This is a genomic window from Sphingobacterium composti (assembly GCF_009829075.1).
Classification (GTDB): Bacteria; Bacteroidota; Bacteroidia; order Sphingobacteriales; family Sphingobacteriaceae; genus Sphingobacterium; species Sphingobacterium composti.
The window spans coordinates 57,672-170,792 of the sequence record NZ_WUQZ01000005.1 but is presented as its reverse complement, the minus strand read 5'-3'; the positions used below and the strand labels follow the sequence as shown (position 1 = coordinate 170,792).

At 34.1% G+C, this 113,121-nt stretch carries 116 protein-coding genes, 1 tRNA gene and 1 pseudogene (1 of these 118 cut by a window edge); 65 read left to right on the top strand and 53 right to left on the bottom strand.

Annotated elements, in window-relative coordinates:
• Positions 1-41 precede the first annotated feature (41 nt).
• Together prfH and GOQ17_RS05720 are read right to left on the bottom strand one after the other, a co-directional pair.
• On the bottom strand, positions 42-737 hold the full coding sequence (gene prfH, locus GOQ17_RS05725; protein WP_159636085.1) for a peptide chain release factor H: 696 nt from the start codon (positions 735-737) through the stop codon (positions 42-44).
• Between the two features lie 9 nt (positions 738-746).
• Positions 747-2,138 (bottom strand): RtcB family protein, encoded by a 1,392-nt coding sequence (locus GOQ17_RS05720; protein ID WP_159636082.1) that lies wholly within the window; start codon positions 2,136-2,138, stop codon positions 747-749.
• Positions 2,139-2,235: 97 nt separating this feature from the next.
• Between GOQ17_RS05720 and GOQ17_RS05715 the strand changes: the two genes are divergently transcribed.
• Positions 2,236-2,403, top strand: coding sequence for a hypothetical protein (locus GOQ17_RS05715; RefSeq protein ID WP_159636079.1), 168 nt, complete (start codon positions 2,236-2,238; stop codon positions 2,401-2,403).
• 296 nt (positions 2,404-2,699) lie between these two features.
• Here the strand turns inward: GOQ17_RS05715 and GOQ17_RS05710 are convergent, their stop codons facing one another.
• The 3 genes from GOQ17_RS05710 to GOQ17_RS05700 form a co-directional block, all read right to left on the bottom strand.
• Positions 2,700-2,891 (bottom strand): hypothetical protein, encoded by a 192-nt coding sequence (locus GOQ17_RS05710; protein ID WP_159636076.1) that lies wholly within the window; start codon positions 2,889-2,891, stop codon positions 2,700-2,702.
• A 121-nt stretch (positions 2,892-3,012) separates the two neighbouring features.
• Positions 3,013-3,282 carry a DUF4342 domain-containing protein gene (locus GOQ17_RS05705; RefSeq protein ID WP_159636073.1) on the bottom strand — a complete coding sequence of 90 codons (270 nt, stop codon included), beginning with the start codon at positions 3,280-3,282 and terminating at the stop codon, positions 3,013-3,015.
• Between the two features lie 227 nt (positions 3,283-3,509).
• Positions 3,510-4,184: a superoxide dismutase gene (locus tag GOQ17_RS05700; protein WP_159636070.1), complete on the bottom strand. Its 675-nt coding sequence runs from the start codon at positions 4,182-4,184 to the stop codon at positions 3,510-3,512.
• A gap of 216 nt (positions 4,185-4,400) precedes the next feature.
• Here GOQ17_RS05700 and GOQ17_RS05695 point away from each other — a divergent pair, with 216 nt between their 5' ends.
• Positions 4,401-5,072: a hypothetical protein gene (locus GOQ17_RS05695; RefSeq protein ID WP_159636067.1), complete on the top strand. Its 672-nt coding sequence runs from the start codon at positions 4,401-4,403 to the stop codon at positions 5,070-5,072.
• A gap of 118 nt (positions 5,073-5,190) precedes the next feature.
• On the opposite strand, the gene GOQ17_RS05690 is transcribed toward GOQ17_RS05695, so the two are convergent.
• Entirely contained in the window at positions 5,191-7,809 is a 2,619-nt protein-coding gene (locus GOQ17_RS05690) for a valine--tRNA ligase (protein ID WP_159636064.1), read from the bottom strand.
• A gap of 143 nt (positions 7,810-7,952) precedes the next feature.
• Here GOQ17_RS05690 and GOQ17_RS05685 point away from each other — a divergent pair, with 143 nt between their 5' ends.
• The 11 genes from GOQ17_RS05685 (at position 7,953) to GOQ17_RS16190 (ending at position 22,940) form a co-directional block, all read left to right on the top strand.
• Positions 7,953-9,830, top strand: coding sequence for an LTA synthase family protein (locus GOQ17_RS05685; RefSeq protein ID WP_159636061.1), 1,878 nt, complete (start codon positions 7,953-7,955; stop codon positions 9,828-9,830).
• Between the two features lies 1 nt (position 9,831).
• Positions 9,832-11,763, top strand: coding sequence for an LTA synthase family protein (locus GOQ17_RS05680; protein WP_159636058.1), 1,932 nt, complete (start codon positions 9,832-9,834; stop codon positions 11,761-11,763).
• Positions 11,764-12,030: 267 nt separating this feature from the next.
• Complete coding sequence (locus GOQ17_RS05675) at positions 12,031-12,588, top strand: RNA polymerase sigma factor (protein WP_159636055.1); 558 nt, start codon at positions 12,031-12,033, stop codon at positions 12,586-12,588.
• Positions 12,589-12,887: 299 nt separating this feature from the next.
• Positions 12,888-13,013, top strand: coding sequence for a hypothetical protein (locus tag GOQ17_RS16490; RefSeq protein ID WP_262885574.1), 126 nt, complete (start codon positions 12,888-12,890; stop codon positions 13,011-13,013).
• Between the two features lie 2 nt (positions 13,014-13,015).
• Complete coding sequence (locus GOQ17_RS05670; RefSeq protein WP_159636052.1) at positions 13,016-13,231, top strand: hypothetical protein; 216 nt, start codon at positions 13,016-13,018, stop codon at positions 13,229-13,231.
• A gap of 283 nt (positions 13,232-13,514) precedes the next feature.
• The gene (locus tag GOQ17_RS05665) at positions 13,515-14,591 is read left to right on the top strand and encodes a FecR family protein (RefSeq protein WP_159636049.1); all 1,077 of its coding nucleotides are present in this window, start codon (positions 13,515-13,517) and stop codon (positions 14,589-14,591) included.
• A gap of 236 nt (positions 14,592-14,827) precedes the next feature.
• Complete coding sequence (locus tag GOQ17_RS05660) at positions 14,828-18,232, top strand: SusC/RagA family TonB-linked outer membrane protein (protein WP_236537073.1); 3,405 nt, start codon at positions 14,828-14,830, stop codon at positions 18,230-18,232.
• A 36-nt stretch (positions 18,233-18,268) separates the two neighbouring features.
• A complete protein-coding gene (locus GOQ17_RS05655; protein WP_159636043.1) occupies positions 18,269-20,137 on the top strand; it encodes a RagB/SusD family nutrient uptake outer membrane protein in 1,869 nt (622 codons plus the stop codon).
• A gap of 8 nt (positions 20,138-20,145) precedes the next feature.
• Positions 20,146-21,675: a DUF4832 domain-containing protein gene (locus GOQ17_RS05650; RefSeq protein WP_159636040.1), complete on the top strand. Its 1,530-nt coding sequence runs from the start codon at positions 20,146-20,148 to the stop codon at positions 21,673-21,675.
• Positions 21,676-21,756: 81 nt separating this feature from the next.
• Positions 21,757-22,482, top strand: coding sequence for a hypothetical protein (locus GOQ17_RS16195; RefSeq protein WP_201288552.1), 726 nt, complete (start codon positions 21,757-21,759; stop codon positions 22,480-22,482).
• Between the two features lie 23 nt (positions 22,483-22,505).
• Positions 22,506-22,940 carry a hypothetical protein gene (locus GOQ17_RS16190; RefSeq protein WP_201288550.1) on the top strand — a complete coding sequence of 145 codons (435 nt, stop codon included), beginning with the start codon at positions 22,506-22,508 and terminating at the stop codon, positions 22,938-22,940.
• A 274-nt stretch (positions 22,941-23,214) separates the two neighbouring features.
• On the opposite strand, the gene GOQ17_RS16570 is transcribed toward GOQ17_RS16190, so the two are convergent.
• The 8 genes from GOQ17_RS16570 to GOQ17_RS05610 all read right to left on the bottom strand — a co-directional run bounded on the left by GOQ17_RS16570 (position 23,215) and on the right by GOQ17_RS05610 (position 28,262).
• Positions 23,215-23,292 carry a hypothetical protein gene (locus tag GOQ17_RS16570; RefSeq protein ID WP_394350600.1) on the bottom strand — a complete coding sequence of 26 codons (78 nt, stop codon included), beginning with the start codon at positions 23,290-23,292 and terminating at the stop codon, positions 23,215-23,217.
• Positions 23,289-23,663 (bottom strand): hypothetical protein, encoded by a 375-nt coding sequence (locus GOQ17_RS16365; RefSeq protein WP_236537072.1) that lies wholly within the window; start codon positions 23,661-23,663, stop codon positions 23,289-23,291. The genes GOQ17_RS16570 and GOQ17_RS16365 overlap by 4 nt, the downstream gene beginning before the upstream one ends.
• Positions 23,664-23,674: 11 nt before the next feature.
• Positions 23,675-24,124, bottom strand: coding sequence for an NAD(+)--rifampin ADP-ribosyltransferase (arr, locus tag GOQ17_RS05635; protein ID WP_159636037.1), 450 nt, complete (start codon positions 24,122-24,124; stop codon positions 23,675-23,677).
• Positions 24,125-24,221: 97 nt separating this feature from the next.
• Positions 24,222-24,647, bottom strand: a complete 426-nt coding sequence (locus GOQ17_RS05630) for an SRPBCC domain-containing protein (RefSeq protein ID WP_159636034.1) — start codon at positions 24,645-24,647, stop codon at positions 24,222-24,224.
• A 98-nt stretch (positions 24,648-24,745) separates the two neighbouring features.
• Positions 24,746-25,336 carry a Crp/Fnr family transcriptional regulator gene (locus GOQ17_RS05625; protein ID WP_159636031.1) on the bottom strand — a complete coding sequence of 197 codons (591 nt, stop codon included), beginning with the start codon at positions 25,334-25,336 and terminating at the stop codon, positions 24,746-24,748.
• 85 nt (positions 25,337-25,421) lie between these two features.
• On the bottom strand, positions 25,422-25,850 hold the full coding sequence (locus tag GOQ17_RS05620; RefSeq protein ID WP_236537071.1) for a VOC family protein: 429 nt from the start codon (positions 25,848-25,850) through the stop codon (positions 25,422-25,424).
• Complete coding sequence (locus GOQ17_RS05615; RefSeq protein WP_159636028.1) at positions 25,837-26,151, bottom strand: helix-hairpin-helix domain-containing protein; 315 nt, start codon at positions 26,149-26,151, stop codon at positions 25,837-25,839. Before GOQ17_RS05615 ends, GOQ17_RS05620 begins: the two co-directional genes overlap by 14 nt.
• Before the next feature lie 323 nt (positions 26,152-26,474).
• Entirely contained in the window at positions 26,475-28,262 is a 1,788-nt protein-coding gene (locus GOQ17_RS05610) for an AMP-dependent synthetase/ligase (RefSeq protein ID WP_159636025.1), read from the bottom strand.
• Between the two features lie 242 nt (positions 28,263-28,504).
• Here GOQ17_RS05610 and GOQ17_RS05605 point away from each other — a divergent pair, with 242 nt between their 5' ends.
• The 3 genes from GOQ17_RS05605 to GOQ17_RS05595 all read left to right on the top strand — a co-directional run bounded on the left by GOQ17_RS05605 (position 28,505) and on the right by GOQ17_RS05595 (position 33,314).
• The gene (locus GOQ17_RS05605) at positions 28,505-30,346 is read left to right on the top strand and encodes a carbon starvation CstA family protein (protein WP_201288549.1); all 1,842 of its coding nucleotides are present in this window, start codon (positions 28,505-28,507) and stop codon (positions 30,344-30,346) included.
• A 207-nt stretch (positions 30,347-30,553) separates the two neighbouring features.
• Positions 30,554-31,540 (top strand): YihY/virulence factor BrkB family protein, encoded by a 987-nt coding sequence (locus tag GOQ17_RS05600; protein ID WP_159636022.1) that lies wholly within the window; start codon positions 30,554-30,556, stop codon positions 31,538-31,540.
• A gap of 82 nt (positions 31,541-31,622) precedes the next feature.
• Positions 31,623-33,314, top strand: coding sequence for a GMC oxidoreductase (locus GOQ17_RS05595; protein ID WP_236537070.1), 1,692 nt, complete (start codon positions 31,623-31,625; stop codon positions 33,312-33,314).
• A gap of 65 nt (positions 33,315-33,379) precedes the next feature.
• Here the strand turns inward: GOQ17_RS05595 and GOQ17_RS05590 are convergent, their stop codons facing one another.
• From GOQ17_RS05590 to GOQ17_RS05580, 3 genes are all read right to left on the bottom strand, one after another.
• Positions 33,380-33,820: a KTSC domain-containing protein gene (locus tag GOQ17_RS05590; RefSeq protein ID WP_159636016.1), complete on the bottom strand. Its 441-nt coding sequence runs from the start codon at positions 33,818-33,820 to the stop codon at positions 33,380-33,382.
• A gap of 138 nt (positions 33,821-33,958) precedes the next feature.
• A complete protein-coding gene (locus GOQ17_RS05585) occupies positions 33,959-34,384 on the bottom strand; it encodes a nuclear transport factor 2 family protein (RefSeq protein WP_159636013.1) in 426 nt (141 codons plus the stop codon).
• A gap of 264 nt (positions 34,385-34,648) precedes the next feature.
• A complete protein-coding gene (locus tag GOQ17_RS05580; RefSeq protein WP_159636010.1) occupies positions 34,649-35,074 on the bottom strand; it encodes a hypothetical protein in 426 nt (141 codons plus the stop codon).
• 270 nt (positions 35,075-35,344) lie between these two features.
• Between GOQ17_RS05580 and GOQ17_RS05575 the strand changes: the two genes are divergently transcribed.
• The 8 genes from GOQ17_RS05575 (at position 35,345) to GOQ17_RS05540 (ending at position 41,138) form a co-directional block, all read left to right on the top strand.
• Complete coding sequence (locus GOQ17_RS05575; protein ID WP_159636007.1) at positions 35,345-35,833, top strand: BON domain-containing protein; 489 nt, start codon at positions 35,345-35,347, stop codon at positions 35,831-35,833.
• Positions 35,834-35,856: 23 nt separating this feature from the next.
• A complete protein-coding gene (locus GOQ17_RS05570) occupies positions 35,857-36,279 on the top strand; it encodes an SH3 domain-containing protein (RefSeq protein ID WP_159636004.1) in 423 nt (140 codons plus the stop codon).
• Positions 36,280-36,494: 215 nt separating this feature from the next.
• Positions 36,495-37,673: a FecR family protein gene (locus GOQ17_RS05565; RefSeq protein ID WP_159636001.1), complete on the top strand. Its 1,179-nt coding sequence runs from the start codon at positions 36,495-36,497 to the stop codon at positions 37,671-37,673.
• Between the two features lie 160 nt (positions 37,674-37,833).
• Positions 37,834-38,031 carry a hypothetical protein gene (locus GOQ17_RS05560; protein WP_159635999.1) on the top strand — a complete coding sequence of 66 codons (198 nt, stop codon included), beginning with the start codon at positions 37,834-37,836 and terminating at the stop codon, positions 38,029-38,031.
• Positions 38,032-38,072: 41 nt separating this feature from the next.
• The gene (locus GOQ17_RS05555; RefSeq protein WP_159635998.1) at positions 38,073-39,095 is read left to right on the top strand and encodes an MBL fold metallo-hydrolase; all 1,023 of its coding nucleotides are present in this window, start codon (positions 38,073-38,075) and stop codon (positions 39,093-39,095) included.
• Positions 39,096-39,217: 122 nt separating this feature from the next.
• Entirely contained in the window at positions 39,218-39,814 is a 597-nt protein-coding gene (locus GOQ17_RS05550; RefSeq protein WP_159635996.1) for an RNA polymerase sigma factor, read from the top strand.
• A gap of 175 nt (positions 39,815-39,989) precedes the next feature.
• Positions 39,990-40,071: transfer RNA gene (locus tag GOQ17_RS05545), tRNA-Leu, on the top strand.
• 251 nt (positions 40,072-40,322) lie between these two features.
• The gene (locus GOQ17_RS05540) at positions 40,323-41,138 is read left to right on the top strand and encodes an alpha/beta hydrolase (protein ID WP_159635994.1); all 816 of its coding nucleotides are present in this window, start codon (positions 40,323-40,325) and stop codon (positions 41,136-41,138) included.
• Positions 41,139-41,186: 48 nt separating this feature from the next.
• Here GOQ17_RS05540 and GOQ17_RS05535 read toward each other — a convergent pair whose 3' ends face one another.
• A complete protein-coding gene (locus GOQ17_RS05535) occupies positions 41,187-42,563 on the bottom strand; it encodes a sulfatase family protein (RefSeq protein WP_159635992.1) in 1,377 nt (458 codons plus the stop codon).
• A gap of 42 nt (positions 42,564-42,605) precedes the next feature.
• Entirely contained in the window at positions 42,606-43,682 is a 1,077-nt protein-coding gene (locus GOQ17_RS05530; protein ID WP_159635990.1) for a glycoside hydrolase family 43 protein, read from the bottom strand.
• 387 nt (positions 43,683-44,069) lie between these two features.
• Between GOQ17_RS05530 and GOQ17_RS05525 the strand changes: the two genes are divergently transcribed.
• The 6 genes from GOQ17_RS05525 to pepF all read left to right on the top strand — a co-directional run bounded on the left by GOQ17_RS05525 (position 44,070) and on the right by pepF (position 50,872).
• Positions 44,070-44,660 (top strand): RNA polymerase sigma-70 factor, encoded by a 591-nt coding sequence (locus GOQ17_RS05525; RefSeq protein WP_159635988.1) that lies wholly within the window; start codon positions 44,070-44,072, stop codon positions 44,658-44,660.
• 75 nt (positions 44,661-44,735) lie between these two features.
• Positions 44,736-45,989 (top strand): FecR family protein, encoded by a 1,254-nt coding sequence (locus GOQ17_RS05520; protein WP_159635986.1) that lies wholly within the window; start codon positions 44,736-44,738, stop codon positions 45,987-45,989.
• Between the two features lie 162 nt (positions 45,990-46,151).
• On the top strand, positions 46,152-46,361 hold the full coding sequence (locus tag GOQ17_RS16360; protein ID WP_236537069.1) for a hypothetical protein: 210 nt from the start codon (positions 46,152-46,154) through the stop codon (positions 46,359-46,361).
• On the top strand, positions 46,328-47,218 hold the full coding sequence (locus GOQ17_RS05515) for a glycoside hydrolase family 43 protein (RefSeq protein WP_159636109.1): 891 nt from the start codon (positions 46,328-46,330) through the stop codon (positions 47,216-47,218). The genes GOQ17_RS16360 and GOQ17_RS05515 overlap by 34 nt, the downstream gene beginning before the upstream one ends.
• A gap of 75 nt (positions 47,219-47,293) precedes the next feature.
• The gene (locus GOQ17_RS05510; protein ID WP_159635984.1) at positions 47,294-48,856 is read left to right on the top strand and encodes a calcineurin-like phosphoesterase C-terminal domain-containing protein; all 1,563 of its coding nucleotides are present in this window, start codon (positions 47,294-47,296) and stop codon (positions 48,854-48,856) included.
• A 141-nt stretch (positions 48,857-48,997) separates the two neighbouring features.
• Entirely contained in the window at positions 48,998-50,872 is a 1,875-nt protein-coding gene (pepF, locus tag GOQ17_RS05505; protein WP_159635982.1) for an oligoendopeptidase F, read from the top strand.
• Between the two features lie 237 nt (positions 50,873-51,109).
• On the opposite strand, the gene GOQ17_RS05500 is transcribed toward pepF, so the two are convergent.
• From GOQ17_RS05500 to GOQ17_RS05490, 4 genes are all read right to left on the bottom strand, one after another.
• Positions 51,110-51,631: a hypothetical protein gene (locus tag GOQ17_RS05500; RefSeq protein ID WP_159635980.1), complete on the bottom strand. Its 522-nt coding sequence runs from the start codon at positions 51,629-51,631 to the stop codon at positions 51,110-51,112.
• Between the two features lie 32 nt (positions 51,632-51,663).
• Positions 51,664-52,107, bottom strand: a complete 444-nt coding sequence (locus GOQ17_RS16355; RefSeq protein ID WP_236537068.1) for a hypothetical protein — start codon at positions 52,105-52,107, stop codon at positions 51,664-51,666.
• A gap of 230 nt (positions 52,108-52,337) precedes the next feature.
• A complete protein-coding gene (locus tag GOQ17_RS05495; RefSeq protein ID WP_236537067.1) occupies positions 52,338-53,348 on the bottom strand; it encodes a YCF48-related protein in 1,011 nt (336 codons plus the stop codon).
• 8 nt (positions 53,349-53,356) lie between these two features.
• A complete protein-coding gene (locus GOQ17_RS05490) occupies positions 53,357-54,019 on the bottom strand; it encodes a YceH family protein (RefSeq protein WP_159635978.1) in 663 nt (220 codons plus the stop codon).
• A gap of 80 nt (positions 54,020-54,099) precedes the next feature.
• Between GOQ17_RS05490 and GOQ17_RS05485 the strand changes: the two genes are divergently transcribed.
• Genes GOQ17_RS05485 through GOQ17_RS05475 form a run of 3 tightly spaced genes read left to right on the top strand, consistent with a single transcriptional unit; the run spans position 54,100 to position 57,176 of the window.
• The gene (locus tag GOQ17_RS05485; protein WP_236537066.1) at positions 54,100-55,005 is read left to right on the top strand and encodes a histone deacetylase family protein; all 906 of its coding nucleotides are present in this window, start codon (positions 54,100-54,102) and stop codon (positions 55,003-55,005) included.
• 40 nt (positions 55,006-55,045) lie between these two features.
• The gene (locus GOQ17_RS05480; protein ID WP_159635975.1) at positions 55,046-56,107 is read left to right on the top strand and encodes a nucleoid-associated protein; all 1,062 of its coding nucleotides are present in this window, start codon (positions 55,046-55,048) and stop codon (positions 56,105-56,107) included.
• Positions 56,091-57,176: a DUF3810 domain-containing protein gene (locus GOQ17_RS05475; RefSeq protein ID WP_159635972.1), complete on the top strand. Its 1,086-nt coding sequence runs from the start codon at positions 56,091-56,093 to the stop codon at positions 57,174-57,176. Before GOQ17_RS05480 ends, GOQ17_RS05475 begins: the two co-directional genes overlap by 17 nt.
• A gap of 4 nt (positions 57,177-57,180) precedes the next feature.
• Here the strand turns inward: GOQ17_RS05475 and GOQ17_RS05470 are convergent, their stop codons facing one another.
• Together GOQ17_RS05470 and GOQ17_RS05465 are read right to left on the bottom strand one after the other, a co-directional pair.
• Complete coding sequence (locus tag GOQ17_RS05470; protein ID WP_159635969.1) at positions 57,181-57,729, bottom strand: NADPH-dependent FMN reductase; 549 nt, start codon at positions 57,727-57,729, stop codon at positions 57,181-57,183.
• A gap of 97 nt (positions 57,730-57,826) precedes the next feature.
• The gene (locus tag GOQ17_RS05465; protein WP_236537065.1) at positions 57,827-58,411 is read right to left on the bottom strand and encodes an NUDIX hydrolase; all 585 of its coding nucleotides are present in this window, start codon (positions 58,409-58,411) and stop codon (positions 57,827-57,829) included.
• Positions 58,412-58,433: 22 nt separating this feature from the next.
• Between GOQ17_RS05465 and pyrE the strand changes: the two genes are divergently transcribed.
• On the top strand, positions 58,434-59,081 hold the full coding sequence (gene pyrE, locus GOQ17_RS05460) for an orotate phosphoribosyltransferase (RefSeq protein ID WP_159635963.1): 648 nt from the start codon (positions 58,434-58,436) through the stop codon (positions 59,079-59,081).
• Positions 59,082-59,096: 15 nt separating this feature from the next.
• Positions 59,097-59,495: an SRPBCC family protein gene (locus GOQ17_RS05455; protein WP_159635960.1), complete on the top strand. Its 399-nt coding sequence runs from the start codon at positions 59,097-59,099 to the stop codon at positions 59,493-59,495.
• Between the two features lie 76 nt (positions 59,496-59,571).
• On the opposite strand, the gene GOQ17_RS05450 is transcribed toward GOQ17_RS05455, so the two are convergent.
• Positions 59,572-59,976 (bottom strand): DUF5606 family protein, encoded by a 405-nt coding sequence (locus GOQ17_RS05450; RefSeq protein WP_159635957.1) that lies wholly within the window; start codon positions 59,974-59,976, stop codon positions 59,572-59,574.
• 18 nt (positions 59,977-59,994) lie between these two features.
• Positions 59,995-60,453 (bottom strand): peptidylprolyl isomerase, encoded by a 459-nt coding sequence (locus tag GOQ17_RS05445; protein ID WP_159635954.1) that lies wholly within the window; start codon positions 60,451-60,453, stop codon positions 59,995-59,997.
• A 146-nt stretch (positions 60,454-60,599) separates the two neighbouring features.
• Between GOQ17_RS05445 and radC the strand changes: the two genes are divergently transcribed.
• Positions 60,600-61,286 (top strand): RadC family protein, encoded by a 687-nt coding sequence (gene radC / locus GOQ17_RS05440; protein WP_159635951.1) that lies wholly within the window; start codon positions 60,600-60,602, stop codon positions 61,284-61,286.
• Position 61,287: 1 nt separating this feature from the next.
• Here radC and GOQ17_RS16350 read toward each other — a convergent pair whose 3' ends face one another.
• Genes GOQ17_RS16350 through GOQ17_RS05425 form a run of 4 tightly spaced genes read right to left on the bottom strand, consistent with a single transcriptional unit; the run spans position 61,288 to position 63,456 of the window.
• Positions 61,288-61,821 (bottom strand): oxygenase MpaB family protein, encoded by a 534-nt coding sequence (locus tag GOQ17_RS16350; protein WP_236537074.1) that lies wholly within the window; start codon positions 61,819-61,821, stop codon positions 61,288-61,290.
• A gap of 44 nt (positions 61,822-61,865) precedes the next feature.
• Positions 61,866-62,468, bottom strand: coding sequence for a hypothetical protein (locus tag GOQ17_RS16345; protein ID WP_236537064.1), 603 nt, complete (start codon positions 62,466-62,468; stop codon positions 61,866-61,868).
• A gap of 3 nt (positions 62,469-62,471) precedes the next feature.
• The gene (locus tag GOQ17_RS05430) at positions 62,472-62,831 is read right to left on the bottom strand and encodes a hypothetical protein (RefSeq protein WP_159635949.1); all 360 of its coding nucleotides are present in this window, start codon (positions 62,829-62,831) and stop codon (positions 62,472-62,474) included.
• Complete coding sequence (locus GOQ17_RS05425; RefSeq protein ID WP_159635946.1) at positions 62,821-63,456, bottom strand: YgjP-like metallopeptidase domain-containing protein; 636 nt, start codon at positions 63,454-63,456, stop codon at positions 62,821-62,823. Before GOQ17_RS05425 ends, GOQ17_RS05430 begins: the two co-directional genes overlap by 11 nt.
• Before the next feature lie 82 nt (positions 63,457-63,538).
• Here GOQ17_RS05425 and GOQ17_RS05420 point away from each other — a divergent pair, with 82 nt between their 5' ends.
• Positions 63,539-65,542, top strand: coding sequence for a M13 family metallopeptidase (locus GOQ17_RS05420; protein WP_159635943.1), 2,004 nt, complete (start codon positions 63,539-63,541; stop codon positions 65,540-65,542).
• 63 nt (positions 65,543-65,605) lie between these two features.
• On the opposite strand, the gene GOQ17_RS05415 is transcribed toward GOQ17_RS05420, so the two are convergent.
• The gene (locus tag GOQ17_RS05415; RefSeq protein WP_159635940.1) at positions 65,606-65,899 is read right to left on the bottom strand and encodes a hypothetical protein; all 294 of its coding nucleotides are present in this window, start codon (positions 65,897-65,899) and stop codon (positions 65,606-65,608) included.
• Between the two features lie 142 nt (positions 65,900-66,041).
• The gene (gene smc, locus GOQ17_RS05410; protein ID WP_159635937.1) at positions 66,042-69,581 is read right to left on the bottom strand and encodes a chromosome segregation protein SMC; all 3,540 of its coding nucleotides are present in this window, start codon (positions 69,579-69,581) and stop codon (positions 66,042-66,044) included.
• A gap of 175 nt (positions 69,582-69,756) precedes the next feature.
• Here smc and GOQ17_RS05405 point away from each other — a divergent pair, with 175 nt between their 5' ends.
• Complete coding sequence (locus tag GOQ17_RS05405) at positions 69,757-70,392, top strand: peptidylprolyl isomerase (RefSeq protein ID WP_159635934.1); 636 nt, start codon at positions 69,757-69,759, stop codon at positions 70,390-70,392.
• A gap of 126 nt (positions 70,393-70,518) precedes the next feature.
• Here the strand turns inward: GOQ17_RS05405 and GOQ17_RS05400 are convergent, their stop codons facing one another.
• Both GOQ17_RS05400 and trpS read right to left on the bottom strand, forming a co-directional pair.
• Positions 70,519-71,136, bottom strand: coding sequence for a deoxynucleoside kinase (locus GOQ17_RS05400; protein WP_159635931.1), 618 nt, complete (start codon positions 71,134-71,136; stop codon positions 70,519-70,521).
• 8 nt (positions 71,137-71,144) lie between these two features.
• Entirely contained in the window at positions 71,145-72,143 is a 999-nt protein-coding gene (gene trpS / locus GOQ17_RS05395) for a tryptophan--tRNA ligase (protein ID WP_159635928.1), read from the bottom strand.
• A 611-nt stretch (positions 72,144-72,754) separates the two neighbouring features.
• Here trpS and GOQ17_RS05385 point away from each other — a divergent pair.
• Positions 72,755-73,453, top strand: coding sequence for a hypothetical protein (locus GOQ17_RS05385; protein WP_159635923.1), 699 nt, complete (start codon positions 72,755-72,757; stop codon positions 73,451-73,453).
• Positions 73,454-73,457: 4 nt separating this feature from the next.
• Here the strand turns inward: GOQ17_RS05385 and GOQ17_RS05380 are convergent, their stop codons facing one another.
• Positions 73,458-74,306 (bottom strand): ATP cone domain-containing protein, encoded by an 849-nt coding sequence (locus tag GOQ17_RS05380; RefSeq protein WP_159635920.1) that lies wholly within the window; start codon positions 74,304-74,306, stop codon positions 73,458-73,460.
• Positions 74,307-74,426: 120 nt separating this feature from the next.
• On the opposite strand from GOQ17_RS05380, the gene GOQ17_RS05375 reads away from it, so the two are divergent.
• Together GOQ17_RS05375 and GOQ17_RS05370 are read left to right on the top strand one after the other, a co-directional pair.
• Positions 74,427-74,729, top strand: coding sequence for a YgaP family membrane protein (locus GOQ17_RS05375; RefSeq protein ID WP_159635917.1), 303 nt, complete (start codon positions 74,427-74,429; stop codon positions 74,727-74,729).
• A gap of 71 nt (positions 74,730-74,800) precedes the next feature.
• Positions 74,801-75,490 carry an SIR2 family NAD-dependent protein deacylase gene (locus GOQ17_RS05370; RefSeq protein WP_159635914.1) on the top strand — a complete coding sequence of 230 codons (690 nt, stop codon included), beginning with the start codon at positions 74,801-74,803 and terminating at the stop codon, positions 75,488-75,490.
• Between the two features lie 189 nt (positions 75,491-75,679).
• Here GOQ17_RS05370 and GOQ17_RS05365 read toward each other — a convergent pair whose 3' ends face one another.
• Positions 75,680-75,925, bottom strand: coding sequence for a hypothetical protein (locus tag GOQ17_RS05365; RefSeq protein ID WP_159635911.1), 246 nt, complete (start codon positions 75,923-75,925; stop codon positions 75,680-75,682).
• Between the two features lie 143 nt (positions 75,926-76,068).
• Positions 76,069-77,400, bottom strand: coding sequence for an NADP-specific glutamate dehydrogenase (gene gdhA / locus GOQ17_RS05360; protein WP_159635908.1), 1,332 nt, complete (start codon positions 77,398-77,400; stop codon positions 76,069-76,071).
• A 182-nt stretch (positions 77,401-77,582) separates the two neighbouring features.
• Between gdhA and GOQ17_RS05355 the strand changes: the two genes are divergently transcribed.
• Entirely contained in the window at positions 77,583-78,584 is a 1,002-nt protein-coding gene (locus tag GOQ17_RS05355; protein WP_159635905.1) for a D-cysteine desulfhydrase family protein, read from the top strand.
• A gap of 3 nt (positions 78,585-78,587) precedes the next feature.
• On the opposite strand, the gene GOQ17_RS05350 is transcribed toward GOQ17_RS05355, so the two are convergent.
• On the bottom strand, positions 78,588-79,490 hold the full coding sequence (locus tag GOQ17_RS05350) for a cation diffusion facilitator family transporter (RefSeq protein ID WP_159635902.1): 903 nt from the start codon (positions 79,488-79,490) through the stop codon (positions 78,588-78,590).
• 829 nt (positions 79,491-80,319) lie between these two features.
• On the opposite strand from GOQ17_RS05350, the pseudogene GOQ17_RS05345 reads away from it, so the two are divergent.
• Positions 80,320-80,613 (top strand): annotated as a pseudogene (locus GOQ17_RS05345) (IS66 family transposase); the annotation flags it as partial.
• A 24-nt stretch (positions 80,614-80,637) separates the two neighbouring features.
• Here the strand turns inward: GOQ17_RS05345 and GOQ17_RS05340 are convergent.
• The gene (locus tag GOQ17_RS05340; RefSeq protein WP_159635899.1) at positions 80,638-81,921 is read right to left on the bottom strand and encodes a Gfo/Idh/MocA family protein; all 1,284 of its coding nucleotides are present in this window, start codon (positions 81,919-81,921) and stop codon (positions 80,638-80,640) included.
• Between the two features lie 145 nt (positions 81,922-82,066).
• On the opposite strand from GOQ17_RS05340, the gene GOQ17_RS05335 reads away from it, so the two are divergent.
• From GOQ17_RS05335 to GOQ17_RS05325, 3 genes are all read left to right on the top strand, one after another.
• Positions 82,067-82,621, top strand: coding sequence for a lipocalin family protein (locus GOQ17_RS05335; RefSeq protein ID WP_236537063.1), 555 nt, complete (start codon positions 82,067-82,069; stop codon positions 82,619-82,621).
• Between the two features lie 112 nt (positions 82,622-82,733).
• Complete coding sequence (locus GOQ17_RS05330) at positions 82,734-82,970, top strand: hypothetical protein (protein ID WP_159635896.1); 237 nt, start codon at positions 82,734-82,736, stop codon at positions 82,968-82,970.
• A gap of 79 nt (positions 82,971-83,049) precedes the next feature.
• Positions 83,050-85,170: a catalase gene (locus GOQ17_RS05325; protein ID WP_159635893.1), complete on the top strand. Its 2,121-nt coding sequence runs from the start codon at positions 83,050-83,052 to the stop codon at positions 85,168-85,170.
• Between the two features lie 323 nt (positions 85,171-85,493).
• Here GOQ17_RS05325 and GOQ17_RS05320 read toward each other — a convergent pair whose 3' ends face one another.
• Genes GOQ17_RS05320 through GOQ17_RS05305 form a run of 4 tightly spaced genes read right to left on the bottom strand, consistent with a single transcriptional unit; the run spans position 85,494 to position 87,954 of the window.
• A complete protein-coding gene (locus GOQ17_RS05320; protein WP_159635890.1) occupies positions 85,494-85,901 on the bottom strand; it encodes an NUDIX hydrolase in 408 nt (135 codons plus the stop codon).
• A 5-nt stretch (positions 85,902-85,906) separates the two neighbouring features.
• Positions 85,907-86,626, bottom strand: coding sequence for a ThuA domain-containing protein (locus GOQ17_RS05315; RefSeq protein ID WP_159635887.1), 720 nt, complete (start codon positions 86,624-86,626; stop codon positions 85,907-85,909).
• A 9-nt stretch (positions 86,627-86,635) separates the two neighbouring features.
• Positions 86,636-87,700: a 3-dehydroquinate synthase gene (gene aroB / locus GOQ17_RS05310; protein ID WP_159635884.1), complete on the bottom strand. Its 1,065-nt coding sequence runs from the start codon at positions 87,698-87,700 to the stop codon at positions 86,636-86,638.
• Between the two features lie 47 nt (positions 87,701-87,747).
• Entirely contained in the window at positions 87,748-87,954 is a 207-nt protein-coding gene (locus GOQ17_RS05305; protein WP_159635881.1) for an RNA-binding S4 domain-containing protein, read from the bottom strand.
• A gap of 101 nt (positions 87,955-88,055) precedes the next feature.
• On the opposite strand from GOQ17_RS05305, the gene GOQ17_RS05300 reads away from it, so the two are divergent.
• Both GOQ17_RS05300 and GOQ17_RS05295 read left to right on the top strand, forming a co-directional pair.
• A complete protein-coding gene (locus tag GOQ17_RS05300; RefSeq protein WP_159635878.1) occupies positions 88,056-89,249 on the top strand; it encodes a proline dehydrogenase family protein in 1,194 nt (397 codons plus the stop codon).
• 58 nt (positions 89,250-89,307) lie between these two features.
• A complete protein-coding gene (locus tag GOQ17_RS05295; RefSeq protein WP_159635875.1) occupies positions 89,308-89,913 on the top strand; it encodes an HAD family hydrolase in 606 nt (201 codons plus the stop codon).
• Between the two features lie 12 nt (positions 89,914-89,925).
• On the opposite strand, the gene GOQ17_RS05290 is transcribed toward GOQ17_RS05295, so the two are convergent.
• Complete coding sequence (locus GOQ17_RS05290; RefSeq protein WP_159635872.1) at positions 89,926-91,248, bottom strand: hypothetical protein; 1,323 nt, start codon at positions 91,246-91,248, stop codon at positions 89,926-89,928.
• Between the two features lie 11 nt (positions 91,249-91,259).
• Complete coding sequence (locus tag GOQ17_RS05285; protein WP_236537062.1) at positions 91,260-91,937, bottom strand: RNA polymerase sigma factor; 678 nt, start codon at positions 91,935-91,937, stop codon at positions 91,260-91,262.
• A 135-nt stretch (positions 91,938-92,072) separates the two neighbouring features.
• Here GOQ17_RS05285 and GOQ17_RS05280 point away from each other — a divergent pair, with 135 nt between their 5' ends.
• From GOQ17_RS05280 to GOQ17_RS05230, 11 genes are all read left to right on the top strand, one after another.
• A complete protein-coding gene (locus GOQ17_RS05280) occupies positions 92,073-92,924 on the top strand; it encodes a universal stress protein (RefSeq protein WP_159635869.1) in 852 nt (283 codons plus the stop codon).
• Positions 92,925-92,933: 9 nt separating this feature from the next.
• On the top strand, positions 92,934-93,182 hold the full coding sequence (locus GOQ17_RS05275) for a hypothetical protein (protein ID WP_159635866.1): 249 nt from the start codon (positions 92,934-92,936) through the stop codon (positions 93,180-93,182).
• Position 93,183: 1 nt separating this feature from the next.
• The gene (locus tag GOQ17_RS05270; RefSeq protein ID WP_159635863.1) at positions 93,184-93,534 is read left to right on the top strand and encodes a helix-turn-helix domain-containing protein; all 351 of its coding nucleotides are present in this window, start codon (positions 93,184-93,186) and stop codon (positions 93,532-93,534) included.
• A 131-nt stretch (positions 93,535-93,665) separates the two neighbouring features.
• A complete protein-coding gene (locus GOQ17_RS05265) occupies positions 93,666-94,421 on the top strand; it encodes an SDR family oxidoreductase (protein WP_159635860.1) in 756 nt (251 codons plus the stop codon).
• 147 nt (positions 94,422-94,568) lie between these two features.
• The gene (locus GOQ17_RS05260; RefSeq protein WP_159635857.1) at positions 94,569-95,096 is read left to right on the top strand and encodes a class I SAM-dependent methyltransferase; all 528 of its coding nucleotides are present in this window, start codon (positions 94,569-94,571) and stop codon (positions 95,094-95,096) included.
• Positions 95,097-95,098: 2 nt separating this feature from the next.
• Entirely contained in the window at positions 95,099-95,449 is a 351-nt protein-coding gene (locus GOQ17_RS05255; RefSeq protein WP_159635854.1) for a hypothetical protein, read from the top strand.
• Between the two features lie 39 nt (positions 95,450-95,488).
• Complete coding sequence (locus GOQ17_RS05250; RefSeq protein WP_159635851.1) at positions 95,489-97,096, top strand: Na+/H+ antiporter; 1,608 nt, start codon at positions 95,489-95,491, stop codon at positions 97,094-97,096.
• Positions 97,097-97,228: 132 nt separating this feature from the next.
• Positions 97,229-97,477, top strand: a complete 249-nt coding sequence (locus tag GOQ17_RS05245) for a four helix bundle protein (protein ID WP_201288547.1) — start codon at positions 97,229-97,231, stop codon at positions 97,475-97,477.
• Between the two features lie 51 nt (positions 97,478-97,528).
• The gene (locus tag GOQ17_RS05240; protein WP_159635848.1) at positions 97,529-98,545 is read left to right on the top strand and encodes a bestrophin family protein; all 1,017 of its coding nucleotides are present in this window, start codon (positions 97,529-97,531) and stop codon (positions 98,543-98,545) included.
• 94 nt (positions 98,546-98,639) lie between these two features.
• The gene (locus GOQ17_RS05235) at positions 98,640-99,377 is read left to right on the top strand and encodes an LCIB family protein (protein WP_159635845.1); all 738 of its coding nucleotides are present in this window, start codon (positions 98,640-98,642) and stop codon (positions 99,375-99,377) included.
• Positions 99,378-99,452: 75 nt separating this feature from the next.
• Positions 99,453-99,896: a nuclear transport factor 2 family protein gene (locus GOQ17_RS05230; RefSeq protein WP_159635842.1), complete on the top strand. Its 444-nt coding sequence runs from the start codon at positions 99,453-99,455 to the stop codon at positions 99,894-99,896.
• 24 nt (positions 99,897-99,920) lie between these two features.
• Here GOQ17_RS05230 and GOQ17_RS05225 read toward each other — a convergent pair whose 3' ends face one another.
• The 4 genes from GOQ17_RS05225 to GOQ17_RS05210 form a co-directional block, all read right to left on the bottom strand.
• Positions 99,921-100,667 (bottom strand): menaquinone biosynthetic enzyme MqnA/MqnD family protein, encoded by a 747-nt coding sequence (locus GOQ17_RS05225; protein WP_159635839.1) that lies wholly within the window; start codon positions 100,665-100,667, stop codon positions 99,921-99,923.
• Positions 100,664-101,287, bottom strand: coding sequence for a histidine phosphatase family protein (locus GOQ17_RS05220; RefSeq protein ID WP_159635836.1), 624 nt, complete (start codon positions 101,285-101,287; stop codon positions 100,664-100,666). Before GOQ17_RS05220 ends, GOQ17_RS05225 begins: the two co-directional genes overlap by 4 nt.
• A gap of 15 nt (positions 101,288-101,302) precedes the next feature.
• Entirely contained in the window at positions 101,303-102,496 is a 1,194-nt protein-coding gene (mqnE, locus tag GOQ17_RS05215) for an aminofutalosine synthase MqnE (RefSeq protein ID WP_159635833.1), read from the bottom strand.
• A 61-nt stretch (positions 102,497-102,557) separates the two neighbouring features.
• Positions 102,558-104,396 (bottom strand): ABC transporter ATP-binding protein, encoded by a 1,839-nt coding sequence (locus GOQ17_RS05210; RefSeq protein ID WP_159635830.1) that lies wholly within the window; start codon positions 104,394-104,396, stop codon positions 102,558-102,560.
• Between the two features lie 186 nt (positions 104,397-104,582).
• Here GOQ17_RS05210 and GOQ17_RS05205 point away from each other — a divergent pair, with 186 nt between their 5' ends.
• Positions 104,583-105,743 (top strand): pyridoxal phosphate-dependent aminotransferase, encoded by a 1,161-nt coding sequence (locus tag GOQ17_RS05205; RefSeq protein WP_159635827.1) that lies wholly within the window; start codon positions 104,583-104,585, stop codon positions 105,741-105,743.
• A 24-nt stretch (positions 105,744-105,767) separates the two neighbouring features.
• Positions 105,768-106,607, top strand: a complete 840-nt coding sequence (locus GOQ17_RS05200) for a prephenate dehydrogenase (RefSeq protein ID WP_159635824.1) — start codon at positions 105,768-105,770, stop codon at positions 106,605-106,607.
• A 26-nt stretch (positions 106,608-106,633) separates the two neighbouring features.
• Here the strand turns inward: GOQ17_RS05200 and GOQ17_RS05195 are convergent, their stop codons facing one another.
• Together GOQ17_RS05195 and GOQ17_RS05190 are read right to left on the bottom strand one after the other, a co-directional pair.
• Positions 106,634-107,227, bottom strand: coding sequence for an LURP-one-related family protein (locus GOQ17_RS05195; RefSeq protein WP_159635821.1), 594 nt, complete (start codon positions 107,225-107,227; stop codon positions 106,634-106,636).
• 79 nt (positions 107,228-107,306) lie between these two features.
• Positions 107,307-107,837: a DUF962 domain-containing protein gene (locus GOQ17_RS05190; protein WP_159635818.1), complete on the bottom strand. Its 531-nt coding sequence runs from the start codon at positions 107,835-107,837 to the stop codon at positions 107,307-107,309.
• A gap of 287 nt (positions 107,838-108,124) precedes the next feature.
• On the opposite strand from GOQ17_RS05190, the gene GOQ17_RS16185 reads away from it, so the two are divergent.
• The gene (locus GOQ17_RS16185; RefSeq protein WP_201288540.1) at positions 108,125-108,823 is read left to right on the top strand and encodes a LuxR C-terminal-related transcriptional regulator; all 699 of its coding nucleotides are present in this window, start codon (positions 108,125-108,127) and stop codon (positions 108,821-108,823) included.
• 70 nt (positions 108,824-108,893) lie between these two features.
• Here GOQ17_RS16185 and GOQ17_RS05180 read toward each other — a convergent pair whose 3' ends face one another.
• Positions 108,894-109,175 carry a GNAT family N-acetyltransferase gene (locus tag GOQ17_RS05180; protein WP_159635815.1) on the bottom strand — a complete coding sequence of 94 codons (282 nt, stop codon included), beginning with the start codon at positions 109,173-109,175 and terminating at the stop codon, positions 108,894-108,896.
• A 131-nt stretch (positions 109,176-109,306) separates the two neighbouring features.
• On the opposite strand from GOQ17_RS05180, the gene GOQ17_RS05175 reads away from it, so the two are divergent.
• The 3 genes from GOQ17_RS05175 to GOQ17_RS05165 all read left to right on the top strand — a co-directional run.
• Entirely contained in the window at positions 109,307-110,620 is a 1,314-nt protein-coding gene (locus tag GOQ17_RS05175) for a BamA/TamA family outer membrane protein (protein ID WP_159635812.1), read from the top strand.
• Positions 110,621-110,631: 11 nt separating this feature from the next.
• Entirely contained in the window at positions 110,632-112,704 is a 2,073-nt protein-coding gene (locus GOQ17_RS05170; protein WP_159635809.1) for a TonB-dependent receptor, read from the top strand.
• Positions 112,705-112,787: 83 nt separating this feature from the next.
• Positions 112,788-113,121, top strand: the beginning of a protein-coding gene (locus tag GOQ17_RS05165; RefSeq protein WP_159635806.1) for an N-formylglutamate amidohydrolase. It continues 452 nt past the right edge of the window; the window shows 334 of its 786 coding nt (coding positions 1-334); it begins with the start codon at positions 112,788-112,790; its stop codon lies off the right edge, out of view.

The following is a 113,121-nucleotide window of genomic DNA, read 5'->3' as shown; positions in this document are numbered from 1 at the left end:
CCATCTTTACTGGCAGAATACAAGCGAGTTCGTGTTACAACTTAGGGAAGCGCCGTATACCGAACGGTACGTGCGGTGCTGTGGAAGGTCGGAACGGGAATTAATCCCGTTCCTCCTATCCGATTTTCCACGAACTTGATTCCTTCAAATATTCTAATTGGATTGCCTCGAGCTATCTGAGCTTGATTCATCCAATTTTCATTTGTTTGTTTATCAGTATTAGAATGTTCTATTTGAGCTATTTTCTGTTGAATGCGCTGAATAGCAATTTGTTTATTTTGAAGTTGAGAACGTGTATCCATCACTTGAACTGCTATATTTAATGGTGGATATATAGCTCGTACAGCTGAACTTACTTTATTCACATGTTGCCCCCCCGCACCAGAACTCCGCATAGTTTCAAACTGAATTAACTTTTCATCCAACAAATGTGTTGTTTGTTCTTCAGCTTCTATTACAGCAATAAACCAGTTTTTACGTTTATGATTTTTGCGAATTGGACTTTTACAAATCCATTGAACTGTACCAATCCATCTTTCAGTAAATTCTTGTACGCGAGAACCATTAATTGATAAAATAATGGAACATATAGTTCCATTTTCTTTTTCTAAAGTAATTATTTCAGTTTTCAAATCATATTGCCTTGCTTCATATTGAATTTTGTTAAATACATGCTGTACTGCCAAATTGCATTCTTGTGGACCTCTTCCTGATGTAATTAATAGCTGCTTTTTCATACATTTTTTCTATTTATCCATTCTTACAATTTTAGGCGTGAACGTACCTAAAATATTGACTAATTCGCTTTGTAGAGCAATGACTTTTTTTATGTCTTTATAAGCCATTGGCGATTCATCGACACTTCCACCAATCAATTCTACACCTTTATTTTCAATTTCTTTAAACATCTGGCTTTTAGTAATTGAATTTTTGCAGGCAGCGCGAGACATTAATCTTCCCGCGCCATGTGAAGCTGAATTCAGGCTTAAGATATTGCCTTTACCTTCGATAATATAGCCTTCCGTAGTCATAGAGCCAGGAATAATGCCAAGCACACCATTTTGCGCGGGTGTGGCTCCTTTGCGGTGGACTATGCACTCTTTTCCTCCAATCATTTCTTTCCACGCAAAATTATGGTGGTTTTCGATTTTTGTTAAAGGTTGTTTACCCAATGCTTTTGCAATTCTTCGGTGAATATCATCGTGACAAGCTTTTGCGTAATCACCAGCTAAATTCATTGCTAACCAATATTCCTGTCCATCGTGTGTATTCATATCCAGCCATGCTAAATGTTGGACATTTCGAGGCAATGGGCATTGTTTTGTAGCTAAATAAGTGTAATGCTTCGCAATGTTAGCGCCTAATCCTCTTGAACCTGAGTGTGCCAAGACGGCTATATATTCGCCTTTTGGAATATTTAATGCTTCACTTTCAGTATGAATTTTTACAATGCCGAATTCTACGAAATGATTACCTCCGCCAGATGTACCTAGCTGTTTGAATGCTTTATCTTTGAGACTTTTAAGCAAAGGAATATCCTGAAATTCTTTTCTGTCAAGGATAGGATGGTCACTCTTATGCTTATGAACCTCATTCATTCCAAATTTGGTGTTATCTTTTATGATGTTTGTCAACTGGAATGTTTTTCCATTCAAATAAGTCGCTGGCAAATCGTATATAGATAATGACATGCGGCAACCGATATCTACGCCTACACCATATGGAATAACCGCATTGTCTGTGGCCAATACTCCGCCAATTGGTAGTCCATAGCCACTGTGGGCATCAGGCATCAAGGCACCTCGTATTGCTACTGGCAGTTTTAGTGCATCATACAGTTGCCTTTTGGCTTGTTCATCAATTTCATTTTCTCCAAAAATTGAAAAAGGCGCACGCATACTGTTTAATTGCTGCATACGTATTTCAACTGGCTTGATTAAGGCTTCTGCTATTTTTCCCCAAATGCCGTCACTAATATATTGTTCTGGTGATGATAATACTTCTTTAGCTTCTACTAAAATTCTTTCTTTTTTCTCGCGTTTGCGATAGCGATGAATTTGCCCTAATGCAATATTCACAACATTATTTTGTGGAAAACCTAATTTTATAAGGTCTTTACCTGAGAGTTTACTTCCCATTTGAATTATTTAAATTTTAAAAATTATTCAACATAGAGTTGAATATGTTTTGAATAAATATTCGAGAAATTCTTAAGGTAAAATGATGTTTTTAATCATGAGATTACACATAAAAAAAGCCCGAATTGTCTTCGAGCTTTATATATATTATGATAATATTGAAATTACGATAGGATATAAGCACGAAGAAGGACCTCAGCAAAATCTGTTGCTGATGAAGTCGAATAAGTGGAATTTAGCACACGCATTTTCTTCGTTTTATTAAAGGGTTAAACTTTTTTTGTCAGGACAAATATATTGAGATTAATTTTATAATTGCAAATTATATTTCTGTTTCCATATTAATGTGTTAATAATCTGCAACTTTTGGTTTTATTGTGGCTTATAATTCGATGCCTATAATTATCTTTTAATTACTAGAGTTTTTACTGTATCATTATATATTTTAATTTCAATCAAACTTTCCGACGGAGATCCATTTGTATAATATCCAAAATTGTGAGATTTCCTAATGCCATTAATTTTGTAGGTAAGATAGTAAGAGCCGTCGACTTTTGTAATTTAACTCATATCCAAAATATACTTTTTGGATTCATTAGGTTTTAATGATAGGTATGTTTCGTTCAAGTTTTCGTTTGCTTGAATTTTTAATGAATCGATATCAAATTTTGATTCATTTGTAATATCAAACGAAATCCTACTACAAGAACTTAAAAGTGCAATAACTATTATAAAAGGAATATAATTTTTCATTTTTTAAAGTTTATGTATTGATGAAATTATTGTTGTGATATAAATAAAAAGAAGCCATGCTAAAATATTTGACTAGCATGACTTATGAATTCTAATGATAGAATTATAGTTGATTAACTGTCTATATATTTTCTATTAATTTTGTTTCTTTTTTATGTTCACGTTCAATCGAAATGTTAACTTTGAAGATAACACATAAAATCACTCCAACTATTAATATTACCGGAAAAAGAATCGCAGCAAAAATTACCAATAAAAGTGGAAGGTTAACAATGTTGTTGCCTGATTTGGAAGTTGCTACAAATCTAGAATCATTAATATTCGCGAACAAGCCTTTGATCATATTATTTATTGTGCTTCCGTTGATTGAAAATATTCTTTTAGTTGCCATAATGTTCTTTGTTTAAAATTTATATTTCAAAGATAGAGGCTGTAAGGAAATGAAAGGAGAGGGAATAGGCGTGCTAAGACGAAAAGTCGGTGAGGCTGGGTGTTTTTTCGGTGAAATACTAAAACAAAATCGCCATTTCGAATCATTAAGTTAGCTTGTATATCTACTATTCTAGATTACTCACTGCACGTTGTTGCATTCGAAATGACGATAAAATATTTGTAATATTATTTCTTTAAAGCTTTTTCATAACGAGCTGAAACTTCATCCCAATTAATAATGTTCCAAATCGAAGTTAAATAATCAGCACGTTTGTTTTGGTAACGCAAATAATAAGCATGCTCCCACACATCAAGACCTAAAATAGGTGTGCCTCTCTCTTCCACTACATCCATCAATGGATTGTCTTGATTAGCTGTCGAAGAAACGAATAACTTTCCTGTTTTGTCTACTGACAACCATGACCAACCTGAACCGAATCGTGCTGCTCCAGCAGCGTTGATTTTTTCTTTCAATGCATCTACAGAACCAAAAGTATCATTGATTGCTTTTTCCAATTTAGCAGAAGGTTTTGTATTAGCTTTTGGCGTCAAGATAGACCAAAACAATTCATGGTTATAGTGACCACCGCCATTGTTACGCACTGCTGCAGATTGCTTGCTAATAGAACCTAGAATTGACTCAATACTTTCTTTTTCGGTTGGAGTTCCTGCGATAGCTTTATTTAAATTTGTCGTATAAGCAGCAGCGTGTTTACCATAGTGGATTTCCATTGTTTGCGCATCAATAGCACCTTCTAAAGCATTGAATGCATAAGGAAGAGGCGTTTGCTTGAATTGTGCAAATGTAGCTTGAGAAGCAAATATTGCAGTAGCCAAAAAAGCTGATTTTAATATATTCATAGTATTTGTTTTTGTTTTAAATATAAGATTTGTTGTCTATCAATACAAACTTGGGTTGTTTTATAACAATAATTTAACAAATGAATTTCCTCTTCCAAAATATCTTTAATAAGCGTTTGTAGCATAAATTCAAAGGATATCGTTTTACAATAGAATCCAAAGTTCATCTACCGGATTTATACTTTGAATTTTAAACCCTATAAATTAATTTTTACTATGAAAAAACTAAACTTTTTTTTGTGCTTTTGTGTGTTGACTTGTGTCACTTTTATTAGCTGTTCAAAATCAGATGATGGTTCGGTAATTATTCCGGGTAATGAATCTTACTGGCCTTTTAAAACAGCTAATACTTGGAAGCTGTATAACGACGTAGAAAAGGACACCAATGAAATCAAAATTTTCCATACCGTGAATTTCCAAGGCAAAGATTATTTTAGTTTCATTAATCAAGATGATGAGGTAAGTTATCCTTTGGCAGTACGTGAAGAAAATGGAATTTTTAAAATGTATTACGCCCCCACAGAGCAACAAGATGCTGAAATCGGAGGAGGGGTAATTACGTATATTAATACGACTAAAGCAGTTAATGAGACTTGGACAGAAAATATGACTCTAACTTTCAAATCTTCTATGGGAGATGGGACGCTAACATATACGCACACTGGGCGTATTTTAGAGAAATCTAATAGTGAGTCAATTTATGGTAGGACATATAAGGATGTGATTAAGACTGAATTAATTCAGAAAATAACAAATTCTTTAACGAACGAAATTACGGAAACGAAAGAAGTGTATTGGTTATCAAAAGGTGTGGGGCCGATTAGAGTGATATTTAGTGGTGAAGACTATTCTGATACATATAGCCTGATTGAATATAAGTTAAATTAAGTTGGAATATTATTTCAAGCAAAAATCCTCAGCAAATTTGCTGAGGATTTTTTAATACTCTCTAAGATATATTAACGTTTAGATTTCTCCCTATAGGTCGAAATGACCTGTAGAAATTTTATCCCAAATTCGCTAAGCTTTCTTCTAAGATTTGGATCTTAGCTTCAGCATCTGCTTTTTTGTTTTGTTCGTTTTGTACGATTTCTGATTTTGCATTTTGAACGAAACGTTCGTTTGATAATTTCTTATCTACGGATACTAAGAAACCTTTTAAGTACTCGATTTCCTTTGTTATACGTTCGCGTTCTGCTTCTACGTCAATATTATCAGCAGCCAACTGTACATAACATTCTGTTTTACCAGCTAAGAAGCTTAAAGCACCTGTTACTTTCTCTTGTACGAAAGTCAGTTCAGAAATGTTCGCCAATTTGATAATAGATTCTTGGTATTTCGCAAAATCAATATCGGTGTTGCTAATCGCCAAAGGCAATTCAACTTTTGGCGAAATACCTTTGGAGTTACGTACCGCACGAACCTCCGAAATGATTTGTTGTACTGTCGCAAATTCCTTAATGATGTTCTCGTCAAAAGCAGCTACTTTAGGGTATTCAGCAACGATGATACAATCATTAGCATCGCGAGCTCCGAAAATTTCATCATGGTACAATTCTTCTGTCAAGAAAGGCATGAAAGGATGTGCCAATGCCAATACTTTTTGGAAGAAAGCTTTAACAGTTTCTAATGTTTCGGCTTCTATTGGTTGTTGGTAAGCAGGTTTTACTAATTCCAAGTACCAAGCACAGAAATCATCCCAAATCAATTTGTAAGTTGCCATTAAGGCATCTGACAAACGGTAATTTGCGAAGTGTTCATCGATTTCAGCTACAGCTTGGTTGAAACGGTTTTCAAACCATACAGCCGCAGTTTTTTGCGCTTCAGTAGCTGGCGTATTTGTTGTTTCCCAACCTTTTACCAAACGGAATGCATTCCAGATTTTGTTAGCGAAGTTACGACCTTGCTCACAGTAAGACACGTCAAACATCAAGTCATTTCCGGCAGGAGAAGATAACAACATACCTACACGTACACCATCAGTACCATATTGTTCCATCAACTCGATAGGATCAGGGGAGTTACCCAATGATTTTGACATCTTACGACCTAACTTGTCACGCACGATACCTGTTAAGTATACATTGCGGAAAGGAGGTTTTTGTGTATAATCATGTCCCATAATGATCATACGTGCTACCCAGAAGAATAAAATTTCTGGTGCAGTCACTAAGTCATTCGTCGGGTAGTAATATTTGAAATCTTCATTTTCAGGGTTACGAACACCATCAAAAACGGACATTGGCCATAAGCCTGAAGAGAACCAAGTATCCAATACGTCGTCTTCTTGACGAATACCTGCTGTAGATTTGCCTTGTGCTTCAAACTCTTTGATAGCATCCGCTTCAGTTTTCGCAACAACCCATTCGTTTTTGTCATTGTACCAAGCCGGAATACGTTGTCCCCACCACAATTGACGTGAGATACACCAGTCTTTCACATTTTCCATCCAGTGCTTGTACGAAGCAAAGAATTTTTCAGGAATCAATTTGATGGTGCCGTCTTCAACATATTGTAAAGCTGGTTTTGCTAATTCGTCCATTTTACAGAACCATTGCATCGATAATTTTGGTTCGATAGCAGCATCTGTACGTTCAGAGAAACCAACTTGTGATTTGTAGTCTTCGATTTTCTCGATTTGACCAACTTCTTCTAATAATTTAGCGACTTTTTTACGTGCGATGAAACGATCTTCGCCTACTAATATTTCTGCTTTTTCGTTTAATGTACCATCATCGTTTAAGATGTCGATAACTGGAAGATTGTGTTTTTGACCTAATTCGTAGTCATTCAAATCGTGTGCAGGCGTTACTTTCAAACATCCTGTACCGAATTCCATCTCTACATATTCGTCTTGGATAATCGGAATTTCACGATTTATCAATGGAACGATAACTGTCTTTCCTTTAAGGTGTTGATAGCGTTCATCGTTAGGGTTGATACAGATGGCAGTATCCGCCATAATCGTCTCCGGACGCGTAGTCGCTATGATGATAAATTCATCCGAATCTTTGATTTTATAACGGATGTAATATAATTTTTGATTTACTTCTTTACGGATTACTTCTTCATCAGAAAGGGCTGTTTTACCTTGTGGATCCCAGTTTACCATACGAACACCACGATAGATATAACCATCTTTGTAGAACTTGATGAATGTATCGATAACGGCTTCTGACAAGTCAGGATCCATCGTGAATTTGGTGCGATCCCAATCGCATGAAGCACCTAATTTTTCTAATTGCTTTAGGATGATGCCTCCGTATTTCTCTTTCCATTCCCAAGCATGTTTCAAGAAATCCTCACGAGTCAATGATTTTTTGTCAATTCCTTGTTCTTTCAACATGGCAACGACTTTAGCTTCCGTAGCGATAGAGGCGTGGTCAGTACCCGGTACCCAGCATGCATTTTTACCTTGCATACGTGCACGACGAATCAATACATCTTGGATGGTATTGTTCAACATGTGTCCCATGTGCAACACACCAGTGACGTTTGGTGGAGGCATGACAATTGTGTATGGTTCACGCTCATCTGGTGTAGAACGGAAAAATCCGTTTTCCATCCAGTAAGAATACCATTTTTCTTCTGCTTCTTTCGGATTATAAGTCTTTGCTATACTCATTGTTAAAATTCGTTCAAAAAATTGAAGTACAAAATTACGGAAATAAAGCGATTATTCCTTCAATTATTGTATTAATATCTTACCGCTAAACGACATATTTACACAGAATATTACTTAGTTTTGCTTTTTCATTTGAAGTAAGTATGAATAAAAAGTTAGGTTACTTATCTGCTGTAACTTTTTACCTTAGTTTATTGGTGTATTGGTTGTTGCTTTCTGCAATTGACCGCACGTTATTTCTGTTTTCCGTTTCAGATAAAATTGAACAAACTTTCATCTCTGCATTCTTTGATACATCAATTGCAGGATTTAAGTTAGATTTATCGTTAGCCGGATATTTATTAGCATTGCCATTTCTGTTTTTTATTGTTCAGCATTTCTTTATTCAAAAATCTGTATCAAAATGGTGGTTAAGAGGTTATGTGATGGTGCCGACATTTTTGTTTGCGGCAATTACTGTGTCCAATATTCCATTGTATCAATCTTGGGGAGAGAAAATAAGTAAGCGTGCAATAGGTATGGCGGTTGAAACGCCACAAGGGTTAACAGCTTCGTTGGATTGGACTATCGTAGTACAGGCTGTAGTTGGGTTAATAGTTTTTTTTTGTTTTGCTCATTATTTTTATCATTGGGTAGTTGTTCGCTTTGCAAAATATGTTCCCCTAACTATCGGACAAAAGGTGCTGGTATTTTTGGTTGGTCTGGGTGTCATATTTTCAATGATACGTGGTGGATATGGGCGAGCAAACTTAAATCCTAGTGTAGCTTACTATTCCGAAAGCTCAATATTAAATCATACTGCCGTCAATACCTATTGGGCTTTTCTGAAAGATTTGACAAAAAGTGGTGTTAAGAATCCATACAATTTTATGGATCCATCAGAGTCGGATAGTATTGTTGATTCAATTTTAAAAGCTTATCCAGATAGTATTTCTAAAATTTTGAAAACTGATAACCCAAATGTTGTTGTAATCTTATTAGAAGGGATAGTAGCACAGGTATTTGAGCCATTAGGTGGAGAAAAATCAATTACTCCAGGCATGAATAATTTGATGAGTGAAGGGGTAACCTTTACACGTGCATATGCTGCAGCAGACCGTTCGGACAAAGGTATGATTGCTACTTTTAGTGGATTTCCTGCTCAGGGTTCTGAAAGTATAATTAAATATATCTCGAAGCATGAGAGACTGCCTGCTATTATGCAAGTCTATGATTCCTTAGGTTACTCTACTTCATTTTATCATGGAGGACAGTCTGAATTTTATAATTTCAAATCGTATATGTTGTCACATGGCATTGACCGTGTGGTCGATAACAATAGTTTTGATATAACTACAGAACGTGTATCTTGGGGTGTGTACGACCATGTTGTGGCAAATAGAATGTTAGAGGATTTGAATAAAGATGCTAAGCCATTCTTTTCAATTTTTTATACAGTGGTGAATCACGAACCCTTTGATATGGAGGGTGATTACAAGTTTGGTTCGGATACGAAAGCTAATAAATATAGAAGTACAGTTTATTATACCGATTCGGTGGTAAATGATTTTGTCAAGCGGGCGAAGAAAGAGTCTTGGTACGATAATACTGTTTTTGTGGTTTTGTCAGACCATGCATCGGTTTATCCCTCCGAAAAATTTGATTTATCAATGCCCGATCGTTACCATATCCCATTGTTTTTATTTGGTGGCGCCTTGAAAGATGAATGGAAAGGTAAGAGAATTGATAGCGTCGTAAGTCAATTGGATGTCGCTACTACATTATGGAATTTTGTGAGTGATAAACCATCGCCATTTAAATATTCGAAAGACTTATTTTCAATTAATCGTCCAAATCAAGCTTTTTATAATTCTAATACTACTTTAGGAATCGTCACTAATGATCAAGCAATTTCTTACGATGTGCAAGGGGATAAAGTATCTTTTTATCAGGGATTTGGTACTCAAAATGAAAAGGATAGGTTGATACGAATAGCGAAAGGTTATTATCAATATGTATTTAAAGAATTTCAGCAATATTAAAATGACGCAAATTAGATTAAAAGGCGTATCAAATACATTACTCTTATTGTTTATTCAATTTGTAATTCTTCTTCTTTTATATGCAGGATTGCGAGTAGGTTTTTATATCGCAAATATATTTCTGTTTCCAAATGTCTCTACAGCAGAATTGATTCATATGATGTTGGGAGGGTTGAAATTTGATATTGTCGCAATATTGTACATCAATATACTTTATATATTACTGCAAAGTTTGCCTTTCCCGTTTAAATATAATGAAACCTATCAGAAGGTGTGTAAATGGATTTTTGTGGCTACAAACTCTATCGGCATAGCACTAAATTTAGTTGATTTTGCGTATTATCCTTATACATTAAAACGTACGACAGGAACAGTATTTAGTCAATTTGCAAATGAGGGAAATCTCTTAAAATTAACATACGACTTTCTAATAGATTATTGGTATCTGCTAATACTTTTTGCTTTAATTATATATTCATTGGCTAAAGTATTTGATTTGCTTAAATTGGTTAAAGTTCAAAAAGTCAGTTGGTTATTTTATAGTATTCAAATAGTAGCCTTCTTGTTTACAATTTTCTTATTTATAGGAGGTGTAAGAGGAGGATGGGCGCACAGTACACGTCCAATTACATTGAGTAATGCAGGAGATTATGTAAAGAGTCCAGAAGAAATGAACATAGTTTTGAATACGCCTTTCAGTATGCTGAAAACATTGAAGGCTATTTCCTTAAAGGAGGTTCATTATTTTTCCGATGAAGAATTAGAGAACATATATCCTGTCATTCATCAACCCAAAGACAGCGCTTCATTCAATAAACTCAATGTTGTCGTTTTTATTTTAGAAAGTTTTGGTAAGGAACATATTGGCGCACTCAATCGCGATATTAATAATGGAACTTACAAAGGTTATACGCCATTTTTGGATTCTTTGATAGGAGAGTCCTATACATTCACACGCTCATTTGCGAATGGTCGTAAATCTATTGACGCACTTCCATCGGTTATTACGGGTATTCCGTCAGTTGGTGAACCATTTGTTTTATCGATTTATTCGGGAAATAAAACAACAAGTATTGCGAAGCTGTTACGTGATGAAGGTTATGAAACAGCATTTTTTCATGGTGCTCCGAATGGTAGTATGGGGTTTTCGGCTTATACACAATTAGCGGGCATTGAGCATTACTACGGGAAAAATGAATATAATAATGATGCCGATTTCGACGGTATTTGGGGGATATGGGATGAGCCATTTATGCAATTTATGGCAGATAAAATTGTTGAAATGCCGCAACCTTTTTTTGCAGGTTTCTTCTCTTTGTCGTCACATCACCCATTCAAAGTGCCGGAAAAATATAATGGAAAATTTCCGAAAGGACCATTAGAAGTGCATGAGCCTATTGGCTATACGGATTATGCCCTAAAACAGTTCTTCGCTAAAGCTTCCAAAATGCCTTGGTTTGACAATACTCTATTCGTTATTACAGCAGACCATGCTACAGTTAGTCACTTGCCCGAATACCATACTTCAGCGAATGCGTTTGCTATTCCAATTGTCTTCTATTATCCGGGAGGTGAATTGAAAGGTGAGTCGGATAAATTGATTCAACAGATTGACATTATGCCAACTGTAATGAATTACTTGAATTACCCAAAACCTTATTTTGCTTTTGGTTTTGATGCCTTTGATACGAATCGAAATAACTTTGTCATCAATAATATTGGAGGGGTATATAATCTTTTCAAAGGCGATTATTATATGACTCACGATGGAACGAAAGCAACATCTATTTTCAATCTCCGAGATGATAAATTTTTGAAGAAAGACTTAATTTCAAATACTGAAGTAAAGGATTCTTTGGAGCATACGCTCAAAGCATTTATTCAACAGTATAATTACAAGATGATTCATAATAAGTTGATTGTGAAAGATTAATTATTTGCTGTGCTTAAAAAATAAGTGCTTTCCTATAACTGTTGTAGGTTTTCTGCTACAACAGTAAAACTATATTCTTATGTTTTCTTATAAAGAAATATTTTTGGTTAAATAGGTTTTCGTTAATCTGCAATTTATCCATTTATAAACTTTAGACTAATGTTATTACTTCAATATTGTCATTGTAAGTCTCATTTTTTAAACAATCAAAATTGGTATGGAAAGTTTGTAAGATGTAGTGATTAAGAAATCTGTAATCAAATGTACATGCAGAACAATCAATTAAAGCATCAACTTCTTTGGGAAAAAATAGTTTTAAATAATAAGGATGGTTTTCTTGACTTATATAAAGAGCTATACTATAAATTAGTTAACCATGGCATAAAAATGTGTAATGATGCTGATCTTGCAGCGGAAGCCGTGGATGATGTTTTTGTTTATATCTGGGATAAAAGAGCAACCTTGTCAAGAGTTGAAAATGTCGAAGCTTACCTCATAACCAGTATAAGAAGACGAATTTTACGCCTCCTTAATAAAAAGAAAAAGGCAGATATAGCCTTGAAAAATTCATTTACACTTAATGATTGGTTTGATGAGGGGTATGAAAGTTTTATTATTCAGATGCAAACTGACGAGCTTCTAAAAAAGCGGCTAAAGATTGCTCTAGATAAATTAACTTATCGTCAAAAACAACTTATTTATCTTAAGTTTTTTGAAGAGAATTCCTACGAAGAAATAGCCCAGAAAACCAATCAAACTATCAAAACAGCTTATAATACCATATACGATGCTTTGAAAATATTACGTAAATTTCTAAAAAAATAGATTTTTTAATCAACTAGAAAACAAATTAAACTTTTTTTTAGGAAAAACTATCGCATTTCCGATCATATAAAAAAAATAGGAAAATACTTTTCTATTTCAGCCAATTATAATTAGTATGATCTTTAAGTCTAAAATAGGAGTATACGTAACTATTCTGTACATTTTTGGTATGGAAAAATCAATATTTGCATAAAATAGATCTAATTCAATCTATGGAGCCAGCTTATCAATAAATGCACCTCCGATTGGGTTTAATAGTTTTGATAGCTATATAATATATCTGAGTGAAACTAAAGCCAATGGATTGGCTAGATGAAGAAAAGGAAAAAGGCCGTCAAAGTCTATTCACAAAAGATCAAATGCAAACTTTTATTACCCAAAGAGCTTTGGCCGCTTCCCTTTATTTATCGGAGGAAATTTATTGACAATGGATGATTACTCATATTCCTTATTGACGAATCAAGACATGTTAGCTTATAACCAAAACGGTATAATGGGCGAAAAGGTGTATGCTAAATTTGGAATTGAGGTATGGATTACCCGAAATAAAAATGAGCCTATGAAAGGTTGGATTGGCATTTTCAACAGAACAAATAGCGCTATAAGATCTCAGTTATCAAAATTCGATTTAGTTTTAACGTAATACGTTGGAAGTTATGAATTGGTTGTAAATGAAAATCCTTATGAAATAAAGGACATTTGGAATAATATCTTGTAATATATAAATAGTAGCCCTAATAAATTTGTCGTACAACCAAACGGTGTGATATTCTTGTCTTTCACCGAAAATGGTGACTCATCCCGATAAGTATGTTTGTTTCATAAGTTTAATGTTATTTTTCATTAAAGAATACTTAGTGAAATAAAATGAAAATTTATTTAGGAAAAATTACGTTTTCGAGTCTCTATTTATTAAAAGCCAAATTATGAACGACAAGAAAGGGATGTCAGAAGAGGATTTTTTAATCCAAAATTCATTTCAGCAATATTGTGCAGGAGGTGATGAGGCTTGTATTAAATATTGGGAGAAATATATAGATTCTAATCCTGAGTATAAGGAGCAAATTCTGGAAGCAAGGCGCTTGTATTTTATACTCAATGGCTCAAAGAGACCATTAAATCAAAGTGTAGAAAATTTAGAAGGTAAGATTCTCACTGATATGGTACGGCCTCTTTATAACATCTCATATTGGGGTAAAATCGCAGCTGCCGTCGTAGTCGTTATGAGCATAGGACTTGTGATATATTTTAAACAAAAGAATGAACAACTAGGAACTCAAATTATTGCAGAAAATTCTAATTTATTACCTAAAGTGTATGAAGTTCAAAATGCAGCACGCAAGAAGCTGAAGCTTTCGGATGGAACAGTAGTATTGCTAAATGCAGGTAGTAAACTATTTGTTGGAAAGGATTTTAATAAAAATATTCGTGTGGTAAGACTTGTGGGTGAAGGTTTTTTTGAAGTTGCACATAATAATTCTCCTTTCATTGTGCAGACAAAGGATTTTAATGTAAAAGTTTTAGGTACCAAATTTAATGTAAAATCTTATGATAGTGATTCTTTTTCCGAAGCATCACTAATCTCAGGCTCTGTGCATTTGGAACTTGTTAATCGTAAAAATGAAATTCTGGCTCTAAAGCCAGGGGAAAAACTTGTCGTACGTAATGGGGATGACAATAATGAACTGAAAAGCTCTATCTCTGATGATAAATTGGCTGAAATTAAGTTAACCAAAAATACCATAACAGATAATAATGACATACTAGAAACGGCTTGGACTAAAAATAGACTTGAAATTCATGCGCAAAGATTAGGTGATATTCAAGCTGCTTTAGAACGTTGGTATGATGTACAAATTCAAATCGAGGATACTCAGGTCGGAGATTATGTATTTACAGCCGTATTTACCTCAGAGTCCATAAACGAAGTCTTAAAAGCTTTACAAAAAGCTAAACACTTCAATTTTTCTAAAAAAGATAACACCATTATAATAACTAAATAAACCAAAAAATATGATGCAAAAGCCATTAATAGCGGATATAGAATAAGAGAAGTTCTTTATTCGAAAAAATAAAGAAGGACGACGTTGGAGCGTCGCCCTCACATGATTAAATTATCGAGCGTAGATTTCCTAGATGCTGACGCTCAATATTCGATAACCAGTAAAACAAATTTATGATTTATTATTTACGAACAAAGCATTCTTATGCTTTGAAACTCATTATTTGCATGAAGTTAATGATGATTTTGACATGTATTTGCTTACATGTTTCTGCAAATGTTTTTTCTCAAAAAGTCTCTATTAGTCTCAAGAATGCATCTCTTCAAAATGTTTTAAAAGAGATCGAGCAGAAAAGTGATGTTAGATTTGTGTATAGTTCAGAAGTTTTGTCTGATAATAAGGTGCATACTATCACCTTTACCAATAAGCAAATAGATTACGTGCTGAAACATTTATTGAAAGGTACCAATTTGGATTATTCCAAATCAGCTAATAATCTAATCGTTATTTCGGCGATACAGCAATCTACTATAACAGGTACAGTACGTGATACAAACGGTGGTGTTATGACTGGTGCGACAGTCAGACTAAGAGGGACTAATGAGGTTACAACTACCGATGTGGAAGGTAAATTTTCTATTAAAATTCCAAGTAATGGAGGCATATTAATTGTCTCATATTTGGGATTCGAAGATTTTACAACCCATGTGACAACTACTCAAAATATAGATATAGTAATGCAGCCAAGTGCTGATAGCCAATTGGATGAGATTATTGTGGTAGGTTATGGAACTCAAAACAAGTCTAAAGTATCTGACGCATTAACTACGGTCAAAATGGATGAGGTAATGCGTGATAGACCATTGAGTAATGCAGGTGTGGCTTTGGAAGGAACTATACCAGGATTAAATATATCAGTTAGTTCAGGACAGCCAGGAACAAAGCCTGGTTTTAATATTCGCGGTTGGTCGTCCATTAATGGAGGAGATCCATTATTCGTCGTGGATAATATACCTATGGAAGATATTTCATTATTAAATCCTGCTGATTTTGAAAGTGTGACTGTTTTAAAAGATGCTTCTGCATCTGTGTTATATGGTGCAAGAGCTGCATTTGGTGTTGTATTAATAACTACAAAAAAGGGAAGTCTGAACCAACCACTAAATTTTGAATACGCAGCAGGTATATCTCCAACGATTGTTAGTACATTGCCTAAAAAACTTACACCTCGAGAGTGGGTTGATGTCTTGAAGCGAATTGGTCAAGATAGATGGTGGTCAGGTCCGGATATTCATACATTTGATTCATTGCTTAATTATTATGATAAGAATCCAGGACAATTACCTGCAAATGGAATCGTAACAGAAGGTACACAAAAATATTCGTTAAAATCACACGATCAGTTTGGTGCATACTTTGAAGGAGGTAACGAACAATATCATAATTTTACTGCGTCTGGCGGATCAGAAAAGATATTCTTTCGTTCATCAATACGTCTAGTTAATGAAAACGGAGTTATTGTGGGACCAAATGATAAATTCAAGCGATGGTCTACGGACAATACTATTTCCACAAAGTTGACATCTTCATTAGATTTTCAGGGTAAAATAATGTATAATAATTTTAATCGTACAGAGCCAGGAGACGGATTCAATTATCCATTCTATGCAATGGTTACTCAACCAAGTTTTACTCCAATTGGATACGATTCGGTGATGGTTAATGGGGTAAAGAAATATTTGCCATATCAAACCCAAAATAATATGGTTCAACTTCAAAATCCTAAAATAAGAAATGGAGATCAAATACGTTTAGGTACTAAATTAAATTTTAAACTTGTAGAAAATTTAACAGTAACTGGAGAATATACATTTGAGAAAACCTCAGAGGTGGAGAGTAGAGCAAATAATAATTCACTGATTGAGACCATTCATGGCGAATATTTAACTCATCAAACGTTAGATCCCAATGCCCAATCTTGGACAGAGTATTATCGTAATAATTATTTAAAAAATCACCAAATATTAAATGTATACGCTAAATATGATTTTACACAATTAGGTGATCATCATGCGGATGTAATGATTGGTACCAACCAAGAATATATTGATTATGCGGCAAATGGTGTATCACGAAAGGGTTTACTTTCTTTACAAGCTCCTGCAATCAAAAATGCGACAGGTGCGATTGATGGTTGGGATGGATATTATAGAAATGCTATTTCGGGATATTTTGGACAGATACATTATGATTACAAAAATAAATATATAGTTCAATTAAGTGGTCGCTATGATGGCTCATCACGTTATTTGGCTGGAAATAGATTTGGATTTTTCCCATCAGGATCTATCGCGTGGAATATTATGTCGGAAGATTTTATGTCTTCCAATACTTTCTTCAACACATTAAAGCTGAGATCTTCTTATGGTGCTATTGGTAATCAAGTGATTAAAGATGTGTATTATCCTGAAATTGCCGCCATGGACGCATATAATACCAATTGGCTTAATCTATCTACAGGCTTGCCATATACAGGTATAGGTACGCCTCCTTTAATCAGTAATACATTAACATGGGAACGGGTTACTACAGCTGGGGTTGGTATTGATGCGACTATGCTTAGGAATAGGATGAGTGTTAATTTTGATTACTTCGTTCGTACAACTACAGGTATGATGACTGATGCTAAAGCTTTGCCTCAGGTACTAGGAACAGGTGCGCCACGTCAAAATTTAGCTGATTTAAGATCTAACGGTTTTGAATTATCAATTGGTTGGAATGATCGTATAGGGGATGTGAAGTATGGCATTTCAATGAACCTTTCGGATGATAAAGGTAAAATTACCAGATTCGACAATCCTTCTGGAGCTTTGTGGATGTATTATGAAGGACAAAATCTAGGTGAAATTTGGGGATACGAAAGTAAAGGTTTATTCCAAAAAGATCATTTTGAAGGATTAAATGGTACTAATGAAGGGGGGAAATTAACCGATCAAGCTAAAAATAATGGTTGGGTACCGTTTGAAGGTGTTAATCAAAATCCTGGGGATATGGCTTTTGTAGACCAAAATGGTGATGGGGTTATCAATGGAGGCGATTGGACTTTAGAGAATCCTGGTGATAGAAAAGTAATAGGTAATACAAGTCATAGATATCGTTTTGGCATTAATGGTTCTCTTGGTTATAAAGGATTTGATTTTTCCTTCTTTATTAATGGGGTAGCTAAAAGAGATTTATACATAGATAATGCTTTTACACAGCCTTGGAAAGACCAGTATTTTGATATTCTAGCTCAGAACACTGATTTCTGGACAGTAGATAACCCTAATGCACATTTTTATCGATTATACCCAAATGGTGGAGGAAATCAATGGACAAGTAGAAATACACAAACAAGGTATTTGTTAAGTGGCGCTTACTTACGGGTAAAAAATTTAGCATTAGGGTATACGCTTCCAACAGAAGCAACAAACAAAATTTTCATGAAAAAGATACGTCTATTTATTTCTGCTGAAAATATGTTTACAATTGACAATTTGCAATCAGGTATGGATCCTGGTACTGATATACTGAATGATTGGTCTGGCGGTACTTACCCTTATATCAAAAAATTCAATTTCGGTATTAATGTTAATTTCTAATGTAAGGAGGTAATAGGTATGAAAAATTTTAAGATAATGATATCAAAATTAAAATATATAATAGCTGCTGGTATATTGTCAAGTAGTGTACTGAGCTGTAATAAATTAGATCAATATCCATTAGATAAATTAAGTGAACAAACTACATTCTTGAATGATTTTGGTTTTCAATCATTTGCTTGGCAATTTTATAATGTATTTACAGCATATGATAATTATGGAGGAGGAACAGGTGAGAGTGCAGGAACATCACCTTATAGTATCGGAAACGATATAAATAGTGATATTCTCGCCACCTCAGCACCTAATTCACAGTCTAGATGGATAGCTCAATTGAAAACTGTTCCAAATGAGGATGGCTTTTATAAAGATAGTTATAGCCGATTAAGATCAATCAATATTATGCTTTCTAATATAGATGGAGCCCCAATTCCAGAAGAGAGGAAAAAGCATTGGAGAGCGGTATGTTATTTTTTTAGAGCTTACAACTATGCCAATCTAATTAATTTGTATGGAGATGTGCCATATGTTGATAAATTACTTAAGGATACTGATCAGGAACTTTATTTACCCCGAACTGCTCGTGATATTGTTGCAACCAAAATCATGGAAGATTTAAATTATGCTGTAGATAATCTAGCGCCAAGTGATACACGTAATATTTTAACTTCCGATGCTGCATTAGCATTTATTTCAAGATTTGGACTTAGAGAAGGAACTTGGAGAAAATATCATAAAGAAGAGACAATAACTCCTTTAGAAATTAATCCCAATGTCTTTTTGGAAGCAAGTTTAGAAGCTTCTAAAAAGCTAATAGCTAAGTACCCAAAACTAGCAGCTAGCTATGATGATGATTTTAATAGTGATAATCTTGAAGGAGTCGATGGTATCATTATGTTCAAAGCTTATGGTGGTAATGGAACGCTAAATGTAGGACATAGTTTCACTGGCAATCAAATGAATAGATTTGGTTATCTAGATTTGACAAAAGCGGCTGTTGATCAATATTTGTGTACAGATGGGCAGACTCGATTCACTAGTCCATTGTTCAAAGGTGATAAGAATGCGTATGATGAATTTAGAAATAGAGATCATAGATTGTATTACACTGTGCCACCTCCTTACAGAGTGATCATTACTGAATCTATGTCAACTTCTTTTACATATACTAATGATCCACGAGATACATCATATTTTGGATTTATGCGAAGTATATCTACTGATTTGCACAAAACGTTACCTGTGACTACAGGAGGTGTACCAGGCAATGCTGTAATAATTGGTATAGAACCGAATTTCTTTGATGTGTCTTTAGATGCCCAAGGTACTAATCTTCAAAACACATTTACTGGATATAGACTGTATAAATACGCTAATAATTTAGGGTCTGTAGGTATTGGTAAATGGTCTGATGCACCTATATTCAGACTTAGTGAAATTTTGATGAATTATGCTGAAGTTACTTATGAATTAGGACAATTTAATCAAGCCATAGCAGATGCCACAATTAATAAAACTAGAGAACGTGGTAAAGTTGCATTATTGAATATAGCTAATATTCCGAATGATCCAACAAGAGATCCCAATGTTAATCCGATTCTATGGGAAATCCGCCGAGAACGCAATATAGAGCTAATGGGAGAGGGTTTTAGATTTGATGATTTGAGACGTTGGAAGAAAATGGAATATGCTACCAAAGTAAAACTGGGTAGATACATTAAGAAGGGAGCTGATTATGTCCCTGCTGATACAAAAATTCCGATTCAAAATGGAGTAAATGAGGGATATATTTCTTATGAACCAGTACCGAATACAAATTATCCTGAGTATTATTATTTGTATCCAATACCTTCTGGTCAAATAGTCCTAAACGATAATCTTAAGCAAAACCCAGGATGGAAATAAATATTATTATGAAAAGATTGTATCAATATGCACTTATTTTAGTAATTCTACTGTTGATAGCTTGTACTAAAGACACAAAATCTCCAGAGGAGCCAACGCCAGAACCAGAGGTAGAAATAGATCAAAGCGAAAAAGTAACGGTATCATTTAAAGCAGATGATAAGTCATTGATTCGTAATCCAGGAATGGGATGGACGGTGTATGACGATGCCATTTGGACGCCAGCTAATGCCAATACATACTGGGAGCAACAAAGTGAATATGCGAATAAATATGCTTCTACCTTTTATATTCGTTGGCGCTGGTCTGATTTTGAACCAGAAGAAGGAAAATATGCATGGGATCATGATGAGAATTTCAAAGCTTTAGTAAAAGGTGCTCTTGATAGAAACCTGAAATTAGCCTTTCGTGTATATATTGATGGTCAAGATAATCAAAATCAAGCTACCCCTGATTTTGTACGTAAAGCAGGTGCGCAAGGATATAATACTACTGATGGACGAAATCATTGGAATCCTTATGTGGATGATCCTATCTTTCAAGAGAAGTACTCCAACTTTGTAAAAGCATTTGCAGCAAAATTTGATGATCCTGAAATAGTGGAGTATGTTGATGTATACAATATTGGTTTTTGGGGTGAAGGACATAATGCTGGTTATATTAACTATGACGCAAATAAAGATAAAACTGACCGTTGGCTCATTAATCTTTATGGTGATAATTTCAAACGAGTAATCCCTGTTTTTCTATCTAATATTTTACAACATATCAATCCAAGTATAATAAATGGCGAGGTTCTCAAAAATCAGCAAATGGCTCTTCGTAGAGACGGTCTAGGAAGTCGATACTTGGAAGATAGAGAGATAAGCCTAATGCTATCAGCATTTCCACAAACAATGATTGTTGGTGAGCAAGCCTATTATGGTGGAAATGATTTGGAAGGTGATTGGAAACCTTTTAGAAGCGATCATTTGTATAATTCAAGCTCTATTTGGCGAGATAATTATAGACTATCGTTAGCTCACGCCTACAAATTAAGGGCTAATTATATGGATTTACGAAACCATACAGAAACTAAAGGATGGGTGGAAACATCAGTTGACTATGTTCAAGAATTTATGATTATAGGAGGATATCGATTCTATCCAAGTAAAATTGTTGCAGATAAATATATGGTATCTGGTAAAGATTTTAATATCACTCACGAGTGGAATAATATGGGATTGGGTGTATGTCCAAATAAAAATAAGCGATGGAACAATAAATTTAAAGTCGCATTTGCATTGATTGATGCGACAGATCAAATTAAAAAGACTTTTGTTGATACAGAAGCAAATCCAGGAGACTGGGTTGGTGGCGATGTGTTCAAGTATAATTTCAAATCAGCAGATACTAAGGATTTAACTTCTGGCAAATATACCTTAGCTTTGGCTATTATTAATGATCAAAATGAAAATAAACCAGGTATTAATTTAGCTATTGAAAATCAAAAAATAGTCAATGGCTGGACTACACTTACTGAAATTACTGTATTATAATAAAATAACATTGTTTTATAATTATTATGTTGTTGGGGTAGAGGTTTCCAAATCCTCACCTCAACTTCTTTTATCACGACCATGTCTAAAGTATTTTTTACTATATTTTTACTTCTTTTCGCAAACTGCTCTTTGCAGTGGGATAATTCAACGTTAGTTATAACACCCACATATGATTCCAAATCCTTAATACGAAATCCAGCAATGGGTTGGGGAATGTATGATGATGCTAGTGGCGAAGTTCAAAATGCAGATACATATTGGAAAGCTCAAGATACTGCTGCTCGTAAATATGCTTCATTTTTCTATGTTCGGTGGCGGTGGTCTGATATGGAGCCAGAAGAAGGAAAATATGCTTGGAAATACAATGATAATTTCAAAAAGCTAATACAAGGTGCATTAGATAGGGGACTTAAATTATCTTTTCGGGTATATGATAACGGACAGGATAATCTTAGACCCGGAACTCCAAAATTTGTAAGAGAAGCTGGCGCGAAAGGTTATCATGTACGCTCAGAGAAAATTAATCATTGGACACCATTTCCAGATGATCCTATTTTTCAAGAGAAATGGACAAATTTTGTCAAAGCTTTCGCTGCTGAATTTGATAATCCTGATATCGTTGATTTTGTGGACGGCTTTTCGATTGGAGCTTTGGGAGAAGCACATTCTATACGCTTGATGGATTCTTCGAAACTAAGACAAGTTTTTGATTGGTATACTTCTTTGTATTCGGATAATTTCAAACATGTTTTGGTCGCTTTACCTTTTAATGGACAAGTAGGATTCGACACCGAAAAAAAATAGCTATAGATAATAAAGGGTATAGCATGCGCCGTGATGGTCTTGGCAGTGAATGGTTTACTTCTTACGAAAAGTGCATTGCAAAACGCATGTTTGGAAAAACGCTATTGATTGGAGAGTCCTGTTATTGGGGCTGTTCGACAGCCGATAAAAATTGCAGACCCTTTGATAAGGACCGTGTCTATAAATTTGATTCATGGTTGGATGTATATGAATTGACCTATAAGGATGCTATTCAACATGGATTTAATACGTTAGACTTGCGCGAAATCCCAGAGACAAAAGGTTGGATGACTTTAGCACCACATTTAGTACAAGGTTTTATTGAGCAAGGTGGATATAGATTATATCCCAATAAAGTTTCAATTCCAAAGCTAATCAATGCGAATCAAGAATTTGTTATAAAGCATACTTGGCGTAATATGGGTACAGGCTATTTGCCCAATAATAATCCTAAATGAAATTTTAAATATAAGCTTGCATTCGCTCTAATTGACCAGAATGGAAATGCGGTAAAATATTGGATTGATGAAAAAGCTGAGCCGTCTTTATGGATAAAACAGGGAAGAGAATATGAATATTCACTTAATATCAACACAAATAATATTTCCAAAGGTGAATATACGCTGGGCGTAGCGGTAATAGATAAATCCAAACAGGATAAACCGTCTCTAAATTTAGCCCTATCAAATCATAAATTGGATAATGGTTGGTATGCTCTACACAATGTGGAGATTAACTAATATTTCGTTTGTACATAATATAATCCGTTACTAACGGCTTAATACCGAGATTTCTACATTCTGTAGCTATCTGTGCTCGATGATAAGTCGAATGGTTGATAATGTGAAAAAGAATGTCTTCAATCTTGTTGTTAAATTGCTCACCTTTTGAGTTTCTATGGATACGATAGTACTCAAATTATTATTTTGTAAAATATTGATTGTCTTATCATAATTTTGAGCATTGATAGTTGGAATATTCTCCCAGCTATTCAACTGCCAAACACCAAATTCTTCTTCTTTATTGATACGTGCATTCCATATTTGATGGGCATTTATTGTATGAGATATAAGTTCGAATATTTTTTCTGAAATGGTGGGTTCATGCTGCGTAATTAGCTGAATAACCTGTTTGTTCATTTCATAGTTGTAAGCAAATAATTCATTGAATTTATCTTTCATAATTAGGTTATTTAAAATTCGTCATTTAAAGAATCTACTCCTTGTTCTTTTAATTTTTGAAGTGCTTTTTTCATTGCCTCAACTTGTTCTTCAGGATGTCCTTTCCAAACAGTCACTTCTCCAACTACTCGAAAAGGCGAAGTAGAACGATATGACATAGTTGGGTTGCCGTGGAATTTTTTGTCCGTCAAGTCCGGGTCATTCTCTATTTCACCCAATGGTTCGACCAAATATATACGCTCCTTGCTATTGCCAATCGCAAGTTCTGCTCCCCAAATAGCAGCGTCTAAAGTTGCCGAAAGGAATATATATTTTGCAGTGCGTTGTTTGCCATAGTTAGATGTATAGCCTGGTTCAATCAAATCACCTAATTGCAAATTTGCTTTGGTGCCGTGAAAATAGGTTTGAGCAAAAGTTGTTGCTGAATCATTATTATTGGTTTGGTTATTTTTATTATCCATAATTAAGCTGAAAATATACCTACAATAAATTTAGTGTATTTTACAAAAAGTTTATCTAATTGCTTGATTAAGTTTTATAGATTATCTCCAAAAATCCCTACTGTTCAGCTAATGATTTAAGTTGCTGATTCATCAATTTAAACCCTTGTTCGGTATTTGATAAGTTAATCATTCCAACTAAAATTCCACTAAATTCTTCTTTGTGTATGAAAGTGGTACTTCCATCGGGATTTTCTTGAAGTCGAAAGATATGTGTTCCATCAAATAGTCCTTTAAACAAAAGTTTTCCTTTCCATATGAATTCCTTTTCGGGTATGTGAGAAAGTACCTGAGGTTTAAAATTCATATTACTCCCATTAGGAGGTGTAATATTAATGTTTAATTGATTTCCAACAATTGGTTCTCCAACGATTTTGCGAATAAATGGATTCCAGTCTGGATACTTCTCAAAATTTAAGAGAATAGTCCAAATTTTCTGTGCAGATGCTTGGATAGTTATAGATGTACTAATTTCTTTTTTCATGTTTATCAATCATTTAATAAGAGCTCAAAGGCATTGTAATTTCAATAGCACAAAGTTCTGATAAGATTGACAAACGACTCTTGATATAAATCAAGAAATCAACAAAGTTGTTTTTTGCGAATTCTACTAAAAGTTTCGGGTGTCATACCCAACATGGATGCAATATATTGCAGTGGAATTTGATTGAAAAGTTCTTTGTTCTGCTCGAAAAAATTAAAGTATCGTTCTTCGGCCGTCATGGCTAGATGGCTAAAAACACGTTCTTCGAGTGTGATGAAGCAATGCATGATAAATTGCTTCTCGATTTCGTTCCATTGGGACAGAATAAATTTAAAAGAATCATAATCACTTTTGTGGATATAGAATATTTCGGTATCGACGAGTGTCTGCATATTCCAACGTGCAGGAGTATTGAACTGGAAACTGGCCAAATCCGTCAGAAAATATCCTTTGCCACTTACCCATTGCGTGACTTCTTTAGTCTCTAATTCAACAAAAATGCGCACGTAACCTGAAAGGACAAAATACATGTGTTGACAGGATTTGTCCTTATTTAGGAGAAATTCACCTTTCTTATGCGTTTTGTATTTGAATAAATCCGCTATTCGGCCTATTTCTTCGCTTCCTAATAGTCCAAAATTCTGTTTAATACTGTATTCTAATGTCGCACGCTTTTCAAGTAGATTCATCTTTGTTGTTTTAGGCAATAGAAGAGTAAAGATATTAGATATCAAAGGATTTTAAGAAAGTTATTGAATATATTGCTTTAATCTTTTATGCCTCTAGGAGGGTCTGAATATCAAATTTGCTCATCTGCATAAAGGCTTTGACCACATTGTCTCTCTTGCTTTCATCTGCCATCAATTGTGGTAATATGGTAGGAACTATTTGCCAAGAAATGCCAAATTTATCCGTTAGCCAACCACATCTATCGTATCTTCCGTCAGCACCGAGCTTTTCCCAGAAGTAATCAATTTGCTCTTGCGTATCACAATCGATTACAAATGAAACCGCGGGGGAGTGGAAATACTTTGGACCACCATGCAATGCCATAAAAGTTGTACCATTCAGCTTGAATAGCAGCGCAAATGGATTCTGTTGTTCGATATGCGCATCTTCAAAAATGGAACAATAGAATGTGGCTGCATCTAGAGCGTTATCTTCAAACCACAAGCAGGTATAAATAGGTTTACTTATTTTCATAATTTTTTGGTTTAATATCTATTCGAAAGGAGAGTTGTTGTTTCTCGAGACAGGATTTGAGAATTGGAATGCTGCTCTTTCCGATGCCGTGTAGTTTTAGGATTTCTCGCTCCGAAAAGGTCGCAAGTTTTTCCAACGAATCAATTTGTTGACTTTCGAGAGCACGCCGTGCTGGACTGTTTAGCAATTGCATAAATCCAATTGCATTAGTTGATATTAACTTTTCACAAATCGGACAAGTCGGACAATCCGATACCTTGTAAAAGCTATGTCCTTCAGTACAAGTTCTTTTTGCCTTCATTGTGGTGTTTCATTTTATGTCATAATCTAAAGTTATGAATTTTTGATAAATGGTATATTAGCAAAGGAATGGTTTTGATGTGAATCTAGTTTTCTAAAACCTTAAAAAACAAAATAACAGATTGACTTTGTATTAGCTAAGAAATTTTTAATTAAGCTCCCAACGCAATGAAAAATCATTTAATATTTCTTTTTGAATTTCGATTTATTTTTCAATTATATTGGATTCATTCATATAATTAAGCATACCAATTGGTATTAGAAAATCTAATAAACAATATTTAACTTAAAAAGATAAGGCTCGAAATTTCGAGCCTTATCTTTTTAATCTTCATCTGATTTGTACAATTCGTTGAATTGATTTTTATATTTTTCTAGAATTACTTTTCGTTTCATTTTTAATGTTGGTGTTAGTTCTCCACCATCTATTGTGAATTCATCGTGCAAGATTATGGGCTTTTTGATTTGCTCCCAGTTACCAAAGTGTTGATTTGCTAAGCGAACTTCTGCATTTATTTTTTTAACAATCGTAGGATGGCTCAAAAATTCATCTTTTTTCATACCGATCAACTCTGGTGCGCTAGACTTGCTCCAGTCAGCCAAATGACCATAATTTGGAACTATAAATGCCGAAGCAAATTTTTGACCGTCTCCAATCACCATCGCTTGTTCGATGAAATAGGATTCTACTAATTTCTTTTCTATAGGCTGAGGAATTACATATTTACCACCAGAAATTTTAAACATTTCTTTTTTACGGTCGATAATTTTGATGAATTTGCCTTCTTCCATCACAGCGATATCACCCGTATGCAACCAGCCATCAATAATTGTTTTAGCTGTTTCTTCTGGGTTTTTGTAATATCCTTGCATCACGTTAGGACCCTTGACTAGGATTTCGCCGTCTTCTGCCAACTTCACTTCTACATATTTCACAGGTAAACCTACTGTTCCTACGCGAATACCTTTGATATAATGGTTAACCGAAATCAATGGAGAAGCTTCAGTCATTCCATAGCCTTCATAAAGTGGAATACCAGCAGCTAAGAAAACACGGGCTAATTTATTTTGAAGTGAAGCAGAACCTGATGCTACGGTAACTAAATGTCCGCCCAAAGCTTCATACCACTTATCCAACACTAACTTCTTGGCAAGCTTTAATTTCATGTTGTATACAAACGATCTTTTGTCTGGATTTGGATCGTATGCTTCACCCACACTCACTGCCCAATCAAAAACTTTTCGTTTAGAACCACTCAACTCATGTCCTATTTTCATGATTTTCTCATATACTTTTTCAAGAATACGAGGTACAGCCGTCATGATGTGTGGTTTAGCTTCTTTGATATTATTTCCAATCTTATCTAATGATTCAGCTATGTACGTCGTGATACCAATGTACATATACGTATAGATTACCATCCTCTCGTAAGCATGACAAGGAGGTAAGAATGTCAAGGATCTGGTATAGGCTTGCAAAGGTGTGATTTCACGTGCAGCCATTACATTAAACATAATGTTATTATGTGTCAACATTACGCCTTTTGGCTTACCCGTGGTACCAGAGGTATATATTAAAGTCGCTAAATCTGAAGGCTTGACCGCATCGCTTCGTTGCTTTAATGTGTCGTCAGAAATGGTTTTACCCAATTCTACAATTTCTTTCCAATTACGGGAATCAGGTACCTCAGCAATACAGAAAATATACTTTAATGTGTATAGTGATTCTTGAAGATTTAAGATTCGACTGTATAAATTTTTGTTGCTTACGACACACAGCTTGATTTCTGCATCATTGAATATATACTGATAATCCGCATCCGTAATGTTTGGATACATCGCAACACATACTGCACCGACTTGCTGAATTGCAAAATCCATGATATGCCATTCTACGCTGCTGTCGGCTATCAGACCTACCTTTTCATGAGGCTTGACACCTAATTCTATTAATCCTTTTGAAATAGCATCAACTTTAGCGATAAATTCTGTCGATTTGATTTCTTTCCATTCATTATCGATTTTATATGCAAAAATAGAAAGATCAGGATATAGAGTTTGCTGCCTGCATGCTAAATCAAATAATCTTAAATCTTGTTGCTCTTGTTCCATAATTAATTCATCTGAATGTATTAAATATCAATAAAATAATACAATATCTAATACAACGTTTTGAAGACTGTTAAAGTTTGCGAAGATACAAAAATAATAGACTATGAATATCCTTTCCTCGAACTTGAGTTAGATTAATAGTTAACTATTTTAATGTCTATTATTAAATATTTTTAAAAATATACTTTATGATAATCAAGAATTTTTATATTTACTGCTTGTAATCAATATTCAAAAAACCTATGGAATCATTGAATGGTATAAATGCTTTAACACTCATTTTTGTTGCGCTACTTTTATTTGCAATTGCCTATCGTATTTACGGTTTGTTCATGGCAAATAAAGTCCTGCGATTGAATAATAAATATAATACACCAGCAGTCGAATTTGCAGATGGACATGATTATATATCGACCAATCGGAATGTATTATTTGGACATCATTTTGCAGCTATTGCGGCTGCAGGGCCATTGGTAGGTCCAGTTTTAGCGGCACAGTTTGGATATCTTCCAGGTGCATTGTGGATTTTGATAGGGTGTGTATTAGCAGGTGGGGTGCATGATATGATTGTATTGTTTGCCTCTGTACGTCATAAGGGAGAAAGTTTAGCATCCATAGCTTCAAAAGAGATTGGAAAAACTACTGGACTAATTGCCGGAATTGCTGTATTGTTTATTTTAATTTTAACGCTCGCAGGATTGTCTTTGGCCTGTATTAGCGCTATGCATGAAGCGTCTTGGTCTTTATTTACCGTAATAATTACGATGCCAATAGCCATATTGATGGGGTTGATTATGCGCTACCGCAAGGATTCGGTGCTGTTAGCAAGTATAATAGGCGGTGTTTTATTGATTGTAGGAATTATCGGTGGACATAGCCTGATGCAATACGAAAACATATCAAATATGTTTCATTGGGATATCGATACGATTGCTATTTCTATATCGGTTTACGGATTTCTTGCTTCTGTTTTGCCAATGTGGTTATTGCTTGTACCGAGAGATTACTTATCGACATATTTAAAAATAGGTACTATTCTAATGCTAGCCATTGGGATTATATTTGTGCAACCCACTATAGAAATGCCTGCATTGACCAATTTTATTAATGGTGGTGGTCCAGTAATTGGAGGTCCTGTATTGCCATTTATATTTATTGTGATAGCTTGTGGAGCGATTTCAGGATTTCATGCTGTCATTGCAACAGGTACTACTCCAAAAATGTTGTCTCGTGAGCGTGATATATTATTCGTAGGATACGGGGCGATGTTGGTAGAAGGTTTTGTAGCATTGATGGCATTAATTGCTGCATGTACTTTAATGCCAGGTGATTATTTCGCTATTAATACACCTGCGGCAGCTTATGAGAGTTTTATAGCTGCAAACCCACAGTTGACTGCTGTAGATTTGGATTCTTTTATTGAGCGAATAGGTATCGACTTATATGGTCGTACAGGTGGAGCTGTTTCTTTGGCTGTGGGTATGGCACATATTTTCGATAAGATACCGTTTATGAACGATGTGGTGGCGTATTGGTATAATTTTGCTATCATGTTCGAAGCTGTTTTTATTCTTACAGCTATTGATGCAGGCACGCGTGTGGGGAGATTCTTTTTACAAGAAATGTTAGGTGGCGTAATTCCTTCTTTTAAAAATAAAAACTGGTTACCAGGAATTATAATAAGTAGTGGACTTTTTACTTTTGCATGGGGCTATTTAGTTTATACAGGAAATGTGAGTAGTATTTGGCCATTGTTTGGCATTAGCAACCAATTACTTGCTGCGTGTGGATTAATAGTTTGTACTACTATGCTAATTCGTATGAATAGGGGTAAATATGCGCTTTGTACAGCGATCCCAGGAGTATTTATGGCAATAATAACATTCTGGGCAGGCTATGTTCAAGTTATGGATATGTATATTCCGACACATCAATATTTACTTGCGGGTTTAGCTATCTTGGCTATGTTTTTAATGCTTTTAGTATTTATAGGTGCATTCAGAAAGTGGTCTAATTTATTGAAAATAAAGACTACGCAGATTGATTATTACGGAGAAGAAGTTAAAGAATTAGTAGAACGTTAATAAAGTGGAAACCCACTAAAACGGGGAAGTATTAGTGGGTTGGAAGTATGTTGTAAATAAAACGATTATATCAAGTTTTAATCTTGATATAATATTTACAAACTCCATGCCATAAAAATATAATTTTGATAAATTAATTGATTATCAATAAAGTCAAACAAAAATTGTGGCGAAATGTTTAATTTGTTTAAATGATATTATCACATTATGAGCGAAAATAATCAAGAAACAAAGCCTAATTTTTTTAAAAGAAGTTTTACTGTTCTAAAGAATACAGTACAAGGATTTCTTAATGAAGACAGTTTAAAATACAGTGCTTCATTAGCTTATTATACCGTATTTTCAATTGGCCCTATTTTAGTATTGATGATTACCTTGGCTAGTCTTTTTTACGGAGAAGATGCTGTCAAAGGACGCCTGTTTGGAGAATTGAATGGTTTAGTTGGAGCAAGTGCAGCTAGTCAGATTCAATCAATTATTAAAAATTTAGAATTATCTGGCAAAAGTAATATAGCTTTGGTTATTAGTGGTATTACATTATTAATAGGTGCTACTACTGTTTTTGGTGATATTCAAAACTCTATTAATCGTATCTGGCATGTGCGTGCAAAACCTAAAAAAGGTTGGCTCAAGATTATAAAGGATAGACTATTGTCTTCCTCACTTATTATAGGTCTAGGTTTTCTCCTAGTCGTAACCTTAGTAATCAATGGTATTATTTTAACTTTTACCGATAATTTACAACGTTATTTCCCTGATATTACAGTATACCTATTTGATGCAGTGAATTTCTTATTGACTTTTGGAATCATCTTTATATTGTTTTCCGTTATTTTCAAAATTTTGCCAGATGTAAATATCAAATGGAGTACGGTTCGTGCTGGTGCAATATTTACTGCGGTATTATTTGTGATAGGTAGGTTGTTAATTGGATTTTACCTCCAAAATTCCGATACAGAATCGACATATGGTGCCGCAGGATCTATCGTTTTGATTTTACTCTGGGTATATTATACTGCTGCGATATTATATTTTGGTGCAGTTTTTACAAGAGAATATGCCTCCTATAAAGGAATTTCTATTGAGCCATCTGAATACGCAGTACATGTAGAAGTAAAAGAGATTGAGCGTAATGTATCTGAAATACCTCCTGCGCCACTAACTCAAGAAGAAAAAGTAATAGATAGAACATAATATTTAAAACAATACACATTCGAAATTACTATTATATTTTATTATGATGATTTCGGGACCTAAATCTACTTTAAAACACATAATGAATAAACCTAATACGTATGATGTAATAGTAATTGGATCAGGAATGTCTGGGGGATGGGCAGCTAAAGAATTTTGTGAAAATGGATTGAAAACGCTCATACTCGAGCGAGGGAAAGACGTTAAACATATAAGAGACTATCCGACAACGAATCTCGATCCTTGGGAATTACAACATGCTAATCATTTACCGTTAACTCTTAAAAAAGATAACCCAGTAGCATCTCGATGTTATGCATTTAAAGAAGATGCACAACATTTTTTTCTCCATGATAAGGAACAAGAATATATTCAAGAAAAGCCATTCGATTGGATTAGAGCCGATGCAACAGGAGGTAAGTCCTTATTATGGGCAAGACAAGTGCAGCGTTGGTCAGATTATGATTTTGAAGGTCCTGCACGTGACGGGTTTGCTGTTGATTGGCCTATACGTTACAAAGATATCGCTCCATGGTATTCATATGTAGAAAGATTTATTGGTGTTGCGGGGCATAAGGAAGGAAATCCTTATATGCCTGATGGCGAATTCTTACCTGGATTCGATCTAAATGTTGTGGAACTGGCTGTAAAAGAGAAATTGAAACTACGCTATCCTGATAGACAGGTCATACAAGGTCGATGTGCACATATCACTGATCCCCAACCTATACATATTATGCAAGGTCGTACTAAATGCCAAAATCGCGTATTATGCCAAAGAGGCTGCCCATTTGGTGGCTATTTTTCATCTACTTCATCCACAATACCGTGGGCTGCCAAAACCGGTAATTTGACATTGAAATCTAACAAGATCGTTGAATCAATTATTTATGATGAGAATGAAGGTAAGGCAGTAGGTGTAAGAGTGATTGATAGAAATACAGATAAGGTGGAAGAGTATTTTGCACGTATTATTTTTGTAAATGCTTCGACATTGGCGACAAATCTAATTTTGCTCAATTCAAAATCAAGTCGCTTCCCAAATGGACTTGGGAACGATAATGGTCTCATGGGGAAATACGTTGCTTTTCACAATTATATGGGGAATGTTGGCGGATCAATAGAAGGTTTTGAGGATAAATATTATTACGGTAAGCGCCCGACACAGCCAATTATTCCTAATTTCAGAAATGTACATAAGCAGGAAAGTGATTTTTTACGTGGCTACGCTAGCTTCTTTAGTGCTTATCGTCCTACCGGAAAATGGACAGATGGTCCACAAGTTGGTGGAAAATATAAAGATAACCTAACCGAAGTCGGGGGATGGTGGGTATGGATGATTATGCAAGGTGAAACAATTCCTTCTGAGCATAATTATATAAAACTAAGTGAACAAAAAAAGGATAAATATGGTTTACCACAATTAATCACGAATATCGGATATCAGGATAATGACTACAAAAGTATGGAAGATTTTTTAGCACAAGGATCTGAAATGCTAGAAGCTGTGGGTGTTAAAAATATTTCTCCAAATAGAAATAATCAAAATCCTGGGTTAGATATTCATGAGATGGGTGGTGTGCGTATGGGAAATGATCCAAAAACTTCACTTTTGAATAAATGGAACCAATTACATCATTGTAAAAATGTATTTGTCACCGATGGTGCGGCAATGACCTCAACAGGAACCCAAAATCCCTCGCTGACTTTTATGGCATTAACGGCCCGTGCAGCACACTATGCCATGGAAGAGATGAAAAGAGGAAATCTATAACTGGGGGAGTAAAAAATAAGCGACTTAAATTTTAAAATTCAAGTCGCTTATTTTATAATAGTGATTTATGCTGTTTTAAGCACATTTCTATATGCATACTTCGGATATATGTGACGTTTGGCATGACGTGCAGGCGAATCCGCATTAATCAATTTAATATATTCATTTTTTGTTACATTAAAATATTCATACTTGCTACCATCAGTAAATGAAATACTTAATATATGACCTTTCCAATCAAAATCAGCAATAGCAGAAGTTTCAATGGTGTTTTTATAAATAGGTAGTTGATTTTCTAAAGTTTCAGGACAAATACTAACCAAAAAATGGTAAGCCTCAATCATTTCTTTACTTTTTTCTTCAGCGGCTCTCAATCCTTCTTCGTCATTTACAAATCGATCTGGGTGACATTCTTTCATTATTTGACGATAACGAGATTTTAAAGTTGTTAAATCCACTTTATTATCTACATTTAAAAGTTTTCTATAGTCCGCTATTTTTTTCATGGCGCAAAGGTATGGATAATATTTGGGTTAACTACGTAATTGAGAGAAGTATATCTTTAAATTATAAGCTTAACCTATGGAAATGAAAAAAGGCCTACAGGGGATGTAGGCCATTACTAAACAAAAACTACCAGTATATTACGGGTATGTCGTTACGACTTTGCTCACTTTCCATCCTTCTACAGTTTTGTTTAAAGTGATGTGGTCGACTCTTGTGAAATTTCCAAAAGAACTTGTCGCCTTTGCTATACAAGTTTTACCAGTTTCATCTAAAATTTCATACGTTGTTTCCGCATTGAATTTTAAACCTTTAGTAGCTTTCAAAAATTTCAAGTATGCTTTTTTATTATACGAATCCTTATTCGCTGTATTGCTGTATTCGAAATCTTCTGTTAATAAATATTTGTTGTACATGTCAGATCCTAATGTTGTCGCTTCGATGTATGTTAGTACGATAGCTTTGGTATCCATGTTTTTTAAAGGATTCACTTTTGGTAAAGCGAAAGAGCTTAATGAGATAATCATTAAAAATGCTGTTGCGATTGTTGATAATTTTGTTTTCATAATTGTTGTTGATTAATATTTTTAAACTTTAATTGTTGCTTTGTTTTCTTTTGATACTCCAAAGGTAGTGTAGTATGAGAAGCTGAAGAATGCGTTTTAGATGAGTTAAGGTAGTTTTTCGGTGAATTAGGAGAAATGTTCGGTGAAAATCCTTACCGTTTATTTTGCCTTGCTGTATTATTGATTTTTGCATATTAAGGAAAGTATATAAACGAGAAAAGCCTGCATAGTAGCAGGCTAAATAATAAACATTAAACACCAGAATTAGGGATAGGTGGTCGTAACTTTCGTTACTTTCCAGCCATCATTGGATTTTTGCATATTTATATAATCGACACGCGTAAAGTTTTCAAATTCAATAATTGCTTTTGCAACACAGGACTTACCAGTCTCATCTAAAATTTGGTATTCAGTCTTACAATCAAACTTAAGCCCTCTAGTATCCTTTAAAAATTTCAAGTACTGTTTCTTTGTGAATTTACTGTTGTTTGCAGTATTAATGTACTCAAAGTCATCTGAGAATAAATATTTATTGTATATATCCGAGCCTAACACAATAGCATCTACATAGGTGATTACTATGGATTTACTGTCCTTTTCCTTTAAAGGATTAATTATAGCATTAGCAAATAAACTTAATGAAATAATCATTAATAAAGCTGTAGCAATGGTTGATAGTGATTTTTTCATGGTTGATATTGATTAATTGTTGTTTTATAATTTTATTTTTTTTGATACACCAAAATTAGATGATAGAATATCTTTAATCTACGGCAATTAGACTAAACACGGTTCAAAATCAGTCAATCTTGCTGTCTTTTCGGTGAATACATTTCCGCTGTGAGTAGTGAAATGTAGATTTTCAACGGCATTTTGAAAAACATATTGGAAACAAATCCACTATGCAATTGTTATTACTCAGTATATTTATTTTAAAGATCAAATTAAAACATACACATTATGAGTTTAAAAAATGTTATTAGTGTATTCGTACTGTCTGGTTGCTTAGCAGTTGCTACAGTTTCGTGCAAATCAAAAGTTTCAGATTCGGATTTAAAAGCAAAGGTTGAGAATGTTGTAACAACTACACCTGGAGTATCAGTTGATGTTAAAGACGGGGTAGTTACACTTTCAGGAACAGTATCGAGTGAATCAGAACGTGAAGCCATTGAGAATTCTGCAAAAGCTGCAGACAGTAAACACATCAAGTCGGTAGTAAACAATTTAGTTGTTGCAGCACCGCAAATCGAAATCAATAGCAACGACGCTGATCTTACGAGCAAAGTGGTAGATGCTACTAAAGATTTCCCTACTGTGCAAACTACAGTTAAAGATGGTGTCATAACAGTTACGGGTTCGGTAGAGCAATCAAGAGTGCAAGTATTGAAGCAATCATTAGATGCATTATCACCAAAAAGAGTAGACATGTCTACTTTAGTTATTAAATAAGTTGAATTAAAATTTAAAGTAAAATGGCTTTAACAACAAAATATAAAGGCTTAATAGATATTGCTAATTCTTCTGGCATACAAGATTTACAAATTGCCGAACAAGTAGGTGTATTGCATATTCGCGGAACTGCGCCAAGTGCTGATGTGAAAAATAAATTATGGGATGTTTATAATCAGTTAGATCCTAATTTTTTGTCGGGTGACGTTGTTATGAATGTTGATGTATCTACTGCAATATCAGGTAGTCAGGTTCGTGTAATCACTCAAAATTCTAATTTAAATATTCGTAAAGGTCCAGGAACTGATCAACCAATAGTAGGTAAAGCAGCCAAAGATGAGATTATCACATTAATAAGTCGTGCAAATGATCAATGGTGGTTGGTGCGTACGAATGATGGCGAAGAAGGGTATTGTTACGCACAATATCTTGAACCAATAAGTTAAAAATAACGTTCTTATATATATTATAGAAAACGGATCTTCTAATAGTTGAAGATCCGTTTTTTTTTATCCAATGTATTTCGAAGGCAATCTTGCAGATTAAGGCCTTCAAAATTTATTTTTATTATTTTCTATATATTTTACTAAGATTTATTTAACTAAATCGTATTATACTCAACCAGAATAAAAACTATTATTAACCGTATTCAAAAATTCCTATGAATAATGAGTCTGAAATATTACAACTAATTATTAAGAGGATCGATAAAACCATTTCTGATGATGAATTGCAACGTTTAGAAGAATGGGGAAGAGAAAGTATTTTTAATACAGAATTTTTAATTCGAATTGAAGATGAATCATTGGTTTTGGAGGATGTAAGATTGTGGTTAGAGTTGCGGGATCAAAATCTAAATTGGAAAAATGAATTAGCAGAAAGATCATTTAAAAAGATAAAGTCAGATTCTACAATTAAAAATTTAGGATATCAACGTTATCTGAATATAGCAGCTGTCATTGTTTTTTTTACACTTGGTTTTTCTTTTATAGCCTACAAGTATCTAATGACAAATCAAACTATGATACTTAGTGATTTAGATCCTGGTACTAATAAGGCTCGGATCAAACTTTCTGATGGACGTGTTATTGATTTGCGTGAAGATCAAAATGGGGTGATTTTTGGTAAGGAAATCAATTATACAGATGGAACAGCAGTCAGTGATATCGATACAGAAAAATTAATATACGCAGTTTTTGAAACTCCTAGAGGAGGAAAATATAATATTACTTTATCTGATGGAACAGTTGTATATCTTAATGCCGAATCTAAACTTAAGTATCCAATTGTATTCCGAGGTAAAGAACGTATGGTTGAATTGGAGGGGGAAGCATATTTTGATGTTAAAAAATCATCACTAAATGACGATGAAAAACCTTTTATTGTCAAAACAGCTAAGCAAACCATAACAGTATTAGGAACACAGTTTAATGTAAATGCTTATACTAATTCATATTTAAACGAACAGCGAACAACTCTTGTAGAAGGAAAGGTCTTCGTAGAGAATGATAAAAAGCATATTGTTTTAAAGCCAGGAAATCAAGTAATAATAAAAGGTGGAGAATTAATCTCTCAGAAGGTAGATGTTAAAACATATACATCTTGGGTGAATGATACATTTATATTCGAGGATACCGAGTTAAGAGAAGTATTAAATGTTTTGGGTAGATGGTATGACTTCGATTATGAAGTTAAAAATGATAGCTATAACGTACAATTATATGCAAACATTAGTCGAAAGAAAAACTTCAAAGAAGTACTGGATATACTATCAAAAAGCGATATACAATTCAAACTTGAGAAAAAACAAGACAAAAATAAACTTATAATTATTAACTAAAATGAAAATATCTATTAGAGAGCCATAACCTATTTTTGGAAATAAGTCTTTACTTTTCACCAAAGGTGGCTATGTTTATGGAGATAATTATGTCAATACATTATTACCTTCTACCGTTAAGTTTACTTTATCAAACTCTACTATTGAATTTGATAATAAAATGGGTGTAGTAGATAATATTGTGTCATATGAACAAACAAATGGTCAATTTACACCTGAGGTTAAAGTTGTGAAAAATTTATTAATGGTAGAACCCAAAAAAGGTGGTATAGTAAGAAGTAAAACTCGTTACCTAATTAATTCTACTGACATAGACACTCTATCAACAGTGAATTATATAGAAACTATAATTCCATAGCCAAAAGGATAGAATTTAACCATTTAATTTAATCATTAAATATGAAAATATCTAGCTTAATGACATTTATTTTAGCTTTCACTTCCCTTTTGTATGCGCAAGAGGGGAGTGTTAGTAAAATAATTTTAAATCATGAAAATGAGGGGGCTGAATTAGTAAAAGCTTTAAATCACTCCTCACCTTTCTTACTGAATGATGAGCGCATTAAAATATTGAAAAGTGTAGAAACATTTTCAGATCCATATTCTGATCAACCTTTTAAAAATTATATGTCTAAAACTCGAGCTGAGGCAGAGGAATTGGAACGTACTGTACCTATATTTTATGCCTTTCGAGCGGCTTTCGATAAAGTTCTTCATGAAGTAAAAACGGTAAAAGTTGATAAGGGAACAGCAAAGGTTTGGTTGCTTTATAATATGGGGTTCGTAGTGAAGACACCATCAGGATGTTTTGGGATTGACTTACATCACCGTATCGCAGAGGATTTGGAGCCCTATCTTGACTTTTTGTGCATCACACATAATCACGGAGACCATGCTAACAAAAAATTAATGCAAGCTATGAACTCAAAGGGAAAACCAATTTTGTCCAACTTTTATAATGAAGATTCACAATATATGTCTCAAGTTCCGACAACATATAAAGTTGGGAATGTTACAATTCGAACAGATATTTCTGATCATTTGCTTGATCCCAATTTGCCAAACTTTGTAACGATTTATCGTATTGATTGTGGTGACGATACAAATAATTTTTCGCTGCTTCATTGTGGAGATTCGGGATTTAATCCAGCACATTTCACGAAAGTGCAAGGTAAAGTCGATATGGTGGTTTTGAGATGGGGAGCTGAACGAGAAAATAATATTCTTGGTACTGGAGATGGACAGGTTCAGACAAAGTATACTATATTATCGCACCTATTGGAAATGGCTCATAAGCCGTATCCTAAAGGGCAAGCCTCCATCACTCAAACATTGAAACATCTTCCACACGTGAAGTGTGAGAATGTTATAATACCTTTTTGGGGTGAAATGATGACGTGGAAAAATGGAAGATTAGAGTAGTGTTGTAAGAATATTGTTTACTTCATTAGTACAAATGATTTAATAAGTAATAAATAGGCCGCATTTTAGTATTTTGAATTTTCTTGTTATATTGAGTTGTTATAAACTTAAACTATGATGTCATGATGCAGAAGGATCAAGACATAGAATATCTAGAAAAACTAAAATCTGGCGATGAAGAAGGACTTAGATATTTCATGTCTTTGTTAGGAGAACAATTATTGTTTTATACATATAAGATTACAAGAAATAGGGAAGTGTCTGAAGAAATAGTTTCCGAATCTTTTTGCAAACTATGGCAAAAAAAGGAAAATACAAATTCAGTCTTTGCTATGAAAGCTTATCTGTATTTATTAGCTAGAAATGCATCTTATGATCATTTGGGCACATATTATATCAAAAATGTTGATTTAGGAGATGATATTATTCTTAATACTCCTGAGCTGAAAACAGATATCTTATCTCAGATTATTTACACGGAGCTAATTGAACAGATTGTAATTGAATTGGATAATTTACCAAAGCAACAAGCAGATGTGTTTAGAATGGTGCATTTTGAAGGTAAAAATACAGATGAAATTTGTGAATCTTTAGGTACTACTGCTAATACGGTGTATTTTGCACGTAGCAAAGCGATTTCTAAACTAAGGCAAATTTTCAAAGAAAAGGATATTAGCTTTTATAGTGCTTTTATACTAATTATTAATCTATTGGAATGAAGTAGGATATTTTAATTTAGAACAATTGCCTATAGGTTCTAGTAAATAAAAATGCTACTGTCAGAATATAAAAAAATAAGCTAATAATCAGACACTTTTGTATAACACAGTATTTTTTCTTTGCAAGTGTAGGTATTAAAACTATATTTGCACTGTCGAACAACAAAAACAGCTTGCCCAGCTGGCGGAATTGGTAGACGCGTTGGTCTCAAACACCAATATCTTCGGATGTGCCGGTTCGACTCCGGCGCTGGGTACACAAAAAGGAGAGTGATTTATATCATTCTCCTTTTTTTTGATTTGTATACACCTTAATAAGGTTTTCTTTTTTTACGGTTATGACTTTCTGTCCAAGGTTAGAGTAGCTTTTACAAATGCTATTATTGAAGATGACATTCTTAAAGTGTTTAATGAAAGAATTCTTGATCTGCTTATTCTTTAGAATAAATTATCGTAATTTAGAATTGTATATTAATCTCAATAACCATTTATCTATTTTATATTTCTAATGAAAAGAATAATATTTTTAGCTGTACTATTTCCGTCACTACTTTGTTGTTTGATTTTTGAAAGTCATGCACAAGGAAATGATTATAAAAAATTAACTGATGTTGTTTACACAAAAAATAACGACGAATATAGTCAAGACCGTTGCAAAATTGACGTCTTTTATCCAACGAATAAGAAAGACTTCATTACAGTAGTATGGTTTCATGGTGGTGGATTGACAGGTGGTAATAAGGAAATTCCATCATATCTGACTAATAAAAATATAGCAGTGGTAGGGGTGGGATATAGGCTCTCTCCTAAAGCAAAAGTGCATGATATTATTAATGATGCTGCTGATGCTGTGAGGTGGACTTTCGAAAATATTGAAGGTCTTGGAGGAAATAATCAAAAGATAGTTCTTGCAGGACATTCAGCAGGAGCGTATTTGTCATTAATGGTCGCTTTAAATCAAAGTTACCTTATTGATAGGGGGGTAAACCCGAATGAATTACTGGGGGTGGTATCATATAGTGCGCAAGCCATTACACATTTCACGGCTAGGAAAGAAAAAGGCGTGGAAGAATTACACCCAACTGTTGATGAGCTATCTCCGCTTTACTGGGTAAGAAAGGGAGTGCCAAAAACGCTATTACTAACTGGCGACAGAGAATTGGAAATGATGGGACGTTATGAAGAAAATGCTTACCTACATCGGATGTTAAAACTTCATGGAAATACGAACGTGCAACTATATGAATTGGATGGATACGGTCATGATATGGCTTATCCTGCACATCCATTACTCCTACAAGCATTAGAAAAGTGGTCAAAATAGTATAATAAGTCTGAAATTTCAATTTCAGACTTATTATACTTAATAGAGTTATTTTATCTCTACATCTAACGATGCTCCTTTATCACCTTGGCTTTTCATCCATTTGTGTAATTCGCTTTCGTATTTTTTTACTAAATCTTTGTAATCTGGTTTGTTGGCTAGATTATTCAATTCAGATGGATCATTCTGAATATCATAAAACTCTATAGCAGGTCTTTTATAAATTCTTTCTGTCAAGAACTTAGCTGTCGGTTCTGTTTCTGCTTTTTTCATCCAAGTATTCCAAGCTAATCTAGCGTTGTTAGGATTCATCATATATTTGATGTAATAATTTTCCTCGTGATTTAAATTTTTGATCAATTTATACTCGTCGCTACGGACACCTCGCATAGGATATGCTGGACCTTCTGGAATATTATTATGTATCAAATAAGCAAAATCTCTATGCTTTGTGTTTTTACCTTTTAATACATTCAAAAAACTATAACCGTCTAATGCAGACGGAACTTTTCCACCCGCTATTTCAACCAAAGTTGGTGTAATATCTTCATATTGTACTATAGCATTTGTTTTGGAATTCGGCTGAATAGTTTTAGGCCACTTGACAATCATCGAGCTTTTAACTCCATCGTCAAATAACGTCCATTTGGCACCCGCAAATTGTGCTCCTTGTTCTCCTAAGAATATTACAATTGTGTTTTGGTCCTGTTTAGTTTCTTTGAGAAGTGACAGTATATCCCCCACTTGATTATCTAATCTTCTGACCTCAGCGAGGTACTTCGTAAATTGTGATCGGATTAGTTTTGTATCTACCCAATGTTTTGGTAAAACCAATTTTTCCGGATCAAATTCTGAAGGATCGCCCACAGTCCAAGGAGCATGAGGATTACAGCTCATTACAAAAAGACAATACGGATCCTTATCTTTTGTAATAAAAGTACGGATACTATCTAAAAAATATTCGTCTGTGGTAGCAATACAATTGGATTCAAAGCCTGGAATGATTTCAAAGGGAAATATTTTATCTGGCTTAGTAACATGATCTTTGCCTGTAAGGCCTACTTTATAGCCAGCCTCATTTAGATAATGTACCACGCTTTTTAGATTTGAATTTACAGCCTTATGATTTTGATAGGCTCCATGTTTTACGGGGTATAATCCTGTAAAAAGTGAAGCTCTAGTAGGTATACACATAGCTTCGGAGGCTATCATTTGATTGAATTGCATTCCTTCCTTTGCCAACTCATCAATGTGCGTGGTTTTGATGTTTTGCCCTCCATAACAACTTAACTGTTGGGAATCCAAATCGTCAGCCATTATAATAATGATGTTCGGCTTTTTGTCTTGACCAAAAACATTTCCAACTCCAATTATTATGAATAATAAATAGGACAATACATTAATGATTAATTTGTTTAAATTCATAGACAGATGTATTAAATATGAAATATTGACTCGTGTATAGCTCTATAATTCTCCAGATGGAACATCTATTTCTGCTCCTATAGCAACAGGAATTCCTAAATTCGGTTCGCCAGACGCTGTAAATGATATTTTCTGAATTCCAATATTTCTCTTAGTACCACAACCATCCCCCGCATTGGAATTAGCATGATAAATGATCCAATCCTCTTTACCATCAGGAGATTTGAAGAAGGAATTATGTCCTGGACCAAAAGCTTTATTTTCCACATTTTTAGTAAAAATTGGTTCTTGTGATTTTACCCAATCAGTCGCTTTCATCGGATCACCATTATCTTTTAACGTTAACAAACCCAAGGCGTAATTGTCTGTATGACAAGAGCTTAGAGAATACACTATATGCTGTTTTCCATTAGGGCTTACTAAACTTTGTGGTCCCTCATTAACAGGGTGCCCACTTCTTTCCCAACTTAGTGAGGGAGTTGTTAACATAGTAACAGAACCTTCTAAGCTCCATGGAGTATTCATTTTTGCGATATAAATATTCTGAGTGAGATTATTTACTGCTGCGCCTGGACGGCCGCACCATAAGAAGTACATACTACCTTTATGTTCCATAATACTTCCATCAATAGCCCAAAAATCAGCATCAGGGTGAAAAATACGACCTTTATCTATCCAAATACCTTGTGTAGGATCTGCATGACTATTTTCTAGTACCCAAGTACGCTGTGTAACATCGGTGCCGCTTCCAGCTGTATAATAGATATACCATTTACTGTTGATGTAATGAATTTCCGGAGCCCATACATTTCTTGAGTTTGGCGCGCCTCTAGTCGTCGTGAAAACTCTTACTGGAGACGTACTTGCTATCTTTGAAACAGAATTAGTAACACGCAAATTGATTGACCCACCATCAGTATGCATATAATAGTACTTTCCATCCTTCTGATATACCCAAGGATCAGATCCAGTCAATAGAGGGTTTTTGATAGTTTTTGAGATATCAGATGGAACAGGTTCATCACGAACTGTTGTATCTTCAAATGATGGTGAACAGGTGATTGTTAAGCATGCAATACAGGTCCAAAAAAGTTTGGATTTTTTTAATAGATTTTTCATTTCACTTGGTTTTAATTAAAGTTTAAAATTTATAGTTGGTCGCTTATAAATTACTTTTTTATAGTTTCTTCTTTCTTGTAATGTATATTTTAAAAAGGTTTATGTTTCAATATGGTAGATATTGATCGGTATATCCGATTTACGAATATTAGAATTTTTTTTAATTAATAAAAAGTTATAATTCATATTTTTTTCAAAGTCTTTAAAAATTAAATATTTGTGTGTGCATATTCTTAAAAATGAAAATTATTGATAAATAATATATAGTAGTAGTAGGATTTCATAAAGTATTATGTAGATTTGATTTACGGTATTATAGACCGAGCCTTTTGATTTGTAATCAACTATTATAACATACATTAACCTAGAAAAACAAAAGTGTATAGTATGGGAGAATTTAATAATGCTCTTGATATACAAAATGAAAGTACGTATAATCTTCTGTTCAGAAAATTATACAAGCCACTTTGTTTTTTTGCTTTTAAGATTACAAATGACACCCAAAAATCTGAAGATATTGTACAAGATTGCTTTTTAAAATTATGGATCAGCAAAAAAGTTTTTAAAAAATTTGAATTAGCACAATCCTATTTATATCTAAGTGTAAAAAATGCTTGTTTTGATGACCTTGACAGACAAGAGGTAAAGTCTAAATATGATAAAACACTAATTTCTCAAGACATCATCAGTGAGGTCAATACGTTGGATTTAATAATTCAGGCTGAAGTATTGCGAAAAGTGTTGTTAGCAATAGACTCATTGCCTCCGAAATGTAAAGAAGTTATCCACTTAACTTATAATGAAGGTAAAACCCCAAAGGAAATTGCAGATGAGCTTGGAATATCTGTCAGTACTGTAACGAATCAAAAATTGAGAGGTATTACTATACTTAAAGAGCGTCTATCCAAGTCAGAATACCTTTCTTTAATAATATTTTTGAATTTACAAGGGCTTGATATTCATGTTTTTATGAAATAATTGTAAATTATTTCATAAAAATTTAGAGATTTTTGACTTCATCCCGTTGTAGTGAATAACTAATACAATTACCTTGTGAAAAATAAAAAATCATTTAGTCATTCCATTATTTATGCGGAGCTAATAGCAGGTTATCTAGCGGGTACATTGTCACGTGCTGAACAAGATAAGCTCAATAAATGGCTGGATGAAGATATTCGAAATATTGAATTATTTCGGAAACTCACTAATATGGATAATATTCGAAAGGACATTCATATTTCAGAATATTTTGACGAAGACAAGGCTTTGGAAAATGTGCAGAAAAATATTGCTATTCACCAACTTCTATCTAAGGAAACAGACTCCAACAAGCAAACCTTAGTTCAATGGTGGAGTACAATATTTAGAAATTTGAATCTAACTACCGCAAGTATTAGTTTCGCTATATTATTAGTAGTTAGCTCATTCATATGGATTTATATTAAAAGAGAGATAAATATTAATACTGAAACAATAGCAGTTAATAACCAAGATATTCAAGCAGCAAAAGTAGGTGCTACATTGACGCTCCCATCTGGTAAGAAAATACATTTAGGAGAAACAGTAGAAGGGAAAATTCTTCATGAGAATGGCATATCAATAAGTAAAACTTTAGAAGGACAACTTCTATATGAAATCCACGAAAATGTAGATCACTCCTCTACGTATGATACAAGTTTAAATATATTAACTACAGCTCGTGGAGAGACATATTCTGTAAAGCTTCCGGACGGATCTATCATCGATCTTAATTCTGCATCAAGCATTGAATATCCAATGAATTTTCTACACAGCAAAGAAAGAAGAGTCAAGTTATCTGGTGAAGCTTATTTCCAAGTAGCCCATAATAAAAATAAACCATTTATAGTGACTTACAATAAACAGTCAGCAGAGGTATTGGGTACCGAATTTAATATTAATGCCTATGATAACGAAAATATTATGGTTACGACCTTAGTGAATGGCTCACTTCGTGTAACCAATCCATACAATGAATCTGTCATTTTGTCCCCAGGCAATGCTGCTATTCACAACAATAGATCATTGAAAACTTTGCAAGTAGATGTACTAGAACATACCGCTTGGAGAAAGGGACAATTTCATTTTAATAAATCTCCATTTGATGTAGTGGCAAGGCAGTTTTCAAGATGGTATAATATAGATGTAGTATATGCGAATGGGAAAATTCCTGATACAAAATTTTCTGGTGAAATGAATAGAAATGTTTCGTTAAAGACAGTTCTTTCTTACTTCACAGAACTAGGTATCAATTATAAATTAGAAAATAGAAAACTTATTATATACTAATTATAAATTTAAAATATGAAACTATGAAATAACAAGCACAAACCAATTATTTACATTAAAAAGATAGGGAAGTGCGACCAACACCTCCCCCTAATGTTCGGACTCTGCCAAAAGCAGAATGTAAATTAAACCAAGTGTAAACATCCAAACAAAACAAACTTAATGAAAAAAATGAAATTATTTTCTATTGGAATGTATGTTCCTATAGAAGTAAAAGAATTATTGATACCCATGAAAATAACTATTGTCTTTCTACTGTTATTTATGTTACAAGGTAAGGCAGAAACTTCAGCTCAGACTTTTACTCTTTCGGTGAAAAATAAGTCACTAAAAGAGGTATTAGATGCTGTCAATTTTCTTCAGACAATCTGAAAGATTGGAAACGAGAAGGGGTAGTATATGATGCAACACAAAAGAATGCTTGGGGAATTAGTGCATTTTGGGCTACTGAAGTTTATGAAAGAGACGGCAAGTTTTACATGTTCTATAGTGCGCAATGGAAATATAATCCTTCGAATGAATTAGAAAACTTTAAAATTGGCGTTGCGGTCGCAGATAACCCACTTGGTCCATTTATAGATATGTATGATAAGCCAATTTTTAATCCAGACTATCCTATTATAGATGCCAATGTATTTTGGGATAATGGAAAAGTTTATATGTACTATTCGAGATGTTGTTACAAGCATCCTGTCGAAAGTGAAATATCAGAATGGGCAAAATGGAAGAATTATTTTAATGAGGTAGAAGAAAGTTGGATATATGTCGTAGAATTAAAGCCTGATTTTTCTGGCGTCATAGGTGAACCTAAAGTTTTATTTACTCCTCCCACAAAAATGAATGAACATGAGTGGGAAAGCCGTTCGGTTACTTCCAAAGAAGTTGGGCGAAGATGGACAGAAGGGTCTTATATATTTAAGCATAATGATCTTTACTATATGATGTATTCTTCTAATAATTTTGATGGAGAAAACTACGCTATTGGTTATGCAACTTCCAAAAGTCCTTTAGGTCCTTTCAAAAAATCTGTTACAAATCCTATTCTGCAAAAAGATGGCGGTGTAACTGGAACTGGACACAATAGTTTGTTGTTGGATAATGGAAAAATTTATTGCGTATATCACGGTCGAACTACTAAGACTGGTCATAAAAGAATGGTCTTTATTGATGAATTAGAAATTACGAAAAATGGAAGATTGATCATTCATGGTCCTACATTACATAAATAAACAAACTAAATATTTACCTGAACGATAGGGATTTTATGCACATTTTAATCCCTCTTTAAATGTCAACATCAATCTATGAAACACTTATTTTTTATATTATCACTGATTTGCTATGGCCATACGGCATTTTCACAAAATAAAGTTAAAGGTGTCGTTTACGATGATCTTAATCAAAATGGTAAGAAGGATCGCAATGAAAAAGGAATCCCAAATGTCTCTGTAAGTAATGGAATTGAAGTCGTACAGACAAATGGTAAGGGTGAATATACATTGCCTGTGGGTAATGATAATATAATATTCGTTATCAAGCCATCTGATTATATATACCCTGTGAATGAAAAAAACTTGCCTCAGTTTTATTATGTTCACAAGCCTAATGGATCGCCTACCTTGAAATATGGAGGCGTAAAACCTACTGGCGAATTGCCTAAATCCGTAGACTTTCCACTTTATTTTCAAAAAGACAAAGAAAACTTCAAAGCTTTCGTATTTGGAGATCCTCAACCGTATAGTTTAGAAGAGATAGATTTCTTTCATAAGGATATAATTAAAGATTTAAAAGTAACTGATGAATATCAATTTGGTATAAGCCTAGGTGATATAGCTGGTGATAATTTGACATTACATCAGCCCTATTTAGATGCTGTCGCAGATGCGGGCTTGACCTGGTTTAATGTGATGGGTAATCATGATATGGATTACGATGTCGAAGTAGATTCCTTATCTGACGAAACTTTTGAGAGTCATTTTGGCCCTAATAATTATGCTTTCAATTATGGTAATGCACATTTTATAGTATTAGATAATATCTATTACCCATATGTCACTGAGCGATATAAATATATTGGGGGATTTAGAAAATCGCAATTAGATTTTATTGAAAATAATCTAAAATTTGTGCCTAAGGATAAACTGATCGTATTGGCTTATCATATTCCACTTATTCAAAGAAACGTGAACTTCAGAGAAGAAGACAGACAGCGACTATTTGATTTATTGGCTGAATATCCGAATACAGTTTCTATGGCTGCACATACGCATTACCAAGAACAATTGTTTTATGGGAAGGAGCAGGGCTGGAAGAGAGATAAACCTCACCACGAATTCAATGTAGGTACCACATGTGGTGATTGGTATTCTGGACATATCAAAGCCAATGGAATTCCGAATGCAAGTATGCGCGATGGCACACCTAAAGGCTACGCAATATTAAACGTTAAAGGAAACACCTATTCTTTTGATTACAAAGTAGCTGGTGCTGATCCTTCTTATCAGATCAATCTATCTGGTCCTTCTATTATTAATACCAAATACGCACGTAAGTATACCATTTATGCTAATTTTTTCATGGGCAGCTCCAAAGATAAGGTAGAATACAAAATTGGAAATGGCAAATGGAAACCGATGGTTTATTCAGAAACATTGGACCCTTCATTTGTTCAAGAAGTCTTAAACTTTGATTTAGCAAATGATTATGTCAAAGGGATAAGACCACGTGATCCTATGATTTCTAATCATTTGTGGTCAATCAAACTACCAAAACTAAATGCTGGAAAACATAATGTGCACATTAGAGCCACAGATATGTATGGAAAAGTTCATTTTGCAAATAAAGAAATCACAGTATTGGAAAATTAATAACCTACCTATATCAAAACATCAACTTAAAACTCTAGAATAAGTATTCTAGAGTTTTTCTGTTTATTGTGAGACCTCAATTAATTAACTCCAATACAAAATCTTTTTTTTTAAATTAGCAGTTGAAAAAATACAGATGATATGCTTAAAAAAACTAAATTAATGACTGCTGTAATGTTATTTTCGACTTCGGTAGCTTTTAGTCAAATGAAGGTTAGAGATGAGCTGCCAGACAAGTACAAGTGGAACCTGACGGACTTATATGCAACAGATGACGCATGGAAAGCGGAGAAAGATCGTATCCAACAAGAGATGCAAAAGGCAGCGCAGTATAAAGGAAAATTAACCCAATCTGCGTCTACATTATTAGAAGCTTTAGAGTTTAGTACGAAAATTTCCAAAGAAATGACAAGATTATACTCTTATGCATCCATGATGTCTGATCAAGACACCCGCGTGACTAAATACGCTGGTATGAAACAAGAAATGAGTCAACTTTTCTCACAATATGGTGCGTTGACCTCATATATGGAGCCGGAGTTATTGACATTGACGGACACGCAACTGAAAAGCTTTTTTGAAAAAGAAAAAGGTCTTTCTACATTCAAATTTTACTTAACAGATTTACTACGCAAGCGTGCGCATACTGGTTCGGAAGAAGTAGAGAAGATATTGGCTTATTCTTCATTGATGGCAGGTAATGCCGCTGAAATCTATAGCACATTCTCGAATGCCGAATTTCCATATGGTGATATTGAAGTAGATGGTAAAAAAGTAAAATTAAATGCGGCTAATTTCTCATTGTATCGTGCAAGTGAAAACCGTGATGTGCGTAAAAAAGCATTTGAGGTTTATTTCGGAAAATTAAATGAATTCCAACGTACATTAGGATCAACATTGTATGGCAATCTTAAATCCGCATCTTTCTACGCTAAGGCACGCAACTACAATAGTACGCTAGAAAGTGCATTGGATGCAGGTAATATTCCTACCGATGTGTACCATAATTTGGTTAAAAATGTAAACAGTAATTTGGAAACTTTCCACCGTTACCTGAATTTACGTAAAAGAATGATGGGTTTGGATCAGCTTCATTACTATGATTTATATGCTCCATTAGTTGATAAAGTAGATCTTTCATATACTGTCGAAGAGTCTATTGAAAATATCCTTAAGTCCTTAAAGCCTTTAGGAAAAGAATATATAGACGTGTCGTATAAAGCTTTTCACGAGCGATGGATTGATATGTATCCAAATGAAGGCAAACGTTCTGGTGCGTATTCGAATGGTTCAGCTTACGATGTGCATCCGTACATTTTGATGAATTACAACGGCAAATACAACGATATGTCTACATTGACGCACGAATTGGGGCATACGATGCATTCTTATTTGACAAATAAAAAACAGCATTTTGCAAATTCTAATTATTCTATTTTTGTTGCAGAGGTTGCATCTACATTGAATGAAGAGTTGTTGAATGACTATATGTTAAAACAAATCAAAGACGACAAAACACGTTTAGCGATTTTAGGTAACTATTTGGAGGGTGCTAAAGGTACATTATACCGTCAGACGCAATTTGCTGAATTTGAATTGATGATTCACGAAAAAGTTGGAAAAGGAGAGGCGTTGACAGGAGAAGACTTTGATAAGATGTATTTGGACTTGACGCGTAAATATTACGGTCACGACAAAGGTATCTGTATCGTAGATGATAATGTAAAATCCGAATGGTCTTACATTCCGCATTTCTACTACAATTTCTACGTGTATCAATACGCAACATCTTACACAGCCTCGGCAGCATTGTCGGAGAAAGTGTTGAATGGTACAGCTGCTGACCGTAAAAAGTATTTGGATTTCTTGGCTTCAGGAAGCACAAAATATCCTGTAGAATTATTAGTTGATGCTGGGGTAGATATGAATTCAAAAGAACCTTTTGATTTGACTATCTCTAAAATCAATAAGGTGATTTCAGAAATGGAAGCTATCTTAACAAGATTAGGAAAATAATCCTTTTAAAGAAATATAAAGAAAAGTCGTAGCATTGATTTGTTACGGCTTATTTGTTTATTAGCTTTTGTCCCTTAGTTAATTTCGTCATATTGAACGTAGTGAAATATCTACCAACCAATTATTCAATTATCATACATTGATAAAACAACAAACCTCGTATATATAGCTTTAAACGAGGTCGAATATTTTGATTAGTCTATTGAAATAAGTGGAAAATCGAAAAGGTTGCCGATGTTAGCAGCCGTAATTGTTTTCAGCAAAGAAATTATAATCCGTCTTATAGTCTAAATCCAAAATAAATTCTATATCAGAAAGTATTCCTTTTGTTACAATGTCTGATTTTAGCCTAAGAAATTTATTCAAATCTTCAGCTTTTATGTTTTCTACAATTTTTGGCGAAAGTCCCCAATTCTCACTATTCTTTGATAGAAATGTTGTTAACTTAATTTCAAAATCTCTACTTGATAGATTGCACCAAGTGTCAAAGTACTGTTTTGTCCACAAATCCATGTTCTCGTTAAAACTCCCGACTAGAACAATTGTCTTACCGTCGTAAGGAAAAACATTTGTGTAAACAAAATTTTGAGATTCAGGACTAAAGTTCATAGACATGCCGTAAGCTTTGACCAAATCATACTCAAACTTGATAATAGTAAAACTTTGATGATCATTTAAAATATCTGTGGAAAATCTGCTGATTTCAGCGTCATGTCGGTTAAGCAGATCATTTATCACACCAATATTCTTTAACGACATGTTAATTACTGGTCTACAGTAAGAATTTGATGCTAAAATTTGTGATTTTGTAATCCTCGTTTCTTTATCAAGTACAATTTGTGTCTTACGTTTTGCAGATAAAAGTGTCCGATAGAAAAAAAAAGTACTTGGTTTCTGTAATCATTTAGGTTAATTGGATGTCTTTCAATATCTAAAAAAATTGAAGTGTCATGATGATTGCATAAAGTCGGATAGCTAAAAGCTTGTGTAATTCCAATTCTTTTAAAATTTGTAATTTCATGAAATTTTTTATTTTGCCATTTAAAAACATCTATTGGTTTTACTTCCATTAAGTGCCCATTTTCTGCAACATTGTTAAGTATTCCATTCTGTTGATATATATGTGAGTTTATTGCATTCTCTTTACAATTTCCGATTATGCATTTCCATTTCTTTTCAGCAACATTTTTGTTTATTGCAGAAAGTATCCTTTCTGCTACCCGAGTTTCCTTCATTTTGAGGTTTATAATGTCAGTTAACTCTTAAATATACACAATAGCAAATACATTTAAAAATAACAAATAAATCTATAATCATTTGAAATTAAAGAGCTTAATTTTGGTTATATAAAGTCTTGTTTTGGATGCTAAATTTCCGTAAATTGAAGCCTAGCAACCAATAGAAATCTTCTGTTTGGTTTAGTTTTCTCTCTATCGTTCCAAATGACGTATTGTAAATTTAAAATTTATAACTTCAATTTATACACATTACCTTTAGAGCCTGTTAAATAAATCACTTTATTATTCGTGCTTTTTGCTAACGTATTAAAACTAAGAGTAGAGATATTTTTCCAATTGTAACCGCCATCATACGAAATATCCGTGCCGGAAGTTCCGGTTGCCAGCACAACATTTTCGGTAATGTAAAGCACATCAGAACGGTAACCCAAAACTGGGGTATTGGGTTTAGTCCAACTCAAACCAGCATCCTTAGTTAGTAAAATATTATTCTGGTTGTTTTTATCGTCCAAGTAATTTCCGCCGACAGCAATTCCGGTATTTAAATTCCAAAAGTCAATAGCAAAAATCCCTGTGGAAGATTCACCAGACCAAATAGGCACATCGTACTTGTCTATTTGTAAGCCTTTAGGATTGTAATTGAAGAAACTGGAATATTTCCCGCCTGTTCCGATATACAAACGGTCTTTAAATAGTTTCATCGACGATCCTGATGCTGCAAATGCAGCTTCACCTTCATCTGCGATAAGGAAATAATCGTTGCTGACGTCTGTCCAAGTTTTTCCTTTGTTGCTGGTTTTTAGTAGTTGGAATTTTCCTTCAATGGGATCACCAAGTATAAAACCATTTTTGCCAACAAAATCCAAATCATCTAGAAATATGTTGGGATGGTTATTTTCATACACTTTCTCCCAAGTTTTACCTGCATTCGTCGTATGAAGTACAACAGCTGGTGAACCAGCGTTGATAATTACAGCTTCTTTATCTGAAAAAGCATAGATATCCCGAAAATCGTATTTTTCATAACCTATAGGATTTACCCATTGCCAATTTATCCCCTCATCTTTAGAAAAACCTACAGTTCCATTACTACCACTGACCCAAACTATTTTCTTACCTACTGTAGACATGCCACGAAAACTAGCGGAAATATTCTCTACGAGTGGTGTAAAGGTTTGTGCACAGCACAGTGTTCCAATAAAAATAGAAAGGGCGATAGATACGATTTTTGATAGCATAATATGTGTTATGTTAATTGAGCAAGCAAGTTATCAAACTCTTCACGAAGTTTTGAAAGTTCCGCTTCCAACGTAGCCACACGTTCTTCCAATTGCTGAACTTGACCACTGTTACTATTAGATGATGCTGAAACGATAGAATTTTCATAATCTTCTTCATCAAAATCTGCGAACAAATGGACATAACGAGCCTCTTTTTGACCTGGCTTCTTAGGCAATAACTTGATGTAAGGCGTTTCCTCCTCAGCCAGTTTATTTAAATACGTCTGCACTTCCTCAATATCATCAAACTCATACAATCTGCCAGAATTAGAATTTATTTCGCCAGCCGTCAAAGGTCCACGCAAGAACAATAGACACAAAATCGCCAATTCCGCAGGAACTAATGGGTAATGTATTGCAATATTATGTTTGTATTTGGTCACTCTGGAGCCACCACCAACTACAGTCGATATCAATCCAATTTTTTTCAACCCATCCAACGTACTCACGATTGTACTCTCATCGTAATTTACCACAGGCTTACGTGATGTCTTTTGATTGCAAGCGGTTTGCAATCCATTTATTGTCATTGGATAATATTCGGGTGTTGTTTTCGACTTTTCTAGTAAAGAGCCTAATACACGAATTTGTTCTGCATTTAATGTAGGAATTGGTTTTTGTGTTTCCATTTTTTTAAGTAAGGTTTATACTTTTCGAAGATAAGAATTATTTAGTTCTTCGTATTTTCGTGTGCTAAAAAAGACTTACTTTGCTAAAAATCGCCCATCATACTGCATATATTCACCCTTTACGCGAAGGGCATCGTTTTCCGATGGTCAAATATGAGCTTATTCCCGCGCAATTGCTTTACGAAGGAATTGTAGATAAGGATAGTTTTTTCGAACCAAAATTAGCGGATTTTGAAACCTGCTGCTTAGGTCATGAACGTGAATATGTTCAACACCTATTTGACTTGACATTGGATGCGAAGATGGTGCGCAGAATAGGATTTCCACTTTCGCAATCGCTTGTGGAGCGAGAACGGTATATTTTGGATGGCACGATTCAATCTGCATTGTATGCGATGGAATACGGCATTTCGTTCAATACAGCAGGAGGCACGCATCATGCAGGCCATGATTACGGCGAAGGATTTTGCTTAATGAATGATCAAGCAGTTGCCTCGCAATATTTATTATCAAAAGGTCTCGCAAAGAAAATATTGATCATTGACCTTGATGTCCACCAAGGAAATGGAACAGCACATATCTTTCTACATAATCCCGATGTATTTACCTTTTCCATGCATGGTGCGAAGAATTTTCCTTTTATCAAAGAGAAATCTGATCTTGACATAGAACTTCAAGATGGAATTTCAGATACAGAATACTTGAGTCTGTTACTTAGTCATTTAGACGAATTATTCGAACGTGTAAAGCCTGATTTTGTATTTTATCAAGCGGGCGTAGATATTCTTTCTTCCGATAAATTAGGTAAACTAAAAGTTTCGAAAGAAGGATGTAAACAGCGTGATTATTTGGTGATTAATAGATGTCATCAATTGAGGATTCCTATACAAATATCGATGGGCGGAGGTTATTCTACTCATATTAAGGATATTGTGGATGCACATGTGGCCACCTACAAAACAGCTGTTGATATTTTTGATTTTTAGCCAAAATACTTTTATATTTTTGTTTCTTTAATTTTAATCTATGTTTTTTCATCAAGACGCAACGTTTGAAAATCTTTCTATTCATCATGTAGGCAACAAAGCCAACGATGAGTTTTATATATTGTCCGAAAATCCAATTGATTTGGCTGGAGACGAAATATTGCCCGATTTATTGATGCAATATTTTATGAAACCTTTTGCAAAGTTGACCGAAGTTTATCGCTTTTTTCATCCAAATGAGGAATTGGAATTGAATGAAGTCTATCACTTCTCGAAGAAATTTTTTGAAGGAAACATCAGCTTTCACGAGTTTTCACAACAAGTGACCAAACACTTGTACGAAGTTTCGGAACATCCGAAAATCAAGTCAGGTGAGGTGTATGTTGTTTCATTGAAAAATGTACAAATGGAAGGAGAGGACCATGCGGCAGTGGGAATTTTTAAGTCTGAAAACAAAGAAGCATACCTTAAAGTGTATCCTGAGCAAGGCGGTTTTCAATTGAATTATGAGCAGGAGGCGATTAATATCAATAAACTGGATAAAGGTGTAGTCATTGTCAATACTGAAAGTGAGGAAGGCTTTAAAGTACTAGTGGTCGATCAAACGAACCAATCGGAGGCTGTGTATTGGAAGGACAATTTCTTAAAACTGAAATCACGTAATGATGCGTTCCAGCAAACTGGAAATCTCATGAAAGTCTACAAGAACTTTGTTAACGAGAAATTGGACGAGGTTTTTGAGTTGGAAACTGCAGATAAAATTGATTTGTTGAATCGTTCGATGAACTATTTCAAAAGCAAAGAAACTTTCGACAGTGCTGAATTTGAAGAGGAGGTCATTGCGAATCCACAAGCCGCTTCTTTGTTTAATGAATACAAACAGTCTTTTGAAGATGAGTTTGATATGCCTTTTCAAGCAAATTTTGAAATAGCTAGCCCTGCAGTTAAAAAAATGGCAAGTTCGTACAAGTCTGTTATAAAGTTGGATAAGAATTTCCACATCTATGTGCATGGAAAGCGGGAATATCTGGAGCAGGGCTATGATGAAGATAAAGGTAAAAACTATTACAAGTTGTATTACGAAAATGAAACCCAAAGTTAGAACTATCATACTCCGAAAGTACTATCTGACCATTGGCTTTTGCTGGGTTATCATTGTGCTCTTAGAATTGCTAAAGACTAATACAAATTGGGTAGAACAGTATTATGCACAACTGTTTTACCCAGCTATTTCGTACCTGTACATTATATTATTTTCTTGGATTCCGTTTAGTATAGGAGATATCTTTTATGCTACAATTGCTATTGTTTTGATTTACACTATAGTCCTCGCAATTCGAGAACTATTCCGTAAACAATGGTATAATGCTAAACTTAATTTAGCACGTGTAATATTTATAATATCAGCCACTTATGTCTTATTTACAGTCAATTGGGGGTTGAGTTATTTCAGACAACCCCTTGCTGATAAATTTGGTTTTTCTAACACAAAAATAACACGTGAAGATCACCTTAAAGTATTGGATAAATACATTGCGATTGCGAATGAACTTCGTGAAAAAGTGGATGTTAATAGTAATTCTAAAAATGGTGTTAAAGGTGATTTGACAGAAATTGTCCTGCAAGATACTTTATTAAAGGATTATCTATGTAAAACACAGGTTCGCGCTAAAGAACCAATTTCTAGTGAGCTTGCTTCGTATTTTACGGTATCGGGTTACTTCAATCCGTTTACCTTGGAAGTACAGGTCAATCAACTCATACCTAATCCTTCTTTTCCATTTGTGGTAGTACATGAGTTGACACATCAAATGGGCGTAGGATTCGAGGATGAATGTAATTTTATAGCTTTCTTGACATTGAAAGATAAGGAAGATGTCTGGTATAAGTATTCGGCATATTATTCTGCTGTAGAGTATTTGTTGCATCCCTTATATGGTAATAAAGAATTATTCGAAAAGTACAGAGCTAAATTATCACCAAAGGTGTTGGCTGATTTCAAAGCTGAACGGGAATTTTGGATGTCCTATAGAGGTTGGATAGATAAAGTTTCTGGCATCTTTTATAATCAATACTTAAAGCACAATAATCAGCCCGAAGGGTTGGAGCGCTACAGTATGATGACAACTCTTCTTGTCGCTTGGGAAAAGCAACAAGAAAAGTTGCCATAACTATCTAAAACATTTCCATCCATCCTTCAAAAGCTTTGATAAATTTTTTGCATAATTCATTTGTATTCTCTGATTTTATTTTTCCATCATCATCGAGGATTTGAGTTACATTTCCAATGTACATTTCAGGTTGTTGCAAAGTAGGCATATTCAGAAAGGTAAGACATTGCCTTAGATGATGATTTGCACCAAAACCGCTAATGGCTCCAGGAGAAACGGAAACTATTGCTGCAGGCTTGCCATCCCATTTACTATTCCCATAAGGTCGTGAACCTACATCTAATGCATTTTTCAATACAGCGGGTATTGATCTGTTGTATTCGGGTGTGAAGAATAAAAAAGCATCACATGATGATAATTTATCTCGAAATGTACTATATACTTTAGGAGGATTATCATGATCGATGTCTTCGTTATAAAGCGGTAGATCGCCTATTTGTACAAATTCATAGCTGTATTTTTTATCCAAAAGTTGGACTAAATTTTCTGCAATTTTCTTGTTGAACGATTCTCTACGAAGACTTCCTACTAATATTCCGATTTTTTTACTCATGACACATCTTAATTGATTACAATAAGTAAACAATTAGAAGGATCAAATAGTTTAAAAAAAATGAAAGTGAACGTAGTAAGATCACTTTCATTTTAGTTTAGATAGATATTTTGTCCAGAATATCTAGAATCAACGGATACGTGTTTTCCTTAATCTTTTTTATATCTTTTTTACTTAACCATACCGCCTCCGTGATGTCTTCCTCCGTTTGAGGGATCAATTTAGGTATTTTATTTACTCCCATATCATACCATTTCGTTTGCTTCAAAACAAATTTGCCACGCATGGTGTACGTATGATAGGTTGTTTGAATCTTTTCACCCAAATAATCTACCTTAATACCACATTCTTCTTCGACTTCACGTACTGCGGCCTCACGCATTTTTTCACCTTCATCCACCTTTCCTTTTGGTAAATCCCATTTTCCAAGCCGATGAATAAACAAATAATCACCTTCTCCATTTCTTACCACACCACCAGCGGCATAGATAATTTTTTGTTCAGAGAGTATCTTTCTAAAGATTGTACTTACATCAGGATGTACAAATAAATAGTTAATTTCTTCATTTTTATTGGAACTATTGAAAAGTTTTTCTAAGTCAATTTCTTGTAATCCAATTGTTTGTACGTTTTTTTTAATTTTAGGAGCAAAATCTGCAAAAATAAGCAGGCTTTGGTTCATATAAATTTTATAAATTTGTGCCATGAATAATTTAAATGAGGTTGAACAAAAAGTTGCTGAATCCTTATTGCAAATTAAAGCAATAAAATTACAACCTAAAAGTCCTTTTACATGGGCATCGGGTTGGAAGTCTCCAATTTATTGTGATAATCGTATCACATTATCACATCCAGCCATCCGTACGTTCATTCGTCAAAGATTGGCACAATTAATTCAAGAAGAATTTGGGTCTGTAGAAATGGTTTCTGGTGTTGCTACAGCAGGTATCCCACAAGGTGTATTAGTGGCACAAGATTTAGGTCTTCCATTTACCTACGTACGTAGTAGTGCAAAAGATCATGGACGCCAAAACTTAATTGAAGGTGAAGTGGTAGAAGGTCAGCGTGTCGTAGTAATTGAAGATTTAGTATCAACAGGAAAAAGTTCATTACAAGCTGTACAAGCCTTACGTGATGCAGGTTGTAATGTAGTGGGATTGGTATCTATTTTCACTTATGGATTAGATGTAGCTGCTAAGAATTTTGCAGAAGCGAAATGTCCAGTATTCTCATTATGCGATTATAATGCATTGATTAAAGTGGCAGTTGATAATAGTTATGTATTGGATTCTGATGTGGAGTTATTGCAGGCATGGAGAAAAGATCCAGCTAACTGGTCACCAGCAGAATAATTAAAAACTATAAATATGACTATTATTCAAAACAACGTTGTAATTAATAAACCTGTCTCGGAGGTTTATAATTTTTTAAATGATCTAAACAATCATGAGCAACTGATGCCCGATAATATTTACAATTGGTCATCAACAGCTGACGAAGCGCGTTTTACGATTAAAAACATGGCTAAATTAGCTTTAAAAATTAGTCAGCGTGTTGAGAATAAAGAAATAGTCTGTGTTCCCTCAGAGGAGGCTCCATTTGAAGTAAAATTAGTTTGGAAAGTAGAAGAGGTCTCTCCATCAGAAACAAAAGCAAGTTTCATCATCGAAGCACAATTGAATATGATGATGAAAATGATGGCCTCTGGTCCATTACAAAAACTTGTAGATCATCAAGTGAGCAAACTCAAAGAAAAATTAGGATAATTATTTTATTATCTCATTATAAAGAAAAGGGTTCAAATAATATTTGAACCCTTTTCTTTATCTAATTATATCTCCATTACTGAATAGGAGCAGGTGCTTCTTCTTCGAATAAAGGAAATTCCTTAATAATATTATACCAAGAAATTATTTTTTTTATATCAGAGGTATATACTCTAGATTCATCATGTCCAGGAGCTACTTCGCGGAAAAAGTTACGTAATTCCTCACCAGTAGCTTTAGTGTCTGGAGTATTACCTCCATTAGCTTTTATTGTCTCTAAAACATCTAGTAAACGAATTTCTTCCTCTTCTCCGTAGATGGTGATATCTTCTAATGTCGCCATTTTCGTAGTATTTAAGTTTACTACTGATTTGATTTTAGCTTTATCTAACGTCTCTAAAATAAAACCACCCTTATTTTGTCCGATTAATTTGAATAAACCTGGTTTACCAGTTACTGATACTAATGCTCTTAAATTCATTATTTTAAAAAGTTTATATTAATCTTCAATAACTTCAATAGATAATATACGATCGCCTTGACGAATATCGTCCACTACATCAACATTCTCGATCACTTTACCAAAACAAGTATGGTTGCGATCCAAATGCGCTGTATTATTACGGCTATGGCAAATAAAGAATTGAGATCCACCAGTATTTCTACCAGCATGCGCCATAGATAACACACCACGGTCGTGGTATTGGTTTTCGCCGGTTAATTCGCAGTCGATCTTATAACCTGGACCGCCTGTACCTGGCATTCCAGCAGCACCTTCACGAGAATTAGGACAACCGCCTTGAATTACGAAATCAGGGATTACACGGTGGAATGTCAAACCATCATAGTATCCTTCTTTAGCCAATTTAATAAAATTAGCTACTGTATTAGGAGCGTCAGCTGTATAAAATTGTACAGTCATGTCGCCTTTTTCTGTCTTAATAATTGCTTTACTCATTTCTAAATAAATTTTTACGAGGTACAAATATAATATTTTTTATCCTAAGAACGACGCTAACATTCCAGTTGCTGGGCGTTAATATTTGTTAAGTTTATTTCATTTTAGTAAATTCATAATAACCAAACACATACACACAGACTATTATGGAAAAGTTAGTCATTCGCGAATGGGCAGAGTCGGATCGGCCAAGAGAAAAATTAATGGAGAAGGGCAGGAGAGCCTTGACAGATGCAGAACTACTTGCTATACTAATTGGTTCAGGCTCCACAACTGAGACAGCGGTAGAACTTTGTCGCCGTATTTTGAAAGATGTAAATAATAATTTGAATGCTTTATCGAAGAAAGAAGTCAATGATTTGTGTGGATACAGAGGAATTGGCGAAGCTAAGGCTATTACTATTATTGCAGCTTTAGAATTAGGAAGACGGCGAAGAGATGAACAAGTCATTGATGTACCTATCCTGAATAGCAGCAAGCGTGTATATGAATATTTTAGAGCTAATTTGCAAGATATTCCTCATGAGGAATTTTGGGTGCTATATCTCAATACTGGATGCAAAGTTTTAGATACGCAGTTAATCGGTCGAGGAGGCAATGATTTTACGCCAGTAGACGTACGCATTATTTTACGTCAAGTTTTGCAATCAAAAGCAAATTCGATGATTTTAATTCACAATCATCCATCAGGCACTTTACAACCTAGTAAAGCAGATAAAATATTGACGAATAAAATTAATGATGCCGCCAAAATAATGGATATTAAGGTAAATGATCATCTAATTTTCACTGATTCCTCGTATTATAGTTTTCGAGATGAAGGATTGTTATAACCTATTGATTGAAACGTTGATAAATCAATCTGACACGTTCTTGCTCTTTCCCCCCAGCATCAATAGCTTCTAATCGGGTAAATTCATCCACAATTAATTTTTCATTCTTACGGGTACGCCAAATGTTCACTAAGCCAAAACGACCAATCTTAGTAGAGGGAAGTCCAAGAAGTTTACATGAATAATCTCCTAAGAGAAAATGATTGTAGAAGAGATGAATTTCACGCATCATCATACGAAAAAGCTTGCTTTTCGGGTAATTCGCAAGTACAGGTTCTTCTTTCAATGTATCTGCCAATGATTTACTATCCTCGTCACCTTCACGTTGAGTCATGGTCCAATAATAGAGCGCTTCAATTGCTTCTTCCTCGTTATCAGGCAGTAAAGAAAGTGGAATTCCCAACAAATAACCAATGTATTTCCACATGTGAAACAAACCTTCTTCCTCATCTTTAGATGGTTGTATTCCAATTTTTCTCAACCCCACGAGAAACACGAGTGAAAAACCTAAATTTGTTGCCAACATATCCCAAATATTAATGGGAATTCCCCATTTATCAGCATCCCAATCTGTATGTTTTAAATGCCAATGCGTGAATATGAATGAATAATTCGGGTTAAAATTATCTGTCTAATACCTTCAGAATCTTTACTAAGCCCATTCGCTTTTGTGATATGTGCCCAAAAATTGACAGTGTCAGTAAGGCGTTTCACCGCACTTTTTTTTAATGCACCTGTATATATTAACGGCTTATTAATCGCAGCTGATTCATAACCACCCATCAGGCAATAATCTCGCAGCACTATCAAAGCGGATAATCCTGCTCGTCGCGAAAGTTCGGTACCAAATTTCAATTTTTCTGGATCTAACCAAGGTGGCGAAAAATCAATTTTTTCAAAAAAAACATCCCAAATAGATTTTTCATCGTACGGTATGATTTCGCCTTTCAAATAGGAATTCAGGGAAATATTTCCCTCTCGAAAACCCTTTTTATCATGCAGATCCAAAACAAGCTGATCAGCATGTCGATCCCATTCATATAAAAAGGGAATAAATTGCTCAGCAACTTTTAAATCAGGTTTGAAGCCTAATTTATTTAATAGTTCAACCCCAACTCCTTCAGTCCAATAGTGGGCGAAAGAAGATTCATTGATTTTATATCGATAAGGAGTTTTTAGCATACATTAATTTGTTAGGCTCCAATCAAAGTATTCAGCCTTTGCTATTAAAGTTTTTTCTTGTAGCTTGAAATCAAAATCTAGGTAGTCATTTGCACAAGATTCTATGTCCGAACAACAATATTGTCTTTCAATTTGAAATTTTAATCTAAATGAACCATTCAATTTGGATGTATCAAATCTAAAATTGGTTAAACTTAAATTACTAACCGACGGCCCTCCGTCTAGACTAGGTAAATTATCTAATATGTACTCTTGCAGGAACAGCAGATTTGTTTCATCTAATTTGGCAACGATACTCTGCGGATTGTGTTGCATTTCCCTTTCATCAATTGGACTTATTTCTAATTTTAGCTCACTGCTCATAATTATATACTTTTTCGCAATGTTTTGGATTTAAAACATGCCTATTTATCAAATCGCTACTTTGTTCTTCCGTACAAAATAAATATCTTCCCACTGCCAGTATGACTACATAGGAGATGAAATCTTTTGATTTGTCGATTAATGTTTTCGAATAAGTGATGTATTCATTAGTAGGACAAATGGAATAATATTTTGTTTTTAGTTTTTTCAGTTTAATGACTGGGAGAATCACATTTAATTCTTCTTCTAAATTGGAAAGCAGCTGATCTATAGTGTTTCTCAAAATTTTCAGCTTTAATTCTTCAATTTTAATTTTAGACTTCAAAGTATCTGTATTTGTATACAAAATATCATTAGCTATATACGAAGTCGATAAATTAATAATACGAATTGGATATTTTTTGTCAAAAATTTCTAGTTCTGTGATAGAAGTCCTTTTAATTTTCTTTGCATCAGAAATTACCTTTGGCAACTCTTTCTGAATATATAAAATCAAATTGTCCTGTGGTAAAAGAGCTGGGACATTAAGATGTATCACATCAGGGTCTATTTTTTTGATACGAATAGAATCTATATCGGTTTTGAGATGAATAAAATAGGTTTTATCGCCAAATTCCAAATACATAAACAAAATAGTTACTTTTTATTCCCTGAGTAAATAATTATGTTTGCATAACATTTACATCATTTAAATTAAGCTTATAAAGATGAAGAAAATTTTTGTCTTGACAGCAGCTTTGTTGTCATCAAATTTTATTTTTGCTCAAGACTACAAGGCCATAAATCAAACTTTTATGGATAAGTCCGTACGCCCGCAAGACGATTTCTACAATTATGTAAACGGTAATTGGATGAAAACGGTTGAAATTCCTTCAGATAAAGCACGTTGGGGGTCTTTTGACGAGTTACGTGAAAATACTGATGTCGCAGTATTAGAGATTTTAAAATCAGCTTTGAACGATAAGCATGAGCAAGGTTCTGATGGACAAAAAATTGCTGACTTATATAGATCGTATGTTGATTTTGAAGCACGTAATAAAGTTGCTTTGCAACCAATTCAACACCGATTGAAAGATATTAATGCTATTAAAAATCTTAAAGATTTAACTGCTTATTTCTCAAAATATGGTCGTGAAGGGGGAAATCCTTTTTATGGTGGATATGTAAGTGCACATTTAAAAAATTCTAAAATCAATGCCGTTTATTTAGGTGGAGGATCTTTAGGCCTTGGTCGTACTTATTACCAAAAAGACGACGAAGCAAATAGAAAAACACTAACTTATTACGCTGAATTTATTAATACACTTTACGGCAAAGTAGATCCGAAAACTAAAGAACTGAAAGGTCCGAAAGTAATTGCTTTTGAAAAAGCTATTGCTGCACATTTGAAAACAGTAGAAGAATCTCGCGATGCGCAAAAACGTTACAATCCAGTAGCTGTAAGCGATTTGAATAAATTGGTTAAAAATGTAGATGTTGCTGGATTTTTAAAAGAAGTAGGTTTCAAAGCAGATACTGTAATCATTGGGGAATTAAAGTATTTTCAAAATTTAGATCAAATTTTGAATGAGAAAAATGTTCCTGTTATCAAAGATTATTTAAAATTTCATGTTGTAAACGGAGCAACTTCTTATTTAACACAAGAGTTAGACGAATTGGCCTTTGATTTTTACGGTCGAAAATTGAGAGGGCAGGCTGAACAAAGAAGTTTGGATAAGCGAGGATTAGAATTTGTAAACGGTAATGTAGGGGAGTTACTTGGAAAAATTTACGTAGAGAAGCATTTTCCGCAAGAAGCAAAAGAAACTTGTGAGGAATTGGTAAAATACTTGATCAAATCTTTCGAAGTACATATTAAAAACTTAGAATGGATGTCTCCAGTAACTAAAGAGAGAGCATTGGATAAGTTATCTAAGTTTACTGTAAAAATTGGTTATCCTGATAAATGGAAAGACTATTCTAAATTAGCGGTGAGTACTTCATTATATGAAAATATCAGCGCAATCAACAAATGGAGATTTGAACAAAACTTAGCTAAGCAAGGTAAACCAGTAGATAAATTAGAGTGGGGTATGACTCCGCAAACTGTTAATGCTTATTACAGTCCATTAAATAACGAAATAGTTTTCCCAGCTGCAATTCTTCAAGCACCATTTTACGATTATAGAGCTGATGCAGCAGTTAATTTTGGAGGTATTGGTGCTGTAATTGGCCACGAATTATCTCATGGTTTCGACGATTCAGGTTCACAGTACGATGGCGATGGTAATTTGAACAACTGGTGGACAGAAGAAGATAGAACTAAATTTGAAACTGCTGCAGATGCTTTAGTAGCCCAATTCGAGAAATACGAGCCAGTACCAGGAGTATTTGTTAACGGTAGATTTACTTTAGGTGAGAATATTGGTGATTTGGGTGGTTCTTCCGTAGCATTTGATGCGTTGAAAATGTATTTACAAGATAAAGGAAATCCTGGACTAATAGATGGTTATACACCTGAGCAGCGTTTTTTTATGTCTTGGGCAACAATCTGGCGTACAAAAACAACAGATGCTTTTGTAATCAATCAAGTAAAAACAGATCCGCATTCGCCGGCTCAATACAGAGCTTTTGCTCCAATTATCAACTTGGATGCTTTTCATGAAGCTTTCGGTACTAAGGAAGGTGATAAATTATATGTTCCTAAAGAACAAAGAATTGTTATTTGGTAATTTTCAATTTTATCTTTAATAACGACAAAGGCGATCCTAGGATCGCCTTTGTTTATTTCTCACTTATTTAAGATTATTTATCTCTTGCTGCTCTTTTAATTTATCAACGTTATTTTTCTCTCCGTATTCATCGGTTTTACGTTCGAATTCTTCTAGAATTTCTTTAATAGCGTCCGAATTTTGTGCTGTACGTGAATAAATATCTGGGATTTTGCTTTCGATTAATTTATCGCCTAATTCTATATTATCCACTTCAATTTTACCGATTTTTTCTAAAACAGCTTGCTGGCTATTACGTACATCTTCTAATTCACGTGTAATCTTAGCCATCAATTCAAATTTCTTCAATTTATCCATACTACTTTTATTTTAGTTATAGATTAAGAACAAATCGATTTAATTAAAGTTTATGCTTTAACATATTTTAACCTTCATCATAAATGCACAAAGCCTTTATTTCCGTAAAAATAAAGGCTTTGAATATTTAGTTTCAGTATGCTTATGCTACTTCTCTTAGGTCTACAGGTACGACACGTGAAATTCCTTGCTCAACCATCGTCACTCCATAAATAATATCAGTACTTGCAATTGTACGTTTGTTGTGTGATACTACGATAAATTGCGATTGGTTTGCAAATTCTTTGATAATATTGTTGAACTTATCAATATTCGTATCATCCAAAGGTGCATCAACCTCATCAAATATACAGAAAGGAGCTGGCTTCAACAGATACAACGAGAATAATAGGGCAGTAGAAGTCAATGTTTTCTCACCACCTGACAACTGATTGATAGACAAAGGACGTTTTCCTTTAGGTCTAGCGATAATATCAATGTCCGAATCCAAAGGATTGGCAGGGTCAGTAAGTATTAAATCACAACTATCTTCATCATTAAATAACGAGCGAAAAACTTTAATAAAGTTCTCACGAACCGTATTAAAAGCATTCATAAACTTCTCATTGGCACTGCCATCAATTTCTTCAATGGTAGACATCAACGAAGCTTTAGCTTCTAATAGGTCGTTTTTCTCTTTATTGATGAAATCATAACGTTGTGTAATCTCATCATACGCTTCTTTAGCCATTGGGTTGATTGTTCCGAATTCATCCAATTGCTTTTTAAGACGTGTACATAATGAGCCTAATTCTTCTGGTGTTTGCTCAATTTCTGGAAGTTCGCCTTCTAACATCTCTTTAATATCGATATTGAATTCTACTGAAAGACGTTCTTTCAATGAGTTTAAATCAATTTGAAGGGTAGTTTTCTTGTCTTTTACTTCCGTAATCAAGAAATCTAATTGGTCTTTTGATTTACGCAAAGTAGCCACTTCCTCTTCCAAATCATTTAAGCGTTTACGATATGCATAGAACTCTTCCTCCATGTCGTGAAGGGCTTTTTCTAATGATTCTCGTTGCTCGTAAAGCTCTTTTAAATCATTGTCGTTATTATCGGTAAAAGTCAATGCATCTTTCATATCCACCTTGATTTGTTCCATCTCGGCGTTATTTTTATTAATACGAAGCTCTAAGGCTTCTTTTTGACTTTCGCGGTATTCTAAGTCTTTTTGTATACCCGAAACTTTATTTTGTTGTTGGTGTAGACGAATATTTTCTTGATTGTACGCCGTAGATTTCTCTTGCACAACCTCATTCAATTCTTGATAAGCCGCTTGCAAATCCGCCAATTGTTTTTGACGCTCGTCCACCTCAACTTTTAAGATTTTAAGTTCTGGTTCTGCTTTTGTCAACTCTTCTGCAATCTCCGAAAGTCGCTTTTCAATGTCTTGTTTGCGATTTTGTGAATTGGAGATAAAAGCTTGGTATTGCTCTTGTTTGGTCTTGACAGAAGTCCATTCATTCTGAATACGTGCCAATTGAATCCGGATTTCGTTAATGATTTCTTTCTGCGACTGTAATTTTAAAGAAGCAATCTTATCGACTAATTCCGCTTCTGTATGTTGTAATTCTGCAATACGCTCGTTTAATTCTTTGATTTCTTTAGCAAGATTCTCTAAATTTTTAGCACGACCGATACGCTTACCTTCAAATAAACCCACAGAACCACCACTTAAGCCCAATTTGTGCTTACTGAATTTACCTTCGTGGTGTAATATTACCATTTCATCGTGAGGCAATTCAATATCCAACGCTTTTGAATCATCTGATTTCAATAGATATACGTTGTTCAATAATTGCAGACAAAGTTTCTCGTATTTCTTGTCTACTTTGATAACCTGCATCGCAGGAATCATATTTTCTGGAACGATGAAATCGCTATCCTTTTTGTCGATAACTGATTCTAATACAAAGAAATTAGCACGACCACGTGAGGCATCACTTAACAATTGAATGGCTTGAACAGCATCTTGTTTCGTGTCTACTACATAGTGGTTCATTACCGACTCCAAATAGTTTTCAATCGCTACACGGTAATCTTCTTGACAGAATAAAATGTCAGAGAACAAAGGATAGGATTTAGGCCAGCCTGCATTCTTGCGCAAGAATTTGATAGACTCCGGAAATCCTTCCAAATTGTCAACCAATGATTTGGTCAAGTTGTACTCGTTTTGCTTCGCATCGACCAAACGCGACTCTTTGCTCAACAAAGAACGAGTTTCTTGCAATTGAATTTCAGCTTGTTCGATTTGACGGTTTAAGTCATTTTCAATACGCACAGCTTCATCATATTGTTGCTGTTGAGCATCCAATTTACCTTGCAAATCCGCTACCGCAATATTAAACTGAGACAATTCTTCAGCTTTCGAAGAAGCGTCCGAAATATTGCGTAAAGACTCTTGTTCCAACGATTCTTTCTGAATATTCAGAACGGCGATGTCTTTTTCTACTTTGTATATCTTATTTTGAAGCTCGTTATTCTCCTGAACAAAACGTTCTAATTTGTTTTTAGCTGTTTGTTGTTGACCTTTTAATTCTTCAACCTCTGTTTTGTTTTTTTGGATATCATCCTGAGCAACATCTAGTTTTGCTTGCTCTTCATAAATCTCTTCGTTAAGTCTTTTGAGCGTATATTCCACATTGTTAAGCTGCTGCTTATCCAAGTTAAATTCTGCCGTAATACGTGATTCACGCTCTCTGAGGTGGTGTAAACGTTCGTTTTTAATCTTCTTCTCCGATTCGTAAGCACGGATTTTATTATTAAACTCGTTCGTTGTTTTCTGTTGCGCAGCTAAACTTTTCTCTTTGGAAAGAATCTCTTCACGACCAGCACGAAGTTCTTTTTCCTTCACATCGATTTCCTCCAACGTGGTATTCAACGACTGTTGTAAATCCTTCTCTTTGTCAGATAAAGTTGTCAAATCTGTGCTGAAACTATCCAAACGATAATAGGCCAAGCCGATACTCGCTTGTTTGTATTCCTCTTTCAGTTGGAAATACTTGTCTGCTTTCTTCGCTTGATTCTCTAGAGATTTAAGATTTTTTGTAATCTCAAATAATAAATCGTCTACACGGGATAAGTCAGCTTCCGTATCTTTTAGTTTGCTAAGTGTTTGTTTCTTGCGGACTTTGTATTTCGAAATGCCAGATGCTTCTTCGAATAATGCTCGACGTGAATTATCCTTGTTAGCGATAATCTCGTCGATCATTTTTAACTCAATGATAGAGTAGGTGTCCGCACCAATTCCCGTATCCAAGAATAAATCTGTAATATCCTTTAAGCGACATTTGAGATCGTTAAGTCGGTATTCAGATTCACCTGTACGGTACAATTTACGTGTGATAGTCACGGTCGTAAACTCCGTAGGAAGGATATTTTTGTTGTTGTTGAATGTTAAAGAAACTTCCGCAAGATTGGCTGGTTTACGCGTTTTTGTCCCGTTGAAAATGATGTTTTCCATCTTTTCCGAACGCAATGTTTTCGTACTTTGTTCACCCAATACCCAACGAATCGCATCCACCACATTGGATTTACCACAGCCGTTAGGCCCTACAATTGCTGTAACACCCTCATTAAAATTTATTGTGATTTTATCACCAAAACTTTTAAATCCTTTGATTTCAAGTTTAGTTAGTTCCATTCACTTAGCTTTTGTTATAACGTACGAAAATAAGTATAAAATAACAGAATGAGTAGGTCAGTTTTTACACATTTTGATAGATTTCCACATTTCATTATAAGTTAGATATTTAGAGTTTCATAAGACTGAATTTATATCATTAAATTTCTATATTCGTAATATTAAAATAGCATCTATGCGTTACCTAACTTTATTATTTGTCCTTGTTTTTCTACATCAATTTGCGGTTGCACAATCTCGAAAAATAGCTTTTAAAACCGATTATGGGACTATTAAGGTCATGCTTTATGATTTTACACCTAAGCATCGGGATTTGATGTTGAAGTCAAATCAGGATTCTATTTATCAAGATGCATTATTCAATCGTATCATTGAGAATTTTGTGGTGCAAGGAGGGGAGCATGATATGGATATTGCCAAAAGAGAAGCTGCTGACTCGACAGGTAATAAACCTCGTTTAGCAGGAGAGTTTGACGCTCGAGCATTTCATAAAATAGGAGCATTAGGTCAAGGGCGTGATGATAACCCACAAAAAGCTTCATTTTTGAATCAAATCTATTTTGTCATAGGTAAGAAAGTCACGGAAGATCATTTGGCTAAACTGGAAGCACAAAAGGGAATTAAGTTTACCAAAGAACAACGCGGAGAGTACCTGAAAAATGGCGGTCTGCCACGTTTGGATGGCGATTATACAATATTTGGAGAAATATATGAAGGAATGGAAGTCATTATGGCTATTAGTCGCTTCAAAACCGATAAGGATGATTTTCCATTGTCGCCTGTACGGTTTTCGGTTAGTGTTATAGAATAATTTAAATGAGAATAAGAAAAATATTCGTCATTTTGACGAAGTATGAGGAGAAATCTAAAAGTATGATAAATAAATTGTATTCATTTTATCAGATTTCTCCCTATGGTCGAAATGACGCAAATAATATTATTTAAATAACCCGTACAATTCGGCGTCTATCTTTTCTTTGATATAACCTAAGTCTTCAGGATTATTCGCAAAGTCTAAATTGTCTTTGTCTAAGATTAACAATTTGCCATCCGTATAATTGTTAATCCATTTTTCATATTTCTCATTCAATTTAGACAAATAATCTAAACGAATAGCTGATTCGTAATCACGACCACGCTTTTGGATATTATTTACCAATGTTGGTACCGAAGCTTTCAGATAAATCAACAAATCGGGAGGTTTGATATAGTGGATGATACTTTGGAATATGTTGCTGTAATTATCAAAGTCACGTGCGCTCATCAAACCCATGTCGTACAAATTTTCTGCAAAGATATACGCATCTTCGTATATAGTACGATCCTGAATCATATTCGTACCTTTGGCTTGTTGCTCTACAATATGTCTAAAGCGACTATTCAAAAAGAAAATCTGCAGATTGAATGCCCACCTCTTCATGTCACTGTAAAAATCCTCTAAATATGGATTGTTATCCACCGCTTCAAATTGTGGCTCAAAATTCAAATGTTGTGCCAACAATTTTGTTAACGTAGTTTTGCCAGCGCCTATATTTCCTACAATTGCAATATGCATATCTTATTCTAATATAGTTTTTTAAGTCCTATTATCTCTCTTACTTCTTTAATTGTCTTTTCCGCACTCGCTTGGGCTTTCTCAGCGCCAAGTTTGATGACTTTTTTAATGTATTCATCATCATTCGCTATTTCTTCAATACGTGAACGCACAGGGTCTGTAGCAATGACCATGTCCTCAGCTAATTGCTTTTTGAAATCACCATAACGAATTTCGCACTTATTATACAATTCGTCAAAATGCGCTAAAGTGTCATCAGAAGACACAACTTTCATCAAGTCGAATAAATTTTGAATAGCTTCTGGTTTTGCTTGATTTGGCTCTGTAGGGCCCGAGTCCGAAACAGCACGCATGATTTTCTTACGAATAACTTCTGGTGCGTCAGATAAATAAATACAATCGGCTTCGCCGTTAGATTTACCCATTTTTCCTTGACCGCTTAAACCGGGAACTTTAACTAATTTATCCGAATAGCTAAACGCAAAGGCTTCTTTGAAGTAATCTGTTTGGTACAAATGATTGAAACGATTTCCAAAGGTACGCGTCATTTCCAAATGTTGCTCTTGGTCTTTGCCTACTGGAACTTTAGTACCATGATGAATCAAAATATCACAAGCCATCAACACGGGATAAGTCAACAAACCTGCATTTACGTTATCAGGACTTGAACGAACTTTATCCTTAAATGAAGTAGAACGCTCCAATTCGCCTAAATATGCATTCATATTCATATACAAATACAATTCTGCAACTTCAGGCACATCAGATTGAATATATATAGTTGATTTTTCTGGATCTATACCAGCCGCCAAATATTCTACCACCACATTGCGTACTGTAGCATGCAAATCTTGCGGAGTAGGATGGGTCGTTAATGAATGTAAGTCAGCTATAAAAAAGAAGCAATTGAATTCATTTTGCATCTTCACAAAATTACTCAATGCTCCGTAGTAGTTTCCTAAGTGTAATTTTCCGGTACTTCTGATACCGCTAACAACAGTTTCCATATGATGCGAAATTACATAATTATTCTGGAATTAAGGAAACTAAAAATGTACTGGAGATTAGGGTTGAGTTATTGATTTTGCATCCAATTTTAAGAAATAATTTCTCAATTAAATTCTAAATTACATGCAGTACACTTGCATTTTCTTTTATAATAAATAGGATATACAAAGAAAGTAATGGATGCTACAAATGAAAGAATTCCCTTAAAATTCATAAAATCTCTAAAGTCAGTGTTAATGTCAGTAGATTCACAATTTTGACATTTCAAAATTTCCGAAGAATTTTCAAGATAGGTATTTGATTCAATTGCGTTTGAAACTAATATTGCTTTTTCTATATCCTCTTCCAATATTTTAACTTTAATACCACCAATAGCATTGCTGTATAAAGGATTCAAACCAATCACGTGTTCATCATAGATATACCACTAATATCTTCTGCTTCCAACCTGTTTTTGAAATTGTGGGCAGAAATAGGATTATCGAATGTCTTAAAAGTGATTAGTTTCATAGATTAATTTTTAATCATAAATCGGATCAAATATAAGATAAGAAATTTAATTTATTTTAACAAAATAAAACCCAAATAACTCTTTAGTTGTTTTAGAATTATGAAGATTTTCATTACCATATTTACGACATATATATTGTTTTCCATGTCTTTTGTGACAAATGCTCAAGAATCTATTTTTGAATTTGAAGATGAATTATGTCAATACCGTGCGACTTATGATAGTAAACTTTATACAGATATACAACTGCGTGATACGTACAAATTAGTTCAAGGGTACTATAATATATACACAGATGACGAGCTGCAATTGGATGATACTTATCAAATCATCAAAGATGAATTCACTAACTTTAATATTGTAAAAACAAACTATTTTAAAACCTTGAAAGATTCTATTGGAAATTTTCTAGCAAAAACCTATGAAGCCAAGAAAATAGAATTTGCTGCGCGAAAAGGTAATACGGCAATATTATTAAATCACTATCAATATAATCCAATCATAAAATATTATAGTCAAGCATTGCATAAAGGTGGTGAAACTCTTATACAAGCTTATGAAAAATTGATCAAAGAAAGGATGGAATTAAACTCCGAACCTGAGAGAGTTTGGAATGAATTCTTGAAAAATTCAAAATCACCAAATGCTCAACAATTAGCATTTGATTATGTAATGTCCTTTGGTTGGTGGAACACGGTAAATCATCAGTTGCCACATGTTAATTTTGATGGCAGACAATTCGAAGAATTCAAAAAACTATTCATCAAAGTAGAAACGCTTGATTGCGAAGAATTTTAAAGTCTTAAAATTCTAAGTGTTCTAATGGACTGGATACTAACTCTTGTGCCTCTAATAATATTCTTTTCTTCTTACCATTATCAGCTTGAATGACCTGAAGAAATTTAGTATCCCGAATGATATCTTTTACTAATATGCATTGAGCTTTTAATAATCTTGCTTTATCTTCTGATGATAGTGTGGTCAAGCAAGTTACTGGGTATTCACCATTACTATCCACGATCACTTTTATACTTTTGTTTTCTGGATAGTCCCATGCCAAAAGATTCATATTATAATGCTCACCAAAGGTCTTGGAATCGGATGTTAGATATGCATTGGTTACTAACCAGCCCTGTGTAACTGGTTGTGTTTTGTTAAAAAACGTATAAGGCTTATTACTAATATCCCGTAATCGAGAAAGAAAGTACATAGGTGTAGTGACTGAAATTTTTGCATCTATGTCGTTTCTAAATTTACATTCTATAGCTAAAAGTTCATTCCCTTTTAAAGCAACCACATCTATTTCATGCGATACCGCATGCCCCTGAATAGTTTGTCCAGTTATTGCTTTGTATCCTTCTTCTTGAAACATGCGAGCCACCCATTTTTCAAAATAAAAACCCTCTGGACCTAAATCACGTAATGCCTTTTTTAGACTATATCGTGCGGCATAAGTGTTTCGCGTAAGTTTTAATTCTTCAAAAGCAATTTCATATAATTCTCGCGTACTAATTCCATCATATAATTTTGGCTTTATTGTATCGAAAACTTGATTAACTTCTTTTTCAGATGCGCCAGAGCGAGATAGAGAATGTCTAAGACTGTTTGGGTTGTAATCTACCAATTCACCAGAATGTTTTTTTACTTTCATATATTAAAATTGATTGGATTAAAATACTATTCTTGTTTTAAATATTATCACAATTTAATAAATTTTAACAAACAAAGTTTCCTCTAGAATGTTTACTAATTGGATACAATTATAAAAGATATGAACACACTAATAAATTATGCTATAGACAAAATCAAAAGGAAAGTTGATGAGGATTGTGTAGATGGTAATGTAGGGACATCCGAACGGATACTATCCGTTATAGCTGGAGGTTTAATTTTGAGCGTAGGAATTAAGCAGATATTAAAACATCCGATCACCGCTATTTCAGGTGTAGGTTTAGGTGGCGCATTGGTATATCGCGGGATTACGGGTAAATGCACTATTAAAGCTGCCGTAGATCAAATCTCAAATGAAAAAGACGAAGTGACAGTAATCGAACATCGCTATTTTGTGAAATAGGTTAATAATCAATTCTCATTGTATAATGGTCGAAAATTTTTAATTTTTGACCATTATTATTTTTATGACATATGATAAAGAAGAAAATAGTAGTTTTTACGGGAGCTGGTATAAGTGCTGAAAGCGGATTACAAACATTTAGAGGTTCGGATGGATTGTGGGAAGGACATCGTGTGGAGGATGTGGCAACACCAGAAGCTTGGCAGCGTGATCCAGAATCAGTTCAGCGTTTTTATAATATGAGACGGATTGCATGTCGTAGAGCGCAACCTAATGCTGGTCATCTTGCTTTAGTGGAGTTAGAAAAATATGCTGATGTTTATATCATCACACAAAATATAGATGATTTGCATGAACGTGCTGGCAGCAAAAACATTTTACATCTTCATGGAGAAATTATGAAAGCTCAATCTTCGCGAGATTCAAACCTTGTTTATCAATTACAAAAAGACGAATTGTCTATGGAAGATAAATGTAAGATGGGGTCTATATTGAGGCCGCATGTGGTTTGGTTTGGAGAAGCAGTACCTAATATGCTTATAGCAAGCGAAATTGTAAAGGACGCAGATATACTACTAGTTGTCGGTACTTCCTTACAAGTTTATCCTGCTGCCAACTTACTATATGAAACTTCTAAAGATTGTAAAATAGAACTCATTGATCCAAATGCACATCAAATGCGAATAAATTCAAATGTAATATTACATTCAGGAACAGCATCAGAAATATTACCAAAATGGGTTGAAATATACGCAGAATAAAATTTTGTGATAATTTATAACAATTTGAATATCAACTTTTAGAATACCTTATAATTACAAATAGTTTAGATTAAATTAGGGATTGAAAAAAATAAAACAACATTAACCAAATTAAATTTTGCATGTGTAAATATAAAATTTTAACTTATTGATTATAAGTTATTTGCGTTGTTTTGAGGAGGTTTTAGTTTAATTGAATTTATTGTATGTATCGATAAATGAACTACGCATACCAGTGAAATTTTCTAATACTCTATTTATAAACTCTTCGTCCAAAATTTCAAAAACACCATTCACACCATTCAATATATCCGCTTCCGCAATCTTATAAGTTTGCTCAAGATTACCTTGCTCAAACTTAATAATGTACTTTTGATTCATACCAAAGATTGTAATCTTGCATTCGGGATGGGGTAGTTCTGCTAGTGTTCTCATGATGTAATATATTTTATATTTGGCACAAAATAACTAAATAAAAATTATGAAATCAATTTGATTTTAGCTACCATTTTAAACGAAAAAGGAACATTCAAAAAATGTTCCTTTTTATAATATTTAGACGACTAAACTAGGGACAGCTATAACACGCCTTGCGCTTTCATGGATTCTGCTACTTTGATAAAGCCACCCAAATTTGCACCTTTTAAGTAATTGATGTATCCATCTTTTTCTTTACCATAGCGCAAACAAGTTTTATAGATATTTGCCATGATGTGTTTCAGTCTTTCATCAACTTTACTTGAGGACCATTGTTGACCTATAGAATTTTGAGACATTTCTAATCCGGAAACAGCAACACCACCAGCATTTGCAGCCTTTCCGGGTGCATATGCAATTTTAGCATCATGAAATACTTTTATCGCTTCAGCAGTAGATGGCATATTTGCACCTTCTGCAACACAAATACATCCATTAGATATTAAAGTAGTTGCATCTTGCTGATCCAATTCATTTTGAGTAGCACATGGCAATGCTATATCACATACAAATTGCCAAGGCTTTTGTCCTGCATGGAATGTAGCAGATGGATAGCGTTCTGGAAATTCGGCTAAATTTCTACCTAATTTAGCGATATATACTAGCTTCTCGTGCGTAAAACCATCTTTATCATAAATAGTACCTGTACTGTTAGATAATGTGATTACTTTAGCACCAAATGAAAGTGCTTTCTCAGCAGCATAAAATGCAACGTTGCCAGCTCCAGAAATAGACACAACTTTGCCGTCCAAAGTTTCATCGTTATTTTCAAAGATACTTTGAACGAAGTATAGCAATCCATATCCCGTAGCTTCTGGACGAATGTAAGAACCACCCCATTGCACCCCTTTACCTGTCAGGACACCTGTAAAATTGTTTTGAATACGCTTATACTGACCAAATAAATAACCTATCTCACGACCTCCAACTCCAATATCTCCAGCAGGTACATCAGTTTCTGCACCAATATGACGATAAAGCTCCGTCATAAACGATTGACAAAAGCGCATAATTTCATTGTCTGATTTTCCTTTTGGATCAAAGTTTGAACCGCCTTTACCTCCACCAATAGGAAGACTTGTTAATGCATTTTTAAACACTTGTTCAAATGCTAAAAACTTCAAAATGCTCAAATTGACAGTCGGAGAGAAACGTAAACCACCCTTGTAAGGACCAATGGCACTATTCATCTGAACACGATACCCTCTATTTACTTGGATATTGTTTTGATCATCAAGCCATGCAACTCGAAATGATACCACACGCTCCGGCTCTACTAATCTTTCTAATATTTTCAGATCAGCATATTCTGGGTGATATTCATTGATGTAGGGGATTAAGTCTTCTACAACTTCAGTCACTGCCTGCAAAAACTCAGGTTCATTAGGATTTTGTTTTTCGACGTAATCAATAAAGTTTTTAAGATTTAGCATTTTCTATTGATAGAATTGTATAAATTTAATGTGAAATTTACCAAATATACAATTAAATAGCCTATTTTGCCAATTATATAATCGATTTTTATGCTAAAGTCAAAAAATAATTTCAAGAACAATGTTTTGAATAATTATTTGGAAATTATAGATAAATTAGCAGAATCATACAATTCGTACGCATGAAAAGAATCAATTTGAAGAAGTATCCAAAAGTAAAATTAATCGATAATGCTTCGCCTATTCATTATTTAGAACATATAAGCAAAGTCCTTGAGGTGGATATATATATTAAAAGAGATGATTTATTTTCTGTTGGATTTGGCGGGAATAAACTTAGGAAATTAGAATATCTCATTGGCGATGCTAGGAAAAATAATGCTACACATATATTTACCATAGGCGCAATTCAATCTAATCATGCGCGTATGACGGCTATTGCGGCGCGAATGTTTGGTTTTGATATTGAATTATTCCTAAAGAAATCAGTGCCATTGAAAGAAAGTTCATATTTCGAAAATGGAAATATAATTTTAAATAATATTGTTAATACAACTATCCATGAGGTCAAAGACAATGAAAGCGCCTATAAAGCGATAGAAAAGCGAATTATTGAGTTAAAAAAGGAGGGCAGTAGACCTTATTTAATTCCAATAGGTGGCTCAAATGCATTAGGAACTTTAGGATATGTAGATTGTTATTTTGAAATTCTTAAGCAACAGGCTGACTTGAAGGTTGAGTTTGATTTGATTTGTTCGGCATCTGGATCTGGTGGGACTCATGGCGGCTTAGTAGTAGGAAATGCACTGTCTAATAGAAAAACAGAAATAAAAGCTTATAACGTAGAACCAGATCAAGGTCAATTGCGCGCACATACATTAGCGATTGCTAATGAGGCAATGAATTTATGTGATACGGACACAAATCTTTCGCTATCGGATATACAAATTACAAATGAATACGCTGGAAAAACCTACGGTATACCAGAAGACTTCCACATTGATACGATTAAGTTTTTAGCCAAATACCAAGGCATATTTTTGGACCCTGTTTACACATCAAAAGCATTTACAGGGCTACTTATGGATATTAAGACCAATGTGATTAAAAAAGGGCAGAAGGTTCTTTATATTCACACTGGGGGTGCACCAGGTATCTTTGCCTACCCACAATATTTTAAATAAATACTATTTAGATAATGTATTGTAAACTATAGGATTAAACGGTTCAATATGAACGAATACATTTGAAATTTCAGGCATTTCAGACATTAAATAATCTTTTAAATTATGCGCTATATCATGTCCTTGTTTTACTGTATAATCAGCTGGAACTATAGCGTGAATATCAACCAGAAATGACATGCCATTTTTACGCACAAAACATTTTTCTGTATCTAATATACCATTGACATTTAAGGATTTATCTTTAATCAAATCAACCATTTCCTCATAGAGATTTTCGTCCATAATTTCACCTAAGGCCGGGCGAAATATACGATAACAGTTATAAAGAATAAAACCAGAAGCAAAAAGGGCAGCCCAGTCGTCTGCGGACTGATATCCATCACCAAGTAGAAGTGCCATTGAAATACCAACAAATGCTGCAACAGAAGTTATAGCGTCACTACGATGATGCCAAGCGTCTGCTTTTAAAGAGCTACTGTTTAAAGTTTTTGCTCTTCGCATAACAACTTGATAACTTATTTCTTTCCATATAATAATTAATCCCAACACAATTAGAGTCCAAGACTCAGGCCCATCATGAGGAGTTTGAATGTTAATAATACTTTTATGTGCGATAAATGTAGCTGAAATAACTAAAAAAATCACAACAATAAATGTTATTAAAGGCTCGATACGACCGTGTCCATAAGGATGCGTTTTGTCCGCTGGACGCTCTGAATATTTTATACCTAATAGAACTAGAATGGATGAGAAAATATCAGACGTAGATTCAATAGCATCAGCAATCAATGCAAAGGAGTTGCCGAAGAAACCCGCCAGCCACTTAATCAAAGCCAAGCCAAAACTTCCTAAGATGCTAAAGTAGATTGTTTTTTTTGCTTTTTGTGATTGTGGCGTTGACATATAGCAATATTAATATTTTACAAAATAAATCAATATTACTTGAATAAAAGATTAAAGTTTTGAACATGATTATTTGATGAAATGAACAATGAAAGGTGAGTGTCAAACACTTCTATTTAACATAATATAAATTATAGGACAATTTTATTATATATTGCTTTAGCTCGAATAATAGTAATAATCAATTTAGTATCTTTGTAATTATTACTTTTGGTTTAGTAAAACCAATGTTTAATTTTCATTATTTATCAAATGAAAATTGCATAGCTCAGCCTTTGCATATCAACGAACAAAATCACTTAGAAAAAATTAAAAAGGAAATTGATAAAGAAAATTTCGTGCAAGCTATAGATATATGTGAAAAATCTTTAGCTGAATCAAAAAAAATATCTAAAATTTACGCTGTAAATCTTCACATATTATTAATAACAGCATTAAATTATAATGAACAATATGAGAATGCATTATTGGAATCTGAAAAATTGTATGAAGAAAACAATAAAATTTTGGTCAATGATTTAGTATTACTCAAAAACTTCTATTACCAACGGGCATACAGTTATAACGGCTTGCATAATCAAAAATACGAGATTGAATACACGCTAAAAGCTTTAACAGTGATGCAGGCAAACCCTCTCCTTTTCAATAATGCCGATTTTATAAATATTTATAATGATTTATATTATTATCAAAACAATTATGATGATATCGAAGGGATGTCTAATACATTTCTGCAATATGTTAAATTTTATAATGAAAATTTCGATAGGATTGCATCTGAAACGTCACCCTATGCAAGGCGGGTTTTACGAAAAATGCAGCATATGCCAGATGGGATGCGCTATCAGCATACCTGTATGATGGGAATCTACTTATTGACAATAATCTTGTGGAGAACGCTATTCGCCCCATTGCGCTCGGCCGGAAAAATTACCTCTTCGCAGGAAGCCATGAAGCAGCACAACGTGCAGCGATGATTTACTCATTTTTGGCTATCTGCAAAAAGCATGATGTTAACCCTTTTTAGTGGTTAATGAATACCCTGCAAAACATCATGTCAATAAACCATAAAAACTTAAAGGATCTTTATCCGCAGAACTTTAAAAAATCAACAGAACTGTAGTTCATAGGACGGATACGAATAATTTTAAATATTAGGTATCTTATATCCATTATGATACTTTGCTGCCAGATAAGAATTTGATTCCTCATCGGTAAATTTTTTCTTATTATTATCCCAATATATTTTTTTGCCTGTACGGTATGCTATGTTTCCCATTTGAGACACTGTAGCCACATGACTGCCTGCTTCAATTGGTGCATTCACTAAAGTTTTATCTTTCTTTATAATGGCATCAATGAAGTTTTGCATATGCTTTTCTAAACCATTATCTTGAGCTTTTTGTAAAGGGATCGCGTCCATCTTATTTCTATCTGGAATCACCTCCCATCCACCTCTATTCACAACCAATGTACCATTATTTCCTATAAATGCAATACCATGATCTCGATTATATGGTCCCGAGCCAATACCTAATGCATGCTCCCACTGAATATTAAAATCGTCAAATTCATACATCGCGGTTAAAGTATCCGGAGTTTCGGCAGCAGTATTAGGATCTGCATATACACCACCTGATGCGACTATCGATTTTGGAACTGAAGCTTTCATACCCATAAGTGCATAATCAATAAGATGCACTCCCCAGTCGGTCATTAAGCCTCCTGCATAATCCCAAAACCATCTAAATTCAAAGTGAAAACGATTAATATTGAAGTTCCTTTTTTGCGCTGGACCTAACCATTTGTTATAATCCACCCCAGAAGGAACAGGGCTATCAGGTTTCTTAATTATAGGATCTTTCCACCCAACATATGACCATGCTTTTGCTAATCGAACTTTCCCCAACTTTCCCGAATGAACAAAACTTATAGCATCTTTAAAATGTTGTTGGCTTCTTTGCCATTGACCTACTTGGACTATACAATTGGACTTTGCAGCGGCTGCGACCATTACTTCACATTCTTTTATGGAATTACCTACAGGCTTTTCAATATATACATGTTTTCCAGCTTTTATAGCATCAATAAATTGTAAACAATGCCAATGATCGGGAGTTGCAATGATTACAGCATCGACATTTTTATCTTTTAATAACTCATTGTGGTCATTATAAATTTTGACTTGAATACTTTTATCCTTTAATTCTTTCTGTCTTTTTGTTAATATATTATTATCTGCATCACAAAGTGCAGTACAAATTACGTTTTCGACTTTTAATAAGGCATTCAGGTTAGACCATCCCATTCCATTTACACCAATTAGCGCTACCCTTACTTTTGTTTGAAGAATAGATGATGCATGAGAAGATGAATATATAGAAGTAGCAGCCAATAAAGCACCAGCTTTCAAAAAGTTTTTACGATTCATAATAGTAGTTTATAACTACCAATGTAATAAAATTATGAATCGAATTTATATACCATAGTTCAAGCAACCAATATGTTACATAAATAAGTTTCCTCAACGTGTCGAACAAACTACCTATTTGGTTGTTTATGTATAAAAAATTTACATGATGAAAAACTTTCCGAAATTTACGCTTATAGCAAGCTTATTAGGCTGCTTTATTCTTTTATCTTGCCAATCAATACCTAAAGGAGCAACTGTCGTTCAGAATTTTGATGCTCAAAAATATACAGGGACTTGGTACGAAATAGCAAGAATAGATTTTAAACAAGAAAGAAATCTAAATAACACTGTCGCACAGTATACTTTGAAAGACAATGGCGATATAAAAGTGGTTAATTCTGGATATAACTATATAAAGGAAGAATGGAAAGATGCTGTGGGTAATGCAAAATTCCGAGGAAAAGCATCAGAAGGTGCATTGAAAGTTTCATTCTTTGGTCCATTCTATTCTGGCTATAATGTTTTTGCAGTAGACAAAGAGTACAAATATGCTTTAGTCGGAGGAAAAAACTATGATTATTTATGGATTTTATCTAGAGAAAAATCAATCCCGGAACAAATGAAACAGAAATATCTAAAAATAGCAACAGACTTTGGATATAACGTAAGTGATTTGATTTGGATTGAGCATAATAAAGATAATCCATTTGTCAAATAATATAACCAATGTGGCTAAAGAAATCCTCATGTAGATTATAAACTTATACGATTTACAAAACAAAAATTTTAATTACGATGTTATAAGTGCATAACTAAGTAAATGAACAATTATGGCACTAACAACAGGTAATGAAGACCAATTAACAAAAGCGGTCGAAAAAGAAACTTCTAAAATCCCTTCTATCTTATTTTTAGGGGCAGCACTTGGGGCAATAGCCGTATCCGCAGCACTTAAATGTGCAAAAGGAAAAGACGACAAAGATGCCTTATTTATAGGTCAGTGGGTAGCTCCTTTCCTTTTATTAGGAATCTACAACAAAATCGTGAAAACTGAAGGACACGATTAATCACATTTATTATCAATAGATTAAGCTGAATCAAAAATGGATTCAGCTCAATCATTATTTACATTCACTTATATAGACCATGAAAGAAAAGGAAACTAATAAAAAGATTGATATTATAAACAAAAATCTCGTAGATAACAGCAATAAGCCATTGACTACGAATGATGGTGTTCACATTCACGACAATAACAATACGTTAAAAGCTGGAGAGAGAGGTCCTTCGTTGTTAGAGGATTTTATTTACCAAGATAAATTAGCACATTTTGATAGAGAAAGAATTCCTGAGCGAGTCGTACATGCGAGAGGTTCGGGAGCACATGGTATTTTTGAGGCTACTGCTGATATTTCAAAATATACGAAAGCCAAATTTCTAAAAAAAGGAACTGTAACACCTCTTTTTTTAAGATTTTCTACGGTAGCAGGTTTCAAAGGTTCAACAGACTTAGCGCGTGATGTCAGAGGTTTTTCGGTAAAATTCTATACAGAAGAAGGTAATTACGACCTAGTAGGAAATAATATTCCAGTCTTCTTTATTCAAGATGCGATGAATTTCCCTGACTTGGTACATGCTGTCAAGCCTGAGCCAAATAATGAGATGCCACAAGCGGCTTCTGCACACGATACTTTTTGGGATTTTGTATCTCTAATGCCCGAGTCAGCACATATGGTGATGTGGGCAATGTCGGACAGAGCTATTCCACGATCATTAAGAATGATGGAAGGTTTTGGGGTTCATACCTTCAAATTTGTAAATGAAGAAGGCAAAGGAACATTTGTTAAATTTCATTGGAAACCAAAATTAGGAGTACATCAGGTTGCATGGCAAGAGGCGCAGAAAATTTCTGGTTATGATGCAGATTTTCATAGAAGAGACCTTTGGGAAGCAATTGAAAAAGGAAGTTATCCTCAATGGGATTTGGGTGTCCAATTGATTCCTGAAGAAGATGAGCTAAAATATTCCTTTGATATTTTGGACCCGACAAAAATAATTCCAGAAGAACTTGTGCCTGTACAAATTATAGGTAGGATGACTTTGAATAGAAATCCAGAAAATTTCTTCGCCGAAACCGAACAAATTGCTTTTGACCCGGGTCGATTAGTGCCAGGTATTGACTTTAGTAATGACCCTCTCCTACAAGGGCGCGTATTTTCTTATGCAGATACCCAAAATTATAGATTAGGGGGGCCAAATTTCCATGAATTACCTATCAACAGACCTGTAAATGGAAAATTCAACAATCAGAAAGATGGGTTTGGTAGACAGGATGTTCTTAAAGGAAATGTATCCTATTTTCCAAATAGTTTGGGCGGAGGCTGTCCTTACCATGCAATGCTAAAAGGTGAAAAAGGATTTGAATCTCATGCAGAAAAAATTGACGCAAAAAAAATTAGGGGTCGCTCCTCTTCTTTTGCGGACCATTTTACGCAAGCAAGATTATTCTTCCAATCCCAATCCCCTGCTGAGCAAGATCATATAATTTCTGCTTACAGTTTTGAATTGTCAAAGATTAATAGCGTAGACATTCGTCGTCGTGAGTTAGCTATTTTAAATCAAATAGATGAAAAATTGGCTAAAGCAGTTGGGGATAATTTGGGGATTGAGCCACCAAAAGAATTGGATAAATTAACTTTACAATTTGCTAGTCAAAATCATCCCAATTACCCTATTCAAGCACCAAAACCTGAAGTAACGAAATCCAAGGCGCTGAGCATGGAAGTAAAACCTGGTGAAGGTAATATCAAAACCAGAAAAGTTGCCTTCTTAGTAGATAATGGTGTTAGTAAAGCAAGTATAGATATAATGAAATCGGCTTTGGAAGCTGAAGGTGCTGAAGCAGTTTTGATTAGTACAAAAGTTGGAAAGCTTAAATTTAAAGAAGGCGGTGATGAAGAAATTCAATTTACGTACTTAACCGAAGCTTCTGTGTGCTATGATGCATTTTATACACCAGAAGGTGATTCGGTTAAAACCTTAGCCGATGAACCGGATTACTATCAATTTATTAATGAAGCTTATAGACATTGTAAAGCAATCGCTTTCGCCAAAGGAGCAGAAGAACTAATCAAGCAATCCTTGATAAAAGATATTGATAATGGTGTTATTTTAGAATCAAAAGGAAATCTTACGAAAGACTTTATTCATATCATGAAAGGTCATCGTATTTGGGAAAGAGAAAAAGCACGCAAAGTAGCGGTTTAATTTTTCCAATGCAACCAAACTTATTTTATAATTTTTAGATTATTTAATAACAAAAATACAGCTCTTATATTGAAGAGCTGTATTTTTTAATAAACAGATAGTGTGTGATAAATTCGACTTGAAGATTTACTAATCTTTAATCTAAGTTGACGACACAATGTTAAATAATTATTAAATAATTTAAAAAGTATTTAGTAATATTTAACTAAACATTGTAGTCGAAGCACTACACTATATGTAATCATCCCTTTTTTGCTTTTATATCAAATAGTTTTAAAAACAAATTGCGTTTAATTAAAATATAACAACATTCTTATAAGAAATTAAAATTTCAGCCAAATTGGCAGAGCAAATTCTTTTAAAAGATGAGCTAATAGAAAATTATGGTATTCATTTTTACGTATAAATCGAACTTCTTCCAATTCTGCATTAGCATTCGGTAATATCAACAAAGGACGCATTAACACAAATATATTACCTTGCACTATAGTATTCGTCTCATTAACTGCTTTTGTCTCATGTTGCCCTAAATATTTAAAATCAGTAGCATCAAAAGTCAGATTTAGTTCTTCCTTCAACTCGCGCACTAGTGTGTTTGAATAACTTTCATTCGATTCTACTTTTCCTCCAGGAAGCATAAAGAATTTAGAATTCTTTTTGCGAACTACCAACAAGTCTTTATCTGCATTTAAGAGCAATGCAGAGGCAATAATAATTTTTGAGGCAGACATAAAAATTACTTGATTTTTAAGGCGTATTTGACACCACCTAATATATGTTTTTGGAATAATTCAGAATCGTAAGATTCATCTGTATGACCCAACCCAGTATAAAATGATCTACCCCCATCAAACTCTTGAAACCAAGCTATTGGATGAAATTTCCCCATTTTACCACCTTTGTAAGTCGTTTCATCTAATGTCATTAAGATGTTCAGACCGTCCTTTATGTCCTTAAAATCATACCATTCATCCCGATGAACCCATGTATTTTGCAAATGTGCAGTCGCTGGATGAGTACGATTTAGCACGTCAATCCTTGCTTCCTGAACTTCTGGGTGGCTGGCAAAATAACCTCCGACTAGCGCACCATACCAAGGCCAATTATACTCTGTGTCAGAAGCAGCGTGAATACCTACATATCCCTTTCCTGATTGGATAAAACGCTGAAAATTCTTCTTTTGACTGTCGTCAAGAATATCACCTGTTGTATTCAAGAAGATAATAGCATCGTATTTTTTTAGACTATCAGCATGAAAATGAATAGCATCTTCAGAATGTTTAAAATTTATTCCTTGCTTAGTCAATAACTTCGAAACTGTAGCAACTCCTTTTGGAATACTTTGGTGCCTAAATCCTGTAGTTTTAGAGAAAATCAATACAGATTTTTTTTCTTGAGCAGCCACGGAAGCTACAAATGAAAAGGCCACTAACAAAAAGGAATAGATACTTTTCATAATAAGTACTTATTTAGTAATATTCAAATAGTAATCTAATGACGCTTTAATATCGTCTTCGGCTACATATATATTATATGTGCAATCACCTATTGATTTTAACAAAGCAAAACCTATCTTGTTGTCTTCATTTTTTTTATCGTTTTTCATCAAATCCAAGAATACGTCATACTGCTCTTGTGTATAGGTATATTTTGGATATTTAGAAATAAATGTTCCAGTTATATCTTGAAGAGATTCCTCTGATAAACCAGTAAATTTATGAGACAACCATGCTTCACATATCATACCAATGGCGATTGCTTCTCCATGTAATAAAGGGTTTTCATCATTATAAAGTGAATACCCCTCAATTGCATGACCGATGGTATGACCAAAATTCAAAATTTTACGAAGACCTTTTTCGGTAGGATCTTGTGTAATAACGGAGTTTTTAATTTCTACTGATCTATAAATTATATCTTGTGAAACGTTTTCCAAACATACAGACTTACATTTTAAATATAAATCCTTATCCTGGATTAAACCATGTTTAATAACTTCTGCAAAACCAGATACAAGTTGCCTATCATCCAAAGTTTGCAAAAATTGTGTACTAATGAAGACGGCTTGTGGTTGCGTGAATGTACCTATGATATTTTTGACATTATCCAAATCAATGCCAGTCTTACCACCTACAGAAGCATCTACTTGCGACAGTAAAGTGGTCGGTATCTGAATAAAATCAATTCCTCTCTTGTATGTAGAAGCGGCAAAACCTCCCATATCTGTTACGACGCCACCACCAAGATTTATCATTAATGCTTTACGGTCAGCTCCAAAATCCAACATGGTCTTCCAAACCCCAATACAAAAATCTATATTCTTATTTTCTTCTCCTGGATCTACTTCGATAATATCATAATGAATTAAATCAGGAATTGCATTTTGCAATACAGGTAAACAATTATCGTTGGTGTTTCTATCAACTAAAACCAAAACTTGAGAATATCCCCGCTCTTCAATAAATGGTAAAAGTGATTCAAGATTTTCTTCAAAATATACGTTGTATCCTAAACTTTGGATTGCTTGCATGTTGTATGTATAAATATAATGTTACAAAGGTAAAGATAGAAATAATATTAAATGATTTGGACTTTCATCCCGTCAAATTCGATGATATCTCCTTGTCTCACCTTCAATCTTTTGCGGTAATCCACTTCCCCATTGTACTTTACTAATCCCTCATCTACCATACGCTGTGCCATGCCACCGTGCTCTACCCAGTTCAATGCTTTCAACAATTGAATCATGGGTATAAATTCTCCTTCTAATTTGAATGTTTGCATAAACAAAAATAAACCAAAAATATACCAATTCTATCCATATGAGCATAAAAAGTTCAAAATATATTTATTATAGTCTATTTTTGTTTAGATAAAAACTGTAGATGATGATAGTTAAGGAATCCCTATTGAATTTTGAAAATACGGAAATAGCATTTAAAAATAAGAGCGATAAAGATTTAGAAAGAGCATATTGGCTATTTAAAATGATAGCTTCAAATACACTTATCAAAATTGGAACTCCTATAACTAATTTTTCCTTGAATATTGGCCTTCCTATTCAAGGAATTATTCGTAATACTATTTACAAGCAATTTTGTGGTGGTGAAACCATTGAAGGTTGTGCACAAGCAATAGCTGATCTTGGAAAAGGAAATGTTACCACAATATTAGATTATTCTGTCGAGGGAGAAGAATCCGAAGATAGTTTTGATGCTTGCTGTCAAGAAGTTTTGGCTAGTGTTGCCTATGCTAAAACTAATAAGTTGATTTCCTTCTGTGTATTCAAACCTACAGGTGTCGGAAGATTTGATTTATTAGCAAAAATTGATGCTAAGCAAGTATTGACAGAGGAAGAAAAAACTGAGTTCGCAAGGGTTCTTAAACGTTGTGATGCTATTTGTAAAGCTTGTTATGAAGCTGGAATACCTGTACTGGTAGATGCGGAACATTCGTGGATTCAAGATACAATCGATGATATAGCACGCGAACTAATGGAGCGTTACAATAAACAAAAACCTATTGTATATAACACTTATCAATTGTATAGACACGATAAGTTAGCCTCTTTAAAAGCTGATTTCGCTTATGCTGAAAAGCAAGGATTTTATTTAGGTGCAAAAATAGTTCGTGGTGCGTATATGGAAATTGAGCGTGAGCGTGCCGAAGAAATTGGGTACCCTTCTCCTATTCAACCGACCAAGAATGCTTCAGATAATGATTATAATCAAGCGATTTTATTCTCGTTAGATCATATCGATCGTATAGGATTGATGGCAGGTACACATAACGACCAAAGTAGTATGCTATTAGCTACGGAAATGGATAAACGTGGTATAGCGCACAATCATCCGCATGTTTTCTTTGCTCAATTATTAGGTATGTCAGATAATCTATCTTTCAATTTGGGTGCAGCGGGATATAATGTTGCTAAGTACATGCCTTATGGGCCAGTAAAAGCTGTTATGCCTTATTTATTCCGTAGAGCACAAGAAAATACTTCTGCTGCAGGACAAACAAGTAGAGAGCTAAGTTTAATCATTAAGGAAAAACAACGACGTAAATCTTCAAAAAAATAGAAATAATGGCTGTATATTTACAGTCATTATTTGTTAGTAGACAATCCTAAACTTTAAAATGAATAACGAAGATAGATTCAATAAACTAAGTGCATTAGCTGAACCTTATAAAGCGCTACTTTTTGACGTAGATGGAACTTTAGCCGACAACATACATGCACATAAAGCTGCATATGTGGCAGTTTCAAAAGAATATGGAGTAGATTTGGATCCTAATTTGATTGATGAAACTGCGGGCTGGCCAACTATTGCTGTTGCGCGTGAAGTGTGCAAAAGATATAATGTTGAATTTGATGTAGAAGCATACTCTAAACGAAAATCAGAAATCTTTATTGAAGAATTTATCCATAAAACTGAACCTATAGAATACGTAAGACAAGTTCTTTTTTCTAATTTAGGTAAAAAGAAAATAGGAATTGTTTCTGGAGGAAGTCGTTCTACTTTAGATATTACATTAGAGGTTATTGATGTCAAAGGTAAGTATCAGGCCATGGTATGTGCTGGAGATACATTAAATGGTAAACCTTCGCCTGAACCTTTTTTACTTTGTGCGAAACAATTAGATGTTGAACCAAGTAATTGTTTGGTGTTTGAAGATGGTGATCCAGGGGTAAAAGGAGCTATTGCAGCGGGTATGGGCTGGGTGCGAATTGATCAATTATAATTCGCACACTATCTAAAAACTCGTAATAATTCTTATTCCACTATTGGTGTAATCCAAATCTGATTTTCGGAATTGTCCCAATGGTACCTTAACGAATGGTTCAACTGAAAGCGACATCTTGTTATTCATATTAACCTTTTTGCCAATAGAAAAATTTGCAAATCCATTAAAGCCGTTGGGATTTACATTCTCTTGTAGAGATTTGACTGTCTTGACCTGAGGCTTATTTAAATCTTGTGCAGCATTAGGAATCAATGTGGCTTTATCTTGCAGGGAAAAAGCTCCTACATTTTCGATATATTGTGCTTCGCGCTGCTGATTAATGATAGCTGAGTACGAAATACCAGCTGATGAATAGAAACCTTTATTGAAATTATATTTAATATCTAATGGTATTTCTAGCGCTTCAACTTTACCCATAACCGCATTTACATTTGGTAAAATCATCTGTTGTTTGGCTGCAAAGTTCAATTCGCCCGCAAGCGGTGAATTTTGATATACATTATCCATACTGATCATTTCTGCATTTGCCATCTCTAAAGGATCTTTTACTACACCTACAGTATAGGAATTGTATGAAGTTCCTGTTCGTATACTGATTTTCGGTGTTAATGCATAAGAAACCAAAAAACCTGCTCCTACGTCAAATTTATCCGCAGTACGTTGTGGTGAAACAAAAAGCCCTAACTGAAATTTCTCTCCCAAAGACATCAAACTTGATTTTGGTAAATTATCCACATTACGATTCATATCTGCATTAGCAGTCCGATGAGCTAGAGTTGTAATCGATGGTTTAATTTGCACAGGAGTTATTTCGCTAGTAATATTATGTTTATACCCAGAAATTACTGGTTTTATAGTATTCAGTGAAACTATGTTTGTTAACATAGATTTATTATCAATTAAATCTGATTCTTGAATTCCAGCAACAGTAGATATATCTTCTAGCATTTTTTCAGTGCTAGTGTTAATTCTTGATATTGAAGCAATTGGATTATTTGACTTAATAGCTTCTTCTGATGCAGCTACTTCGATATTAGTATGTGATTGTACATCTAATGGACTTTCTTTATGATCTGGTATACTAGATACTAATTCAGTTTGTACTGAAGGAATTAATGTTGACTGTTGAGATTGATATAAATATAAAGAGGCACCTAACATCAACAAACCTGCAGCAGCAATGGATGCCATTCTCTTGAAAGAAATAACTTTCGTTGCAGGTGCTGTACCATAATGTGCTGCATATTTCTCCCAAGCTCCTTCACGGTAAGGAATTTCCTGCTTTTCTTTTAATTTAGCTTTAATATCTTCTATTAAATCCTTATTGCTCATATATGTAGATATTAACCAACTTTAATTTTATTCAATACTTCGAATTGTTCTTGATACAATGATCTCAATTTTGCTTTTGCCCTAGTCAAATATGTTCTCGATGTACTATCAGGAATATTTAACTGTTTACTTATTTCATCATGCGAGTATCCTTCTATTTCATATAGATTGAATATCATACGTTGAATTTCGGGCAATTTATTTAGTAATGCTAGTATATCATTAACTTCCAAATTACTAGACATGGAGACAGCGTTACTCTCTATATCTATTTCATTGATATCATCAATATCAAGTGTAATTTTCTGAGCTCTTAATTTGTCGATAGATGTATTGACAGTGATACGTGCGATCCAACCTTTGAATGATTTCTCTAATGCTTTCTCATCCGTAAGAATTTCGAAATTTGATAATTTTCTAAAAATCTTAACAAAGCTTTCATTAACAATATCTTCAGCTTCCATTTCATTCTTGACATATCGCAACGAAACTGCCATCATATAACCGTAGAAACGTTTATACAGAAATGATTGACTTCGTTCACTTTGTCGCACAAGACAATCTTCCAATGCTGATTTCAACGTCAGTGGACTATTTCTTTTGAAATATCTCGAAACTATACTCACTCGTGCAGATGAACTTGGTCTTTTCTCAATTTCTAAAGTTAAAGAATTATTATTGATAATCACTTTGCTACCATGTTATACCATAATAACGAACTATCTTTAAAGTATGCTACATCATATATAAAAATAATTTGCATCAATCTTACATATTGATAAAGAGTTGATATTTGCCTATATTTAGTAAAAAGAGATTCTGCTATGAAACATATATTACTACCAACAGATTATTCTCATCAGGCAAATAATGCCTTTTTCTATGCATTACAACTTGCCAACAAGCTTAATGTAAAATTATATGTTCTCTTTTCTTATATTCCTCCAGTACTATCAGCTGCACATGCGGGACAGCCTGAAATGTTAAGCTCAGTATATCAAGAAATTGAAAATTCAAGAATCGAATATTCTAACCGTAAGAATAAAGATCTTTTAAATGAAGCATTACAGAAAAATATTAATACGGGAAAAGTTGAATTTTTATTCGAGCATGGAACAGTATTAGGAAGTGTCAAAAAAGTATTAAGTGATTTTGACATTAGCCTAATTGTCATGGGTGTTTACGGTTCAACTGGTTTCAGTAATGAATTTATGGGAAGTAATACGACTGATGTGATTCGAAATGTAACTTTGCCTGTAATGGCGATACCAGCAAATGCCCAATATAAATCTATAAATAAAATTGGATTTACAACCTTGTTTAAGGATAAAGATTTCTCCGCTTTACAACAAATAGTGGATATAAGCAATATTGTAGATGCAAAAGTTGTCTGTGTAAACGTGAATGATGGTAGCATGCATACTGAGGATATACTATTACACGCTGAAAATTGGATTAAAAATTTTAAAAATCAAGATTTAAACTTTGTATTTCTTGAAAAAGAAAATTCGGTTGAAGAAACTGTAAATAGATTCATTTTAGATAACGAGATAGATGTACTAGCAATAGTACGTCGTAATAGGAATTTTTTCGATAGGTTAATGAGTTCTAGTTTGTCTACAAAACTTACATTTCACTCAGAAATACCTATATTCGTTTTTCATGAAGCGAAATAGTTGGACAAGATGAATATTCAAATTATACTAAACAATCTTAATGCGCAACAACTTTTAGATGCGAAAATCAAAAAATATACTTTGCTTACTGATGAAAAAATGATCGAGCAAGGCGCACTTTTTTTTGTGCCGCTAGGGAGCAATAAAGAAATAAAAATCGTAATCCCAGCTCCATCACATCAGCATTTTTTGAATGATGAATCTAAGATTACTTATAAAAACTTACTAGCACAAAAAGAAATTATTATTCTAAAATAATATGGCATCTGCTGGCAAGAAATTATTGAAACAATATTTTGATTTATTAGATCAGCACATTGATAATGTAGTTAATCATGTGGAAGAAGAATTTTTGGAAATAAATCAAATTGCCGAAAAACTAAATATTTCTCATGGTCATCTAACTGAAACTCTTCAGAAAGAAACAGGACATCATCCTTGTCATTATTATGACTTAAAAATAATTGACGCTGCAAAACGACTGCTTTCTGACAAGAGTAAATCGGTTGCCGATGTTGCTCGAACACTCACATACGACCCTTCAAACTTTTCTAAGTTTATCAAAAAATTCACTGGATTAACACCTGGCGAATTGAGAAAACAACTATAACTATTTAACTACTGCTATAATAAGTATGTAGAAAAAGTACTACAAAATTCAAATACCGAAAAGTTCACCATTTTTATTGTCATAAAACGACACATATTTGCATTGATTATTAATAAAATAAACAATCAATTATGGCAAGAAATGATTTAAAAGGAAAAGTTGTATTAATTGCTGGTGGAGCAAAAAATTTAGGTGGATTGTTAAGTAGAGATTTTGCTGCTAAAGGAGCGAAAGTAGCTATTCACTATAATAGCGATGCTACAAAAGCGGATGCAGAACAAACATTGGCCGATATCCAATCAAATGGAGGCGAAGCTTTTACTTTCCAAGCTGATTTGACAAAAGTTGAAAATATTTCTAAACTTTTCGCTGAAACCAAAGCCAAATTTGGTGGAATTGACATTGCAATCAATACGGTAGGCATGGTTTTGAAAAAACCTTTCTTAGAAACTACTGAGGCAGAGTACGATACAATGTTTGACATCAACTCTAAAGTGGCGTATTTCTTTATTCAAGAAGCAGGTAAAACATTGAATGACAATGGTAAAATCTGTACAATCGTAACATCATTATTAGCAGCTTATACTGGACTGTACTCTACATATGCGGGTGCTAAAGCTCCAGTAGAACATTTTACACGTATGGCATCAAAAGAATTTGGTGAAAGAGGTATTTCTGTAACTGGTGTTGCTCCAGGTCCTATGGATACGCCATTTTTCTATGGTCAAGAAGCTCCAGAAGCAGTTGCGTATCACAAATCAGCATCGGCATTGGGTGGATTAACAGATATCAAAGATATCGCTCCTTTAGTAGAGTTTTTGGTAACTGACGGCTGGTGGGTTACAGGTCAAACTATCTTTGCAAACGGTGGTTATACGACTAGATAATTAATCAAAATTTATTCGAAGCCAGTGTTATTAGTAATACTGGCTTTTTGATTTTTTTAAATAGAAATTTTATTTCAGAGAATTTAATTTCTTTTGTATATTTTTAATCATCAAACAATTATTAAGCTTAAACGAATTTAAATAAAGGTGGAAATTGCTGAATGTGTGTATTTTATTAAAAAAGCAATATCTATATCCGAAAAAACGCAAACATGGGCAGATTTAGGATGTGGAAGTGGAGTTTTTACACTATCATTAGCTCGATTACTTCCTGCTGGAAGTATTATTTATGCAATTGATAAAGTTTCGCAACAAATCCCTGATCAAACTCATAATGGTGTACATATTTATTTCATAAAATCAGATATAGCATATTTAGACCTCAATGTATCTAATCTAGATGGTATTATCATGGCAAATGCCTTGCATTATATGGAAAATCAATATGAAGTCGTTTGTAGATTGGGAAAACTTTTTAAAGAGAAAAAGCAATTTATCCTAATAGAATACGACACCTCCATTTCAAATCAATGGGTGCCCTATCCTATTCCATTTTCAAATCTAAACAAACTATTTCCAGCGGATAAATATGATATAAATAAAATAGCTGAGCGCAAATCTATTTATGAACAAAATAATATGTATTGTGCTTTAATAACAACCAAAAACAATTAACTATGATACTAAAAATTATTAACGCAGCCTTGATACTTGTGGCAGTATTCATGGGCTTCAAACACGGATGGGCAATGCTTACTGGCAAAGCTGAAATGTTAGAAATGTTCGCTAAATGGAATTTTAGCAAAAATGCGGTTATGATAAATGGTGCTGTAACCATGCTTGCATCATTACTTATTTTATTTCCCAAAACATTTGTATGGGGCAATTTCTTAATGGCTGCTGGTATCTTAATGATACTTTGTTTGCAATTGCTCATCAAAGATGTAAAAGGTGCGGCAATTGAAGTCCCATTTCTATTATTGAATCTTGTTATTATTTATTTGCAACATCCACTTAAGAGTAATTGAAAATTTACAATTGATAATTAACCATTATAAATTATAAACATGCACCACCAAATATTACTTGTTTTAGGATTATTATTTGCCGTTATCCATTTAGTAATGTTAGCGCAACGCATCAGGGTTGCTTATCCGATATTTTTAGTCATAGCCGGATTAGCTATCAGTTTTATACCCGGAATGCCTGTGTTACACCTCGAACCCGATTTAATCTTCTTAATTTTCCTACCTCCGTTGCTTTACGAAGCAGCTTGGTACACCTCATGGAAAGATTTTTGGAAATGGAGGCGCCCGATTGCTTTATTGGCTTTTGGATTAGTATTTTTTACTTCCATGGTGGTCGCTTATGCTTCAAACGCTTTTATTCCAGGATTTACATTGGCATTAGGTTTCCTTTTGGGCGGAATAGTATCTCCCCCTGATGCTGTAGCTGCGGCTACGGTATTAAAAGGCATGAAGGTTCCAAAACGATTAATGACCATTCTCGAAGGTGAAAGTTTGGTGAATGATGCATCTACGTTAATCGTATTCAAATTTGCGGTTTTAGCGGTTTTGTCGGGTACATTTTCCATGCAAGAAGCTACTGGGCAATTTTTTATTGTGGCTGGAATGGGTATAGTTGTTGGGTTAGTTGGTGCAAATATCATGTATGCTATACATCGCTTTTTACCTACAACACCTGCGATTGATGCAGCATTAACTGTGATGACACCTTACATTTTGTTTTTGGCAGCAGAACAATTTCATTTTTCGGGTGTGATGGCGGTTGTGAGTGGTGGATTATTTATGTCGTATCGTGCGCACGAAGTATTCAATACTGGCAGTACGCGTTTGAATATGTTGGGCGTTTGGACGACCATGATTTTTTTGATGAATGCATTAGTATTTATTTTAATTGGTTTGGAATTACCCGAAATCGTTGCTGGTTTGGGCGAATATTCGATTGCTGATGGTATTAAGTATGGATTGATTATTAGCGTTATCGTTATTTTATTGCGCTATTTGTGGGTTTATCCTGCGGCACATTTGCCGAGATTATTAAGTCCAAAAGCACGTAAAGATCCTTCTCCAGGGTGGAAAGGTCCTTTGGTAATCAGTTGGGCAGGAATGCGTGGTGTCGTTTCATTAGCTACAGCACTTTCTATTCCGTTGATGTTGAATGAAACGGAAGCATTTCCGCAACGAAATTTAATCATCTTTATCACGTTCGTGGTAATTTTTGTCACGTTGGTATTTCAAGGTTTAACATTGCCATTTGTTATCAAACTTATTAACTTGAAAGAAATAGACAATATAGCAAATGAAGAAGAACAACGCGCACTTATTCAAATAAGATTAGGAAAAGTAGCCTTAAATCATATCAATGAAAAATACAACGAAAATCTTTCCTCGAATGAATTAATACAGTTTTATAAAGAAAATTTGGAAGATGAAATTTCTAATACCAAAGAGCGGCTGAATTCATTAGAATGTTCACATACTGCCGAATCGGGAATTGAATTATATCATCAAATGCTATTAGAAATTATCGCACAACAACGTAAAGAATTATTCTTATTGAAGAAAGATCCGATTTGCACCGATGAAGAAATCCGTCATGCAGAATTTCAGTTGGATTTAGAAGAATTGAAAATAACGGGAATACAGCATTAATTGATAATGGAGAATTGTAAATTGATAATTGATAATTATGAGAGAGAATATTATAAAGTACAAGTCGTTTGCGTTTGCTCTGCGAACTGTTCATCTCTATAAGTTTCTCAAAGAAAATAAAAGGGAGTTGTTTTGAGCAAACAACTTTTGCGAAGCGGAACTGCTATTGGAGCTTTAGTAAGGGAAAGTGAACAAGTTGAAAGCACTGCAGATTTTATTCACAAATTATCAATTGCTTTAAAAGAAGCGAATAAAACAGATTATTGGATTGAACTTTTATATCAATCTGATTATTTATCGCAAACAGAATATATCTCTATTAAAACCGATATAACTGAAATATTAAAAATACTTATTTCTATAATTAAGTCAACAAAATAAAAACGTCAAAAATAATTATCAATTGTTAATTATAAATTTTCAATTCAAAAAATGAACATATCAAGCCATTATAAACTACAACATTTTATCCCATGGACGAAGCACAATATCATCAAAATGTTGCTATTATCCATTGCTCCCACAATCCTATTTTTATATTTAGGTTGGCATTGGTTGGCGATTCCGTGGGTGCCGGTTGCATTGATTGGTACGGCTACAGCCTTTATTTCTGGATTCAAAAACACGCAAACATACAACCGTACTTGGGAAGCTCGTCAAATATATGGTGCAATTATCAATAGTAGTCGCACGTTTGGTGTGATGACCAAGGATTTTGTACGAACAGGTAATCCTACACAAAATGCTCAATTACAAAAGGAAATTATCTATCGTCATTTTGCTTGGCTAACGGCATTGCGTTTTCAATTGCGAGAAGTAAAAGGTTGGGAAAACGTAAAAACAAAAAGATATAATCAAGATTATCTCAAGTATTATACCGTACCAGAATGGGTAACAAAGCTAGAAGATGAATTGAAGCCATACCTTTCGGAAGATGAATTGCGGTATATATTATCGACTAAAAACAGAGCTACACAAATCTTAGCAAAACAATCGCATCAATTAAAAGAATTGAACAAAAAAGGTATTATCGGTGATTATAATTATGTAAGTTTCGAAAATCAAATCAAAGATTTGTACGACCAACAAGGAAAATGCGAACGCATCAAAAATTTCCCATATCCACGTCAGTTTTCCAGCATCAATATCTATTTTACCAATCTGCTTTGTTTCTTGATTCCATTAGGTTTCATTGGAGAACTATCCAAAAACATTGACAAATTTGGCGAATGGATTATTTGGCTAACGATTCCGTTAAGCGTATTAGTCGGCTGGATATTCTTGGTATTAGAACAAATTGGCGAAAGCACCGAAAATCCATTTGAAGGAAATGCCAATGATATTCCGATTACACAAATCAGTAGAAATATTGAGATTGATCTACGCGAAATGCTTGGCGAAACGGACTTACCACCAGCCATCCAAGCAAAAAATAATATTATGATGTAGAATTGAAAATGGAGAATAAGCAATTTTTCATTTTCAATCACAAATTATCAATTACAAATCATCATTTATAATTTAACCATTATCAATTATAAAAATGAGTTTAGAATCCGTAAGAAAATGGTATCCGAAAGCGATGACTTCTATCGATACCGTAAATAGACTTTTAGATACTATTGAAGAAGAATTAGGTTTGAAACCTAATCAATTGATGCACGCCGACAGTATGTGTTGCGATGATGTTAATGCCATACAATATCCACCTCGAGCTTTAGAAATGCTTGGTCCTTTTCATTTGGGTGGATTGAATGGATTTCCATTTGCAGGCATCACAGGTATGAATGCGTTTGCACATCACGTACCCGAAGATGGCGCTGTGATAATTTTCTACGCTCCACATATTGGTATCACAAAAGATGGAACGATTGGGGAGATTCATCGTATCGGTCAAAGTGCAAATTCTGCATGTTGTGGTGCTGCAAAAGGCGCTTTAGGCAAATTGATTGACAATAAAATCATCCAAGGCAATGTATCTTCATTAGACTTTCAGATGAATACAATTGAACAAATTTTTCTACATCAAAAAAAACGAATATTGAATGCTCCCAATCAAATTTTCGAAGCCACAGAAGTGATGTATGAAGCCATTGACGAACGTATTCAAGTTTTGGTTAAAGAAACCAATTACCCTTGTAAATATGTTCTTTTAGTTGGAGGCATCTTCATTAACGGCGACCGTGATATGGGTTCATTCTGTCAGTACAAACGCTTTGAATGTATTGATTTGGAATCCAGCGAACGAAAAAGCTTGATGGAGAAATATTATAAGAATTGAGAATTCACAATTTACAATTGATAATTCTCAAATATCAAATATCAATTTCCCATTATCAATTATCAATTAAAACAAATGAAACATTTCCTTTTTATAGCACTATCTGTAATAACTTTTACAGCTTGTGGGCAACAACAGAATTCAACAAAGAAAACTAATCAACAATCAGAAAACTTTAATACAGAAAAAAATATGGAAGATATAGCAAAACCAGTAAAGGCTTTAATAGAAGCTATGCAAGCCGAAGATGCTCAAGCAATCAGAGCACAATTTTCAGATAAGGCTACCCAAGCGTATGGTGCTGATGGCGCTATGAAAACGGCTGCTGAAACGTACAAATGGATTCAAACGGATATTATCGACAGAAAAGGTAAAGTTGCAAATCCAAAAATAGAAATAATAAGTGGTAACGAAGTGGTGGTTACAGGTCAATATTCAAGTATTGGTTATACCAATAAAGCCAATTTTTTATTTACAGTTAAAGATGGTTTAATCACTAGCTGGAGAATGCGCTACTAAAATTTTAAGAGATTGATTTTAAAACTATACACCTTTAAAATCAATCTCTTCTAATTCTTTATAAAATTCTAGATATCTAGATATTGCTTCTCTCTTTCCAGCATCCAAATTGAAATCCAAATATTCTGTCAAATATTCTTTATAATCAAAATTCGGATAAGATTTCAATCCATCAATTACGTCTGTCGGATGGGAAACCCCATCTCTCAGTGCTGCATTAAAGTCCTTAACAAAATCATCAGAAAGTTTTTTGTTGGATACCCACACTGCGTAAGCAAATGGCAATCCTGTGAATTTTTTCCAAATTTCACCTAAATCATAAACATAAGGAACAGTTTCTTTTTGCCCGAATGTCCGGTCGCCAATTAGCACATATGCATCAGCCTCTTCTTCCATCGTAACAGCAACCTCACGTTTCCAATAATGTTTTAACAGAATACGAGCCAATCCATTGGATGTGCGAGACTGTTTATCCAGACGCAAACTTGTAATTTCTTCGATTGGTTTTGTTGAAAAGATAAAAACAGAATCCACAGCACCATCCGAACCAATACAATAATCTGTGATAATATGGTAATTTGGTATTCTTGTCAATGCAGCAACAGGAATAATTCCCATGTCCACTTCATCTTGTATGACTTTTCGTGCACATTCTGCTGGTACGTCAACACTTAAATCAATTTGATGCAAAAGCTTTTCTGACGCTTTTACCCCTTGTAAAAACGGTAATGTATTGGTATAACTTACTGCCGAAACTTTTATTTTACTCATTCCAGCCCCTCCAAATGTTTGGTATTAAAATGCTCTTTTATGTTGAATTTTCCGTCCTCATATTCCAATACATACAATGACGTATTGGTATGTGGAAAATCGTCCATATTGGTAACAGGCACTCCGGTCAGATGACATAGCATAATCCGCAAAGCTCTACCATGTAAACATACCAAAACAGTATCTTCATCTTCGTTATCTAAGATATAAGAAATAGCTTCTTTTTGTCTTTTCACCAATTGATTTGGCGATTCACCGTTTTCTACATGTGCATCCAAGTCACCATTTCGCCAAGCGGAAACCAATTCTTTGAACCCCTGCATGATGGTTTCATCTTGGACTTTCCCTTCATAGATACCCCAACTTATCTCATCCAAACCACTCAATGATTCATACGGAATATGTAATTCATCCACAAAACGCTCAATTGTTTCGTAGGTACGAACCAAAGTAGATGTATATATCTTATCAAAAGAAATATCTTTATAAGCATCAAAAAAAGCATCAGCTTGCTTCCTACCCGTTTCATTCAACGAAGTATTCACTCCTCTCCCTTGAACTATTCCGTTGAGGTTAAGGTCTGTTTGCCCGTGTCTTATAAAATAAAAAGTCTTTTTCAATGTTTCTTAACTTGTTTAGTTTACGACAGGTAAAGCATAATATTTCTTTGACTTGTCTTCTTCAAAAACAACATCCTTGTAATCCGTAACCACATTGTACAATGTATCTCTTTCGATAGGATGACGGCCTACATTTTTGATTAACTCAACCAATTCTTGCGTACTCATGGCAGGAGTTTGTTCTTCTGCACCAGCCATAGAGTAAATTTTTGTTGTATCATCCAATGTTCCATCTATATCATCCACGCCATACGCTAAAGAAAGCTGTGCTGTATCACGCGAAATCATCGCCCAATACGCTTTGATATGAGGAAAATTGTCCATGTAAATACGCGCTATGGCATAATTACGCAAATCTTCAATTACGGAAACTTCTGGAACATGAGACATTTGGTTGTCCTTATTACGGAATTTCAAAGGAATAAAAGTTTGAAATCCGCCTGTTTTGTCTTGTAAAGTACGCAAACGTTCCATATGGTCTACACGATGCCAAAATTGTTCAATATGCCCATAAAGCATGGTTGCGTTGGTATGCATACCCAATTTGTGTGCTTGCTCGTGAATATCCAACCATTGTTCCGCGGTACATTTATCATGTGCTATTTGCTCACGAATTTCTGGATGAAAAATTTCCGCACCACCGCCAGGCATAGAATCCAAACCACATTCTTTCAAAAATTTCAAACCATCGTAGTGCGATAACTTGGCTTTTTTGAAAATATAATAGTATTCAACGGGTGTCAAACCTTTGATATGCAAGTCAGGACGGTGCTCTTTACAACGTTTGAAGAATTCAGCATAAAATTCCAAATTTTGCTTAGGCACGACACCACCTGTGATATGAACTTCCGTCACCGGCTCGTTATCATATTTCTTTACCACATCCAACATTGCATCCACATCCATCTCCCATCCTTCTTCACGTTGCTTAATCATGCGTGAATACGAACAGAATTTACAATCGTACACACACACATTCGTCGGTTCGATATGAAAATTACGGTTGAAATATGTATAGTCACCGTGTTTTTTCTCACGGATATAGTTAGCAAGTATACCTAAATAATTAAGGTCTCCCTTTTCGTATAAAATTACGCCTTCGTCAAATGTGATACGCTCTTCTGCTAGTACCTTTTCAGCTATTCTTTTTAAATCAACATCCAAATTTGGATTATTAATCAAAAAAGTTAGCTTTTTATCAGCATTCATATATTACTCCCTTCTTACTCAAATATATCAAAAACAATGCAAATTTTGCTTTTGAAGCTAATTAAGCTTCAGCAAATTGTTGCATGTCGATTAATCGTTTGTATAGTCCGTTGTGATTAACTAATTCAGTGTGCGAACCCACTTCTACAATCCTTCCAGCTTCCAAAACAACAATTTTATCTGCATTCTGAATCGTACTCAAACGGTGTGCAATCACAACCGTAGTTCTATTTTCCATCAACTTATACAAAGAATCTTGAACCAATCTTTCGGATTCAGTATCCAAAGCCGAAGTAGCTTCATCCAACAACATAATTGGAGGGTTTTTCAAGACCGCACGTGCAATACAAATACGTTGACGTTGACCGCCCGAAAGTTTCGCTCCTCTATCCCCAATGTTTGTTTGATAACCTTCTGGAGTCTGCAAAATAAACTCGTGTGCATTCGCAATTTTTGCAGCAGCTTCAACCTCTTCTTGTGTTGCTCCTTCATTTGCAAACGCAATATTATTGAAGATGGTATCATTAAACAGAATAGATTCTTGATTTACCGTACCTATCAGAGCACGCAAAGAATCTTGATTTAATGTCTTTATATTCTTACCATCAAATAAAATCTCACCGCCTGTCACATCCATAAAACGAGGAATCAAATCCACCAAAGTAGATTTTCCACCACCAGAAGGTCCCACTAATGCTATAGTTTGTCCCTTTTTAATTTCCAGATTGATATTTTTTAAAATATCCTTCTCGCCATACGAAAATTGCACATTATCAAATACTACATTCGATTCGAAAGATAAAATGACTTCTGCATTTGGTGTATCTTCGACCTTATTTTGTTCATCAATAAGTTCTAATACACGCTCACCTGCCGCAATTCCATTGTGTACATTCGAAAACGAATCTGTCAATGCTTTTGCAGGACGCATCACTTGAGAGAATATCGCGATATAACCGATGAATTGAGAAGCTGTCAAATCCCCTTCTCCATTCAGTACCAAATTACCTCCATACAATAATATAACAGCAACCATCACTACGCCCAATAGCTCGGAAACAGGTGAACCCATTTGTTGTCGACGAACCATTCTACGCATGATTTTAGAATAGTTTTCACTTTCTGTGTTAAATCTATTTTTAATAAAATTTGATGCGTTGAAGGCTTTAATAATTTTTATACCAGACAACGCTTCGTCTAGGTTAGAAATCATTTTCCCATAAGACTCTTGTCCCTCTTTAGCTTGAGATTTTAATTTTTTCACAATACGTGAAATCACAAAAGCTGAAATAGGAATAACCAAAACCGAAAATAAAGTCAATTTTGCGGATAATGAAAACAAGACAACGATATAAGCTATTAACTGAAGTGGTTCTTTAAACACAACTTGTAAAGTTCCTGTAACTGAGAATTGTACAACTTGAACGTCAGAAGCAATTTTTGAAATAATATCACCTTTACGTTGATCCGAAAAATATCCTGTATGCAAATTCATCACATTATTGAAAACAGCTTTTCGCAGATTCAACAAAGTATGAATGCGCAAATTTTCCATTATACGTTGAGACAAATAGCGGAATAAATTGCTGATGAATACAGAGGTAATAATGACAATACAGACATATTTTAAGGCTTCGTAAGGTCCCAAATCATAATAAAGTCTGTCTGCATAATAGGTAAACCAATCACCAAACTCCATCCAACTCCCAGGTTTTTCAATCAGTTTGGGAGCTTGTATTTCAACATCTCCAGTTCCTTTGAATAATACTTGAAGTAGAGGCACTAGCAAGGCTAGGTTTAAAGTTCCAAAAACTACAGTGATAAGTGTACAAAGAATATAAGGAATAGCATATTTCTCAATAGGCTTGGCAAAGGATAATAATCTAAAGTATGTTTTCATTCACTAATTCTCAATAGGCAAAAATAGTAAAAATGCCGGTCAATTAATTGATATTGCAAATTAACCCTCAAAATGTTGCATATAAGTGATAAAGATTAAAGTATATAAAAAATATAGACTTTTATTAATGATTAATTCAACAAAGCGATTAAGTTTTTATAAATTTAGCACCAAATAATTATTTTGATGGAAATTCAAGTAGCAAAAAGATTACAACATACTGAAGAATACTACTTTTCAAAGAAATTAAGAGAGATTGATGAGATGAACAAAGCGGGAGCTCAGGTTATAAATCTGGGAATAGGAAGCCCTGATTTGCCTCCTCACCCTGAAGTAGTAAAAGTTTTGAACGAGCAAGCTGCTCTTAGCAACACCCATGGTTACCAAAATTACAAAGGTGCTCCTGCCCTTCGTCAAGCCATGGCAGATTGGTATGCACGATATTATACTGTAAATCTTGATGCAAATACAGAAATTTTGCCATTAATTGGTTCAAAAGAAGGAATCGTACACATCTGCATGACCTACTTGCAAGAAGGTGATGAAGTATTGATTCCGAATCCAGGCTACCCAGCCTATACGAGTGCGGTACGAATCACTGGAGCCACTCCTGTTCCTTATACATTGACTCAAGAAAACAACTGGTTGGTGGATTTTGAGGCTTTGGAACAATTGGATTTATCCAAAGTAAAAATGATGTGGATTAATTACCCACACATGCCTACGGGAGCTTTAGCCAATAAAGAATTTTTTGAAAAGGTAATTGCTTTTGGCAAAAAACATAATATCCTCATCTGTCACGATAATCCGTATAGCTTCATCCTGAATGATTCGCCAGAAAGTATTATGGCAATCGAAGGAGCTAAAGAGGTGGCGATAGAATTGAATTCTTTGAGTAAATCATCCAATATGGCTGGTTGGCGTATCGGCATGTTAGTCGCTAATAAAACACGTATTGGAGAAATCCTACGATTCAAGAGCAATATGGATTCGGGTATGTTTTTGCCTTTGCAATTAGCTGCCGCAAAAGCTTTGAGTTTGGATAAATCTTGGTACACACAATTGAACGAAGAATATGCTGAACGTCGCAAGAAGGTTTTTGAAATCATGGATTTATTGAATTGCCAATACGATTTAAATCAAGTCGGTTTATTCGTTTGGGCAAAAGTTCCTTCAAATTACTCAAATTCGTACGAGCTAAGTGATAAGATTTTGTACGATGCTAAAGTGTTTATCACTCCTGGTGGGATTTTTGGTTCTGCTGGCGAACAGTTTATCCGTATCAGTTTATGTGCGAATAAGGACACTTTAGAAAAAGCAATCGCACGAATTAAAGCAAATATTTAAGTAGAAAATAGTAAAACACAATATATGAACGTAGCTATTGTCGGAATAGGTTTGATAGGTGGTTCTGTTGCTATCCGACTAAAAGAAACTAAATTCGCTGATAAAATCATTGGCGTAGACAAGAATGAAGCCAACCAAAAGAAAGCCCTACAATTAGGTTTGGTGGATGAGATTCAAGATTTGAATGAAGCTATTGCTTCTTGTAAAATCATTGTATTGACCGTTCCGGTGGATGCCATTATGCAATTGACACCATATATCTTGGACAAAATCACAGACCAAGTTGTCATTGACATGGGATCTACCAAGATCAATATCTTGCAAAAAATTGCTGAGCATCCTAAGCGTGGACGCTATGTGGCTGCCCATCCTATGGCGGGTACTGAATACTCAGGTCCAGAAGCTGCTGTTGCGGGATTATTCAAAGACAAAAACATGGTCTATGTAGAAGCTTTCAAATCTGACGAAGATGCTTTTGACTTGGCGGATGCGCTGACGGATGTCCTTGAGATGAAGTCGCTATTTATGAATGCCGAAGAACATGATATGCATACAGCTTACGTGTCACATATTTCGCATTTGACTTCATTCGCCCTGGCTTTGACGGTTTTGGAGAAAGAAAAATCGCAAGGACGTATTTTTGAATTAGCGGGCTCAGGGTTTGAATCTACGGTTCGTCTAGCAAAATCTTCTCCAGATATGTGGACACCTATTTTCAAGCAAAACCGTGAAAATGTGATGGAAGTATTGGAAGAACATATCAAGCAATTGCAGAAACTGCATAATAAACTCGAAAAAGAGGATTACGATGGCTTACATAAGCTCATCAAGAAATCCAATAAGATTAAAAGAATTATAAAATAAAAGAGCGAGTAAATCGCTCTTTTATTTTATCCTCTACTTCTTTCGTTTAAAACCATTAATGCTAGACTCAACACCATTCTTTCTTCCTCGATGTCATTTTCGGTTAATTTAGTGACCGTAAATTTCCTACCGAAGAATGAAGGTTCTTTTTTAAGTTCGAATAATGGTTCGCCTGAATTTGATGAAAGTATATAAGCAGGATTAAAAAAATAACCTGATAACATGCCTATTACTGGAATTTCTCCAAAAACACCATCCCACATTTTGACAAAAGCGTTTTTCTCTTGTATAGTATGATCATGTTCATCTTGTGGATTCATTAATTTGAATGTAGATTTCCAAAATGACTTTAGTGTACTTCTTCTAACTTTACCTATAACATTTCCTATAGAATTAGTTATTGTAAATGTTTGTTGAAAATCTATTAGTTTATTTGATTTCAATTCGTATAATAATTCTGTTTTAGACTCATCACTGTAAATTTTAATTTGGTCACGCCACGCAAATATCTTCTCTCGCACATAAAAGATTGTTTTACCGAAAGCGTCTGTACCTACGAAATCGTTGGAAAGTGTCCCTATTTTAAATTTAAAATGTAAAGGATAGTTATATTGGCTCATTTCTTCTCTTTTATAAAAGTCCAAAATAGAAAAAATCCCGAATATTATATACTCGGGATTTCAAATATTTTAATTTCAATTAATATTTTATCTTAAATTTATCAAATACCTTTGACCACAACCATATTGGACCAATAGTCAAAAAATCTTTGAATAATTTTCCTGATAAGGCTTTTTCCTTTTTGAGTAAAACCCAAGATCCTATGATTCCGATCAATGAAATTATAGAACAAACTAATACCACTGTCGGACCTCCATCGCGCTCTATATATTCTAATTGCACAATAAAAAAACTCATGATAGCAATGGTAAACAACATAGCATAGGATAATGTCGGCGCTAGTCGAAGGTAACAATAGATAATAATAGCAATATAAAATGAGCCCCAATTTAAAAAAGTCTGCGCATTCATCTTTTGCAAAAATTCCAACTGCGGAAAAGGAATCATCCACACCAAACCCATTACTCCGAAAAATGCAAGTGTTAGGAATAGTGCATAAATGGATTTGTTGCCCAAAATTTGATTATCTAAATTTTTAAAGTAGAATTCTACTGTTGTATTAGGTGATATTTCCTTTTTATTTATGTGCTTTTTTACTCCTTTATTCATATTGCAAATCTAAACAATATATTGAAAATTCATTTGTTTACATTTTTGCACAATAAAAACTAAATTTTATTTAGCAACATATTAATGAAACGGAAAAAAACTATAAAACCATCCTTCATATCAATTAAAAAAACTTAAACTATTAAACACCTATAAGAAAAAGTAAACTTAATAAATAGGAAAATACAGTAAAAAGAAATTTATCGAAATTCAATGAATTCTCAACTATATTCTATTAAACATACTATTTTTAGGTATATTTGTGTACCAAACAACTACCTTAAGAAATGCCTATTGAAATTAAAAACGAAAAATGGAATGATTTATTCCGAAAACAGAGTTCAAAAACTACACAAGAAGAAGAAAATAAAGCTCTTGTAGACAGTTATTATTTTATCTTTGATTGCAATCAAAATGTTATTTCATTTATGAATATGGCATTTCAGACCATCACAGGATATGATGCCACCACATTTACCGTTGAGGATCTAATTGATATTATTCATCCTGATGATAAGGATTATTTCTTCTCGTGTGAAGAGAAGGATTTAAATTTTAAAAACAAATTAAGATTTAATGAGCATTTTAACTATCTGTATTCTTATACCTATAAAATACGAACTGCTCAAGATATTTATATTACGATAAAACAAACCTGTCAAGCATTAGAAGTTAATAATAAAGGGGATCTAACTAAAACTTTGGTCATTCATCAACGGATCAATGATTACGAGGAACGACCTTTCAATGATAGAAGAATTTATGACAAAAGCCGTAATATCTTTTTGGATACGGAAAATTGCTATAAGTTAACAAAAAGGGAACTAGAAATTTTGAAATTGGTTCAAGAAGGATTAAATAGTACTGAAATAGCAGATAAAATTTGTACCAGTAAGTATACTGTAGATACCCACCGTAAAAATATTTTGAATAAAACAAATTCAAATAACTTTATCGATTTAATTCGTAAGCTTTCACAAGCTTAATTTAAATATATAGAGCGTACTTGATAATATCAAATACGCTCTATATATCTCCTTAGCACAGAAAAATATTTTACGCTAGGACATCACGAATATCAACATCTTTATCGAATACCGATTTCGCAAATGGACATAATGGTATTATTTTAATATTATTTTCTCGAGCATAATCAACTGCTTTAGACAATAATATCTTCCCTATACCTTTACCTTTTTGATTTTCGTTGACCTCCGTATGGTCAATTATTATTTTATCCGCACCAGCTTTTGAATAGGTCATCTCACCTATTTTAACACCATCTTCAGATGCGATAAATGCACCTTTATTGTCTAGCTCTTCATGTTTTACTAACATATTTTTACTCCTCACTATTTATACGTAACAATTTAGCAATTCGAATTGTTTTATTAATTATTATAATCGTTATTCACAATGGTTTGTTCTATTTTTACACATACGTTTTTACAGCTTATACATTTACATCATTGAAAACAAATTTTAAACATCTAATATTCTTTTTATTAGCAAATCTAATAGTTAATGCTTCTGCAAAAGCACAAATCAATGAGAATTTACTACATTTAGATTCTTTAAAGAAGACAAATACTGAAGTTGTCCCAAATCAAACTACAGATTCTTTGTATGATATAGTAGATTTATTTAAGGATGTTAATCCATTTAAGAGTAAAAATAAGGATAACTCTACAAAAAAGCGCTCAGCTATTTCCTATTTGCCCAATATCAATTATAATCCAAGTATAGGATTTCAAATAGGTGTTAAAGCAGTGGGGGGATTATACTTGGGTGATCGGGAGAATACGAGTATGTCGGTATTTGCGACAGCATTAAATTACACGACTCGAGGAATTGTTTTAGGCTATTTGTTTCATGACACATATACAAGAGAGAACAAATGGAATCTAAAAGGTAGTCTTCATATTGCGAAATTAGTCGGTCTAGATTATGGTTTAGGTTTAGGCATTCCATTAGAAGACGCTACTCACGAAGAATATATATTAAATAATCCTGAAAGAACTCGTTTTGTCAATAATTATACTATCTACGGTCTAAGTGAGAGAATATATCGTCAATTAGCTGACAATCTTTTTTTAGGAGCTGGTGTGTACATTGATTTAAAAAGAAATATAAAAACGGTTGGTGCGTCGGGAGATACTCCTCTTGAGATATATAGTAAGCGAAAAGGTTATAACGCTATTATGAATAACAACAATGGCTTAATGCTTAATTTGCAGTATATGACCCGAGATAATCCCAATAGTGCATATAAAGGAATTTATACCGATGTGGTTTTACGAGCAAACCAAACCTGGTTGGGCAGCTCTCAAGAAGGATTCCAATTGCTAACGGATTTTCGAAAGTATTGGCAATTATCTACAGAAATACCAAATCATGTTTTAGCATTTTGGTATTATGGATCTTATAATGTTGGTGGGGATTTGGGGTATTTAGATTTGCCGGGAACTGGGAAAGATCCTTATGCGCGCTCAGGACGTGGATATACTAACGGATATTTTAGAGGAAAATCCTTTGCATACGGCGAATTAGAGTATAGATTCCCAATACTCCGCAACCAATTCCTAAGTGGAGTAGTCTTTGGAAATCTACAAACTGTCGATGACGAAATCGGAAGTAAAATGTTCAAGCAGTGGCAACCTGCCGGTGGTGCGGGTTTACGTATATTGTTTAATAAATTGACACGTACAAATCTATGTATAGATTATGCATACGGAAGATTTGGACAAAAAGGTTTATTTTTAGGACTAAACGAAGCTTTTTAATTTTGCTATATATGAAATATACTTTTTCTATACTTGCGGTTATACTTTCATCCACAAAAATTTTAATTGCACAAACTGACTCTTTACCATCCAATTCCATAGTATTGCAACCAGTAGAAATTAAACAATATTTTAATAAACAATCAATTTTAGAACTTACCAATAGTGCGCATACTCTATCATCTTCAACTATAAACTCGCAGTCACCCACCTCACTCACATCAGCCTTAAATACGGTAGCGGGTATTCGGATGGAAGAACGATCACCTGGGTCGTATCGTTTATCGATGCGCGGCAGCTTAATACGATCACCTTTTGGTATACGAAATACGAAAGTATATATTGATGAAATACCCTTTACAGATGCAGGAGGAAACACCTATCTAAATCTTTTGGACCCACAATCTCTCGAGTCAATTCAAATTTTAAAAGGTCCAGATGGCTCTCTATTCGGTGCCAATTCTGGTGGTGTCATTCGTATAAGTCCGCAAGGTTTTGATAGTGCGAATGATGAGATTTCTCTTCAAGTTTTAGGTGGATCTTTTGGTTTATTTCAACAAAATCTAGGCATAAATAAAAAAGTAAATGATAGGTATCAATTTGCTTTCAATCAATCCTATCTAAATTCTGATGGATATAGAGAAAATGCTGCATTTGAGCGTAAATCTTTCCAAACAGCGCATCAATTTAACTACAATCCTAAGGGACAATTAAAGTTATTTGCGTTTTATACTGATTTGGGATATCAGACTCCAGGAGGATTGACTTTAGCACAGTACGAAGAAAATCCAAAATCTGCGCGTCCTGCAGCTGGACCGAATCCAAGTGCTGTAGAACAAAAAGCTGCAATATATAATAAAACGTTTTTCAGTGGATTGGGACATGATTATCAAATTTCATCTAAACTTTCACATTATATAGGTGTTTTTGGTTCGTATACAGATTTCGAAAATCCATTTATTACCAACTATGAATTCAGAACGGAGAAGAATTTAGGATTAAGAACATTCCTATCTTACCAAAATAATGATTTATCGCTTCCATTTCAGTTCCAATTTGGTATGGAGGGAATTAAAGGCTGGAATAAAATCAATAATTACGATAACAATAAGGGTGTCATGGGAAATCCTCAAGCCAATGATCTATTAGCTAATCAACAAATGAATTTATTTTCAAGAACACAATTAGACATCACGAAAAATTGGGTTCTCGAAGGATCATTAGGTCTCAATAAAAATTCTATCCGATATGAAACATTATATCCCTTAGAATCTCAATCAGAAGGAAATATAAAGTTTGATAATGTATGGATGCCTCGTCTTGCTACGTCTTACCAAATTAATAATTTAATGGCGTTAAGGGCTTCAATATCTAAAGGTTACTCCACCCCTACACTAGCGGAAGTGAGGTCATCAGATAATACCATAAACACTGATCTGCTAGCTGAAGATGGTATTAATTATGAAATAGGATACAAATTACAAGGGCGTAATAAAAATTGGTTAGTGGATCTTGCTGTATATCAATTTGAGATGGAAAATGGAATAGTAAGAAGACTGAATGAATCGGGCGTAGAATATTATAGCAACGCAGGGGAAATGAATCAAAAAGGAGTAGAATTATCTTATTGGTCAAGTTGGAACATCAACACAAAATTTCTAAATTCGATTCAATTTAATGCAGCCATTACATATAATCATTATAGATTTGGTCAATATAGTAATGCCAACAACGATTTTTCTAATAATAAGATTACATCAGTTCCTGATTGGACAATGAGCAATAGCTTATATTTAATCTTAGCAAAACAATTCCAATTGAATATCACACATAATCATACGAGCTCTATACCTTTGGACGATGCTAATACTGTGTTCGCCCCTAAATATGATTTGATTCAAGCTAGGCTAAATTGGAGCAATTCTATTGAAAAATTACGTACTAAATACACCTTATTTGTAGGAATAGATAATCTACTTAATCAGAAATATAGTTTGGGAAATGATATTAATGCATTTGGTGGACGTTTCTTTAATGCAGCTTCACTGAGAAATGCCTATGCTGGCGCCATTATTTCTTTATAAAACAATTATTTAACCAATTGATACAAGTCTTCTAAACTTTTATTATGGACAGTTGTTATTAAATTAATCAACAAATGTTCATAATGGGTTTAGAAATACTATATCAAATCAAAAATCAGGAAAGTCCAATGTGGTCATTCGCTATTCACGATGGTCATCACATTGATGAAGATTTTCTTTCCTATATCTCGCTATCAGACAAAGAGCGACTAAGAGAAGAAGATCCATTTACTGCGAAAATTGCGGACTTACCTGTCAATCAATTTATTGTTGAAACATCGCGTTTTCAACTTGATTTAAACAGAGATTTGGAAAATGCGGTATATCTTCATCCTGACCAAGCATGGGGATTAAATGTATTTAGAGCAAACCTTCCCTCCAATTATTTGTTAGAATTATACAAACAGCATCAATCAA

Excerpts from the sequence above, each read along its gene's own strand:
- GOQ17_RS05250 (WP_159635851.1), top strand. The coding sequence starts at position 95,489 with ATGCACCACCAAATATTACTTGTTTTAGGATTATTATTTGCCGTTATC.
- GOQ17_RS05255 (WP_159635854.1), top strand. The coding sequence starts at position 95,099 with ATGATACTAAAAATTATTAACGCAGCCTTGATACTTGTGGCAGTATTC.
- trpS (WP_159635928.1), bottom strand. The coding sequence starts at position 72,143 with ATGGAAACTGTTGTTAGCGGTATCAGAAGTACCGGAAAATTACACTTA.
- GOQ17_RS05665 (WP_159636049.1), top strand. The coding sequence starts at position 13,515 with ATGAACGACAAGAAAGGGATGTCAGAAGAGGATTTTTTAATCCAAAAT.
- GOQ17_RS05600 (WP_159636022.1), top strand. The coding sequence starts at position 30,554 with ATGAGCGAAAATAATCAAGAAACAAAGCCTAATTTTTTTAAAAGAAGT.
- GOQ17_RS05695 (WP_159636067.1), top strand. The coding sequence starts at position 4,401 with ATGAAAAAACTAAACTTTTTTTTGTGCTTTTGTGTGTTGACTTGTGTC.
- GOQ17_RS05195 (WP_159635821.1), bottom strand. The coding sequence starts at position 107,227 with ATGAGCCAATATAACTATCCTTTACATTTTAAATTTAAAATAGGGACA.
- GOQ17_RS05585 (WP_159636013.1), bottom strand. The coding sequence starts at position 34,384 with ATGAAAACAAAATTATCAACAATCGCAACAGCATTTTTAATGATTATC.
- GOQ17_RS05715 (WP_159636079.1), top strand. The coding sequence starts at position 2,236 with ATGAGATTACACATAAAAAAAGCCCGAATTGTCTTCGAGCTTTATATA.
- GOQ17_RS05445 (WP_159635954.1), bottom strand. The coding sequence starts at position 60,453 with ATGAGTAAAGCAATTATTAAGACAGAAAAAGGCGACATGACTGTACAA.
- GOQ17_RS05235 (WP_159635845.1), top strand. The coding sequence starts at position 98,640 with ATGAGTTTAGAATCCGTAAGAAAATGGTATCCGAAAGCGATGACTTCT.
- GOQ17_RS05325 (WP_159635893.1), top strand. The coding sequence starts at position 83,050 with ATGAAAGAAAAGGAAACTAATAAAAAGATTGATATTATAAACAAAAAT.
- GOQ17_RS05330 (WP_159635896.1), top strand. The coding sequence starts at position 82,734 with ATGGCACTAACAACAGGTAATGAAGACCAATTAACAAAAGCGGTCGAA.
- GOQ17_RS05200 (WP_159635824.1), top strand. The coding sequence starts at position 105,768 with ATGAACGTAGCTATTGTCGGAATAGGTTTGATAGGTGGTTCTGTTGCT.
- GOQ17_RS05625 (WP_159636031.1), bottom strand. The coding sequence starts at position 25,336 with ATGAATCTACTTGAAAAGCGTGCGACATTAGAATACAGTATTAAACAG.
- GOQ17_RS05180 (WP_159635815.1), bottom strand. The coding sequence starts at position 109,175 with ATGTTAGTAAAACATGAAGAGCTAGACAATAAAGGTGCATTTATCGCA.
- pepF (WP_159635982.1), top strand. The coding sequence starts at position 48,998 with ATGCTTAAAAAAACTAAATTAATGACTGCTGTAATGTTATTTTCGACT.
- GOQ17_RS05230 (WP_159635842.1), top strand. The coding sequence starts at position 99,453 with ATGAAACATTTCCTTTTTATAGCACTATCTGTAATAACTTTTACAGCT.
- GOQ17_RS05510 (WP_159635984.1), top strand. The coding sequence starts at position 47,294 with ATGAAACACTTATTTTTTATATTATCACTGATTTGCTATGGCCATACG.
- GOQ17_RS05355 (WP_159635905.1), top strand. The coding sequence starts at position 77,583 with ATGAAAAGAATCAATTTGAAGAAGTATCCAAAAGTAAAATTAATCGAT.
- GOQ17_RS05305 (WP_159635881.1), bottom strand. The coding sequence starts at position 87,954 with ATGCAAACATTCAAATTAGAAGGAGAATTTATACCCATGATTCAATTG.
- GOQ17_RS05280 (WP_159635869.1), top strand. The coding sequence starts at position 92,073 with ATGAAACATATATTACTACCAACAGATTATTCTCATCAGGCAAATAAT.
- GOQ17_RS16360 (WP_236537069.1), top strand. The coding sequence starts at position 46,152 with ATGAAAAAAATGAAATTATTTTCTATTGGAATGTATGTTCCTATAGAA.
- GOQ17_RS05430 (WP_159635949.1), bottom strand. The coding sequence starts at position 62,831 with ATGAGCAGTGAGCTAAAATTAGAAATAAGTCCAATTGATGAAAGGGAA.
- GOQ17_RS16490 (WP_262885574.1), top strand. The coding sequence starts at position 12,888 with ATGGATTGGCTAGATGAAGAAAAGGAAAAAGGCCGTCAAAGTCTATTC.
- GOQ17_RS05475 (WP_159635972.1), top strand. The coding sequence starts at position 56,091 with ATGAAACCCAAAGTTAGAACTATCATACTCCGAAAGTACTATCTGACC.
- GOQ17_RS05270 (WP_159635863.1), top strand. The coding sequence starts at position 93,184 with ATGGCATCTGCTGGCAAGAAATTATTGAAACAATATTTTGATTTATTA.
- GOQ17_RS05425 (WP_159635946.1), bottom strand. The coding sequence starts at position 63,456 with ATGTATTTGGAATTTGGCGATAAAACCTATTTTATTCATCTCAAAACC.
- GOQ17_RS05495 (WP_236537067.1), bottom strand. The coding sequence starts at position 53,348 with ATGCTATCAAAAATCGTATCTATCGCCCTTTCTATTTTTATTGGAACA.
- GOQ17_RS05595 (WP_236537070.1), top strand. The coding sequence starts at position 31,623 with ATGAATAAACCTAATACGTATGATGTAATAGTAATTGGATCAGGAATG.
- GOQ17_RS05670 (WP_159636052.1), top strand. The coding sequence starts at position 13,016 with ATGGATGATTACTCATATTCCTTATTGACGAATCAAGACATGTTAGCT.
- GOQ17_RS05655 (WP_159636043.1), top strand. The coding sequence starts at position 18,269 with ATGATATCAAAATTAAAATATATAATAGCTGCTGGTATATTGTCAAGT.
- GOQ17_RS05705 (WP_159636073.1), bottom strand. The coding sequence starts at position 3,282 with ATGGCAACTAAAAGAATATTTTCAATCAACGGAAGCACAATAAATAAT.
- GOQ17_RS05450 (WP_159635957.1), bottom strand. The coding sequence starts at position 59,976 with ATGAATTTAAGAGCATTAGTATCAGTAACTGGTAAACCAGGTTTATTC.
- GOQ17_RS05415 (WP_159635940.1), bottom strand. The coding sequence starts at position 65,899 with ATGGATAAATTGAAGAAATTTGAATTGATGGCTAAGATTACACGTGAA.
- GOQ17_RS16365 (WP_236537072.1), bottom strand. The coding sequence starts at position 23,663 with ATGAAAGATAAATTCAATGAATTATTTGCTTACAACTATGAAATGAAC.
- GOQ17_RS05470 (WP_159635969.1), bottom strand. The coding sequence starts at position 57,729 with ATGAGTAAAAAAATCGGAATATTAGTAGGAAGTCTTCGTAGAGAATCG.
- GOQ17_RS05685 (WP_159636061.1), top strand. The coding sequence starts at position 7,953 with ATGAATAAAAAGTTAGGTTACTTATCTGCTGTAACTTTTTACCTTAGT.
- aroB (WP_159635884.1), bottom strand. The coding sequence starts at position 87,700 with ATGCAAGCAATCCAAAGTTTAGGATACAACGTATATTTTGAAGAAAAT.
- GOQ17_RS05720 (WP_159636082.1), bottom strand. The coding sequence starts at position 2,138 with ATGGGAAGTAAACTCTCAGGTAAAGACCTTATAAAATTAGGTTTTCCA.
- GOQ17_RS05540 (WP_159635994.1), top strand. The coding sequence starts at position 40,323 with ATGAAAAGAATAATATTTTTAGCTGTACTATTTCCGTCACTACTTTGT.
- GOQ17_RS05605 (WP_201288549.1), top strand. The coding sequence starts at position 28,505 with ATGGAATCATTGAATGGTATAAATGCTTTAACACTCATTTTTGTTGCG.
- GOQ17_RS05170 (WP_159635809.1), top strand. The coding sequence starts at position 110,632 with ATGAAATATACTTTTTCTATACTTGCGGTTATACTTTCATCCACAAAA.
- GOQ17_RS05615 (WP_159636028.1), bottom strand. The coding sequence starts at position 26,151 with ATGAAGGCAAAAAGAACTTGTACTGAAGGACATAGCTTTTACAAGGTA.
- GOQ17_RS05525 (WP_159635988.1), top strand. The coding sequence starts at position 44,070 with ATGGGAGAATTTAATAATGCTCTTGATATACAAAATGAAAGTACGTAT.
- GOQ17_RS16185 (WP_201288540.1), top strand. The coding sequence starts at position 108,125 with ATGCCTATTGAAATTAAAAACGAAAAATGGAATGATTTATTCCGAAAA.
- GOQ17_RS05660 (WP_236537073.1), top strand. The coding sequence starts at position 14,828 with ATGATGATTTTGACATGTATTTGCTTACATGTTTCTGCAAATGTTTTT.
- GOQ17_RS16345 (WP_236537064.1), bottom strand. The coding sequence starts at position 62,468 with ATGCTAAAAACTCCTTATCGATATAAAATCAATGAATCTTCTTTCGCC.
- GOQ17_RS05500 (WP_159635980.1), bottom strand. The coding sequence starts at position 51,631 with ATGTCGTTAAAGAATATTGGTGTGATAAATGATCTGCTTAACCGACAT.
- GOQ17_RS05560 (WP_159635999.1), top strand. The coding sequence starts at position 37,834 with ATGGGTGTAGTAGATAATATTGTGTCATATGAACAAACAAATGGTCAA.
- GOQ17_RS05240 (WP_159635848.1), top strand. The coding sequence starts at position 97,529 with ATGAACATATCAAGCCATTATAAACTACAACATTTTATCCCATGGACG.
- GOQ17_RS05295 (WP_159635875.1), top strand. The coding sequence starts at position 89,308 with ATGAATAACGAAGATAGATTCAATAAACTAAGTGCATTAGCTGAACCT.
- GOQ17_RS05710 (WP_159636076.1), bottom strand. The coding sequence starts at position 2,891 with ATGAAAAATTATATTCCTTTTATAATAGTTATTGCACTTTTAAGTTCT.
- GOQ17_RS05265 (WP_159635860.1), top strand. The coding sequence starts at position 93,666 with ATGGCAAGAAATGATTTAAAAGGAAAAGTTGTATTAATTGCTGGTGGA.
- GOQ17_RS05680 (WP_159636058.1), top strand. The coding sequence starts at position 9,832 with ATGACGCAAATTAGATTAAAAGGCGTATCAAATACATTACTCTTATTG.
- GOQ17_RS05455 (WP_159635960.1), top strand. The coding sequence starts at position 59,097 with ATGACTATTATTCAAAACAACGTTGTAATTAATAAACCTGTCTCGGAG.
- mqnE (WP_159635833.1), bottom strand. The coding sequence starts at position 102,496 with ATGAATGCTGATAAAAAGCTAACTTTTTTGATTAATAATCCAAATTTG.
- arr (WP_159636037.1), bottom strand. The coding sequence starts at position 24,124 with ATGGATAATAAAAATAACCAAACCAATAATAATGATTCAGCAACAACT.
- GOQ17_RS05535 (WP_159635992.1), bottom strand. The coding sequence starts at position 42,563 with ATGAATTTAAACAAATTAATCATTAATGTATTGTCCTATTTATTATTC.
- GOQ17_RS05565 (WP_159636001.1), top strand. The coding sequence starts at position 36,495 with ATGAATAATGAGTCTGAAATATTACAACTAATTATTAAGAGGATCGAT.
- GOQ17_RS05375 (WP_159635917.1), top strand. The coding sequence starts at position 74,427 with ATGAACACACTAATAAATTATGCTATAGACAAAATCAAAAGGAAAGTT.
- pyrE (WP_159635963.1), top strand. The coding sequence starts at position 58,434 with ATGAATAATTTAAATGAGGTTGAACAAAAAGTTGCTGAATCCTTATTG.
- GOQ17_RS05205 (WP_159635827.1), top strand. The coding sequence starts at position 104,583 with ATGGAAATTCAAGTAGCAAAAAGATTACAACATACTGAAGAATACTAC.
- GOQ17_RS05340 (WP_159635899.1), bottom strand. The coding sequence starts at position 81,921 with ATGAATCGTAAAAACTTTTTGAAAGCTGGTGCTTTATTGGCTGCTACT.
- prfH (WP_159636085.1), bottom strand. The coding sequence starts at position 737 with ATGAAAAAGCAGCTATTAATTACATCAGGAAGAGGTCCACAAGAATGC.
- GOQ17_RS05650 (WP_159636040.1), top strand. The coding sequence starts at position 20,146 with ATGAAAAGATTGTATCAATATGCACTTATTTTAGTAATTCTACTGTTG.
- GOQ17_RS05490 (WP_159635978.1), bottom strand. The coding sequence starts at position 54,019 with ATGGAAACACAAAAACCAATTCCTACATTAAATGCAGAACAAATTCGT.
- GOQ17_RS05580 (WP_159636010.1), bottom strand. The coding sequence starts at position 35,074 with ATGAAAAAATCACTATCAACCATTGCTACAGCTTTATTAATGATTATT.
- radC (WP_159635951.1), top strand. The coding sequence starts at position 60,600 with ATGGAAAAGTTAGTCATTCGCGAATGGGCAGAGTCGGATCGGCCAAGA.
- GOQ17_RS05630 (WP_159636034.1), bottom strand. The coding sequence starts at position 24,647 with ATGAAAAAAGAAATTAGTACATCTATAACTATCCAAGCATCTGCACAG.
- GOQ17_RS05610 (WP_159636025.1), bottom strand. The coding sequence starts at position 28,262 with ATGGAACAAGAGCAACAAGATTTAAGATTATTTGATTTAGCATGCAGG.
- GOQ17_RS05380 (WP_159635920.1), bottom strand. The coding sequence starts at position 74,306 with ATGAAAGTAAAAAAACATTCTGGTGAATTGGTAGATTACAACCCAAAC.
- GOQ17_RS05320 (WP_159635890.1), bottom strand. The coding sequence starts at position 85,901 with ATGTCTGCCTCAAAAATTATTATTGCCTCTGCATTGCTCTTAAATGCA.
- GOQ17_RS05225 (WP_159635839.1), bottom strand. The coding sequence starts at position 100,667 with ATGAGTAAAATAAAAGTTTCGGCAGTAAGTTATACCAATACATTACCG.
- GOQ17_RS05370 (WP_159635914.1), top strand. The coding sequence starts at position 74,801 with ATGATAAAGAAGAAAATAGTAGTTTTTACGGGAGCTGGTATAAGTGCT.
- GOQ17_RS16195 (WP_201288552.1), top strand. The coding sequence starts at position 21,757 with ATGTCTAAAGTATTTTTTACTATATTTTTACTTCTTTTCGCAAACTGC.
- GOQ17_RS05575 (WP_159636007.1), top strand. The coding sequence starts at position 35,345 with ATGAGTTTAAAAAATGTTATTAGTGTATTCGTACTGTCTGGTTGCTTA.
- GOQ17_RS05465 (WP_236537065.1), bottom strand. The coding sequence starts at position 58,411 with ATGAACCAAAGCCTGCTTATTTTTGCAGATTTTGCTCCTAAAATTAAA.
- GOQ17_RS05420 (WP_159635943.1), top strand. The coding sequence starts at position 63,539 with ATGAAGAAAATTTTTGTCTTGACAGCAGCTTTGTTGTCATCAAATTTT.
- GOQ17_RS05620 (WP_236537071.1), bottom strand. The coding sequence starts at position 25,850 with ATGAAAATAAGTAAACCTATTTATACCTGCTTGTGGTTTGAAGATAAC.
- GOQ17_RS05550 (WP_159635996.1), top strand. The coding sequence starts at position 39,218 with ATGATGCAGAAGGATCAAGACATAGAATATCTAGAAAAACTAAAATCT.
- GOQ17_RS05315 (WP_159635887.1), bottom strand. The coding sequence starts at position 86,626 with ATGAAAAGTATCTATTCCTTTTTGTTAGTGGCCTTTTCATTTGTAGCT.
- GOQ17_RS05210 (WP_159635830.1), bottom strand. The coding sequence starts at position 104,396 with ATGAAAACATACTTTAGATTATTATCCTTTGCCAAGCCTATTGAGAAA.
- GOQ17_RS05555 (WP_159635998.1), top strand. The coding sequence starts at position 38,073 with ATGAAAATATCTAGCTTAATGACATTTATTTTAGCTTTCACTTCCCTT.
- GOQ17_RS05335 (WP_236537063.1), top strand. The coding sequence starts at position 82,067 with ATGATGAAAAACTTTCCGAAATTTACGCTTATAGCAAGCTTATTAGGC.
- GOQ17_RS05675 (WP_159636055.1), top strand. The coding sequence starts at position 12,031 with ATGCAGAACAATCAATTAAAGCATCAACTTCTTTGGGAAAAAATAGTT.
- GOQ17_RS16355 (WP_236537068.1), bottom strand. The coding sequence starts at position 52,107 with ATGAAGGAAACTCGGGTAGCAGAAAGGATACTTTCTGCAATAAACAAA.
- GOQ17_RS05570 (WP_159636004.1), top strand. The coding sequence starts at position 35,857 with ATGGCTTTAACAACAAAATATAAAGGCTTAATAGATATTGCTAATTCT.
- GOQ17_RS05385 (WP_159635923.1), top strand. The coding sequence starts at position 72,755 with ATGAAGATTTTCATTACCATATTTACGACATATATATTGTTTTCCATG.
- GOQ17_RS05480 (WP_159635975.1), top strand. The coding sequence starts at position 55,046 with ATGTTTTTTCATCAAGACGCAACGTTTGAAAATCTTTCTATTCATCAT.
- GOQ17_RS16190 (WP_201288550.1), top strand. The coding sequence starts at position 22,506 with ATGCGCCGTGATGGTCTTGGCAGTGAATGGTTTACTTCTTACGAAAAG.
- GOQ17_RS05190 (WP_159635818.1), bottom strand. The coding sequence starts at position 107,837 with ATGAATAAAGGAGTAAAAAAGCACATAAATAAAAAGGAAATATCACCT.
- GOQ17_RS05700 (WP_159636070.1), bottom strand. The coding sequence starts at position 4,184 with ATGAATATATTAAAATCAGCTTTTTTGGCTACTGCAATATTTGCTTCT.
- GOQ17_RS05275 (WP_159635866.1), top strand. The coding sequence starts at position 92,934 with ATGAATATTCAAATTATACTAAACAATCTTAATGCGCAACAACTTTTA.
- GOQ17_RS05290 (WP_159635872.1), bottom strand. The coding sequence starts at position 91,248 with ATGAGCAATAAGGATTTAATAGAAGATATTAAAGCTAAATTAAAAGAA.
- GOQ17_RS05530 (WP_159635990.1), bottom strand. The coding sequence starts at position 43,682 with ATGAAAAATCTATTAAAAAAATCCAAACTTTTTTGGACCTGTATTGCA.
- GOQ17_RS05300 (WP_159635878.1), top strand. The coding sequence starts at position 88,056 with ATGATGATAGTTAAGGAATCCCTATTGAATTTTGAAAATACGGAAATA.
- GOQ17_RS05590 (WP_159636016.1), bottom strand. The coding sequence starts at position 33,820 with ATGAAAAAAATAGCGGACTATAGAAAACTTTTAAATGTAGATAATAAA.
- GOQ17_RS05400 (WP_159635931.1), bottom strand. The coding sequence starts at position 71,136 with ATGCATATTGCAATTGTAGGAAATATAGGCGCTGGCAAAACTACGTTA.
- GOQ17_RS05365 (WP_159635911.1), bottom strand. The coding sequence starts at position 75,925 with ATGAGAACACTAGCAGAACTACCCCATCCCGAATGCAAGATTACAATC.
- GOQ17_RS05350 (WP_159635902.1), bottom strand. The coding sequence starts at position 79,490 with ATGTCAACGCCACAATCACAAAAAGCAAAAAAAACAATCTACTTTAGC.
- GOQ17_RS05405 (WP_159635934.1), top strand. The coding sequence starts at position 69,757 with ATGCGTTACCTAACTTTATTATTTGTCCTTGTTTTTCTACATCAATTT.
- gdhA (WP_159635908.1), bottom strand. The coding sequence starts at position 77,400 with ATGCTAAATCTTAAAAACTTTATTGATTACGTCGAAAAACAAAATCCT.
- smc (WP_159635937.1), bottom strand. The coding sequence starts at position 69,581 with ATGGAACTAACTAAACTTGAAATCAAAGGATTTAAAAGTTTTGGTGAT.
- GOQ17_RS05690 (WP_159636064.1), bottom strand. The coding sequence starts at position 7,809 with ATGAGTATAGCAAAGACTTATAATCCGAAAGAAGCAGAAGAAAAATGG.